General features: G+C 69.6%; 92 protein-coding genes, 3 tRNA genes and 7 pseudogenes (2 of these 102 cut by a window edge). 57 read left to right on the top strand and 45 right to left on the bottom strand.

Annotated features, from left to right (window positions below):
- Window positions 1–369 carry the 3' portion of a hypothetical protein gene (locus QF035_RS35395; RefSeq protein WP_307524744.1) on the top strand. Its footprint begins 249 nt before the window's first position, so only the last 369 of its 618 coding nucleotides appear in the window; the start codon falls outside the window, past its left edge; its stop codon occupies window positions 367–369.
- Window positions 370–527: 158 nt separating this feature from the next.
- Here the strand turns inward: QF035_RS35395 and QF035_RS35390 are convergent, their stop codons facing one another.
- Window positions 528–1,412 (bottom strand): ATP-grasp domain-containing protein, encoded by an 885-nt coding sequence (locus QF035_RS35390; RefSeq protein WP_373466783.1) that lies wholly within the window; start codon window positions 1,410–1,412, stop codon window positions 528–530.
- 152 nt (window positions 1,413–1,564) lie between these two features.
- Here QF035_RS35390 and QF035_RS35385 point away from each other — a divergent pair, with 152 nt between their 5' ends.
- A complete protein-coding gene (locus QF035_RS35385; protein ID WP_307524742.1) occupies window positions 1,565–2,671 on the top strand; it encodes a MerR family transcriptional regulator in 1,107 nt (368 codons plus the stop codon).
- Between the two features lie 26 nt (window positions 2,672–2,697).
- Here the strand turns inward: QF035_RS35385 and QF035_RS35380 are convergent, their stop codons facing one another.
- Entirely contained in the window at window positions 2,698–3,903 is a 1,206-nt protein-coding gene (locus QF035_RS35380; protein WP_307524740.1) for a pyridoxamine 5'-phosphate oxidase family protein, read from the bottom strand.
- Between the two features lie 67 nt (window positions 3,904–3,970).
- Between QF035_RS35380 and QF035_RS35375 the strand changes: the two genes are divergently transcribed.
- Window positions 3,971–4,591 (top strand): TetR/AcrR family transcriptional regulator, encoded by a 621-nt coding sequence (locus tag QF035_RS35375; protein ID WP_307524738.1) that lies wholly within the window; start codon window positions 3,971–3,973, stop codon window positions 4,589–4,591.
- 66 nt (window positions 4,592–4,657) lie between these two features.
- On the opposite strand, the pseudogene QF035_RS35370 reads toward QF035_RS35375, so the two are convergent.
- Window positions 4,658–5,397, bottom strand: a pseudogene (locus tag QF035_RS35370) (Type 1 glutamine amidotransferase-like domain-containing protein).
- A gap of 96 nt (window positions 5,398–5,493) precedes the next feature.
- On the bottom strand, window positions 5,494–6,216 hold the full coding sequence (locus tag QF035_RS35365; protein WP_307524737.1) for a FadR/GntR family transcriptional regulator: 723 nt from the start codon (window positions 6,214–6,216) through the stop codon (window positions 5,494–5,496).
- A gap of 250 nt (window positions 6,217–6,466) precedes the next feature.
- On the opposite strand from QF035_RS35365, the gene QF035_RS35360 reads away from it, so the two are divergent.
- From QF035_RS35360 to QF035_RS35350, 3 genes are all read left to right on the top strand, one after another.
- A complete protein-coding gene (locus tag QF035_RS35360) occupies window positions 6,467–7,867 on the top strand; it encodes an SLC13 family permease (RefSeq protein WP_307524735.1) in 1,401 nt (466 codons plus the stop codon).
- A 100-nt stretch (window positions 7,868–7,967) separates the two neighbouring features.
- Window positions 7,968–9,497 carry an acyl-CoA synthetase gene (locus QF035_RS35355; RefSeq protein WP_373466782.1) on the top strand — a complete coding sequence of 510 codons (1,530 nt, stop codon included), beginning with the start codon at window positions 7,968–7,970 and terminating at the stop codon, window positions 9,495–9,497.
- Window positions 9,490–10,893 (top strand): carboxyl transferase domain-containing protein, encoded by a 1,404-nt coding sequence (locus QF035_RS35350; RefSeq protein ID WP_307524733.1) that lies wholly within the window; start codon window positions 9,490–9,492, stop codon window positions 10,891–10,893. The genes QF035_RS35355 and QF035_RS35350 overlap by 8 nt, the downstream gene beginning before the upstream one ends.
- 84 nt (window positions 10,894–10,977) lie before the next feature.
- Here QF035_RS35350 and QF035_RS35345 read toward each other — a convergent pair whose 3' ends face one another.
- Window positions 10,978–14,643, bottom strand: coding sequence for a S8 family serine peptidase (locus QF035_RS35345; RefSeq protein ID WP_307524731.1), 3,666 nt, complete (start codon window positions 14,641–14,643; stop codon window positions 10,978–10,980).
- A 253-nt stretch (window positions 14,644–14,896) separates the two neighbouring features.
- On the opposite strand from QF035_RS35345, the pseudogene QF035_RS35340 reads away from it, so the two are divergent.
- The 6 genes and pseudogenes from QF035_RS35340 to QF035_RS35315 all read left to right on the top strand — a co-directional run bounded on the left by QF035_RS35340 (window position 14,897) and on the right by QF035_RS35315 (window position 22,069).
- A pseudogene (locus QF035_RS35340) lies at window positions 14,897–15,288 on the top strand (CU044_2847 family protein).
- A complete protein-coding gene (locus QF035_RS35335) occupies window positions 15,285–16,157 on the top strand; it encodes a S1 family peptidase (RefSeq protein WP_307524729.1) in 873 nt (290 codons plus the stop codon). Before QF035_RS35340 ends, QF035_RS35335 begins: the two are co-directional and overlap by 4 nt.
- Window positions 16,158–16,454: 297 nt before the next feature.
- Entirely contained in the window at window positions 16,455–17,492 is a 1,038-nt protein-coding gene (locus QF035_RS35330; protein ID WP_055618758.1) for a rod shape-determining protein, read from the top strand.
- A 77-nt stretch (window positions 17,493–17,569) separates the two neighbouring features.
- Window positions 17,570–19,087 (top strand): sensor histidine kinase, encoded by a 1,518-nt coding sequence (locus QF035_RS35325; RefSeq protein WP_307524726.1) that lies wholly within the window; start codon window positions 17,570–17,572, stop codon window positions 19,085–19,087.
- 261 nt (window positions 19,088–19,348) lie between these two features.
- Window positions 19,349–20,437, top strand: a complete 1,089-nt coding sequence (locus QF035_RS35320) for a glycoside hydrolase family 5 protein (RefSeq protein WP_307531668.1) — start codon at window positions 19,349–19,351, stop codon at window positions 20,435–20,437.
- A gap of 168 nt (window positions 20,438–20,605) precedes the next feature.
- Window positions 20,606–22,069: a chloride channel protein gene (locus QF035_RS35315; protein ID WP_307524725.1), complete on the top strand. Its 1,464-nt coding sequence runs from the start codon at window positions 20,606–20,608 to the stop codon at window positions 22,067–22,069.
- On the opposite strand, the pseudogene QF035_RS35310 reads toward QF035_RS35315, so the two are convergent.
- From QF035_RS35310 to QF035_RS35290, 5 genes and pseudogenes are all read right to left on the bottom strand, one after another.
- A pseudogene (locus QF035_RS35310) lies at window positions 22,029–23,845 on the bottom strand (glycoside hydrolase family 15 protein). The gene QF035_RS35315 and the pseudogene QF035_RS35310 overlap by 41 nt on opposite strands.
- Before the next feature lie 54 nt (window positions 23,846–23,899).
- On the bottom strand, window positions 23,900–25,318 hold the full coding sequence (locus QF035_RS35305; protein ID WP_307524724.1) for a DUF2252 domain-containing protein: 1,419 nt from the start codon (window positions 25,316–25,318) through the stop codon (window positions 23,900–23,902).
- Complete coding sequence (locus QF035_RS35300; RefSeq protein WP_307524723.1) at window positions 25,315–26,901, bottom strand: GMC oxidoreductase; 1,587 nt, start codon at window positions 26,899–26,901, stop codon at window positions 25,315–25,317. Before QF035_RS35300 ends, QF035_RS35305 begins: the two co-directional genes overlap by 4 nt.
- A 79-nt stretch (window positions 26,902–26,980) precedes the next feature.
- On the bottom strand, window positions 26,981–27,895 hold the full coding sequence (locus tag QF035_RS35295; protein WP_307524721.1) for a YhjD/YihY/BrkB family envelope integrity protein: 915 nt from the start codon (window positions 27,893–27,895) through the stop codon (window positions 26,981–26,983).
- Window positions 27,896–28,068: 173 nt separating this feature from the next.
- On the bottom strand, window positions 28,069–29,001 hold the full coding sequence (locus QF035_RS35290) for a cyclase family protein (RefSeq protein WP_307524719.1): 933 nt from the start codon (window positions 28,999–29,001) through the stop codon (window positions 28,069–28,071).
- A gap of 72 nt (window positions 29,002–29,073) precedes the next feature.
- Here QF035_RS35290 and QF035_RS55920 point away from each other — a divergent pair.
- Window positions 29,074–29,328: pseudogene (locus tag QF035_RS55920) on the top strand (DUF389 domain-containing protein); the annotation flags it as partial.
- Window positions 29,329–29,416: 88 nt separating this feature from the next.
- Here the strand turns inward: QF035_RS55920 and QF035_RS35280 are convergent.
- Window positions 29,417–30,823 carry a hypothetical protein gene (locus QF035_RS35280; RefSeq protein ID WP_307524717.1) on the bottom strand — a complete coding sequence of 469 codons (1,407 nt, stop codon included), beginning with the start codon at window positions 30,821–30,823 and terminating at the stop codon, window positions 29,417–29,419.
- A gap of 153 nt (window positions 30,824–30,976) precedes the next feature.
- On the opposite strand from QF035_RS35280, the pseudogene QF035_RS35275 reads away from it, so the two are divergent.
- A pseudogene (locus QF035_RS35275) lies at window positions 30,977–31,261 on the top strand (DUF6325 family protein); the annotation flags it as partial.
- Between the two features lie 86 nt (window positions 31,262–31,347).
- On the opposite strand, the gene QF035_RS35270 reads toward QF035_RS35275, so the two are convergent.
- From QF035_RS35270 to QF035_RS35255, 4 genes are all read right to left on the bottom strand, one after another.
- Window positions 31,348–32,397 (bottom strand): cytochrome d ubiquinol oxidase subunit II, encoded by a 1,050-nt coding sequence (locus QF035_RS35270; protein WP_307524715.1) that lies wholly within the window; start codon window positions 32,395–32,397, stop codon window positions 31,348–31,350.
- The gene (locus QF035_RS35265; RefSeq protein WP_307531665.1) at window positions 32,394–33,782 is read right to left on the bottom strand and encodes a cytochrome ubiquinol oxidase subunit I; all 1,389 of its coding nucleotides are present in this window, start codon (window positions 33,780–33,782) and stop codon (window positions 32,394–32,396) included. The genes QF035_RS35270 and QF035_RS35265 overlap by 4 nt, the downstream gene beginning before the upstream one ends.
- 111 nt (window positions 33,783–33,893) lie before the next feature.
- Complete coding sequence (locus tag QF035_RS35260; RefSeq protein ID WP_307524712.1) at window positions 33,894–34,733, bottom strand: SDR family oxidoreductase; 840 nt, start codon at window positions 34,731–34,733, stop codon at window positions 33,894–33,896.
- A gap of 172 nt (window positions 34,734–34,905) precedes the next feature.
- Complete coding sequence (locus QF035_RS35255) at window positions 34,906–35,340, bottom strand: DUF7144 family membrane protein (protein ID WP_307524710.1); 435 nt, start codon at window positions 35,338–35,340, stop codon at window positions 34,906–34,908.
- A gap of 241 nt (window positions 35,341–35,581) precedes the next feature.
- On the opposite strand from QF035_RS35255, the gene QF035_RS35250 reads away from it, so the two are divergent.
- The 6 genes from QF035_RS35250 (at window position 35,582) to QF035_RS35225 (ending at window position 39,745) form a co-directional block, all read left to right on the top strand.
- Window positions 35,582–35,866, top strand: coding sequence for an SHOCT domain-containing protein (locus tag QF035_RS35250; protein WP_307524709.1), 285 nt, complete (start codon window positions 35,582–35,584; stop codon window positions 35,864–35,866).
- A gap of 1,566 nt (window positions 35,867–37,432) precedes the next feature.
- Window positions 37,433–37,894 carry a fluoride efflux transporter FluC gene (locus QF035_RS35245; protein ID WP_307524708.1) on the top strand — a complete coding sequence of 154 codons (462 nt, stop codon included), beginning with the start codon at window positions 37,433–37,435 and terminating at the stop codon, window positions 37,892–37,894.
- 5 nt (window positions 37,895–37,899) lie between these two features.
- Complete coding sequence (locus QF035_RS35240) at window positions 37,900–38,214, top strand: DUF190 domain-containing protein (RefSeq protein ID WP_307524706.1); 315 nt, start codon at window positions 37,900–37,902, stop codon at window positions 38,212–38,214.
- A complete protein-coding gene (crcB, locus tag QF035_RS35235) occupies window positions 38,211–38,585 on the top strand; it encodes a fluoride efflux transporter CrcB (RefSeq protein WP_307524704.1) in 375 nt (124 codons plus the stop codon). The genes QF035_RS35240 and crcB overlap by 4 nt, the downstream gene beginning before the upstream one ends.
- 354 nt (window positions 38,586–38,939) lie before the next feature.
- Entirely contained in the window at window positions 38,940–39,389 is a 450-nt protein-coding gene (gene flK, locus QF035_RS35230) for a fluoroacetyl-CoA thioesterase (protein ID WP_307524702.1), read from the top strand.
- 26 nt (window positions 39,390–39,415) lie between these two features.
- A complete protein-coding gene (locus QF035_RS35225; protein ID WP_307524700.1) occupies window positions 39,416–39,745 on the top strand; it encodes a DUF190 domain-containing protein in 330 nt (109 codons plus the stop codon).
- Between the two features lie 518 nt (window positions 39,746–40,263).
- Here QF035_RS35225 and QF035_RS35220 read toward each other — a convergent pair.
- Window positions 40,264–41,181: an IS3 family transposase gene (locus tag QF035_RS35220; protein WP_307524698.1), complete on the bottom strand. Its 918-nt coding sequence runs from the start codon at window positions 41,179–41,181 to the stop codon at window positions 40,264–40,266.
- Window positions 41,178–41,486, bottom strand: a complete 309-nt coding sequence (locus tag QF035_RS35215) for a transposase (RefSeq protein ID WP_054224182.1) — start codon at window positions 41,484–41,486, stop codon at window positions 41,178–41,180. The genes QF035_RS35220 and QF035_RS35215 overlap by 4 nt, the downstream gene beginning before the upstream one ends.
- Before the next feature lie 311 nt (window positions 41,487–41,797).
- Between QF035_RS35215 and QF035_RS35210 the strand changes: the two genes are divergently transcribed.
- Window positions 41,798–43,006: an ISAs1 family transposase gene (locus tag QF035_RS35210; protein WP_307519909.1), complete on the top strand. Its 1,209-nt coding sequence runs from the start codon at window positions 41,798–41,800 to the stop codon at window positions 43,004–43,006.
- Window positions 43,007–43,642: 636 nt separating this feature from the next.
- The gene (locus QF035_RS35205; protein ID WP_307524696.1) at window positions 43,643–44,314 is read left to right on the top strand and encodes a response regulator transcription factor; all 672 of its coding nucleotides are present in this window, start codon (window positions 43,643–43,645) and stop codon (window positions 44,312–44,314) included.
- A gap of 28 nt (window positions 44,315–44,342) precedes the next feature.
- On the opposite strand, the gene mtnA is transcribed toward QF035_RS35205, so the two are convergent.
- From mtnA to ahcY, 5 genes are read right to left on the bottom strand one after another with little or no spacing between them, the layout of a single operon-like run.
- A complete protein-coding gene (gene mtnA, locus QF035_RS35200; RefSeq protein ID WP_307524695.1) occupies window positions 44,343–45,407 on the bottom strand; it encodes an S-methyl-5-thioribose-1-phosphate isomerase in 1,065 nt (354 codons plus the stop codon).
- Window positions 45,404–46,597: a methionine adenosyltransferase gene (metK, locus tag QF035_RS35195; RefSeq protein WP_307524693.1), complete on the bottom strand. Its 1,194-nt coding sequence runs from the start codon at window positions 46,595–46,597 to the stop codon at window positions 45,404–45,406. Before metK ends, mtnA begins: the two co-directional genes overlap by 4 nt.
- Window positions 46,598–46,628: 31 nt before the next feature.
- Window positions 46,629–46,976: a DUF190 domain-containing protein gene (locus QF035_RS35190; RefSeq protein WP_307524690.1), complete on the bottom strand. Its 348-nt coding sequence runs from the start codon at window positions 46,974–46,976 to the stop codon at window positions 46,629–46,631.
- Between the two features lie 4 nt (window positions 46,977–46,980).
- The gene (locus QF035_RS35185; protein ID WP_307524688.1) at window positions 46,981–47,523 is read right to left on the bottom strand and encodes an adenine phosphoribosyltransferase; all 543 of its coding nucleotides are present in this window, start codon (window positions 47,521–47,523) and stop codon (window positions 46,981–46,983) included.
- 43 nt (window positions 47,524–47,566) lie between these two features.
- Window positions 47,567–49,030, bottom strand: coding sequence for an adenosylhomocysteinase (gene ahcY / locus QF035_RS35180; protein WP_307524686.1), 1,464 nt, complete (start codon window positions 49,028–49,030; stop codon window positions 47,567–47,569).
- A 307-nt stretch (window positions 49,031–49,337) separates the two neighbouring features.
- Between ahcY and QF035_RS35175 the strand changes: the two genes are divergently transcribed.
- Together QF035_RS35175 and QF035_RS35170 are read left to right on the top strand one after the other, a co-directional pair.
- Window positions 49,338–50,651, top strand: a complete 1,314-nt coding sequence (locus QF035_RS35175) for a cation:proton antiporter (protein ID WP_307531663.1) — start codon at window positions 49,338–49,340, stop codon at window positions 50,649–50,651.
- Window positions 50,648–51,373, top strand: a complete 726-nt coding sequence (locus QF035_RS35170; protein WP_307524684.1) for a response regulator transcription factor — start codon at window positions 50,648–50,650, stop codon at window positions 51,371–51,373. Before QF035_RS35175 ends, QF035_RS35170 begins: the two co-directional genes overlap by 4 nt.
- Here the strand turns inward: QF035_RS35170 and QF035_RS35165 are convergent.
- From QF035_RS35165 to QF035_RS35155, 3 genes are all read right to left on the bottom strand, one after another.
- On the bottom strand, window positions 51,355–51,930 hold the full coding sequence (locus QF035_RS35165) for a helix-turn-helix domain-containing protein (protein ID WP_307524682.1): 576 nt from the start codon (window positions 51,928–51,930) through the stop codon (window positions 51,355–51,357). The genes QF035_RS35170 and QF035_RS35165 overlap by 19 nt on opposite strands.
- A 108-nt stretch (window positions 51,931–52,038) precedes the next feature.
- Window positions 52,039–53,925: a fluorothreonine transaldolase gene (locus tag QF035_RS35160; RefSeq protein WP_307524680.1), complete on the bottom strand. Its 1,887-nt coding sequence runs from the start codon at window positions 53,923–53,925 to the stop codon at window positions 52,039–52,041.
- 114 nt (window positions 53,926–54,039) lie between these two features.
- Window positions 54,040–54,900: an adenosyl-fluoride synthase gene (locus tag QF035_RS35155; RefSeq protein WP_307524677.1), complete on the bottom strand. Its 861-nt coding sequence runs from the start codon at window positions 54,898–54,900 to the stop codon at window positions 54,040–54,042.
- A gap of 235 nt (window positions 54,901–55,135) precedes the next feature.
- Between QF035_RS35155 and mtnP the strand changes: the two genes are divergently transcribed.
- The 5 genes from mtnP (at window position 55,136) to QF035_RS35130 (ending at window position 60,539) form a co-directional block, all read left to right on the top strand.
- Window positions 55,136–56,032, top strand: coding sequence for an S-methyl-5'-thioadenosine phosphorylase (gene mtnP, locus QF035_RS35150; protein WP_307524675.1), 897 nt, complete (start codon window positions 55,136–55,138; stop codon window positions 56,030–56,032).
- Window positions 56,033–56,188: 156 nt separating this feature from the next.
- Window positions 56,189–56,668 (top strand): YbaK/EbsC family protein, encoded by a 480-nt coding sequence (locus QF035_RS35145; protein WP_307524673.1) that lies wholly within the window; start codon window positions 56,189–56,191, stop codon window positions 56,666–56,668.
- Window positions 56,669–56,797: 129 nt separating this feature from the next.
- Complete coding sequence (locus QF035_RS35140) at window positions 56,798–57,787, top strand: DMT family transporter (protein WP_307524672.1); 990 nt, start codon at window positions 56,798–56,800, stop codon at window positions 57,785–57,787.
- A gap of 1,371 nt (window positions 57,788–59,158) precedes the next feature.
- Complete coding sequence (cas6e, locus tag QF035_RS35135) at window positions 59,159–59,827, top strand: type I-E CRISPR-associated protein Cas6/Cse3/CasE (protein WP_307524670.1); 669 nt, start codon at window positions 59,159–59,161, stop codon at window positions 59,825–59,827.
- Between the two features lie 40 nt (window positions 59,828–59,867).
- Entirely contained in the window at window positions 59,868–60,539 is a 672-nt protein-coding gene (locus QF035_RS35130; RefSeq protein ID WP_307531661.1) for a transposase family protein, read from the top strand.
- Window positions 60,540–61,187: 648 nt separating this feature from the next.
- Here QF035_RS35130 and QF035_RS35125 read toward each other — a convergent pair.
- The gene (locus QF035_RS35125; RefSeq protein WP_307524668.1) at window positions 61,188–61,940 is read right to left on the bottom strand and encodes an amidohydrolase family protein; all 753 of its coding nucleotides are present in this window, start codon (window positions 61,938–61,940) and stop codon (window positions 61,188–61,190) included.
- 153 nt (window positions 61,941–62,093) lie between these two features.
- Here QF035_RS35125 and QF035_RS35120 point away from each other — a divergent pair, with 153 nt between their 5' ends.
- From QF035_RS35120 to QF035_RS35110, 3 genes and pseudogenes are all read left to right on the top strand, one after another.
- Window positions 62,094–62,711, top strand: a complete 618-nt coding sequence (locus tag QF035_RS35120; protein WP_307524666.1) for a TetR/AcrR family transcriptional regulator — start codon at window positions 62,094–62,096, stop codon at window positions 62,709–62,711.
- Between the two features lie 11 nt (window positions 62,712–62,722).
- Complete coding sequence (locus tag QF035_RS35115; protein WP_307524665.1) at window positions 62,723–63,142, top strand: thioesterase family protein; 420 nt, start codon at window positions 62,723–62,725, stop codon at window positions 63,140–63,142.
- Between the two features lie 67 nt (window positions 63,143–63,209).
- Window positions 63,210–63,419: pseudogene (locus tag QF035_RS35110) on the top strand (transposase family protein); the annotation flags it as partial.
- An 865-nt stretch (window positions 63,420–64,284) separates the two neighbouring features.
- Here the strand turns inward: QF035_RS35110 and QF035_RS35105 are convergent.
- The 3 genes from QF035_RS35105 to QF035_RS35095 form a co-directional block, all read right to left on the bottom strand.
- Window positions 64,285–64,358 (bottom strand) — tRNA-Ile (locus QF035_RS35105).
- Window positions 64,359–64,525: 167 nt separating this feature from the next.
- Window positions 64,526–64,598: transfer RNA gene (locus QF035_RS35100), tRNA-Asn, on the bottom strand.
- A 6-nt stretch (window positions 64,599–64,604) separates the two neighbouring features.
- Window positions 64,605–64,677: transfer RNA gene (locus QF035_RS35095), tRNA-Asn, on the bottom strand.
- Between the two features lie 165 nt (window positions 64,678–64,842).
- On the opposite strand from QF035_RS35095, the gene QF035_RS35090 reads away from it, so the two are divergent.
- From QF035_RS35090 to QF035_RS35075, 4 genes are all read left to right on the top strand, one after another.
- The gene (locus QF035_RS35090) at window positions 64,843–65,151 is read left to right on the top strand and encodes a YtxH domain-containing protein (protein WP_055615009.1); all 309 of its coding nucleotides are present in this window, start codon (window positions 64,843–64,845) and stop codon (window positions 65,149–65,151) included.
- Window positions 65,152–65,214: 63 nt separating this feature from the next.
- Complete coding sequence (locus tag QF035_RS35085) at window positions 65,215–66,669, top strand: FGGY family carbohydrate kinase (RefSeq protein WP_269652767.1); 1,455 nt, start codon at window positions 65,215–65,217, stop codon at window positions 66,667–66,669.
- A gap of 167 nt (window positions 66,670–66,836) precedes the next feature.
- Window positions 66,837–68,570, top strand: a complete 1,734-nt coding sequence (locus QF035_RS35080) for an ABC transporter ATP-binding protein (protein WP_307524662.1) — start codon at window positions 66,837–66,839, stop codon at window positions 68,568–68,570.
- Complete coding sequence (locus QF035_RS35075; RefSeq protein ID WP_307524660.1) at window positions 68,570–70,498, top strand: ABC transporter ATP-binding protein; 1,929 nt, start codon at window positions 68,570–68,572, stop codon at window positions 70,496–70,498. Before QF035_RS35080 ends, QF035_RS35075 begins: the two co-directional genes overlap by 1 nt.
- A 329-nt stretch (window positions 70,499–70,827) precedes the next feature.
- Here QF035_RS35075 and QF035_RS35070 read toward each other — a convergent pair whose 3' ends face one another.
- The 5 genes from QF035_RS35070 to QF035_RS35050 form a co-directional block, all read right to left on the bottom strand.
- Entirely contained in the window at window positions 70,828–72,108 is a 1,281-nt protein-coding gene (locus QF035_RS35070) for an RNA polymerase sigma factor (protein ID WP_307524659.1), read from the bottom strand.
- Window positions 72,109–72,475: 367 nt separating this feature from the next.
- Complete coding sequence (dnaG, locus tag QF035_RS35065) at window positions 72,476–74,383, bottom strand: DNA primase (RefSeq protein ID WP_307524658.1); 1,908 nt, start codon at window positions 74,381–74,383, stop codon at window positions 72,476–72,478.
- 46 nt (window positions 74,384–74,429) lie between these two features.
- Window positions 74,430–75,695: an NAD(P)/FAD-dependent oxidoreductase gene (locus QF035_RS35060; RefSeq protein WP_307524656.1), complete on the bottom strand. Its 1,266-nt coding sequence runs from the start codon at window positions 75,693–75,695 to the stop codon at window positions 74,430–74,432.
- Between the two features lie 121 nt (window positions 75,696–75,816).
- Window positions 75,817–77,139 carry a deoxyguanosinetriphosphate triphosphohydrolase gene (locus QF035_RS35055; RefSeq protein WP_307524654.1) on the bottom strand — a complete coding sequence of 441 codons (1,323 nt, stop codon included), beginning with the start codon at window positions 77,137–77,139 and terminating at the stop codon, window positions 75,817–75,819.
- Window positions 77,140–77,363: 224 nt separating this feature from the next.
- On the bottom strand, window positions 77,364–78,263 hold the full coding sequence (locus QF035_RS35050; protein WP_307524652.1) for a sirohydrochlorin chelatase: 900 nt from the start codon (window positions 78,261–78,263) through the stop codon (window positions 77,364–77,366).
- Between the two features lie 210 nt (window positions 78,264–78,473).
- On the opposite strand from QF035_RS35050, the gene QF035_RS35045 reads away from it, so the two are divergent.
- The 4 genes from QF035_RS35045 to QF035_RS35030 all read left to right on the top strand — a co-directional run bounded on the left by QF035_RS35045 (window position 78,474) and on the right by QF035_RS35030 (window position 83,880).
- Window positions 78,474–79,187, top strand: a complete 714-nt coding sequence (locus QF035_RS35045; RefSeq protein WP_307524651.1) for a SanA/YdcF family protein — start codon at window positions 78,474–78,476, stop codon at window positions 79,185–79,187.
- A gap of 153 nt (window positions 79,188–79,340) precedes the next feature.
- Window positions 79,341–79,628 carry a hypothetical protein gene (locus QF035_RS35040; protein ID WP_307524649.1) on the top strand — a complete coding sequence of 96 codons (288 nt, stop codon included), beginning with the start codon at window positions 79,341–79,343 and terminating at the stop codon, window positions 79,626–79,628.
- A gap of 179 nt (window positions 79,629–79,807) precedes the next feature.
- On the top strand, window positions 79,808–81,937 hold the full coding sequence (locus tag QF035_RS35035) for a molybdopterin oxidoreductase family protein (RefSeq protein ID WP_307524648.1): 2,130 nt from the start codon (window positions 79,808–79,810) through the stop codon (window positions 81,935–81,937).
- A 164-nt stretch (window positions 81,938–82,101) separates the two neighbouring features.
- On the top strand, window positions 82,102–83,880 hold the full coding sequence (locus tag QF035_RS35030; protein WP_307524646.1) for a SpoIIE family protein phosphatase: 1,779 nt from the start codon (window positions 82,102–82,104) through the stop codon (window positions 83,878–83,880).
- An 83-nt stretch (window positions 83,881–83,963) separates the two neighbouring features.
- On the opposite strand, the gene QF035_RS35025 is transcribed toward QF035_RS35030, so the two are convergent.
- Window positions 83,964–84,377: a gamma-glutamylcyclotransferase family protein gene (locus tag QF035_RS35025; protein WP_307524644.1), complete on the bottom strand. Its 414-nt coding sequence runs from the start codon at window positions 84,375–84,377 to the stop codon at window positions 83,964–83,966.
- A gap of 227 nt (window positions 84,378–84,604) precedes the next feature.
- Here QF035_RS35025 and QF035_RS35020 point away from each other — a divergent pair, with 227 nt between their 5' ends.
- Together QF035_RS35020 and QF035_RS35015 are read left to right on the top strand one after the other, a co-directional pair.
- Window positions 84,605–86,248, top strand: coding sequence for a M4 family metallopeptidase (locus QF035_RS35020; protein ID WP_307524643.1), 1,644 nt, complete (start codon window positions 84,605–84,607; stop codon window positions 86,246–86,248).
- A 336-nt stretch (window positions 86,249–86,584) separates the two neighbouring features.
- Complete coding sequence (locus QF035_RS35015) at window positions 86,585–87,013, top strand: VOC family protein (RefSeq protein WP_307524642.1); 429 nt, start codon at window positions 86,585–86,587, stop codon at window positions 87,011–87,013.
- 18 nt (window positions 87,014–87,031) lie between these two features.
- Here QF035_RS35015 and QF035_RS35010 read toward each other — a convergent pair whose 3' ends face one another.
- Together QF035_RS35010 and QF035_RS35005 are read right to left on the bottom strand one after the other, a co-directional pair.
- Window positions 87,032–88,756, bottom strand: a complete 1,725-nt coding sequence (locus tag QF035_RS35010) for a VWA domain-containing protein (RefSeq protein ID WP_307524641.1) — start codon at window positions 88,754–88,756, stop codon at window positions 87,032–87,034.
- Between the two features lie 28 nt (window positions 88,757–88,784).
- Window positions 88,785–89,948, bottom strand: a complete 1,164-nt coding sequence (locus QF035_RS35005) for an AAA family ATPase (RefSeq protein ID WP_307531659.1) — start codon at window positions 89,946–89,948, stop codon at window positions 88,785–88,787.
- A gap of 258 nt (window positions 89,949–90,206) precedes the next feature.
- Between QF035_RS35005 and QF035_RS35000 the strand changes: the two genes are divergently transcribed.
- On the top strand, window positions 90,207–91,340 hold the full coding sequence (locus QF035_RS35000; RefSeq protein ID WP_307524639.1) for a serine/threonine-protein kinase: 1,134 nt from the start codon (window positions 90,207–90,209) through the stop codon (window positions 91,338–91,340).
- Window positions 91,341–91,396: 56 nt separating this feature from the next.
- Window positions 91,397–92,324: pseudogene (locus QF035_RS34995) on the top strand (aminoglycoside phosphotransferase family protein).
- Between the two features lie 13 nt (window positions 92,325–92,337).
- Here the strand turns inward: QF035_RS34995 and QF035_RS34990 are convergent.
- Window positions 92,338–92,979, bottom strand: a complete 642-nt coding sequence (locus QF035_RS34990) for an NADPH-dependent FMN reductase (RefSeq protein ID WP_307524637.1) — start codon at window positions 92,977–92,979, stop codon at window positions 92,338–92,340.
- A gap of 328 nt (window positions 92,980–93,307) precedes the next feature.
- On the opposite strand from QF035_RS34990, the gene QF035_RS34985 reads away from it, so the two are divergent.
- Window positions 93,308–93,832, top strand: coding sequence for a hypothetical protein (locus tag QF035_RS34985; protein ID WP_307524635.1), 525 nt, complete (start codon window positions 93,308–93,310; stop codon window positions 93,830–93,832).
- A gap of 219 nt (window positions 93,833–94,051) precedes the next feature.
- Window positions 94,052–94,654 carry a class F sortase gene (locus QF035_RS34980; RefSeq protein WP_307531657.1) on the top strand — a complete coding sequence of 201 codons (603 nt, stop codon included), beginning with the start codon at window positions 94,052–94,054 and terminating at the stop codon, window positions 94,652–94,654.
- Between the two features lie 32 nt (window positions 94,655–94,686).
- Here the strand turns inward: QF035_RS34980 and QF035_RS34975 are convergent, their stop codons facing one another.
- The 4 genes from QF035_RS34975 to QF035_RS34960 all read right to left on the bottom strand — a co-directional run bounded on the left by QF035_RS34975 (window position 94,687) and on the right by QF035_RS34960 (window position 97,841).
- Window positions 94,687–95,472, bottom strand: coding sequence for a sulfite exporter TauE/SafE family protein (locus QF035_RS34975; protein WP_307524633.1), 786 nt, complete (start codon window positions 95,470–95,472; stop codon window positions 94,687–94,689).
- A 95-nt stretch (window positions 95,473–95,567) separates the two neighbouring features.
- Complete coding sequence (locus QF035_RS34970) at window positions 95,568–96,218, bottom strand: response regulator (protein ID WP_055616750.1); 651 nt, start codon at window positions 96,216–96,218, stop codon at window positions 95,568–95,570.
- Window positions 96,219–96,257: 39 nt separating this feature from the next.
- Window positions 96,258–97,556, bottom strand: coding sequence for a sensor histidine kinase (locus tag QF035_RS34965; protein WP_307524631.1), 1,299 nt, complete (start codon window positions 97,554–97,556; stop codon window positions 96,258–96,260).
- Between the two features lie 45 nt (window positions 97,557–97,601).
- A complete protein-coding gene (locus tag QF035_RS34960) occupies window positions 97,602–97,841 on the bottom strand; it encodes a hypothetical protein (RefSeq protein WP_307524630.1) in 240 nt (79 codons plus the stop codon).
- A 378-nt stretch (window positions 97,842–98,219) separates the two neighbouring features.
- On the opposite strand from QF035_RS34960, the gene QF035_RS34955 reads away from it, so the two are divergent.
- The 6 genes from QF035_RS34955 (at window position 98,220) to QF035_RS34930 (ending at window position 105,450) form a co-directional block, all read left to right on the top strand.
- Window positions 98,220–99,488, top strand: a complete 1,269-nt coding sequence (locus tag QF035_RS34955) for an NAD(P)/FAD-dependent oxidoreductase (RefSeq protein ID WP_307524628.1) — start codon at window positions 98,220–98,222, stop codon at window positions 99,486–99,488.
- Window positions 99,489–102,086: a nitrite reductase large subunit NirB gene (gene nirB / locus QF035_RS34950; RefSeq protein WP_307524625.1), complete on the top strand. Its 2,598-nt coding sequence runs from the start codon at window positions 99,489–99,491 to the stop codon at window positions 102,084–102,086.
- Window positions 102,083–102,442 (top strand): nitrite reductase small subunit NirD, encoded by a 360-nt coding sequence (gene nirD, locus QF035_RS34945; protein ID WP_307524623.1) that lies wholly within the window; start codon window positions 102,083–102,085, stop codon window positions 102,440–102,442. Before nirB ends, nirD begins: the two co-directional genes overlap by 4 nt.
- Window positions 102,443–102,523: 81 nt before the next feature.
- A complete protein-coding gene (locus QF035_RS34940) occupies window positions 102,524–103,108 on the top strand; it encodes a TetR/AcrR family transcriptional regulator (RefSeq protein WP_055616745.1) in 585 nt (194 codons plus the stop codon).
- A 169-nt stretch (window positions 103,109–103,277) separates the two neighbouring features.
- Complete coding sequence (locus tag QF035_RS34935) at window positions 103,278–104,633, top strand: MFS transporter (RefSeq protein ID WP_307531655.1); 1,356 nt, start codon at window positions 103,278–103,280, stop codon at window positions 104,631–104,633.
- Window positions 104,634–104,682: 49 nt separating this feature from the next.
- The gene (locus QF035_RS34930; RefSeq protein WP_307524620.1) at window positions 104,683–105,450 is read left to right on the top strand and encodes an SDR family NAD(P)-dependent oxidoreductase; all 768 of its coding nucleotides are present in this window, start codon (window positions 104,683–104,685) and stop codon (window positions 105,448–105,450) included.
- 191 nt (window positions 105,451–105,641) lie between these two features.
- Here QF035_RS34930 and QF035_RS34925 read toward each other — a convergent pair whose 3' ends face one another.
- Both QF035_RS34925 and QF035_RS55915 read right to left on the bottom strand, forming a co-directional pair.
- Window positions 105,642–107,111, bottom strand: a complete 1,470-nt coding sequence (locus tag QF035_RS34925; protein ID WP_307524619.1) for a sensor histidine kinase — start codon at window positions 107,109–107,111, stop codon at window positions 105,642–105,644.
- Window positions 107,108–109,039: a winged helix-turn-helix domain-containing protein gene (locus tag QF035_RS55915; protein ID WP_373466781.1), complete on the bottom strand. Its 1,932-nt coding sequence runs from the start codon at window positions 109,037–109,039 to the stop codon at window positions 107,108–107,110. The genes QF035_RS34925 and QF035_RS55915 overlap by 4 nt, the downstream gene beginning before the upstream one ends.
- A 285-nt stretch (window positions 109,040–109,324) precedes the next feature.
- On the opposite strand from QF035_RS55915, the gene QF035_RS34910 reads away from it, so the two are divergent.
- The 5 genes from QF035_RS34910 to QF035_RS34890 all read left to right on the top strand — a co-directional run bounded on the left by QF035_RS34910 (window position 109,325) and on the right by QF035_RS34890 (window position 114,869).
- Window positions 109,325–109,930: a carbonic anhydrase gene (locus QF035_RS34910; protein ID WP_307524617.1), complete on the top strand. Its 606-nt coding sequence runs from the start codon at window positions 109,325–109,327 to the stop codon at window positions 109,928–109,930.
- Window positions 109,927–111,777 (top strand): SulP family inorganic anion transporter, encoded by a 1,851-nt coding sequence (locus tag QF035_RS34905; RefSeq protein ID WP_307524615.1) that lies wholly within the window; start codon window positions 109,927–109,929, stop codon window positions 111,775–111,777. Before QF035_RS34910 ends, QF035_RS34905 begins: the two co-directional genes overlap by 4 nt.
- 147 nt (window positions 111,778–111,924) lie before the next feature.
- Entirely contained in the window at window positions 111,925–112,857 is a 933-nt protein-coding gene (locus QF035_RS34900) for an oxidoreductase (RefSeq protein ID WP_307524613.1), read from the top strand.
- Window positions 112,858–113,047: 190 nt separating this feature from the next.
- Window positions 113,048–114,208: an alkaline phosphatase PhoX gene (locus tag QF035_RS34895; RefSeq protein ID WP_307524611.1), complete on the top strand. Its 1,161-nt coding sequence runs from the start codon at window positions 113,048–113,050 to the stop codon at window positions 114,206–114,208.
- Between the two features lie 250 nt (window positions 114,209–114,458).
- The gene (locus tag QF035_RS34890) at window positions 114,459–114,869 is read left to right on the top strand and encodes an LAETG motif-containing sortase-dependent surface protein (protein ID WP_307524609.1); all 411 of its coding nucleotides are present in this window, start codon (window positions 114,459–114,461) and stop codon (window positions 114,867–114,869) included.
- Window positions 114,870–114,936: 67 nt separating this feature from the next.
- Here QF035_RS34890 and QF035_RS34885 read toward each other — a convergent pair whose 3' ends face one another.
- Window positions 114,937–115,343: the final stretch of a helix-turn-helix domain-containing protein gene (locus QF035_RS34885; protein ID WP_307524607.1), read on the bottom strand. It continues 445 nt past the right edge of the window; the window shows 407 of its 852 coding nt (coding positions 446–852); its start codon lies beyond the right edge, outside the window; it ends in the stop codon at window positions 114,937–114,939.

The following is a 115,343-nucleotide window of genomic DNA, read 5'->3' as shown; positions in this document are numbered from 1 at the left end:
TCGGTCACGCCCCGGCAGATCGGCGACCTGTCCTGCGAGGCGCTCCTGTGGCCGGTCCCCCTCTGGCCGGACCTCCGCTTCGAGGTGCTGGTGGCACCGAACGGCGCGGCCTGGAACGAGTGGCTGGTCCGCGCGCCGGGCGCCCCCTCCCCCGAGCTGCGCACCCTGGAGGACCTGACCCCGTGGTCCTGCGCGGTCGACGAGGCGGCCCGCGCCTTCGCGCCCGTCCGGCCGCTGGAGGGGTCGGCTCCGACGCGGTGGGGGCTGGCGTTCACGGCACCGGACGCGTCGGGCGTACCGCACGACTGCGTGGCGGAGTTCACGTACGGGTTGCTGCAGCGGATGGCGGTCACGGGGGCGCGCGGCTGACGTAGAGGAACTGGCCAGCGGCTGTAGGCCTACAGGCGTGGGCCTACCGCTGTTGGGCTGCGGCTGTGGGTCTACAGGTGTTGGCCTGCGGCTGTGGGCCTACAGCGGTTGGCCCACAAGCGTGGGCCCACAGCTGCTGGCCTGCGGCGGCGGGCCCCTCAGCGGATGGCGGCCTTGACGATGGCCTCGGCGACGACCGGTACCGAGGCCTCGTGCAGGAAGAGGAACAGATTGGGCTCGACGAGTTCCAGCTCCATGACGCGGGGTGCCCCGTCGTCGCCGTCCACCAGGTCCACGCGGGCGTAGAGCAGTTCGAGGGCGTCCGGGACGGCGGCCAACGCCCGTTCGGCGACGGCGAGTTCGGCGGCCGTCGGCTCCCACGGCGTCAGGTTCGGGTGCGGGACCTTGTCCGCGTCGTAGGCGGTGCCGGGTTCCAGGACGGCGCCCTTGCGGATGGCATGCAGGAAGCGCCCGCCGTAGAACAGCAGCGCCCGTTCGCCCGCCGTGTCGATGCTCCGCATGTACGGCTGCACCATCGCGGTCAGCCCTTCCGCGTGCATCCACTCCAGGTGCCGTACGGCCCTCTCGTGGTCCTCGGGCGTGTAGCGGGCGGCGTTCCGGGCCCCCGCCCCCGAGGTGGGCTTGACGACGTACTCGCGGTCGGCGGGCAGGTCGGCCGGGTCGCCGGGGGCGAGGTACCGGGTGTCGACGACGGGCACGCCTGCGGCGGCGAGGTCGCCGAGATACCGCTTGTCGGTGTTCCAGCGGACGACGGCCGCGGGGTTCGCCAGTGCCGTCAGCGCCCCGCACCGCTCGGCCCACGCCACGAACTCGGCCGCCCGCCAGCTGTAGTCCCAGGTGGAGCGGATGACGGCGAGGTCGAAGCCGTCCCACTCGACCTCGGGGTCGTCCCAGCACACGACGACGGCGTCCGCCCCGGCCCGCTCCACCGCGTCCGCGAGAACGGGCAGGTCACGGTCGTACCCCGACTCCGCTACCTCCCGGCAGGTGACGAGTGCGATGCGGGCGGCGGTGCGTGCCACGGCGGGCTCCTCATGGGTACGTCGGCTCCGGTGATCCCGCTCGCAGACTAACAACCGGATCGGGAACCGGATCAGGCCGCTTGACCTTCACCTTTGGGGAGGCCACAGCATCGGTGGCGAGACGAGGAACGGCTGCTCATGGGGGTGCGCGCATGGAGATGCTGACGATCGGGGCGTTCGCGAGGGCGTCCAGGCTGTCGCCGAAAGCACTTCGGCTGTACGACGAGCTGGAGCTGCTGCGCCCCGCGCGAGTGGACCCGGAGACCGGGTACCGCTACTACGCGCCAGAGCAGTTGGAGCAGGCACGCCTGGTGGCGTGGCTGCGGCGGCTGGGCATGCCGCTGGCCGGGATCCGCGAGGTCTGCGCGTTGGAACCGGCGGCAGCGGCGCGGGAGATCCGTGCGTTCTGGGCGCGGACCGAGTCGGAGACGGCGACACGCCGTGACCTGGCCGCCTTCCTCGTCGACCACCTGTCACGAACCGTCCCGGGAAACCCAGGTAAGCCGGGTGACCCGGGCAATCCGAGTAAGGACACCACGATGCTGGAACTCCGCTACTCCGCCCTGTCCGACACCGGCCGCGTACGCCCCGCCAACCAGGACACCGCCTACGCGGGCACCCGCGTCCTGGCCGTCGCCGACGGCTTCGGGTCCGGGGGCGCGCCCGCGAGCAGCGCGGCCGTCGAGGCCCTGAAGTTCCTCGACAGCGAGCCGCTCCCCGCCGGGAGCGTCCTCAACCTCCTGGAGGACGCGGTCCAGGGCGCCACCCGGGCCGTCCAGGAGGTGGCGGGCCCGACGAACGAGATCGGCACCACCCTCACCGCGATGGTGTGGACGGGCTCCCAACTGGCCCTGGTCCACATCGGCGACTCCCGCGCCTATCTCCTCCGTGACGGCGGCCTCTTCCGGATCACCCACGACCACACGATGGTCCAGTCGATGCTCGACGAAGGCCGTCTGACCCCGGAGGAGGCCACCGCCCATCCCCAGCGCGCCCTGCTCCTCAAGGCGCTGACGGGCAGCGGGCCCGCCCCGGACCTCGACGTACGGCTGCACGACGCCCTCGTCGGCGACCGCTATCTGCTGTGCTCGGACGGGCTGTCGGCCGTCGTGCCCGAAGCCACCATCAGGGACACGCTCGCGGCGGCCCCCGGACCGGACGAGGCCGCCCAGGCCCTCGTCAGGGCGGCGAACGACTCCGGCGGCCCGGACAACGTGAGTTGTGTGGTGGCCGACCTCGTGAACGCTGAATCCCATTAGGTTCCTCACGGGGTCTCAGCAGGCGATCACTGTTCCGCGGTTCCTCCGTCGTCGGCAGGGCGTCGGCGCGGGAAGAAGCCACGGCGCCGCCCGTCCGCGCCGGGTTCGACGTCCTCGTAGCCCTCCTTCCGCAGCCCGGAGCGGTAGGCACGGTTCATCACCAGCCGCAGCAAGCGGGGCAGCCCCGGGATCGCCCCGAGGGCCTTCAGCAGGAACGCGGGTGGCCCGCCCTCGGCGGCGGCCGAGCCGGCGGCGAGGTGTTCTCCCGCCAGCGCCATCAGGTCCGGCACCGTGCCACGGTCCACGTGCGCGCCGGGGGTCCACAGCCGCGAGCGCGCCACGGCGTCGTTGCCGGTCACCTCGGCGTGCTCGACGTCGATGAGCAGCGCCAGGTGCGGGGGCATCCCGCGCAGCGCCATCGTCTCCAGCAGCGCGGGATCGTCGGTGATCGCGCCGCGGCCGCGGACGTGCAGCACACCGGTGCGCCCCGGGACGAGCGCGGCGAACGAAAGCCGGTCGTCCTTCAGCAGGTTGTGGAGCGTGTCGGCGCGCTTGTTGCCCTTACGGTCCGGGATGACGAGCGTGCGGCCGTCCAGGATCCGCGCCACCTCCTGCCGGTCCCCGCGCGGGCTCGTGTCGCTCCTGCCGGACGAGTCCCAGGTGGACAGCGCGAGGAAGGGCGCCGCGGCCAGGAACTCGGCGACGCCGGGCCGGTGCAGGGGTCCGTCACCGGCGAACCCGGTGGCCGACTCGGCCGGGGCGGGCGGCTGCCACAGGCGGGACCGGAGGACGGCCTGTGCGCAGTGCACGTACGCCTCCGCGATGTCGACGGTCGTCTCCGCGCCCTTCCTCGCGGCCACCGAACCGTTGACGCGCAGGATCTCCCCGACGCCCGGCAGGAGGAAGAAGAACGAGACCGGACCGTGCGGGTCGCCGGGCTCGGGCAGGGAGAACGAGATCCGGGTGGGCGAGTGGACGCGTGCGAACCCCGGCGTGCCGCCGATGAAGGTCGTCCTGCTGGTGCCGTCGGCGTCGCGGTAGCCGAAGGCCGCGACCGGACACCGGGCGAGGACGGTCCGGCAGCCCTCGTCGAGGGCGCCGATCTGCTTGAGCATGACCGCCGACGCCGGGCGGCCGACGGTCGTCTCGACATCGTCCACCGTCGTCAGCCGGCGCAGGGCGCTCAGCCGGTTCTCCCGCACATCGGACGTGGCCTTGTTTTCCCAGGTCATGGCACTATTGTGAGCAATATCTCAGCTCTTTGGCTACTCGCTTTTCGCGCCCTGAGGAGGACCCCGGATGCCGTCGGCCGACCGCCGTCTTCAGCCACGTCGCAAGCCCCGCCAGGTGCGCGCGGAGCTCACCCGCGACCGCATCCTCACCGCCGCTGCTCACGTTTTCGCCGAGTACGGCTACGCCGCGGGCACCACGAACCGCATCGCCGAACGCGCCCGTATCTCCATCGGCTCGCTGTACCAGTACTTCCCGAACAAGGACGCCATCCTCGCCGAGCTGCTCGTGCGGCACATCGACCGTGGCACGTGGACGCAGGCCGACGAACTCGATCTGTCACCCGGGAGCCTGGAGGCGACGGTGCGGGCGCTGGTCCGCGACGCGATCGACAACCACCGCGACGATCCACAGCTGCTGCGGATCATGATCGAGGAGGCGTCGTTCTCGCAGGAAGTGCTCGACACGATCGAACGGCACGGAGAGATGCGCGTCGGTCAGGTGCGCGGTCTCCTCGCCCGGCACCCGGATGTCCACGTGCGGGACCTCGACACCGCGGCCGAACTGATCGTGACCACAGTGGAGATGAACACGCACATGCTCATGGCCGGCCCGCGGACCATCCCGGTCGAGACGTTCGAGAGCGAACTGGTGGCCATGGTCACCCGCTATCTGCGCGGCGATCAGTAGCGAGACCAGTGGCGAGGTCGGAAACGGGATCAGGGACGGGATCAGCGGCGAGGCGGGCGCGGAACGCTAGGAGACATCCGGCAGTCGGCGCGGCTCGACGCGTTCCTCGACGGCCGTGTCGCCGTCGCGGGTCACGATGTACGCGCCCTTGCCCGGGACTTCGGTGACCGCCTCGACCAGTTCGGTGCCGCGGTAGACCAGGCCCACTCCGTCGTCGGTGCAGTGGGTGGTGGGGAGCGTGCCGTTCGCGACGAGTTCGTGGACCAGGGGGCGGCGGCCGGCGTCGGTGTCGTAGTGGACGCCGTTCCGTAGGGGAGGAAGCCCAACGCGTCGGTCACCGGGCGGAGTTCGGGGCCGAAGGAGTCCGTGGTGCCGCCCCGGAACCAGCAGATCGAGCCCGCGCTGACACCGCTGAGGACGACGCCCGAGCGCCAGGCCCGGCGGAGGATGTCGTCGAGGCCGTGCACCCGCCAGACCGCGAGGAGGTTCGCCACCGAGCCGCCCATGACCCAGACGACGTCCTGGTCGAGGACGGTGCCCTCGACGTCGTCGAGATTCGGCATCGGGAAGAGGTTCAGGGGCGTGAGGTCGAAGCCCGCCACGCGTGCGGCCTCGGTCATACGGGCCGTGAAGTGTTCCGCGTCGCCTATGGCCGTACCCACGTACAGGACACGGGGGCGGCGGCCGTGGGCGCCCGACAGTTCGACGGCGTGATGCACAAGGGAGTTGAACGTCACCATGGTCCGGCCGCCCCCGGCCCGGTGACCACCGGAGGTGGCGAGGATGGTGGGCTCTCGCCCGTTCACAGGGGACGCGGTGGATGCGGGGGAATCATGGGATGCAGGGGAGGCATGGGGCGTGGTGCCGGACGCGGTCATGGCACCGGATCCTAACCACGGCCGTCAGAGGTCCTGTTCGTCGTTCTCCTCCGGGTCCCAGTCCAGCAGTCGTACCCTCGCCACCGTCTGTACGTGCCGGCGCATCGCGGCGGCCGCCCGGCCCGGCTGCCGGGCGACGATCGCGTCGAAGATCGCGCGGTGCTGCGTGAGTGAACGGGTGGGACGGCTCGGCTGGCGCAGCGACTCGTGGCGGCTCTCGGTGATCTGGTCGGCGATGGAGCGCATGAACTCGGCGAGGATGCCGCTGTGCGCGGCGGCCGTGACCGCCGCGTGGAAGAGCCGGTCGCCCTCGATTCCGTGTCCGCCCGCCTGGATCTCGTCCCGCATGTGGACAAGGGCGGAGTCCATGGCGGCGACGTCCTCGTCGGTGCGGCGCTCGGCGGCCAGCTCGGCGAGCTTGGTCTCCAGGGCCTCGCGGGCGTCGAGCACGTCCGGCAACCGGCGGCGCCGCTCCACGAGTTGCTCGACCGGTTCGGCGTCGAGGGTGTCGCGGACCAGGTAGGTCCCGCCGCCGTGGCGGACCTCGACCAGGCCCTGCACCTCCAGGACCACGATGGCCTGCTTCACCGAGGCGCGGCTGACGCCGAGGCGGGCCGCCAGGTCGCGCTCGGGCGGGAGTCGGTCGCCGGCACCAAGACCGCCCTCGGCCGCGTAACTGCGCAACCGGTCGAGGACCTGCTCGTACAGGCGCGGCTTGGCCGTCATCGGGCGCAGCGCGTCGGTCATGCCCGTCCCCCTTGTCACCTCTTGCGGGTGGTTCGTCCCCCTGTGGCGCAGCGTAACACCGGGGGTGACCGGCTCAGCGCCTCTGTGGACAAGTGGCCCAGTGGATGAGTGGCTGAGCCAATTTACGTCACTTCTCTTGACGCTCTCCACGAGCACCACCCAATGTGGTTCAGCCACTTGGCCAATCGGCCACCTCGCTCGCCACCCACTCGCCACCCGCTCGACAAGGGACCCAAAGACGGGAGCCCGTATGTCCGCCGAACTGATCTCGATCCTTGTGCTCGTCGTGGTGTTCGTGATCGCCACCACCCGCTCCATCAACATGGGCGCCCTCGCGTTCGCCGCCGCCTTCGGAGTCGGCGAACTCGTCGCGGATTTCGACACCGACACGATCTTCGCCGGTTTCCCCGGCGACCTCTTCGTCGTACTCGTCGGCGTGACCTATCTGTTCGCGATCGCCCGCGCCAACGGCACCACCGACTGGCTGGTGCACGCCTCGATCCGGCTCGTGCGCGGGCGGGTCGTACTGATCCCGTGGGTGATGTTCGTGCTGACGGGCGCGCTCACCGCGATCGGCGCGGTCAGCCCGGCCGCCGTCGCCATCGTGGCGCCGATCGCGCTGAGTTTCGCCGCGCGCTACCACATCAGCCCGCTGCTGATGGGCGCGATGGTGGTGCACGGCGCGCAGGGCGGCGGCTTCTCCCCGATCAGCATCTACGGGACGATCGTCAACGGCATCGTCGAGCGCGAGAAGCTGCCCGGCAACGAGATCGCCCTGTTCCTCGCCTCGCTCGTCGTCAACCTCGTGATCGCGGGGGTGGTGTTCGTCCTGTTCGGCGGGCTGAAGCTGCGGAACGACGAATCGGTCACGGAGACGGTCTCGGTCTCGGCGTCCTCCTCGGCGTCGTCGGCGGTCTCGGCCTCGGCCTCGTCGTCGGCGAGCGCGGGCGCGGACGCCGATGAGAAGAGCGAGCCCGAGGGCCCTGAAGCCGACCGCAAAAAGGACCCTTCAAAAGAGGAGCCTTCAGAGGAGCCCGCGGACGACACCACGCGGCTCAACCCGGCCCGTATGGCCACCCTCGCCGCTCTCGTCGCCCTGGTCGTGGCCGTGCTCGCCTTCGACCTCGACGCCGGCCTCACCTCGATCACCCTCGCCGTTCTCCTCAGCACCTGCTGGCCGGAGGACAGCCGCAACGCCGTTTCCCAGATCGCCTGGCCGACGGTCCTGCTGATCTGCGGTGTGCTGACGTACGTCGGTGTCCTGGACGAGATGGGCACGATCGACTGGGCCGGCGAGGGCGTCAGCGACATCGGCGTCCCGCTGCTGTCCGCCGTGCTCCTCTGCTACATCGGCGCGCTGGTCTCCGCGTTCGCCTCGTCCGTCGGCATCATGGGAGCGCTGATCCCGCTGGCCGTGCCGTTCCTGGCGCAGGGCGAGATCGGGGCGGTCGGCATGGTGGCGGCGCTCGCGGTGTCGGCGACCGTGGTGGACGTGAGCCCGTTCTCGACGAACGGAGCGTTGGTGCTCGCGGCGGCACCAGGCGTCGACCGGGAGCGTTTCTTCCGGCAGTTGATGATGTACGGAGGGATCGTGGTGGCCGTGGTCCCCGCCGTGGTGTGGCTCGCGCTGGTGGTCCCCGGCTGGGGATGACACCGGCCGCGCCAACCGTGTGGACAGCGGCCTTCGACGGCGGCTTCCTACGGCGGTTCCCTACGGGCGACCTTCGACGAACGACTAAGGAGTACGACGCGTGTCCCCTCTCTCCCCGGTTCTCTTCCCGGCCCTGACCGAGGCCCAGGCGGACCCGGACGGCCCCGGCGCGCACCGGCCCGCCCTGCGCTTCGGCGACCGCTCCCTGACCTACGGCGAGCTCGCGGCCATCGCGTCCCCCCTCGCCGCCAGAGTCGCGGAGGCCGGCCGGATCGCCGTCTGGGCCACCCCCACCCTGGAGACCGCCGTCGCCGTGGTCGCCGCGCTGCTGGCCGGAGTCCCCGCCGTACCGCTCAACCCGAAGTCGGGCGAGAGCGAGCTGGGACACATCGTCTCGGACAGCGCCCCGACGCTGGTGCTCGCCGCACCGGGAACCCAACTCCCGCCCGCACTCGCCGCGTTGGACCGCGTCGACATCGACATCAACGCGGACATCGACGTACGCGGAACGGGGGCGGCATCTCCTGCCACCGGCGCCCCCGCCACCGTCGGACTCCCCGGCCTCACCCCCGAAACCCCCGCCCTCGTCGTCTACACCTCCGGCACCACCGGCCCCCCGAAGGGCGCCGTCATCCCCCGCCGGGCCATCGCCACCACCCTCGACGCCCTCGCGGACGCCTGGCAGTGGACCGGTGACGACGTCCTCGTGCACGGTCTCCCCCTCTTCCATGTGCACGGCCTGATCCTGGGCATCCTCGGCCCGCTGCGCCGCGGCGGCTCCGTACGGCATCTGGGTCGCTTCGAAACGGCGGGCGTGACAAGGGAGTTGAGCGAGGGCGCCACCATGCTGTTCGGGGTGCCGACGATGTACCACCGGATCGCGGAGACCCTGCCCGACGACCCCGCGCTCGCGAAGGCGCTGGCCAGGGCGCGGCTGCTCGTGTCGGGGTCGGCGGCCCTGCCCGTGCACGACCACGAACGGATCGCGGAGGCGACCGGGCGACGCGTCATCGAGCGGTACGGGATGACGGAGACCCTGATGAACACCAGCGTCCGCGCCGACGGTGAGCCGCGCGCGGGCACGGTCGGCGTCCCGCTTCCGGGCGTCGAACTGCGGCTGACGGAGGAGGACGGGACCACGGCCGTGGAGGCGTACGACGGGGAGACCGTCGGCGAGATCCAGGTCCGCGGGCCGAACCTCTTCACCGAGTATCTGAACCGCCCCGAGGCGACCGCGGCGGCCTTCACCGGGGACGGCTGGTTCCGCACCGGTGACATGGCGGTGCGCGACCCCGACGGCTACGTACGCATCGTCGGCCGGAAGGCCACCGACCTGATCAAGAGCGGCGGTTACAAGATCGGGGCGGGCGAGATCGAGAACGCGCTGCTGGAACACCCGGGCGTGCGCGAGGCCGCGGTCACCGGCGAACCGGACGCCGACCTGGGTGAGCGGATCGTGGCGTGGATCGTGCCCTCGGATCCCCAATCACCACCTTCCGTCGATGAGTTGGCGGATCACGTGGCCCGGCGCCTCGCGCCCCACAAGCGGCCCCGCGTCGTCCACCACCTCGACGCCCTGCCCCGCAACGACATGGGCAAGATCATGAAGCGTGCGCTGACCCATGACTGAGGGCGTCCCGCGTTACACGGCCCGCGAGGCGATCGACCTGGTCACGTCCGGGTTCACCGAACTGACCGGCCCCGTGGGCCCAGTGAGCCCCGCAGGCACTGCGAGCACGGCAAGCTCCGTAAGGGAGTACGGGCCGGGCGGTCCCCTGTCCTGGCAGGGTTACGAGGCCTCGCGTGCCCGCGCCGCCGCCCGCACGGGTGAGGAGGAGTCGGTCGTCTGCGGTACGGCGACCGTCGGCGGGACGGCAACCGTGCTGATCTCCTTCGAGTTCGGCTTCCTCGGCGGATCGCTGGGCGAGCGCACGGGTGACCGGCTGGAGGCGGCCTACGCGTACGCGCGCGAGCACCGGCTCCCGGTCGTCTCCCTCGTCGCCACGGGCGGCAGCCGCATGCAGGAGGGCATGCGCGCGCTGGTCCAACTCCAGCGCGTGGCACGGCAGTCGACGCTCACGCGCGCGGCAGGGCTGCCGCAGATCGCGGTCCTGCGCGACCCCACGACCGGCGGCGGCTGGGCCACCCTGGGCGCGGGCGCCGATGTCGTCCTCGCCCTCCCGGGCGCCCAGGTCGGCTTCGCGGGCTCACGCGTACGTCCGCCCGAGGCCGACCCGGCGGCGTACACGGCGGAGGCGCAGTTGGCGGCGGGAGCGGTCGACGCGTTGGTGCCACCGGCGGAGTTGCCCGGGCTACTAGGGCTGTGGCTTCACCTGTTGAGCCACCCGTCGGCCGAGCCGGTCCCGCCCCCGCCCGCCCTGGCCGACACCGGCCTGCCGGCCACCGGCTGGGAGGCCGTGGGCAACGCCCGTTCATCGCAACGCCCCCGCGCCAGCGCCTACTTGGACTCCTACCTCGACCGTCGGGCGGAGATCAGCGGCGACCGCTGCGGCGGCACGGACGACGGGATGCTCTGCGGGTTCGGCGTACTGAAGGACGGCGGCCGTACCGTCGCCTACGCGGCCCAGACCGGCACGGCCACCCGCCCGGCCGGCTACCGCACCGCCGCCCGGCTGATCCGGCTCGCGGACCGACTCCGTATCCCCGTACTGACGTTGGTGGACACCCCGGGTGCCGCCAACGACGCGGAGGCGGAACGGCAGGGCGCGGGCGCGGCGATCGCGGACGTGTTCGGAGCCGTGGCCGCCGCCGGAACACCCGTCACCACGCTGCTGCTCGGCGAGGGCGGCTCGGGCGGCGCGCTGGCCCTCGCCGCACCGGACAACACCTGGGCCACGCCGGACAGTTACTTCTCCGTCATCGCCCCCGAGCTCGCGGCGGCCATCCTCAAGCGACCACCGGAGGAGGTACGCGCCACGGCGGACCAACTCCGCATCCGCCCCCAGGACTTGGTGGACCTCGGTGTCGTACGCGGCATCGTGGAATCACTGAAGTCCCAGCCATAGCAGGCCCGTTCCAGGAACGAAGGCGCCGCCTCCCGGCCCCAGGGGGAGGCGGCGCCGTCCGCGCCCGTACGGTCCGTGCCGTGCCTACCGCACGCCCACCGCCCGGACGATCTCCTGCGTCACCGAACCACCCCGGTCGTCGCTCGCCGAGGCCCGCAGCGACACGTACTCCGCGCCGCGCGGCACGGTGACCGTCCCCTTCCACTCAGCCTCACCCGAGCCAGAACCGGAGCCGGACAGCCGTACCGTCCGCCACGACTTCCCGTCGTCGTAGGAGACTTCGAGCTTCCCGCCGCCGATGGTCCCCGTGGCGCCGGTGTCGGTCGCGCCCGCCACGTACGAGGAGTGGATCCCCACCGGCAGCCGGCTCCCGCCCCGCACGTTCCCCGCGAGGTCCGTATCGACGTCGAAGCCGAGGTTGAGCAGCGGCAGTACGGTCCAGCGGTCCTCGGGTGTGGCCGCCGACCTGAACGTCCACTCGGAGTGGCCCTTGGTGGAGAGCTTCCAGCGGTCCGCGTCCAGCGTCGTGTCCGTGACGACCTTGTACGTGTGCTCGTCCGCGGGGGCGTCCGAGACGTAGACGCCGGAACTCATCCGCCGGTCGACCAGTTCCCCGTCGAGGTACACCTCGGTGAACTGGGTCATGCCGGTCTCATCGCTCCACACGTTGCCGAAGCCCGTGTGGTCGGGCCCGGAGTCGCCCCAGCCCGGGGTGTTGAACTGCAGCTGGCCGCCCGCCCGTTGCTGCCCCCAGCCGAGCCCGCTGCCGAGCCACGGCTGCCAGACGGGCCGGAACCAGTCGAGGTCCGGACGCGTACCCCCGCGGTAGCGGACGAGCCCGCTGCGCTCCTCCAGGTCCCCGGCGCCGACGTTGACGGACTCGTGCCACAGCTGGCCAGAGCCGGTGGACACGTACTCGGTGCGCTCGGCCGGGAAGTCGATCCGCTCCTGGAAGCCGATGCCCATGGGAAAGGAGTCGTCGGTGAGCGAGTACCGGAACTCGCTGCCGGACACGGGCTTCACGGCATGGAACCTGGTGTCCAGCACGGCGAGTTGGCCGCGCGAGGGCTCGTACGTCAGATCCCGGGCCGGGATGCTCCCGCGATGCCCTTCCGAAAGGTCGTACGTGTAGGGCGTGTTGCGTGTCCCGTTCGTCTCGGCCCTCTTGGCCGCGCGCAGGCGGGCAGCGTCCGCCGTGTTCACCGTGGCGATCTGGATCGGCCGGTCGGCGTTGTCGTCGGTGCCGAACCAGGCGTTGAGCCGTCCGGGCACGTCGTCCGTCACGAACAGGGCCTCGGCGCCCGCGTCCTGGGCGGCCTGCGCGATCGCGGCGGGCTCCGCCCCCTCCCGCATCCGGACGAGAACGGCCTTGCCCCGTACGTCCTTTCCGCCGTACTCCCCGGTGCCGACATCGACGAGCGGCAGCTTGCGGCGCCCCTCGACGAGCGTGCTGCCGGGCTGGACGACGGCCTCCCCGACCCCCTTGACCTCCAGCATCGGCTTTCCGAGCCGCCACACGGTCCGGTACTCGAAGCTGCCCTTCGTCACCTTCGCCGTGGGTGCCGCGAAGACGCTGTCGTACCTGACCGGCACCTGGACGGCCCCGAAGAGGTCCGAGCCGTTGGCCGCGCGGTCGTACTCCATGAGCAGTTGCCGGGTCTCGGTGCGCCGGTCGACACGGGCCGCGACCTCCCTCAACCTGCGTCCGTCCAGGGTGATTTCGCGGTCCCGGTCGAGGTCGATCTCGGGTGCGGCCAGGAAGCCGAGCCCGAGCGAGTCGGCGCCACGGCTGCCGCGTACGTCGAGGAAGGTGTTCAGGCTGTACGTGCCGGGCTTCAGTCTCAGTTCCACCGTGCCGGAGTCACCGACCGGGGCCGGGAACGGGTCGACGCCCTCGGCGAGCCGCTGCACGACGAGGTCGGCGGCGGTCGCGTCCCCGGCGCGGTCCTTGACGTGGACGGTGAGCGTGTACCGCTCCTCCTCCTTGACCAGGCCGAAGGCGGTGTGGGCGACGGTCGCGCCGTCCGCCGCCGAGGCCACGATCTGCCCGCTGGTGTTGCCCACCGGAGCCTTGCCGCCGTCCCCGGTCACGGTCGTGGAGGCCGCCCCGTGCGCGGGCACGGTCAGCATGGAGTCGGCGAGTGTCGCGACCCCCTCGGGCGCTCCCCGCACGGCGAGGCTCAACTCGACCGCCGTGTCGGAGGAGTTGGTGTAGGTGACGGTCCTGGTGACCGGCTCGTTCGACTCGTAGGGCCACTGGTAGAAGCCCAGATCGGCGCTTCCCGTCGCGGTGACCGACGCCTTCACGGCCTCCGGCACGCTCACTCGCCCGGACCCCAACACATAGGCGGACGCGTCGAGTTGCTTCGACGTCGACATCAGGGCGTTCTTGAGCTGTGCGCCGGTCCAGTCGGGGTGCCGCTCGGCGAGGAGGGCGGCGACGCCCGCGACATGGGGTGTCGCCATCGACGTACCGCTCATGGCGGTGTAGTCGCCGCTGCCGACCGCGAGCCGGGAGCGGGCGGCGAGGATGTCGACGCCCGGGGCGGACAGGTCGGGCTTCAGGGCGTTGTCGCCGTACCGCGGGCCCGCGCTGGTGAAGTACGCGGCCTCGTCGGCGGAGTCGACCGCGCCGACGGTCAGCGCTGAGTCGGCGGCGCCGGGCGACCCGATGGAGGAAGGGGCGCCGGTGTTGCCCGCGGCCACGACGAAGAGGGCGCCGGTCTCCTTCGAGAGGGTCTCGACGGCCTGGGCCATGGGATCGGTGCCGTCACTGGGCTCGGTCGACCCGAGGCTCATCGAGACGACCTCGGCGCCGACGTCCCGCGCAGCCCACTCCATGCCCGCGATGATCTGCGACTCGCTGCCCGAGCCCTGGTCGCTGAGGACCTTCCCAACGGCGAGCGTGGCACCGGGCGCGACGCCCTTCTCCTTGCCGCCGGACGCGGCGCCGCTGCCGCCGACGGTCGAAGTGACGTGCGTGCCATGGCCGTTGCGGTCGGCGACCTCCTCGCCCTCGATGAAACTCCGGGTAGCGGAGACCCGCCCGTCGAGGTCGGGATGCCCGACGTCCACCCCCGTGTCCAGCACGGCGACCGTGACGCCCTTGCCGGTCAGTCCCGCCTCCCACGCCTCCGGCGTACCGATCTGGGCATTGCTTTCGGCCATGTCGGCGCGGACCCGCCCGTCGAGCCAGACCTTGTCGATCCCGTCCTGCCGGGTCAGCGCCCGCCAGAACGTCCGCCCCTTGTCGGCGTCGACAGCCGCGCCGTGGACGCTGGGCAGCCCGCGCGTCCTCTCGGCACCGCGCGGAGTCGCCACGCGCGCGCCCTTCTCGTACGTGACGATCAGCGGCAGCTCGCCGGTCTTCCGGTCCGTGAGGCCCTGTCGTATCAACTCACTGACGTCGAACAGCCGTTGGTCGAGGGTGCCCGCCCGCAGATGGGGCAGCGCCTCGTCCGGAACGACGGTGACGGCGCCGTTCGCCGTCTGCGTACGGACGGCTCCGGTGGCGCCCCGCGGCCGTTCGACGGTGACCGTCTTCCGGCCGCCGCCGAGGTCGGTGACGGTCACCTTGTCGCCGGTGACGAGGGTGACGGTGTGGGCGGCGGAGGCGGCGCGGGTACGGGCCTGGGTTCCGGTGTCCTGTGCCTCGGCGTCCTGCGCCTCGGCGCCGCCCGTGGGCAGCAGGGCGATCATGAGCCCGGCCGACGCGAGCGCCGCCCCACGTCTCGCGGATCCTCTGGTCATCCGTACCTCTCTCATCTCGGATTCATCGCGGGTTCTTCGCGGATGCTTCTCGGACCGGGGTGGTGCCCGGGTGCTGCGAAGAGTCTCGGGTGGCCGATGTGGCGGCGGTGCCGACCGGACTTGGCGGAAAGCTGCCCTGGCGGTTTTCCGCCAGAGAGCGGGTGAACGACCTGTGGAAACCGCGACAGCGCCAATTACCGTCCGTGACAATGGGTAGGTCAGCAGTCACGGACAACGGGGGTTCTGCCACACCATGGACGGTTTAGTGGAGTTCAAGACCGACGACGGTGCCGTGATCGTCGTCGAAGGCGCCGAGGACGAGTCCGGCTCCCGGCTGGTCGCGCGCGCGGACGGCACGGTCCAGGCGGCCCGTACGTTCGAGAGCTCCCTCGAAGGGGTGCGGGCGGCCGCCGAGTCGGCACTCCGCGTCTCCGGGACGGCTCGCTGAAGCCCGACACCGTGGAGATCGAGTTCGGGGTCAAACTGACCGCGGAGGCGGGCGCGTTGATCGCCAAGAGCGCGGTCGAGGGCCATCTCGTCGTCAAGCTCTCCTGGTCACCCGATGGGTCCTCCGGTGGCTCCGGTGGGTCAGACGGTTCACCCGGGCCCGCCCCGGGCTCCCCGGAGGCCACCCCGGTCTCATGAGCAGCGCTTCCTGGCACGCGAGAATCAACTGCGGACGCGACACCGGTGCCGGCTTCCTCGTCACCGAGCAGCACGTCCTGACCTGCGCCCACGTCGTCGCGCACAGCGACGCGGCCCCGGTCGTCGTGCCCTTCGCGCACGGCGGCGAGGGAGAGGTGCCCGCCCGGGTGATCGCGCACGGCGGCTGGGACGGGCGAGACACCGACCCGGGCGACCTGGCCGTACTCGAACTGGACCGCCCGGTCTCGTTGAAGCCGGCGGAGTTCGCGACACCGTCCGACGCGTACGGGGATCCCCCGCGCAGGCTTCTCGCGTACGGCTTCCCGAAGCGGTACGACGAGGGCACGCTCGCCGAATACCGGGCCACCGCCGACCAGTTGATCGCCGGCGAGTGGGTCCAGCTGGAGGCTTGGGCCGCGCACGGCCAGCCGCTGGCCCCCGGCTTCAGCGGCGCCGCGGTGACCCTCGCGGAGACCGGCCGCGTCGTGGGCATGGTCTCCGCCGCCGCCCGCAGCCCCGAGATCCGCAACGGCCGCATGCTCCCCACCCAGATCATGGCCCGCTACTGGCCCCGCCTCGGCGACCTGATCCCCACCCCGGACTACGACCAGCCCCAGAAGGAACGCCTGCGCCGCCTGGTGGAGGCAGCGGAAAGGGATGGCGCCCCTTCAGGGGCGCGGGGAACTGCGCGCCCAGCCCCCACGCACCCGCAGCAGACACACAACCGAACCGCCCGCCCCTCCCGGCTGATGCCGAACCCCGACTGCCTCCTGCGGGCCCTGGACCAGCTCGGCGCGTCGCCGTCGGTCGCCGAGCTGACCGCCGCGAACGCCATCGGCCTTCCGCTTCCTCGGCTACACCCGCTCTGAGCCGCACAAGCAGCGCCTGCTCCGCGCGGGCTGCGAGCTGACCACGGCCTCATGGGCGCCCCTGATCCAGGCACTCCCCAACACCTGAGCCCCCGCCGACCGCCCGAGCCTCTCCGTCCGCCACCGGCGTCCCCGTCGGAGTCCCCGTCGGAGCCCGGCCGGCGTCCAAGACCACCCGTCCAGCGGCACCCCACCCGGCCCACCACAAGAGGCGACACCCCGTCAGGTCCCCCACGATGCGAAGGAGGACCGCCGCCCGGCCGAGTCCCACCGTCCGTGCTCTCGGGAGGACCCGCCATGACCGCCAGCCTGGAGCAGTTGCGCCGCTGCCATTTCGCCGTCGACATGGGGGCGGCGAGGACACGTGTCTTCGTGAAGGGCGCCGGGCTCGTCGTGGACCAGCCGAGCGTCGCCGCCGTGAACACGAAGACCGGCGCCCTGATCGCCGTCGGCGAGTTCGCGGAGAAGATGACGGGCCGCACGCCCGACTACATCCGTGTCGTACGGCCCGTCTCCGGCGGCACGGTCGTCGACATCGAGATGGCCCAGCGCATGCTCCGCCAGCTGCTCGGCGACAAGGTCCGCCGCGCCCTGCGCCGCAAGCCCCGGCTGCGGGCCGCCATCTGCACCCCGCACGACGCCGACCCGCTCGCGGAGCGCGCCGCCGTCGAGACGCTCGTCGGGCTCGGTGCGCGGCGCGTCGAACTCGTCGACACGCTCATCGCCGCCGGCGTCGGCTGCGGACTGCCCGTGGAGCGGCCCGAGGCCACCATGATCATGGTGTGCGGGGCCGCCGCCACCCAGGTCGCGGTGCTGTCCCTCGGCTCGATCGTGACCGCCGCGCGCATCCCCGTCGGCGGCGAGGCCATCGACCACGCGATCGTCCAGCACCTGCGCCACCAGCACGAGCTGATGCTCCCGTCGCAGTCCGTACGACCGCTGCAGCTCGCCCTCTCCGGGAACGGGCTCACCCCGCACGGCCCCGCCTCCACCGAGATCCACGGCAGGGACGTGGCCACCGGCCTCGCCCGTTCCGTGCAGGTCGACACGGCCGCCGTGCGCGACGCGATCCAGACCCCGCTGACCGCCGTGCTCGACGGCATCGGCAAGGTGCTGCGCGTCTGCCCGCCCGACCTGGTGGCCGACCTCGCCGACCGCGGGATCATGATGGTCGGCGGCAGCGCCCTGCTGCCGGGCCTCGACCAGATGCTGCGGCACGCGACGGGCATGCCGGTGCACATCGCCGAACGCCCCGACGTGTGCGCGGTCCTCGGCCTGGGCGCGATGCTGGAGGGCCGGATCGAGCCCCTGGCCCTAGACCCGCTGGCCACCTGAGCGGCCGCCCCGAACGCGGACCGTACACAGACCCATACGCAGCTTGTACGCAGAGAGCCGGACCCTCCGCCGCCCGCATGAGCGAAGCCTCCGAACCCCCCGAGCCTGTCGAACCCACCGAGCCGTCCGCTCCCCGTGGCCCGCTCCCCCGCGTGCTCGAAGCCGTCCTGGGCGTCGGCGTCGACCCGGAGCTGCGTGCCACGCTCCAGCACATCGTGGACACCGCGGCCGAGCTGACCGACGCCCAGCACGCGGCACTGGAGGCCACCGACCCCGTACACGGCACCGCCGGCGACGGCCCGACGGAGTTCCGCGCGCCCGAACCACCTGCGGCCGGGCAGGCCGCCCACAGCCGCCTCGACGTGCCGGTGCGCGTACGCGACGACGCGTACGGAAGCCTCCGTCTCACCGGGAAGCGCGACGGCGGCGACTTCACGGGCGAGGACGAGCAGCTGGTGCGGGTGCTGGCCACCCAGGCGGGCATCGCGATCGGCAACGCCCGCCTGTACGAGACGGCCCGTCAGCGGGAGCGCTGGATCGAGGGCGCGGCGGCCGTGACCACGGCGCTGCTCACCGGCGAGACGGCGGCCGACGCGCTGATGACGGTCGCCGAGCGGGCCCGGATGCTCGCCGACGCCTCGGCCGGGGTGATCCTCCAGCCCACCGACGAGGGCGGCATGGAGATCGTGACGGCGTCGACGCTCGACGACCCGGGCGGTCTCGTCGGTACGACCATCGAGGCGGGCAGCGCGGTCCTCGAGCAACTCCTGGGCGGGGAGCCGGTGTTCGTGGACGACTCGGCGACCGACCCGCGTATGACCACACAGGTACGGCACCGGTTCGGGCCGAGCATGCTGCTGCCGCTCCAGGCCGGCGGCCGGCTCATCGGCACCCTCGCCCTCCCGCGTCGGCGCGGCGGCCGTCCGTACACGTCCGTGGAGCAGTTGCTGGCCACGCAGTTCGCCTCGCAGGCCGCCCTCGCGCTCGTCCTCGCGGACGCCCAGCAGCGGCGGGAGCGGCTCGCGGTCTTCGAGGACCGTGACCGGATCGCGCGTGACCTGCACGATCTGGTCGTACAGCGGCTCTTCGCGACCGGCATGATGCTGGAGTCCACCCAGCGCCGCACCGCCGACGAGGAGCAGGACGCCGAGGTCCACGCGATGCTGGGCCGGGCCGTCGAGGAACTCCGGTCGACCGTCCAGGAGGTCCGTACGGCGATCTTCGCGCTGCAACAGCCGCCCGCCGACGCCCCCACCACGTTCCGGGGCAAGGTCCTCCGCGAGACGGCAGGCGCCGCGGCGGCCCTCGGCTTCCAGCCTTCCGTGCAGTTCACGGGACCGGTCGACGCCCGGCTCCCGGCGCCGGTGGCCACCCGCCTCCTCACCGCCCTCCGCGCCGCCCTGGCGGCCGCGTCCCACCGCACCGGCACCACCCGCGTCACCGTCTCGGTCGACGCGACGACGACACTCCCGGACGGCCGCCCCGGCGTACGGCTGACGGTGTTCGACGACGGGGAGGGGGAGGCGGGCAGGGAGGACGGACCCGGAGCCGGGACGACGGTGACATGGCAGTCCCCCCTGCGAACACATCCGTGATCACCCTCACCCCACGACCCAACAGCTGTTACGCGTAGGAAACCTTGACGATCGCTGCGCCGGGTGCCACGATTCCGGCGCCGCGATGTTTGCGTAAACATCACCCCAAGTCGAGCCTCGGGCCGCGAGGTCCGACTCAACGCTTCGTTCCGATGTTTACGTAAACACCATCCGTCCGACCCGGCATACCTCCGACGGCCGCTCAGTCACGCGCAGGCTCCGGCCATGCGCCGAGCCGCCATCCTCCGAAAGGGCAAGCTGATGCGCAGAACCTCCGCCGGCACCCGCTTCACCCCCCGGCTGCGGGCCGCCTTCGTGGCGCTCCTGATCGCCGGGACCAGCGGCACCACCGTCGCCGCCAGCCCGGCCGGCGCCACGTCGAGTGGTCACACGGGCGGACACACGAGCGGGCTCAGCAAGGACACGACCCAGTTCAAGGGCGTGAACTGGGCCGATCCGCGCGACAACTTCGCCGACGACCCGGTCGTGCTGTCGGGCCTGTCGACGTCCGACACCTACGCCCAGACGTACACCAAGGCCAGCCGGGTGATCTCGGCCTTCCGCGCGAACCTCGGTGCCAACACGGTCCGGCTGCCCATCAACCCGTACACGGTCAACGGCCGCTACTGGAAGTCCTATCGCGGAGTCATCGACGCGGCCTCGGACAAGGGCTTCAAGGTGATCCTCTCGTACTGGGAGGGAACGGGCCCGCGCAAGGACGGCTTCATCGACGACACGGCCACGTACTGGCCCATGTGGAACACCGTGGTCAAGGCCTACAAGAGCGACAAGCGGGTCTACTTCGAGCCGATGAACGAGCCGCACGGCTACACCGACACGGAGTGGGCGGACATAGCCGCGAAGTGGCTGGACACGTACCGTCAGGTCCCGCGCAACCGGGTCTTCGTCAGTGGCGCGGGCTACAACGACCACGTCACGACCGTCTGCGCCGACCCGCGCCTGAAGGGCACGTATCTGTCGCTGCACCACTACGGGTTCTGGAAGGACTACGCCACCTACGACCAGTGGGTGGCCGACCTCAAGGTCCGCATCGGTGACTGCGCGAACCGGACCGTCGCGGACGAGTTCGGCTCCCCGATGACCACCGGATTCGACTACAACAAGCCGACCCCGGACAACAACTTCATCAACTACCTGCAGGCCGTCACCGACACGTTCCGCGAGCTCAAGATGGGCTCCGTGTACTGGCCCGGCCTGCGCACGGACGACACCTACTCCCTGCAGACCCTGACCGGCAACCCGGCCCGCCCCTGGCTGACCACCACCAACCAGTCCGGCGCCGACCGCCTCGCCTGGTCCTGGGGCCGCGGCAAGCCCGTTCAGCCGTAGTCCGGCCCTCACCCCACCCACAACACCCAGGCTCCGCCACCCGTCACCGGGTGGCGGAGCCTCGTCCTGCGGCGCGGCGCTCCTCACCGGCCCCCGGGCGCGCTCGTACGTCTCGGCACCGTCCTCTCCTGCGCCCCGCGTCCATCCGGAGTGGTTTGGGACGTTTACATGGAGATCAGGGCCGTATGGCGTGGTCCGGTGGGTAATCTCGCGCTGCCATTGGCCGAATGGTCTCCCAGCGGACTCAGGAGAAGCGTCATCGCCGAGCAGAAGCGAGGAGAGGCCGCCGAGGCCGCTCCGGGGAACCAGCCGCAGGAAGCCGACCAGTTGAGGGACATTCTGCGTCGGCCCGAGTATCTGCGGGCGCTGGTGTTCTGCGCCGTGATCGGGATCCTGGTGTCGTTCGCCGCGTTCTGGTTCCTCGTGCTGCTCCATGAGATGGAGAGCCTGATCTGGGTGGACTGGCCGCACGATCTCGGGTGGACGACTCCGCCGTGGTGGTGGCCGCTCCCCCTGGCTCTGGTGTCGGGGGCGGTCGTCGCCCTGGTCGTCCTGCGTTTTCCCGGCAGGGGCGGGCACATCCCGGCGGGGGGCCTGCATGCGGGAGGCGCGTCGAAAGCGGCCGTTCCCGGGGTGGCCCTCGCCGCGCTGGCCAGTCTGCCGCTGGGTGCCGTGCTCGGACCGGAGGCACCGCTGATCGCGCTCGGCGGTGGTCTGGCGCTGGTCTTCCGTGATCTCGTACGCGCTCCCGCGACCGAGTCGAGCACGGCGCTGCTCGGTGCGGCCGGCGCCGCGGCGGCCATTTCCACGATCTTCGGCAATCCGCTGGTGGCGGCCGTGCTGCTGATGGAAGTGGCCGGAGTGGGCGGCCCGCAGCTGTTCGTGGTGATGCTCCCCGCGCTGCTCGCCGGCGGAGTCGGCGCCATCGTCTTCACCGGCTTCGGCCACTGGACCGGGCTTGACGCCGAGAGCCTCAGCATCGGGCTGCCCGCTCCGCCCACCCTCGACCTCGGCGACGTGGTGTGGTCCACGCTGATGGCCGTCGTCCTCGGGGCGGCCGTCCACTGGATCATCATGGGCGGCCGGGTGGCGGCGCGCTTCGTCTCCGGGCATGTCGTACGGAACACGATGCTCTGCGCGCTCGCCGCGGGCGGCTGCGCGACGCTCTACGCGGTCGTCACCGGCCGCTCGCCGGCCGAGGTCGCCCTGTCCGGCCAGGCGACCCTGACCGATCTCGCCGCCCACCCGCACGCGTGGTCGGTCGGCAGTCTGGTGGCGGTCCTGGTGTTCAAGGGCATCGCCTACTCCCTGTGTCTGGGAAGCCTGCGCGGTGGTCCGGTCTTTCCCTCGCTGTTCCTGGGCGGTGCGATGGGTGTGCTCCTGTCACCGCTGCCGGGGCTCGGCGTCGTTCCGGGCATGGCGGCGGGCATGGCGGCCGCGTCCGCCGCCGCGCTTCGGCTGCCCGTCAGCTGCGTGGTGCTGGTCGTGCTCATGGTGGGCAACTCCGAGACCGTCCCGGTGATCGTGATCGCCGCTGTCGTGGCGTTCGTGACCACGGAGCTGCTGCCGCAGGGGCCGGGGATCCCGCCGTTCAGTGCGCGACCCGGTCGAGCGCCCCGTCCAGGGTCGTAGCCGCCATGATGAGGGAGAGATGGGTGAAGGCCTGCGGGAAGTTGCCGAGTTGCTCGCCGCTCGGACCGATCTCCTCGGCGAACAGGCCGACATGGTTCGCGTACGTCTGCATCTTCTCGAAGGTGTAGCGGGCCTGCGGGAGCCGGTCCGCGCGGGCGAGGGCGTCGACGTACAGGAACGTGCACAGGCTGAACGTCCCCTCGGAGCCGCGCAGTCCGTCGGGCGAGGCCTCGGGGTCGTAGCGGTAGACGAGGCTGTCGGAGACGAGGACGCGCTCCATGGCGTCGAGCGTGTTGAGCCAGCCGGGGCTGCGGGGTGACACGAAACCCACCCGGGGGCCAGCAGCAGGGAGGCGTCCAGGACGGCGCCGCCGTAGTGCTGGACCAGGGCCTGCTCCTTCTCGTCCCAGCCGCGTTCCATGACCTGTTCGAGGATCTCGTCGCGGGCCCGTGTCCAGAGCGCGGTGTCGGCGGGCCTGCTGAACTCGGCCGCCAGCTTCAGACCGCGGTCGAAGGCGGCCCAGCACATCACCCGGCTGTAGGTGAAGTCCTTGCGTCCGCCGCGGGTCTCCCAGATGCCCTCGTCGGGCCGGTCCCAGGAGTCGGCGAGCCAGTCCAGGGTGCGGGTCAGGCTCTTCCACCCGTGGTAGCCCGCCTGTTCGCCGATCTCGCGGCCCTCGGCCAGGGCGTAGAGGGCCTCGCCGTAGATGTCGAGCTGAAGCTGGCCGGAGGCGGCGTTGCCCGCCCGGACCGGGTAGGAGCCGCGGTAGCCCTCGAAGTGGTCCAGGATCTCCTCGGTCAGATGCGGGTCGCCGTCGACCCGGTACATGATCTGGAGGGGTTCGTCGTCCGGGCCTTCCCGGGCGCCCAGGCGGTCGCCGAGCCAGTGGGTGAAGCGGGTCGCCTCCTCCACGAAGCCGAGGTCGAGCAGCGCCCGTACGGAGAGGGAGCTGTCACGCACCCACGTGTACCGGTAGTCCCAGTTGCGCTCGCCGCCGACCTGCTCGGGCAGTCCCATCGTGGCGGCGGCGACCGGCGCACCCGTGGGCGCGTACGTGAGGAGCTTGAGGGTGATCGCCGAGCGGTGCACCATCTCCGTCCAGCGGCCGTGGTAGTTCGAGGTGCGTACCCACCCGTGCCAGAAGTCGATGTTGCTCCAGAGCTCGTCGGTGATCCGTTCGGTGGTGGGCGGCGGCGGCGCCTCCCCGCCCTGCGCGCACACCGTGAACACCACGGCTGCCGCGTCGCCGTTGTGGAGGGTGATGCTGCCCCGGACGTCCTGCCCGTCCCGTTCGAGCGGGATGCCGCCCTGGAGGTAGGCGGTCGTGCCCGGGGCCCGGAAGGTCGCCGTGCCGTCCGTCAGATCGAGTTCGTGGGTGGCCCGCCCGTAGTCGAAACGCGGCCGGCATTCGAGGCCGAAGCGCACGGTGCCGCGCACCGCGCGTACGACGCGCACCAGTTGGTGCCGGTCGCTCGCCGTCGGGCCCGTCAGCACCGGCATGTGATCGAGGATCTCGCCGACTCCGTCGGGTGACATGAAGCGGGTCACCACGACGGCCGTGTCCGGGTAGTAGAGCTGCTTCCAGGTGCCCTCGGGATGCTCGGGCGCGAGGAGGAAGTGGCCGCCGCCGTCGTGGTCGAGCAGGGCGGCGAAGACGCTGGGCGAGTCGAAACGCGGTGCCGCGAACCAGTCGATCACACCCTTGGACGACACCAGGGCCGCGGTCTGCAGATCCCCGACGAGCCCGTGGTCGGCGATGGGCGGGTAGCGATCCATGAGGGTCTCCTTGCTGGTCCCCCTTGCCGGCCCCCTGGTCGGTCGGTCCCTCGGTCAGGCCGCTTCGGCCGTGACCCGCCCCGAGCGGACGGCGTCGACGAGTGCCTGGTGGTCCTTCTCGTTCTGGTCGGCGTAGCTCTCGGCGAAGGTCGCCAGCGCACGGTCGAAGGAGTCGCCCCCGCCCAGATAGGCGGCGATGGCGATCCGGTCGCCCGACCGCGCGTGCGCCCGGGCCAGGGTGGCGCCGCACAGCTCACCGAAGGTCCGCATGCCGGCGGGCACCATCAGCTCGGGCTGGGCGATGCCCTTCCAGTCCCGCAACTGCCGTACGTAGAAGTCACGTCGGCGGCCGTCGATCCCGTCGACCCGTTCCCAGCCGAGGAAGATGTCGCTGGTGGCCTGCATGAGCCGCTGGCCGGAGACCACCCGCTCGCCCTGCGTCGCGTGGGCGCTGGGGCCGGCGAAGGGCGCCAGCACCGACTGGTCGGCCTCCTTGGCCTGCAGGAGCAGCGGATCCTTGTCGTTCCGGCCGAGCAGGAGCACGATCCAGCAGCGGGTGCCCACGCTGCCGACCCCGACGACCTTGCGGGCCATGTCGGTGACCCGGTACTGCTGCAGCAGGGCCCGCCGGTCCGACTGCAGTGTGTGGCCGTACCGTTCGATCAGCCGGTGGACCTCCTTCTCCAGCGCATCGCGTTCGACGCCCTGCAGCAGGTCCTGGAGCGGCGTGATCAGCGGTGGAACGGCGGCGATACGGGTCTGCCCGTCGACGATGTGGGTGAGCTTGCCGAAGGCCTGGAGGCTGTCCTTGCTGCGTGCCTTGGTCACGGCCTGCGACCAGCGGTCGCGGGCCCGTGCGCTCAGTGCCGGGCCGAACTGCTGGCGCACCCACGCCTCGTCGAACTGGGCGTACCACACGTCGAGGTTGCCCATCCTGGCGAAGCGCCGCATCCACTCGCGGTAGGACCGCACGGTCGCCCGCACGATGCGGGCCCGCTCCTTGTCGCTGAAGTCGTTGGCCCGGCCCGCGATGACGAAACTCGCGGTCAGGCGCTTGACGTCCCACTCCCAGGGGCCGGGCAGCGTCTCGTCGAAGTCGTTGATGTCGAACATCATGCGGCGCTCGGGCGAGGCAAGGAGCCGGAAGTTGAGCAGGTGCGCGTCCCCGCACAGCTGCGCCCTGATCCCGGACCGGGGGGTGTCGTCGAGGTCTCCGGCCATGATGGCGGCGGCGCCCCGGTAGAAGCGGAACGGCGACTCGGTCATCCGGCCGTAGCGGATGGGGACCAGCTCGGGAACCCTCGTCGCCGACTGCGCCTCGATGATGTCCACCGGGTCGGGCCGTTTGGGCGTGGGGGCGAACTCGGCGTGGCTGGAGCGGGGCGCGGTCGTCCGGGCGGCCTTGCCGTGTTCGGCCCGCTCCTGGGGTGTGCGGTGGCGGATGTCACTCTCGTCCGGGTGGTTGGAGTTCATTGCAGTCGCTCCGCGATGTGGTCGCCGACGCGCAGTGCGTTGGCTATGGCGGTCAACGAGGGGTTGACCGCCCCGATGCTCGGGAAGAAGCTCGTGTCGACGACGTAGAGGTTGTCGAGGTCGTGGGCCTTGCAGTTGACGTCGAGCGCGGAGCTCTCGGGGTCGTGGCCGAAGCGGACCGTGCCCGCCTGGTGCGCGGTGGCGCCGATGGGCATGCCCTTGTGCAGGTAGATGCTGTGCGGCAGCAGATGATGTTCGTGCATGCCCAAGTGGCCGAGCATGCTGTGCAGTTTGTGCCGCAGGCGCTTCAGCCCGGCGATGTTGTTCGTCTCGTCGAGGGCCAGGTGGATGCCGCCGTCCCGGTCCAGGGTGACGCGGTTCCCGGCCGCGGGCAGATCCTCTCCGCACAGCCAGAAGTCGACCGCGTGATGGGCGAGCACCTCGAAGGGCATGTCGGGGGCGACGGCCCCGGCCCAGCGGGGCGCTTCGCCGTGGATCTGCTCGGAGTCGGACTTGCCCAGCATCTGGATGCCGCCGAGGGGGTGGTCCCAGTCGTCGGATCCCAGATACCAGTCGTGCAGTGCCAGGGTCTTCTGGAACCTGGTGTCGTTGGGTTCCAGGGACACGGCCATCAGGGCCAGGTTGTTGTGGCGCATGTAGTGCCGGCCCACCACGTCCGAGCTGTTGGCCAGGCCCTGCGGATGCCGGTCGTCGGCCGAACGCAGCAGCAGGACGGCCGAGTTGACGGCACCGCAGGCGACGACCACGATGTCGGCGCCGAACTTCACGGTGACGGCGTCCCCGTCCCCCACCGTCGCGACGACCGAGGTGACGGTGCGGCCGGTCGCGTCCGTGCCGAGGCGCCGTACGTCCGCATGCGTGACCATCTCGACGTTGGCGTGTTCGAGAGCGGGGTCGACGCAGATGACCTGCGCGTCGGACTTGGCGCCGAGCAGACACGGGAAGCCGTCGACGCGGTCGCAGCGGATGCAGGCGCTGGTGCGGGTGGCCCGGCCCCGGTCGTCCTGGGTGAGGTTCACCCCGATCGGGAGGTGGAAGGGGTGCAGCCCCTGTTTCTCCAGATCCTGGCTGAGCTGCTGGATGCGCGGCTCGTGCTGGACCGGCGGGTGGGCGTACTGGGCGCTGGTGGGGCCCTCGGTCGGGTCCTCGCCGTGCCGCCCGTGGACGAGGTAGAGGTGTTCGGCCCGCGTGTAGTACGGCTCGAGTTCCTCGTAGGCCAGTGGCCAGGCCGGTGAGATGCCGTCGTGGTGCCGGAGTTCGCCGAAGTCCTCCGGGCGCATACGGAAGAGTGCGGCGCCGTAGAACTTGGTGTTACCGCCCACGTAGTAGTTGACCTCGGGCGGGAACTGGTTTCCGTGTTTGTCGTACCAGAACTCCGGAGCGCGGTACTTCCCTTTGACGAAGACCGCGGAGGATTCCCAGTTGTCGCGTTCGCGGGGCAGATAGTCGCCGCGTTCGAGAAGAAGGATCCGTTTTCCGGTGGGGGCCAGCCGGTGGGCGAGGGTGCCGCCGCCCGCACCGGTGCCGATGATGATGACGTCGTAGTGCCGTTCGTCCGTCATACCGGCCACCGTCCTCGGAGCATGCTCCGATCCGCCGGGTGTGGGGAACTCCAGATCCGACTACCAACGTATCGCCGGGCTACGTTTCCAGCGAGTTGGGCTGATCGGGTGATCCGAGACGTCGGGACACGGCGGGTTCCCTGGCGATGACCGCGCCTGCGGTGATGCAGAGGGCCACCACCACGCAGAGCGCGATCAGCCAGGACAGCACGGTGAAGACCGCACCCAGCGACCCGTACCGGTCCAGGCTGCGGTTGAGCGCGGTGGGCACGTACAGCTTCGCGATCACCGTCAGTGCGGTCAGCGCCACCGCGGTGAGGACCGCCCCGGGCAGCAGGGGCAGCCAGGGGACTCGCGCGGCCAGCAGCAGGTGCTGGGTCCACCACCACACGCCCACCTCGACCGCCAGCAGCAGCGGCAGTCCCAGCCACGTCCCCACGCCGAATCCGTCCCGCAGCGGACCCTGCAGGGCGATCACGGCCATCCAGACGGCGATCCACACGGGCCATCTCCAGGCGGCGACCCGGGCGCCCGCGCTCGGCATCAGCCAGGCGCGTTGGCACAGGCGCTGCATCGCGCGGCTGCAGGCGGTGGCGGAGAGCAGCACCATCAGCGCGCTCACCACCCCGGTGCTCTGCTGCAGAGTGGCGGGATCGGCCTGGTAGACCTGCTTCAGCTGCTGATCGGCGGCGCCGCTGATGCCGAGCACGTCGTGCACCGACGTGACGATCTGGTTGCGCACCCCTTGCGGGGCGAAGGCAGCGACCAGGAAGAGCAGCGGTACGGCCGTCAGGAACGCCTGGGCCGCCAGCCGTGTCGCGGAGTCCAGCAGGTTCACCGCGATCAGGTGGGAGGTGAGCCGGGTGATCACCGGGAACCGCTCCTCGGCGGTACCGCGCAGCCGCAGCAGTCCTGCCCGCAGACCGGCGACGCGCCGGCGCCAGCGGCTCCGCACGCCGTCCGTGGGCGGGCCGGGTTCTCTGCTCGCGCGCATGCTGCCCCCAGGGCGGGTCCGGGCGCCACGCCCAGAAGCGTGACCGCCTCACCAGAGTGCCGCCCACGGCGGCCGACCGGACCGGGGGCGCGAGCACCGTTGTGCCGTACGGGTGAGGAGGCCGCCGGGCCACCTGACCGGTGGGGCGCCGGACGATCACCCGGCGGCGACCGTCACAGGATCGCGAGGGGATTGACCGGCGAGCCGGTGGCCGCGGGCAGCCGGAGGGGGGCGATCACGCAGAGGAACGACCAACGGGCCTCCCTCTCGCAGATCTCCGCGAGGTCCTCGAACCGCAGATAGTCGAGCAGATGCAGTCCCATCGCGTGGACGGCGAGCACATGCACCGGGAACGCGACCCCCTCCACCGCGCTGGGGGCCGTGTCGTTGTTGCCGTCTCCGCCGAGTACGGCCACTTCGCGCTCGGCCAGGAAGTCCATGGCCGTCGGATGGAGCCCGGCACGGGCGTCGGCCACGTCCCAGGGGCCTAGCTCCTCACGGCGCCGGCGGTGTCCGACCCGTACGAGGAGAATGTCGCCCCGGCCGACCCGGATCCCCTGCCGCGCCTCGGCCGCAGCGAGGTCCTCGCCGCTCACGTTCGTTCCGGGCTCGAGCCAGGGGACGCCGTGCAGCCGGGGAACGTCCAGGAGGACCCCGCGTCCGACGATGCCGTCGCGGGCCAGTTCGACGGAGAGCTCGCTCGCTCCGTCCGGCGACAGGGCGCCCGCCGCCGGTACCCCGCCGTGCAGGGTGCCGTCGTAGATGACATGGCACAGCGCGTCGAGGTGGCTGTCCACGTCACCGTGGACGTTCATGGCGAATCGGTCCCGGGCGAATTCCAGGCCCTCCGCCGTCGGCCGGGCGTCGGGCGGAGCAATGAGCCGGTGCTCGGCCGGATCGGCGTCGTCAGGTCCGGGACGGGTGTTCACCGGGGCCGCGAGCGACACCGTACGTCCCGAACGCACCTCGCGGACGGCCGCCAGCACCTGCTCCGCGGTGATCGTGTCCAGGGCACCCCGGCGAGTGGCGCCGCCGGGCGCCCTGCCGCTCAGGTGACGGTGGAGCGACCGGAAATCGGCCTCGCTCAGCTCGTCGGGCGTTCCCATGTCCCCACCCTCCGACAGGCGCCGGCTTCCGGCACACCGAGCTGCCGGGCCCTGGGACCGCCGCGTCGACGGATGGGCGCCCCGGCCGGCCGGGGACGTGAGCCGCCGCACGGGAGCCGGTCCGCGGAGGTCCGGATGGGCATGATCCATGTCCGAGCGGTGTGTCCGCCGGATCCCGTGTCGCCGGCCGAGGCCCGGACGAGCGCGTTGCTCGGCGTCCTCATCTCGGTGACCATGATTCCGGCGGCGGCGGACATCGGCGTCCCGTCGGCGTTCGACAGCCGGGACGAGGCCTGGGGCTCCCTGCTGCAACTGCTGCTCGACATCGCCGTACTGATCGTGGTCGGGACCGGCACGCTCAAGTGCCGGCGGGCCATCCGGCACCGGGTGAGCGCCCGTCGGCGCGAGCGGGCGGTCAGGCGGACGGCATGGGTGCGGCGCCGCCGTCGTCGTCGCCGGTGTCGTCGCCGGTGTCCAGGAACTCTCGGATCGCGAAGGCGGCCAGCACGATCACCACCGTCCACAGCACGACCGCCGTGGTCGGGTAGTTCCAGGTGAACAGCACGATCGCGGCGACCGCGAGGATCGCCCAGCCGATCCACCGCTTGTAGCGGTGCACGAACCGGCCCACCGCGCCCAGCCGGAGCCCCGCCGACACGGAGACGCCACGCAGAGCTCCGATGCCCTTGCCACAGCCCGTACGGACGAGGACGGCGACGTGGGACGGACCGGTGAGGAAGGCGCCGATGGCGGTGACGAGGGCGAGCGCACCGACCGCCCGCACACCGGCCCGCAGGAACTTGACCAGCGAGTCGTACACCGCGCCGGCAGCGGCCTCGGACGTCCCGGCAGGCAGATGGTCGAGATAGACCGTCCGCAGGAGGCTGAGCGTGATGCCGAGCAGCAGCATGGCGGCGAACACCCCCAGCGCGGCCCAGATCAGGGCCCGGCGACGGTGGACGGCCAGGTAGACACCCGCGGCGGCGATCAGTACGGCGATGATGGGGAGCCAGCTGCCGATGATCTCCAGCACCCTCATGTACCACTTGATCTTGCCGACGTCCTTGGACGCGAAGACCACGAACTCCGTGTGAACGGCCGGGATCAGGGCGGCCGGCTGGAAGCCCGCGCTGACCAGTCGGTCCTTGACCTGGGCCACGATCGGTCCCACGTCGATGGCGACCTGACCGTCCTTGACGGACACCGCGCCGTCCGCCTCGCCCGTGAGGGCCTTGTCCAGGGCGCTGTGCGCCGAACGGTTCGCGTTCACCCAGACCCTGTCGAAGGCATCACTGGAGACCACTCGCTCCACCGTCGCGCTGACCAGGCTCTTCAGTCCGCTCTCGATCGGACCGTCCAGGTTGTCGATCAGCTGGGCCGCCTTCGGCGGGACACCCTTCTGGTCCGCGGCCTGCTGCAGCTCCTTGACCAGCGCCTCCACGTCGACCTGGGCCAGGACGGCGGTGGTCACGCGGTTGGTGATCGCCTTCTGCACGTCCGGATTGCTCGCCAGCGGCCCCACGGTGGCGACGTAGCGGTCGGTGTCCCGCACGATGCTGTTGGCCCAGACCGAGACGACGGCGAGCAGGGACAGCAGCGAGGCGAGAAGGATCAGGAGGACCGATCCGGTGGACCGGAGCCAGTGGTGCCGCGCGGCCGCCCGGGGCCCACCGCTCTCCAGCGCGCTCACGCGATGCCGCAGCTCGTCCAACTCGTGGCGCTCGCGCGCCGAGAGCTCCTTGTCGCCGGACGGGCCGGCGGAGTCCCCGGACGGGCGAGCGGAGTTCTCGTCCGGGTCTGGTGGTGGCGCGCCGCTGGTCATGGTCCAAGAAGATCCGTACGGACCTGATCCGGCGACCTGGATGGGCCCGGCGGGTGAGTACCGCACGGGGGTGCGACGGCCACCGTCCGGTATTGCAATGAAATTTCGAAGACAGGGGGATTTCGAATTCCAAGACCACCCAGGGATGAAGTCGTGAGCGATGACTTCGTCGAGACGGGACCGATCGAATATCTGGTCGTCGAGTTTCCCGGCAACCGAATGACCGGCGAGGGCTTTCCCCTACTGGTCGATCTGGTGGACCGCGGCCTCATTCGGATCCTCGACCTGATGTTCGTCAGAAAGGAAGAGGACGGATCCGTGGTCGGCCTGGAAACCGCCGACCTCACCGGCGACGGCACTCTGGACCTGGCCGCCTTCGAGGGCGCGTCCTCCGGCCTGCTGGGCCAGGACGACATCGACGAGGCAGGCACCGCCCTCGGCGACCGCCGTGCCGACGGTGGGCTTCCCGGAACCCGACACGCCCACGACCAGCACGATCGGCGGCGGTCCTTTCGCAGCCCCGTTCACGGGCTCTCGGGCTCCCGCCCGGCCGCCGTCCGCCGGAGGTCCGCCTCGGTGAGTGGCTGGAGCGCTCCGGCGGTGTCCAGCCGGTAGAGCAGGACGAGGGGTGGTCCGACGAGCACCACGGCGATGACCGTGACCAGCATCAGCCAGCGCAGCGTCGTCGACGCGCCGGCCGCCTGGGACACGGTCAGCGAGGTGGGGATGAGGTAGGGCCGCTGGGCCAGCCCCCACGCCACGACGACGAGGGCCACGCTGCCGACCGCGGTGACCCTCGCCCAGCCCGTGGCGGTGCGGTACAGCAGTGCGGCGGTGGCCAACGCGCCGACGGCGGCGACCAGAACGAGAGCGAGACCGATTCCGCTGGTCAGTCCGTCGTGGACGTAGCGGGCGTCGTCGTCGGTCACGACGAGGCCGACCACCGCCAGTACGGCGATGACGCCGAGGCTGGCCCAGGCCCGCAGCCGGAAGTACCCGACCAGGTCGACGGCGTCGAAGCGGCGGGCGTCGGCGGTCAGGAACACGGCCCCGAGGAAGGCGGTCGCGGCGACGGTCAGCAGGCCGGCGATCACGGACGTCCCGTTGGACCACACGTCGGCGGAGGCCTTCGTCCCGGGGGCCACCCGGCCCGTGGCCAGCCCGCCGACCACCGCTCCGAGGAAGAAGGGCGTCACCACCGAGGAGACGGCGAAGACGACGCCGTAGACCCTGCGCCGGGCGAGGCGCCGCGTGGGCTTGCGCAGGGCGAAACCGGCGCCGCGCAGGACAAGCCCCACGGCCGCCAGTGCCAGCGGGAGCCACATCGCCGTGAAGACCGTCTGGAAGAGGACCGGGAAGCCGGTCCACATGACGACCAGGACGAAGATGAGCCAGACGTTGTTGGTCTCCCACACCGGTGCCATGGCGTGGTCGATGAGCCACCTCGGGCGCCTGCCTCGTTCGGCGCCGCCCGCGAGAAGGTCCCAGAACCCGGCGCCGTAGTCCGTGCCGCCGGCACACGCGTAGGCGGCCACCGCGGCCAGCAGCACCCAGGCGACGGCGTCCTCGATCATTCGCGGCCACCGTCCACGCCCGCGGTCGTGGACAACGGCCGGGGCCCGTAGGGAGTGTCGCCCTCCACGTCCCCGGCGGTGGCTCCCGAGAGAGCGCCCTCGTCGGCCAGCCTCCACCCTCGGCTCATCTTCAGGAGGACGGCCAGGAAGGCACCGAGGACGAGTACGTAGACCACCACGACGATGCCGAGCATCACCCACAGGGACGAGGCGGGGGTGTCAGTCACCGCCTCCGAGACCCGCATGTTCTCGTAGACGATCCAGGGCTGCCGGCCCACCTCGGTCGTGATCCAGCCGCACTCCACGGTCAGCAGGCAGGCTCCGCCGGCGAGAGCCGCGCACCGGAAGAACCACCGTGACCTGGGCAGATCACGGCGGCGGAGCCAGCACCAGCCGTACCAGAGCGCGAGCAGCATGAGCAGGCTGCCGATGGTCACCATGATGTCGAACGCCCAGTGGGCGATCGTGGCCTGAGTCGCCGTCGGGCGGTCGCTCGCGGGGACCGAGGTCAGGCCCGTCACCTCGGTGTCCGGGCTGAAACCGGCGAGGATCGAGTCCAGTTGGGGGATCTTGATCCCGCCGGAGATCGTCCCGTCGGGATGCAGACGCCCGAACATGTACTCCGGCACGTGTGTGTCGGTCTTCCAGACGAGCTCGGTCGCCGCGAACTTCACCGGCTGCTCGTGGAAGACGGAGCGGGCGATCGAGTCCCCCAGCACGAACTGTACGGGTGTCAGAATCGCGGCGACGGAGAACGGCACGGTGAAGCCGAGCCGGTGATAGCGGTCCCGGCGGCCCCGCAGCCAGCCGACCGCGTACACCCCGGCGACGACATAGCCGGCGGTCAGGACCACGCCGACCACGAAGTGCCAGTACTCCGGGCCGAGCATCGGCGTGAAGATCGCCTTACGTACGTCCACGTCCACGGGGTTGCCGGACGCGTCGAGGTCGAAGCCGCGCGGGGTGTTCATCCAGGCGTTCGCGGCCACGATGCCGAACGCGCCCATCAGGGCGGCCAGAGGCAGGGGGAGGCCGAGCCAGAAGTGGGTCCACGGCTTGAGCCGGCGCCAGCCGTACAGGTAGATGGCGATGAGGATCGCCTCGAGGAAGAACGCCCAGGCCTCGACCCCGAAGCCGAGGCCGAAGACATCGCCCCACCGGCCCATCATCCCGGGCCACAGCAGGCCGAGTTCGAAGGAGAGCACCGTGCCGGTCACGATGCCGATGGCGAACTGGACGGCCATGACCGCCGACCAGCGCCGCGCGAGCAGCAGGGCCACGGCGTCGCCCTTGCGCAGTCCGCGGTAGTGCATCAGGAGGGTGATGGCGGGGAGGGCCACGCCGAAGGGCACGAGCAGGATGTGGGAGCCCAGGGTGAAGGCCATCAGCTCCCGGGCCGGCAGAAGCTGTGCAGGGCCGTCCGCCAGAAAGTGGTCGATCGCGCTGTTCACATGGTCCTCGGTGGCTCGTACCGGCTGGCTGGCGGGCAGTACGTCTCAGCCGCCCGTGGCGAACCCGGGGAACAGCGTCATGCCGCCGTCGACGTAGAGCGTGGTCCCCACCACGTAGTCGAAGAGGTCGGAGGCCAGAGCGGCCACCACGTTCGCGATGTCGTCCGGGTCGCCGACGCGGTCGTAGGGCACGAGCCGGAGAAGATCGGCCTCGGCCTCGGGGGTGTCCCAGGCACTGCGGTTGATGGGCGTGCGGATCGCCCCCGGGGCGACCGCGTTCACCCGGATCCTGTGCGGCGCGAGCTCCTGCGCGAGGGTCGCCATCAGCATCTGTACGCCGCCCTTGGACGACGCGTAGTTCACGTGCCCGGCCCAGGGAATGATCTGGTGGACCGAACTCATGCAGATGATTTTCCCGACGGAGCGTGAGACCTCCGGGACGACGCCCCGGCGCATGAATTCCTTGGCCGCCTCACGGGCGCACAGGAACTGTCCGGTCAGATTGACGTCCAGCACCTTTTGCCACTGGGCCATGGTCATATCGGTGAGGGGGGCATCACGTTGGAGTCCCGCATTCGCCACCATGACGTCGATGGTCCCGAATTTCTGGACCATGCGGTCCACCATGTCGCTTACCTGTTTCTCCTGCGACACGTCCGCCTCATGCGCGTAGGCGCGGACGCCGAAACTCTCGATCTCGCGCACCACGTCCTCGGCGGCGTCCCGCCCGGCCACGTAGTTCACCACCACATCGGCACCCGCTCGCCCCAGGCCGATCGCCGTGGCTTTGCCGATGCCGGAATTCGCGCCCGTCACCAGTGCCTTCTGGCCTTTGAGGAGCGGGTGGGCAAGGGGCTGGCGACCGTCACTGCCGCTGGTTTCCACTCGTGTCTCCCTGTGAGTGCCGAAGCGGACATCGAGGAATCCGCCGACAACACGAAACACAAGGGGGAACCTGTACGGCCCGGCGGCACGTCCCGCGTCAGCCACTCGGGGGGCTGTCCCGCGCCGAACGGCGCAGTACGCGACCGCCGGGCCACTCGGAACGACTCGGTCGCTATTCGGTGCGAGCCTCCCGGCCCCTTCCGACACACAGCGCCCAGATGACGAAGGCGTCGACGGCGATCAGGACGACGGCCCAGACGGGCTGGTACGGCAGCCACATGAAGTTGGCGATCATCGACAGGCCGGCGAGGGCGATACCCGTGACTCGTGCCCACATTGCACCGCGGAACAGAGCGGCGCCCGCGAGGACCACGAGAACGCCGAGTGCGAGGTGGATCCAGCCCCAACTCGTCAGGTTGAAGTTGTACGCGTAGTCGCTGGTGACCACGAAGACATCGTCCTTGGCGATAGCGGCAATTCCCTGGAATATCGCCATCACTCCGCCGAAGATCATCATGACGCCGGCGAATCCGGTCCAGCCCGTCACCCACGCCCCTTCGCTGCCGCTTCTGGTTCCGTGCCCGTGGTGCATTCCGGTTGTGGTCATATCGAGCTCCTCCCACATGGGCCTCGCCACTGTGGTGCGGCCGGGGCCGTGACGCACATATCAGTTTGACACGTGCAGCACAGGACGGCACAACGCAGATATATACGCAAGGCGGCGTCGAGGCCGGGATGCGAGGCAATTCAAACAGTGATCCAATGGAAGGATGCGCTGTGCGCCGATATGTGCGTGCCGGCCTGAGAGGCGTTTTTCACGCACGTCTTCCGCGAGAAAGGAAACCGCCGTGCCAGGTCTCCTCCGCGGGGTCGCCCGCACAGCCGTGATGGCCGGTACGGCGACCGCCGTGTCGAACCGCGTGTCCCGCTGCCAGCAGGGGAGATGGTCCGAGCAGGGATCGCCGGAGGCCCCGCGACAGCCCGCGGAACCCTCCGCACCCCCGCCCGCCCAGCCGCACGTCGACATGACCGGCAGAACCGACCAGCTGAAACAGCTCGGAGAACTCAAGGACCAGGACGTCCTCACCGAAACCGAATTCGAGGACCAGAAGAGCAGGATCCTGAGCTGCTGAGCTGCTGAGCTCCTGAGCTCCTGAGCTCCTGAGCGAATCCGACCCAATCCTTGAGCCACTCGGGATGTAATGAACCAGCCTTTTCGAAAAGGCCCACCCCTGAACGCTCCGACCACATCCCGATGACCAGGCCCACGCCGACCCTCTGGGCCGGCATGCGGCGTACGGCATACCGACAGCGATGCAGGCCGAGTCGCCGCGGACGCCCCCGCGAAGGCGCTCAACCGATCCCCGCTCGCCGCGACGATCCCAGCGACAGCACGCCGCGGACTGCACGGCCCGGCGGACGTGAGCCGTCAGCTCCGGACCCACCGGGTGGGGACCCGCGCAAAGGCCCGCCGTCGGCGGATCGCCCCGGCCGCACCGCACCGGCCCGCACGCAGCTCGCGAGCAACGGACCGAGCCGTTCGACGGAAGTCGGCGGCCAACAGTTGAAGCGGGGCGGCGCCTGCGCATGGTGGTGGACGGCCGGGCGGACCACACCGCCATCGGCACCTGCTCATGGTGGTGGAAAGCCGGGCGGACCACACCGTCGTCGGCGCTTGCGCGTGGTGCTGAACAGACAGCCAGGCTGGCCTCACCGTCGTCGGCGAAGCCGGAAGGTCCAGCGCGTAGGGCCGAGAGACCTGCCCCACCTGACCGGCCGCCCCTGCCGAAGCCGTGCGGGGCAGAGCGGCCGCCGTGGCCCGCCGCCGTGACGCAGGTCGTCGACGGCCCGCCGACCTCCCCGGCCGCGCCCTGAGCCGTCTCTTCGACGGCAGCGCGTACTCGCGTACTACGGCACCCCGGGCAGCAAGATCCGGGACCGGAAGGTCGTGGCACAGGCCCGCGCCCTGCCGAGAGCCGGACGCACCGTCAGGAGCAATGTCGACGGAGAGCCCGCCCCTGCCCCTGCAAGCTCTCGGTCCTCGGCCACACCCACACCGATCGAGTTCGAGGAGAAGCACTACGCCGACCTGGCAACGGCCGAACGAACGAACCTGAAACCCCGTCAACCCGCCCTGACCAGCCGATCAACACCTCCCGCACGCCGGGGGAACCTCAACCCGCGGTTTTGGTGGGAGCAGGTGGATGACCGCACTGGTGTAGGCATGGGCGTGGACTCGCTGACCGGAACCCGGCAACAATCTTCGCCAGCATCGTGTGTTCGCGCACGTGCACCAGTGCCCACCATCGCGCGCTGAAACGGGCGGAGCTTGCAGCGTGCCGGCAGCCACCACCTGATCGTCGCTCCAGCTCACCAAAGGGACGCGACCCGCCAGCGGCGAATTCCCGTCCAACACACGAGCCCCATTCCTGATCCCGCTGACTCTCCACTCCGATACCCTGCCCGAGGAGGCCCAGCTCCGGATGAGGACTCCCCCTTCAGGTACCAGCCTGGTTCTCCGCTAAGCTGGCCTTAGCAACTGCTCTCTCCTTTGGGCGGTCGCGCGGCGGTGGGGCTCGCCGCACCCGAACCGCGGCACTGGCGCCACCAACGGTCCCTACTTGTGATGAAGACGTGCCCGCATGCCTGGGCGCTGCACGAGTAGGAAGCCCACGTCGATGACCAGTTCTCGTGATCAGATGACCGCGCCCACCGATTCCGGCTTTTTCCTGTCGGTGACTTCCCAACGGCGCGAACGGGCCCGCAGACGGATCGCCGTGACTACAGCGGTCGCCGTCGGCGGCGCCTTGGGTTCAGCTGCCCGCTACGGGGCCTCGCTCGCCTGGCCCACCGCACAGGACACATTTCCCTGGACGACTTTCGCAGTGAACGCGACCGGTTGCGCTGTCATCGGCGCCTTCTTGGTGATCATCAACGACGCGTGGAGCCCCCACTGGCTAGTGAGACCCTTTTTCGGCACTGGCGTGCTTGGCGGCTTCACGACCTTTTCCACCTACGCCGTGGACATTCAGCGTCTCGTCCAGGACGGCCAGTCCCCCATTGGGCTGGCCTACCTCGCGGCCACGGTTCTGGCGGCCTTTGTCGCGGTCTGGTGCGCGGCCGCCGCCACGCGCCGACTGGTCTCCTGGAGGCAGAGGTGACACGGATGCACGACAACGCTTTGCAGGTAGCAATCTTCGTCGGGGAGCTTGACGCGTTCCGCCACCGGCTCCTTCACATCGAGATCGTGACCAGCACGTATGAGGCGGGTCTGGCCGATGCCAATCCCTTTCCCTGCGTCACAGGCTTCGGATCCCCCTCACACGTCCGCACCGTATGCCCGCTGCCGCTGAGCGAGGGGCTGCCGGTTGCCATCGTCGTCAGCGACGGCCGAGGTCGCTACAGCGTCAAGGAGGCCGCCGCCCTCGATGACTGCGAAGTGATCCGCTACGTTGGTTGCGACGCAAAGGACAATCGGTGAACTGGCTGCTCGTCATCGTGGGCGCCGCGGTCGGAGCGCCTTTGCGCTACCTGACCGACCGGGCCATCCAGGCCCGGCACGACATCGTCTTCCCCTGGGGCACCTTCACCGTCAACATCGTCGGCTGCTTCATCCTCGGAACGCTCACGGGCGCGGTCACCTACGGTGCCGCATCTCAATCGGTGCAGTTACTGATCGGTACCGGTCTCTGCGGAGCACTGACTACTTACTCAACCTTCTCCTACGAAACCCTGCGACTGGCCGAAACCGGTGCCAAGTTTTTCGCCACCGCCAACATCGCCGTCACCCTGGTCGCTGGTCTAGGCGCGGTATTCATCGGGAGCGCGTTGGCTGAAGCACTCTGGTCCTGAGTTGATCAACGCATTGTCTGACCCATTGAAACTCCAGCTCCACGGGCTTCCCGGTGCCGGCGAACAGGGATCCCTGAGAGTTGTACGACAACGAGGACGAAGCCCATTGCCCGTCGGCATGAACCGCGTTTCACTCTCACTGGTGATCGTTGCAGCCCTGACTCACGCCGGACCTAACACTTGGGCGGGCGTAAATAGGGGCCCTCACTCGCACGTTGCGTCGTCGGGGTGAACGAACGTTGTCCGGATGTGTCGGTGAAAAGTACGCCTGCCCGGCTTGTCACGGTCGACATGCTTCGTGCTCTGCGATTCCCTAGGACTCGACTAAGAACCTAGCTCCCAGGGAGGGAAGCAATGAAGGACGGTCTGCTGATCGGCGACACGTTCACTCATCACTACCAGGTGCCACCGGACAAGACTGTTCGCCACATCTATCAGGAGTCGCCGGAGTTCTCCACCTTTCCCGAGGTCTTTGCGACGGGCTTCATGGTGGGCTTGATGGAGTGGGCGTGCGTCCGCGCCATGCAGCCATACCTGGGCGAAGGCGAGGGCAGCGTCGGAACCTCGATCTGTGTGACACATTCAGCCGCGACCCCACCCGGCCTCACCGTGTCGGTGGCTGTCGAGCTCCTGGCGTCGGAGGGCCGTCGGACCAAGTGGCAAGTGACAGCTCACGACGGCGTTCACGAGATCGGCGCCGGGACGCACGAGCGTTCATTGATCGATCTCCAGCGGTTCAACGCAGGCGTTGAGAAGAAGCTGCGGCAGTCGTTTGCCGAAGCCAGCACCGATCCGGTCAACTGAACCACTGCTCACCCCTGGAGCATCAGATGACGCTGAGCGGCCATGCGGTCCGGGCCACCGTGTTCCTCTCCGAGGGCAGCGTCTGGAACGGACGGCTGCTGCACCGAGAGATACTTGAGCGCGCTCTGGCACTTGGGTTGGCTGGCGCCACCGCATCGCGCGGCACCGAAGGGTTCGGTAGAGGCTCGACCTTGCACACCGACCGCCTGGAGTCTTTCGCCGACGGCCTGCCGATCATGATCACCGTCATTGACGCATCCGACCGCATCCACGATTTCCTGTCGAGGGAAGAGGCTCTCATCGCTCAATGCGTAGTCGTCCTCGATGACGTCGAGGTCTTCCGTTCCTGCGAATAGCCCGACCAGGAGCGCACAGCAGTCTCACAGATCCCCCACCAGCAGCATGGCGCTATTCATAGTCCAGAGGGCTGTTGGAATGCTCTCCGCGTGAGCGGAGGTGCACCGCCTGGGGTGTCTATTTCCCGGCGAGGCAGGGGTCCTCTCCGCGCAAGAGGAGGTAGCCCGCCGCGATACGGCAGGCCAAGTTGCGATCATGAACGACCGTGGCGATGCACTCCTCCAGGCCTGTGGTTCCACCCGGCCCAAGGCACAGTGATCAGGAGCGTCGGTCCTGGGGAATGGACTGCCAGTGTGCACAGCCGACACCTTCGTCGGCTTGCCGGCTTCGCGATCCAGCAGGCTCACTTGACGATCAAGTTACAAGCCCGCGCTTCATTGCCGTGAACACGCCTGTGCGTAGGTGGCGTTCCCGAGCAGACAGTCGGACGCCTTCGGCCCAGACGGCGAAGCAGTGGTGCACCCGGTGCTGGAGCGGTTGACTGTGTGAGGTTCCCCCGTCATGCGGGAGCCGCTGATCAGCTCGTCAGCAGGGGGTGACGGGTGTTCAGATTCGTTGGTTCGGCCGTCGCCTGCTCGGCGTAGTACTTCTCCTCGAACTCGATCGGGCTGAGGAAGCCGAGCCGTTCCTGGATGCGGCGGGAGTTATAGAAGCCGTCGACGTACTCGAAGAGCGCGAGATTCACCTCGGCCCTCGTGGTGAAGGTGCGGCCGCGGAGGCCCTCGGTTTTGATGAGCATCCAGAGGTTCTCCGCGAGCGCGTTGTCGTACGAGTCCCCGACCGAACCCATGGACGCCTCAACTCCCGCCCGCATGAGCCGAGTTGTGAGCTTGATGGACGTATATTGACAGCCGTGGTCGGCGTGGTGAATGAGCTTGCCCGGCTCGACCTCGCGGGACGCGAGCGCGTACTCCAGCGTGGTCAGGACCAGGTCGGCGTCCGCGCGGGCGGAGGTCTCCCAGGCGACGACCCGGCGGGAGAACGCGTCGCGGATCGCGGACAGCCACAACGGCCCCTCGCCGGTGGAGATCATCGTGAGGTCGGTGACCCACAACCGGTTCGGCGCCGGTGCGGTGAAGTCTCTGTTGACCAGGTCCGGGGCCAGGGTGGCCTTCGGGTCCCGGCGCGTGAAGCCCTTCCGTCGCGGGCTCACACCCGCGAGGTCGGTCTCACGCATCAGGCGCTCGACCCGTTTGCGGCCCACCGGGGTGCCCTCGCGTTTCAGCACGGCGTGCACGCGCGGAGAGCCGTAGACGCCGGTGGAGTCGGCGTGGATCTCCTTGATCCGCTCGGTCAGCTCGACGTCGCGACGCCGCCGTTCGCAGGGCTCCTTCTCTGCGCGGCGCCAGCGGTAGTAGGTGGAGGAGGGGATGTGGAGTTCCCGAAGTACGCACTCGACTCCCAGGCGGGGATGCTCGTCGACGAGCGCCGTCACCTGGGCCGGGTCGGGTCGAGTTGCGCCGCGAAAAACGCCGAGGCCGTCCGCAGGACGTCGTTGGCTCGCTTGAGCTGGGTGTTCTCCTTGCGCAGGGCCGTGAGTTCGGCGCGTTCGTCGGTGGTGAGACGGTCGTCGCGCTCGCCGGCGTCCGCCTCGGCCTGGCGGATCCAGCCACGCAGGGCCTCCGGGTGCACGCCGAGGTCGACGGCCAGCTTCTTGATCTGGGGCTTCGGCTCAGCGGTGCGATACATACGTACCGCACGCTCACGCAACTCGAGCGAGTATTTCCGGGGTGCAGCCATGGTCACAGGTCCTCTCATGAGTCCCATCTGACCTGCTGTCAACTTCCTCCGCATCCCGGGGGAACCTCAGTGCCGTGGACTGGCGCAGCATGCGTGGATCTCAGCGGGAAGACCGGGATGCTCCTCCGTGGATTTGAGCCAGGGCGCGCGAACCAGGGCGGTTGCAAGTTCCGGGGGCGTGCGGCTGGTCGGGCTGTGACCGGTTGGGGTGCATAACAGGGCAGGCACGGGCTTCGTGATCATTGTGGTGTCTAAGCCCGATGATCATGAGGTGGCCCGTGCCTGCCGCTGTATCTTCTCCCATTCCCGCCGTGTTGGTGAAGCTGGGTCCGTTGGATGCCGGTCGGGTCGCTGACCTGCGCCTCTACTTCGACTCGGTGCCCGACCCGCGCTCCCGGCGGGGCCGGTGGTACTCGCTGACATCGATCCTGCTGGTGTGTGCCTGCGCGGTCGTCTCGGGAGCGAGGAGCATCGACGAACTCGCCGAGTGGGGCCAGCGTGCTTCGAACGCACTGCTGACAGTCATCGGGATCCGGCGCCACCTGCTCAGATGGCGGCGCACTCCGTCGCCGGCCACGATCGGCCGTGTGCTGGGGGCTGTTGACGGTGACGCCCTGGACCGGGCGGTGGGCGCCTACCTGGCCGACCGGCATCGCGCTGCCACCGAGCCCGACCAGGCGCCGTCGCCGTCCGCGTCCGGGCGGCCGCGCGTGATCGCTGTCGACGGCAAAGCACTCAAGGGATCAGCCCGTCTCACCGCGACGCGCCGGCATCTGCTCTCCGCGGTCACTCACGGCACCGTCGTGACCCTCGCCCAGGTGGAGGTCGGCGCGAAGACGAACGAAACCACACACTTCCAACCGCTCCTGGCACCGCTGGACCTGGCCGGCACCGTCGTCACCTTCGACGCCCTGCACTCGGTCAAGACGAACATCTCCTGGCTGGTCGAGGCCAAGAAGGCCCACTACATCGCCGTGATCAAGACCAACCAGCCGACCGCCCACAGCCAGCTCGCGGCCCTGCCGTGGCGGGACATCGCCGTCCAGCACACCGCCTCCGCCTCCGGGCACGGCAGGCGCGAGTCCCGCTCGATCAAGACCTGCGCCGTCGCGGACGAACTCGGCGGGATCGCCTTTCCCCACGCCCGCCTGGCCATCCGCGTCCACCGCCGCCGCAAGCAGACCGGCAAGCGCGAGACCCGTGAGAGTGTCTACGCCGTCACAAGCCTCGACGCCCACCAAGCCCGCCCCTCCGAACTGGCCACCGCGATTCGCGGGCACTGGGGAGTGGAGAACTCCTCGCACCACATCAGGGATGTCACCTTCGCCGAGGACGCCTCCACCGTCCACGCCGGAACCGCACCACGGGCCATGGCGACCCTCCGCAACCTCGCCATCGGCGTGCTGAAAACCCTCGGAGCCGACAACATCGCCAAGACCACCCGGGCGATCCGCGACGAACCCCAACGAGCACTCCCCATCCTGGGCATCACCAACGATCCGGACACCTACGGAACTTGATCAAGCCCTGCGCGCGAACAGCAGGTGACTATTTGTGTGGCAAATTCGGCTCTGCGTGCAGGTCGCGCTCATGGCATAGAGCTCCTGCTGTGACTGACGTCGCACGCAACAAGGCTCACACCCGTTACTGCCGCAACTGTCGGGCTGCACGTTTGCCACGGTGCGCCCGTGGCGTTAGGCGCAGATGCCCGTTGAGTGTTGCTGCACGAAGACAGACCACTGACGCCAAGTTGAACGATTGTGGCGTTAAGTGACGGCCGAAGTCCCTGTTTCACTCACATCCCGACACGTTCACACTGGTTGAACGGCAAGCCGGTGATGGGGCTCACCGAAACCGCGGCACATGCCGCTGACGGTCCCTGGTGATTTTTCCATGGATATGGGACAGCCAGGATGACGATGATTGATCGTGCCGCAAAAGCCCTCATCCCTGCCCGGCGCCGCCGGCAGCGACGCGACTCCTATTCAGCCAGCCCCGGCGCCTGTCCGCGGCGACTGAATACGACGATCGCTCATGACTTCCCAGTCCTCAGTGACTCAGTATCGCCACGGCGTCTACGCGCGCCGACCCGTCACGTCTGGTCGTGCCACTCCATCAAGTACCAGCAGCGCGAACCTGAATGAGCAGGAGACACCTTGATCACGGTTCTGTTATGCGTGCACAACCTCCTGATCCGCAAAGGACTGCGAAAGATCCTTGAAGACGACGAACGCATCCAGGTTGTGGCGGAAGCAAGCGCTCCAGAAGAGGCAGTGGCAATGGCCCGAGTCTGTATCCCGGACGTTGTCTTCGTCGAACTCGACATGCCCTACGGCGCCGGACTCAGGCTTGGCCGCATGCTGGCCGGAGCGGACACTGATTCCGTCGGCGTCGTCTTCATCGCTCAGTCCATTGACTCAGCGAGCGCCCTGCGCGGGCTTCTGTCGGGTGCTCGGGCCTTCCTTGCCAAGAGCGACCCACCTCATCAGATGGTCGCCGCGGTTCACGCTGTCGCCGCCGGCTACGCAGTGCTGCCGCCCGGACTTGTTGCTGCACTCGAACCACTGGCCATGCTGTCAACCGCCACCGCGTCGGCCCAGGCTGATGTGTACGGCGTTCTGACCGCACGGGAAATCGAGGTACTGCGATTGATGGCAACCGGCATGTCCAATAGCGAGATCGCCGCGTGCCTCTCAGTCGGGGAAGCCACGGTCAAGTCACACGTGTCGAGGCTGCTGTCCAAGCTGGGGCTGCGCAATCGCTCTCAAGCGGTGGCCCGGGCCTACGGGACAGGGCTGATCAGCGTGCCCGCGCAAGTCGCCCAGTAGCCGTATGGCCGGCTACTGAGCGACTCGATCAGGCAGTCCGTTGCTTTGCGATCGCGCCAGGACCGGACGGAACAACGATCAGCCGACGGTCCGTGACCACCGCGCTGACGAACTCGGCGGGAGTGATGTCAAAGGCGTAGTTGAGGGCACGGGTACTCTCAGGTGCCAGGAGGATTCCTTGCACCTGGGTGACCTCGGCCTCTGCACGCTGCTCAACGGCGATAGCCGAACCGTCTGGGATCGTCACATCGAGCGTTGACTCAGGTGCTGCAACGACGAACGGCACACCAGCATGACGAGCTCCGAGAGCGAGGGCGTAGGTGCCTATCTTGTTCGCGACGTCCCCGTTGGCCGCAATGCGATCGGCCCCAACAACAACAGCATCCACATCACCGCGCGCCAGTACGTATGGACCGGCACCATCGCAGATAAGACGATGATCGATGCCCAGTCGTTCCAGTTCCCAGCAAGTAAGTCGAGCCCCCTGGAGCAGTGGGCGGGTCTCGTCGACGATCACCTGACTGACGAGCTTTCGCGCATGCAATGCCTGGACCACGCCCAAGGCCGTGCCCCACTCCACGCCTGCCAGAGCGCCCGTATTGCAGTGCGTGTGCAGACGGAGCACCTTGCCAGGAAACAGATCGGCCAGGTAGTCGGCTCCGCGTGTCGCAAGGCGACGGTTAGACCCTACGATCCGGTCCACATAGGAGCGGGCCGCGGCTTCCACTACCTTGGCCCCCTGCGGTATCAAGGGCCGCACGACGGAGACCCCCACCGCCAAGTCTGCTGCAGTAGGGCGAGCATCGCGGATCCTGTCGACTTGGTAGGTGAGTTCAGAGGGTGTCCAGCTGGATCGGTCTGCCTCACGCACCGCCAGCGCCACCCCCAGTGCTCCTGCTGCTCCGAGTACCGGGGCACCTCTCACGACGAGTCTGCGGATCGCTTCGACGAGCTGATCGACTGTTGTCAGTCGTACAAGGTTCGTCTGACGCGGCAGGGCGGTCTGGTCGAGAGCCACGATCACATCCCCGCTCCACCCGATCACGGGGCCGATACCGGCGCTGAGTGCGCGGCCGGATTCCGCGGAGGTCATGCCAGAGCTGCCGCGAGATCCGCGACCCTGGACCTGAGTTCCCAGGTGAAGCCTGGCTCTTCCCTTCCGAAGTGACCGTACGCGGCGGTCGGACGATAGATGGGGCGGGTGAGTTCGAGGTCTCGGATGATGGCCGCGGGGCGCAGGTCGAAGAAGTCAGGAACGACCTTGCTGAGCCGTGTCGGGTCCACGCGCTCGGTGCCGAAGGTCTCGACGTGTATGCCTACGGGCCGAGCGACGCCTATCGCATAGCTCAGGTGGACTTCGCAGTGGGTGGCCAGCCCGGCTGCCACGACGTTTTTGGCGACCCAGCGAGCGGCGTAAGCGGCGGACCGGTCCACCTTGGAGGGGTCCTTGCCGCTGAAGGCACCACCGCCGTGGCGGGCCAGGCCGCCGTAGGTATCCACGATAATCTTGCGGCCAGTAAGCCCGACGTCGGCCACCGGCCCGCCGATTTCGAAGCGGCCTGTCGGATTCACGAGGACCGTAGGGGCATGCTCACTCAACTCGCCTGACAGACAAGGGGAGATGACGTGTCGCTGGATCTCCGGAACGAGCACGTCATCCAGATCAGCCTCAGAGCTGTGCTGGGCGGAAACCACGACCGTGGCGACACGGGAAGGCCGACCGTTCTCGTACTCGACCGTCACTTGAGTCTTGCCGTCCGGTCGGAGGTACGGCACTAACCCCGTCTTTCGCACCTCGCTCAGGCGTCGCGACAGACGGTGGGCCAGCGCGATGGGGAGAGGCATGAGTTCCGGAGTCTCGTCACATGCGTAGCCGATCATCATGCCTTGATCACCGGCTCCTTGGCGGTCAAGCAGAGCGACATCGCCGCCTGTGGACCGGCTTTCCCATGACTCAGTGAGTCCTTGGGCGATGTCCGGCGACTGCTGGTCCAGGGTGACGGCAATCCCGCAGTTGTTTCCGTCGTATCCCTGATCCACATGGTCATAGCCGATGTCGCGCAGAACGCCCCTCACGACTTCGGGAACGTCGACACGCGCGCTGGTGGAGAGCTCCCCAGCCACTACCACCAGACCGGTAGTGATCAGTGTCTCAATGGCGCAGTGGGCAGAAGGGTCGCTGCGCAGTATCTCATCGAGCAGGGCGTCGGAGATCTGGTCGGCCACCTTGTCCGGGTGTCCCTCGGTCACGGATTCCGACGTGTACAGCTGAGTACGTGACATCAGTTTTGTTCTCCTGTGCTGGGAGGGCCTGTCAGGCGCTCGTCACCGTGTCCTCGACGATGAGGGCATCCGGGGCGAGTTCCTGGAGGGACATGCGGAACAGTTCGACGCGGTCGACGGAGTCGACGATGACAACCATCAGTGGGCAGTCCTGAACGATCCGGAAGAACCTGGGTCGGCGCAGCGTCCGGGCCCTGCCGAAGCCTGCTATGCAGGAAATCACCGTCGCGCCGCGCAGTCCGTCCCGATGAGCACGCCGGACGATCTCGACGTACAGCGGGGTGCCTCGTGCCGAGTCCGTGCTTCGGATGAATACGGTGAGCCGTTGCAGCGTGGGGGCCCCTGCGCCGACAGGAGGCGTCTCGGCGGGAACGTTCACGGACTCAGGCAACGGCCAGGGTATGCAGGATGTGGGCGTGTATCCCCGTCAGCACGCCGCGCCCCGGCAGCAGCCCCAGGTCGAGGAGAGCCGTGAATCCGCTGGGGACAGCCCCGGCTCGTTCCACCAGCCGCAGGGCCGCTGCAGCCGTGCCACCGGTGGCCAGGACGTCGTCGACGATCAGGACGTTCTCCTCGGGCGCGAAGGCGTCACGATGCACCTCGAGCGTCGCCTGTCCGTATTCCAGTTCGTAGTTTTCCGACCATGTGGCCCGGGGGAGTTTGCCAGCCTTACGCAGGGGCACGAAGCCCGTGCCGAGTCGTGCGGCAAGGAGCGGGGCAAGAATGAATCCCCGCGCCTCAATGCCGGCCACCTTGTCGATCCTTCCCTTGAACGGATCCGCCATGGCCTGTACGACCTTGGCGAGGGCGATCGGGTCCGCAAGCAGGGGCGTGATGTCCTTGAACACGATGCCGGGACGCGGGTATCCCGGGACGTCGATGATGGTGTGCAGGAGTATGGCGGCGTCGACGGCGGCTTGATCCATGACGTGTTGCCTTCCTTGTCCTCGGTGAGGTGAGCAGGAGGGGTCAGTAGCGGTAGTGGTCCGGTTTGTATGGTCCGTTGACGGAAACGCCGATGTAGGCGGCCTGCTCAGGAGTCAGGCGTGTCAGCCGGACACCCAACGCCTCCAGGTGAAGCCGTGCGACCTTCTCGTCCAACTGCTTGGCGAGCCGGTGTACTCCGATCGCGTACTCGTGTCCCCGCGTGAACAGTTCGATCTGTGCAATGACCTGATTCGCGAAGCTGGTTGACATCACGAAGCTGGGGTGACCAGTTGCATTGCCGAGGTTGAGCAGCCGTCCCTCGCTCAGCACCACAACCGCGTGCCCGTCGGGAAACTGCCACAGGTCCACCTGAGGTTTGACGGGAACGCGCTCGATGCCGGGGTATGCCTCCAGGCCGGCCATGTCGATTTCGTTGTCGAAATGCCCGATATTACCAACGATCGCTTGGTGCTTCATGCGTGCCATGTGCTCGGCGTGCACGACGTGCTTGTTCCCGGTGGCGGTCACGACGATGTCAGCCGTCGGCAGCATGTCCTCAAGGGGCGCGACCGAATAGCCGTCCATGGCTGCCTGCAGCGCACAGATGGGGTCGGCTTCGGTCACGGTCACCTTCGCACCTTGGCCGCGGAGCGACTCCGCGCAGCCTTTGCCTACGTCGCCGTAGCCGCACACAACGACTGTCTTGCCGCCGATGAGGACGTCCGTGCCGCGCTTGATGCCGTCGATGAGCGAATGCCTGCAGCCGTACCGGTTGTCGAATTTCGACTTGGTCACGGAGTCGTTGACATTGATCGCGGGGAAGAGTAGTTGGCCGGTGCGGTGCATCTCGTACAGGCGGAGCACACCGGTGGTCGTCTCTTCAGACACCCCTCGGATTCCGTGGACCACGGTGTTCCACCGGTTGGGGTCTTCAGCCAGACTGCGGCGCAGGAGGTTGAGGACGACCTCCTCGTCCTTGGATGTGGCAGACGACGAGGGAGGGACTTGACCTGCCTTCTCGTACTCAACGCCCCGGTGGACCAGGAGCGTTGCATCGCCACCATCGTCCACGATCAGGTCCGGGCCTCCATCGGGCCATGCCAGAGCCCGCTCTGTGCACCACCAGTAGTCCTCAAGCGTCTCGCCCTTCCAGGCGAACACCGGTATTCCGCACGGCTGCTGAGGCGTGCCCCGAGGGCCCACTACGATCGCCGCGGCTGCGTGGTCCTGTGTAGAGAAGATATTGCAGCTGGCCCAACGGACGTCCGCTCCCAGTGAGACCAGCGTCTCGATCAGCACTGCGGTCTGCACCGTCATGTGCAGCGACCCGGTGATCCGCGCCCCGCGCAGTGGCGCAGAGCCTGCGTATTCATCTCGCAGCGCCATCAGGCCGGGCATCTCGTGCTGCGCCATCTGGATCTCCCGGCGCCCGAAATCCGCAAGCGAGAGGTCCGCCACCTTGAAGTCGTCTGCACTGAGCGGGGCGTTCCGGGGAACAGTCGCCACGGTACTCTCCCCATCTGGGGCAGTGGAATTTCTGCTCAGTGTGCCTCGCGCCAGGCGTCAGCAGCATCCATCGGGTTGTTGAATCTCCTTCTCCGCTCAAATGGTGAGCGGAGCATTTTCTCCATCGTTCGGATGAAGCCAGCCGACGCATTTACGCGTCTTGGAGATTGAATTCCTGAGATCTCGTAGACGGTTCGGGTTGACCTCGGATAGCAAGTCGAAGGGTTGTCGACAGCCGTCTCGGAGGTACGCAATGTCACTGAGTGCTGGCGAAGTTGCGCAAGTCTTGACTTCACTGATCTTGTTGGTGATCGTCGCACACAGCACCGCCTACGTCTTCAAGCTGATCAAGCAGCCGCCGGTCATCGGCGAGATCGTCGGGGGGCTCCTGCTGGGGCCGACGGTCCTCGGCGCCGTGTGGCCACAATTCCAGAACGAGATCGTGCCGGAAGAAGGGCCTGCGGCTTCGGCGCTCGGTGTCATCTACCAGCTCGGCCTACTGCTCTTGGTCTATCTGACCGGTACAGAGCTTCACGGTCGCGCCACCAAAGCGGAGAAGCGGACGATCGTCTCGGTCTCCGTCTCGGGCCTCGTGGTTCCCTTTGCCGCCGGGCTGGCGGTGGCGTACTCCTTGGGGCTCGCGGACCTGTCAGGGGCGAACGGTTCACAGACCACCCTGGCCTTGGTCTTCGGCCTCGCCATCGCCCTGACGAGCATCCCCGTGATCTCTCGAATCATGCTGGATCTCGGAATACTGAGGTCCAGTTTCGCACGCATAGTGCTCACGGTCGCGGTGCTTGAAGACGTGGTGCTCTATGTGGTCCTCGCGATCGTGATGGGAGTCGCCGGGGCGCGTTCCGGGGAGACATACGGGCTTGGGACCCTGATGGGAGAGGTTCCGCTGGCGTGGGGGGCTCTGTACTTCACCGTGGCACCGATGCTGTTCCTCGCCATTCACATTCGATACGGGCAACGGATCTTCTCAACGCTTGCCCGAATGCGGTGGAATGTGCTGGCACAGCGCAGTCCTACCGCCTTCTTGATGATCTTCATTTTCTCGCTGTGTCTGATGTGCGCTGGCCTCGGCATAGACCCCATATTCGGTGCGCTCACTGCAGGGATCTGCGAGGCAGGCTCCTCGGGAGCCGATCAGGCCCGTGAAACACTACGAAATATTTCCCTGGCCTTCTTCATCCCCGTGTACTTTGCCGTTGTAGGACTGAAGCTGGATCTGATACGTCACTTCGACGTCGTGTTCTTCCTGTGGTTCCTGGGGCTTGCCTGCCTCGCCAAGTTCGCAAGTGTCTGGGTAGGCGCCCGGGTCGCTGGACAGTCCCCTTCTGCGGCAACCAATATCGCGGCAGCTATGAACGCCCGCGGCGGTCCAGGAATCATACTCGCCTCGACCACGTTCGGCGCCGGCATCATCAGCGAGAGTTTCTTTACCGCGCTCGTGGTCCTGTCGATCGTGACCTCGCAAATGGCGGGCATCTGGCTCGCGAGGGTCGTTTCCCGTGGAGGAGCCCTCGTTACGTACGACCCCGATTTCGACGCGTCGCCTAGCGGGCCAAGGCAGAGGGCGGCACACGAAGACGAGAATCCGAAGGCGGCGACGAAGTGACGGTGCTTCGCGATCCGATGGTGGTGTCGGAACCGATCAGCTCTCCCCGCATCGCGATCGGCGTTGTCGACGAGAACCCCATCTTCCGAACAGGTCTGTTGCACTGTCTCACAGCCGAAGACGCCTTCGCCGTGATAGCCCAGGCGGCGACGCTGAAGGAAATGACAACAGCGGTCGGTTCCCTGCGCCCCGTGGTCATACTCGTCGGCATGGACGTCGTCGAGGCGGATGCCCTGGAGGACTTGTCAGCTCTGCGGGCAGCTGCTCCATGGGCACGGATAGTTGTCATGCTGGCCCGTGAGGAGCCGTTCGCCGTCAAACGCGTTCTGATGGTCGGCGTGCAAGCGGCTCTGCCCCGACATACCACCCCCCAAGAGTTGGCCGGGGCTGTACGTGGCGTCGTGCAGCACAGCGATCGGATCGTGCTCTCGCTGACTCAGCGGACACTCGACGGCTTGCAAGGGCACGGGCCTTCGCCGCTCACCGCGCGGGAACAGGAGATCGTCGCCTTGGTCGCTCGCGGACTACGCAACTCGCAGATTGCTCATCTGCTCGTGATTGCGGAAGGTACGGTGAAACGCCATCTGTCCAACGTCTACGCCAAGTTGGACGCATCGTGCCGTACTGACGCTGTCCGCAAGGCAGGGGAGCTCGGCTTGATTCCGGCAGTGGCTGCGATGATTGGCCCTACAGCGAACTCGGCCTACGGGGCTGCCGGATAGGTCATGACGAGGACTGCATCCACGTCGGGCTGCACAGCTTCATAGAAGTGATCGACATCGGCCGAGAACGTGACGAAATCGCCCTGGCTGAGTTCCACCGGGGCGTCGACGGGGCCCACGCGCAGTACGCCGTGCAGCACGGTAATGCGCTCAATAGTGCCCTTGCTGTGGGCGGGACTGTCGATGCGCCATCCGACCTGGGTGACGCGTACACGCCAGATCTCGCTGAGTCCGCCGGCACCGATCCGCTCCAGCAGTTCCTGCTTGCTCTTCTCGGGCGAGGCAGTGCCCCGACGCAGCACCGGCCTCTGCGGAGCCAGGTCGACCAGGAGGTCACCCAAGGGCAGACGGAGCGCGACGGCGATAGCCGAGATTGTCTCGATGGTCGGGTTTCCCCGTCCGGACTCGATACCGGAAAGGGTCGCCCGACTGACGCCGGACAGCCGGGAGAGCTCGGTCAGTGACAGGTCACGGAACGTACGCAAGCGGCGCACCTGCGTGCCGACCGTCGCACCTACACCCTTGGGTGGGTCCACTGCCGGTGTCTCACTGTCCATGCCGTTGACTACTCCTGTGATCCGCGGTCGGGCCGGTGCCGTAGCGGAGAGCGTACGTGGAGTTGGTGTCAGCACAAGAGCAGGTGAGGACGGCCGCCTTCGCTCAGGTCAGTGACGCCCGGCTCGTCGGCTCAGCTGGTGCACCAGCTCCGCACACTCCTCATAGGCCGTCGCCCAGAACACAAGTCCGTGCCGGCGGACGTACATCACCTGGTTCTGGGAGGCCGCGTCCGCCACTGCCTCAGCGAGCGCGACGCTTCCATACTCCTGGGGCGGGATGACCAACACGTTCCCCTCCTCCTCCAGGTCCCGGTCGAGGATGCAGTGATTGTGCACGATGTAGGTGGCTCCAACCCTTTCCCGGAGGAGGCGGTGGAGATACGCCTCGGCGGACGGCGGGCCGTCTCCCTCGCACTCAAGCGTCCATCCGTCGCGGCCCTTGATCTCGACGAAGTCTCCCGTCCCAAGGTCTTTGATGTACACACCACTGCCGGTCACGTACTGCCGGCCGTCCGCGTCGACGCAACTGATGTTGCCTGCGGAGTCGATTTGGTGAGGGAAGGCACCTGCCACGACGCCCAATGCATGAGCCTGCTCGAAAAGGCGTCGAGGAACGCGGTGAGTCGCTGTTGAGAGTCGGATTCCGATCCAGCGCGGACGTTTCGGTACAGACGAAGGAGTGGAAGTCGAGGATTGAACGGAAGGTGCCTGCAGCATGATCGACTCCCGCGGCGTCGCGTCCTCACCGGTGAAGTGAATCTCGCGATGTTGTCCGACCAATTCGGCGACCCTGGGCCGGATGCGTTCGGGCTCTTCCTTGCCGAGGATAAGCGATGCCAAGAGGTCGGCGACAGTGGTCAGTTCGTTGTGCCTGAATCCCCTGCGGGTTACTTCCTGCACCCCGAACCGTATGGTGTCGCTGCGGTTGAAGGCGATGACGCGATTGGCCGAGATGTTCGCCCGTATCAGCCGGTCCAGCACCATGGGGCCGGTGCCCACCGAGCGCGTATCCACGAAGAACATGTGGTTCGCGGTGAATCCGCGGCTCTCAGCCAGGACAGAAACCCCGCGCGCGTGAAGTTGTTCGGCGAGAAATCGGGCGTTGTCCACGACGCGGGCAGCGTATTCTCGCCCGTCGTACCATATTTCGTGCAGGGCGGCGAAAAGGGCGATGGTCGGCGCGGTGTGCTGACTGCTGACCATTCCGGAGGAGAGAGTGTAGCCCACGTTCTCCATCAAAGTCCGGTCAGTGCCGAGGATGATGCCCTTCTGCGGTCCGAACAGCGTCTTGTGGGTGTTGGCTTGGAGGATGTCCGCGCCTTCGCTCAGGGGGTCCTGGAACTGGCCGCCAGCGATGAGCCCGAGAGTGTGGGAGGCATCGAAAACGAGTGGTACGTCTCCCGCTATCTCCTTGACCTCTGCCAGAGGGAAGGGAAAGAGGTAGTTCATTGCGTCGACGTACAGGAGGGACGGGCTCTCGTTCTTGAAGACTTCCCGTGTCAGGTCGACGTCCAAGGACATGTCATCCTTGAATACATATGTGGAGCTTTGACGCCCGAAGGACCGACAGATCAATTCCGTGAGGAAGTGCCCGCCGTCTTTCGTCGCCACACGCATCACGGTGTCACCGGGGTCCGAGAGCGCGGCGAATGTCGTCTGCATAGCGTGCAGGCCGGACAGGCAGCGGAACTCGGCATATTCGCTGCCGAAGAGCTGGCGGCAGACCTCGGTGGCGGACTCCTCGATGCGGCTGATGCGGTCAAGTCCTCGCAGCAGCAGGTTGTTCAGCCGCGCGGGCGACGACTCCCGCATGTCCAGATGCTCCAGCAGGTATCGCTCCGAGAGTGGGCTGGAGAGGATGCTCTGGGCTAGCGGGGACAGCACTGTTTCGTTCGCGGTCAGATGAAGGACCTGAGACTGCTCCTCCTCCTCGGCGGCTACCAACTCGCTGATGGCACGCATGGACAGCACACCGGTTTCAGGATCGGATCCCATGGCTTTCCCCCTCTTCCTCTCTGGACGTGAGGGCTGCTTGGCGGGTGCGGAACGTCCCTCCGGGCCGACCACCGAGCGGGGCGCTGACGGCGGTCGGCCCGGAGGGACGGCGCGTTACCTTGCCTCGACGCGGACCTTCAGCCCGGCCTTCAGGTTGAACGGGTACGCGAGGCTGGCCGCGTTGCGGGCCAGGGAGAGGTACCCGCGGCTGTTGAGGTAGGCCACTACGCTCCCGATCTCGCCGGCGTCGGCGAAGGTGGGGACCAGGGGCAGCTCGAAAGGCAGAACGTCGTCGACGGTGATCCTGATCGGCTTCCCGTAGCCGACGCCCACCTTCTCGAGGTCGGTGCGGTGGATGTTTGTCCAGACGTTGCCGAAGGGATGGTCGATCGCCGATACCGTCCCGGAGATGGTGCTGCCGGAACTCTCCACCGCAGCCTTCTTGAAGCGCACGATCTCGCTGTCCTCAAGTGGGCGGCCCACCTCCGACAGCGGGAAACCGGCGGCAAGATGCGCTGCGGGAATGGCCACCATCTCGCGGCTGTAGAAGGTCGGCTCCGGTGTCTCGGGTATGACCTTCGTTGAGGTCACCTCGTACGCTTCGAGGTAACCGTGCTCCTCCAGCACGGTGGTGAGGAGCCCGTTGTTGGGCGCGATGTAGATGTACGAGCCCTCGGCGCGCTCGAAGCCGGCACCGGACCCTGCCCACTGCCCCCGAGCGCCGCCTTTCGCGGCTTGCTTGATGCGTACGGCGACGGAACGGGTCTCGGTCCCGGTGGCCGGATAGGTGGTGGTGGCGAACACAGTCCCTTCAGGGAAGAACCGGGGGAGGTCGACGATGTAGCGAGCGCCCTCCTCGACATCCCACGGTGTCATGGAGTGGCACACGTCCACGACTGTGACGCCCGGGCAGATGCTGTGCATCAGGCCCTTGCACTGGGCCACCGAGTCGTCCGTGGTTCCGAGGTCGCTCATGAAGCCGATCATGGGTCGCTGAATGCCGTTTGTGGCCACGCCTTTTCTCCTCTGCAATCACGAGAATTGGTGTGATCGAGACTATGAGTTGACCCATCCCGGTTGAATTGTACGTAGGTGGCGTATCTGTCTGCATCCAAAGGTGTAGGCGATCTCGCTTCGTTCGCTCAATGTGCCCGAGCGCGGCGGCTTGCTACGTTGCTCGGACCTGGTGACGTCACTTGGAGGTATTCATATGCGCGACACAGGAGGAGCGGCCTTTCATTCGGCCGACCTCGGAATCATCGGTGGCAGTGGCCTCTACTCGCTCGAGGGTTTGAGTGACATCACGGAAGTCGAGCTAAAGACACCTTACGGAGATCCGAGCGGGCCGCTCATATTGGGGACTGTCGGCGACCGACGTATTGCCTTCGTGCCGCGCCACGGACGGGGCCATGTCATTTCGCCGTCGAAAATTCCCGCGCGGGCCAACATATACGCCCTCAAGGCACTGGGTGTCAGCGAAGTGATCAGTGTCAGCGCGGTGGGCAGCCTGCGCGGCGACTTCACGCCGGGGGACATGGTCATCCTCGACCAGTTGATCGACCGCACCAGGGGTGTGCGGCCGGCGTCATTCTTCGGAGACGGCATGGTGGCGCATGTCTCCCTAGCCGACCCCTACTGCGGCCGTTTGCGGCCTGTTCTGGAGCGAGTCGCGGCCGCAGTGCATCCGACAGTTCACGAAGCGGGAACGTACTGCTGCATCGAAGGCCCACAGTTCTCCACCCGCGCCGAGTCCGAGTTGTACCGCTCGTGGGGGATGGACGTCATCGGCATGACCGCACTCCCGGAGGCGAGGCTCGCCCGTGAGGCTGAACTCTGCTACGTCGGGCTCGCCTTGGTCACGGACTACGACTGCTGGCATCCGCGGCATGACTCCGTGGACGCGCAGAGCGTCGCCGAGGTGATGGCGGCCAACATCTCCGCTGCTCAGAAAGTGCTCTTGGGGTTTACCCAGGAGACCCATCCCTCGCAGTGCAACTGTCATCGCGCTTTGGACAATGCCATCATGACGGACCGTCAAGCATGGCAGGGTGCGTCTTTGGGCCACGTGCCGACGCTGTTGCGTGACCGCGTTGCGCCGGTACTGTAAGCGCGCCTGCGGCTTGTCGGCTCGGTGCGCGGTCCGGCGCGGCGATCCTGCAGCGTAAGACCTCAGGCAGGGCGCACTTACCACAGAGCCCTTCGTCACTGCATCCCCCGCACCGCATGGGCGGTTGAGAGGTATTCATTGGAAACCGCGGAGAACATGTACGAGAAGTTGATCGACCTACTTGATCAGCACGGTGCCCAGTACCGGCTGATCGACCACGAACCCGAGGGGCGGACGGAGATCGTCAGTCCCATGCGGGGAAACGATGTGGCCGATGCCGCCAAATGCATCGTGGTCATGGTCAAGTTGGGCAAGAAGGTCACCAAGTACATTTTGGCCGTCGTGCCTGGTGACGCACGCGTCAACCTCAACGGCATCAAGCAGCTGCTGGGCGGCACTTATGTATCGTTCGCCAGCACCGAGGCCGCGGAGCGCCTGGCGGGCAGTGTGGCGGGAACCATCCTGCCGTTCTCCTTCCACCCCGACCTGGAGCTCATCGTCGATCCGGCGCTGCTGGAGAAGGAGGAGATCTTCTTCAATGCCGCGAGGCTCGACCGTTCGATGGCGTTGAGGATCAAGGACTACGCGGCGATCACGTCGCCGCGGCTTGAGTCGATCGTCGCGCCTGCCGGCTAGCACCCCTACGAACGACTGATTCCGAAAGGAGCCATCGCTGCCCACATCGTTCAGTATAATCGACACCGCTGTCGGTTTGCTGAATGATGTGGGGGTGAACTCGCCTATCCGCCACCGGAGAGGGCCCGCATGGCGTTACCTGATTCACCCCGTGAGGACCGGCGCGCGACGGTGCCGCTGGACCTGTCCGTACTACTCGTGGCAGTGATCTGGGGTTCCAGTTACGTCGTCATGCAAGACGTGGGAGAGTCCGTCTCCGCCGCGAGCTTCCTCGCGCTGCGCTTCATGACTGCGCTACCAGTCATTGTGCTGATCGCAGCGCGCACCCTTCCTCATATCAGCAGGTCAGAGGTGGTGTCGGGAGCGTTCTTCGGTTCCCTGCTGTACGGCATCCTCATACTGGAGACGGTCGGAGTAAAGCACACCTCCGCCGCCAACTCGGGCTTCCTAATCACTGTTTCCGTAGTCCTCATTCCGGTACTCGAACGCGTCATCAGCCGACGCAGGCAGGCAGCCATGGTGTACGCGGCCACGGTGACCGCCCTCGTCGGGTGCGGTCTACTTGTGCTGGAGGGAGGACTCCACCCGCAGTCCGGCGACTTGATCATTCTGGGCGCGGCCCTGGTCCGAGCCACCCAGATCACTCTGTTCGGACGCCAAAGCGGCGTGACCGGCAAGCAGTCGCTCTCCAACCTGACGCTCGTCGAGTTCCTTGTCGTGTGCCTGCTCGCGAGCATCACCTCTGCCTTCACATCCACACCGGTGTGGGAAGCCTCGGGTGCTGTCAGTGGACAGAACTGGCTACTCATCGCCTACCTGGGCGTACTCGGCACGTCGTACGCCTTCTTCGTTCAGCTGCGCGCAGCACGCTTGTCCAGCTCCACACGCGTGGGATTGATCCTTGCAACTGAGCCTCTATTCGCGGCGGTTTTCGCTGTTCTCGCGGCAGGAGAGGGCATCGGACTCATTCAAGGCATCGGTGGTGCGCTGATCGTTCTCGCGGCGATCGTCGGAAGGCACTTCGAGGGACGTAACAAGGCTGAACCGGTCGAGCAGGACACTGGTGCTTCTGCGGAGCAGTCGACGGAGGTGGCAACGAGCGGCAGGTACACCTCTTAGGGAGCTCTACATGAAGCCGATGGGGCGTTGGAAGTGGGTAGGGATCGCGGAGGTGTCGTTGAATATACTGTGCGCGCCGCGGCTGCCGGTCACTCGCCTCGACAGCTCTTCAACAGAGCTGAGCACCATAGAGGCAATGCAGCAGGTCAAGGAATTACGGGAGCTGGCTTCGATGGCCAGACGTACGAAGCCTGGGCCGGCCCGTCTGGACACTGTGCGCGGCGTGTGGCGGCACAACCAGGAACTGCTGCTGTCGGCCGATCGGCGCTGTTACAAGCCTTTCGGCAAAGCCGGGAGCCATCCACTCACACCGAGAGGACGCTCGCTGACCTGGGGATCTTCAATGACGTTGCAAGTACCGTACGGAATGCAGCGTTGCTCACCCTCGATGGTTGAGTTACTGCATCAACTGGGTCTCCGCGGGGCGAAGTTCACGGGCTCGTGCTGAGTGCGATCTGATGTTCGCGCAGCTGGGGGTGCAGTGTCAGCGGGTTCAGCGATCCGTTGCCGTCGTGAGGAAGCGTGAGCCTGTCCCGTCCGGTCTTTCCCTGATCGAAGTCCGGCTATGGGGCCAGGAGCATGGACTTCCACATCCATACCCGGCAATCTGCCAACTGTTGGGCGTCGAGGGGTTCCGCGCCAAACGGGATGCGCTGCTGAGTGGTCAGGTGCTTGAGAGGCTCACACGGACACCGGGACTGACTGCAGGCGAGGCCCGGCAACTCCTGGCGTTTTGGGCAGGGCTTCAGGGCCTGAGGAAGACCACCCCTCCGTTCCAAGCCCAGGTTTCGCGAGCGTTCGCGGCGGCGCGGAGCGAGCCGGCCCATATGTTTGCGCTCGGTGCGGAGCGGGAGCGTCAGTTTCCCCATGAGATGGCCCCGCTCTGGGCACTGGCCCTCCTGCTCGATGAGGTGGGGTATCCGGGCAGTAGTCGGATGACCCTTTACGAGTTCAGCCGCCGGGAAGCAAGAGTCACCGAGTGCCTGCTGCCCCCCAGGCTGAGCGCCGACAGCGGACGGACACCGTGCAAGTACGAGCAGTCGACCCTCGCCCTCCACGAGATTGGGAACGCTTCCCCTGCCCGGCTGCCACCACGAACTGGTTCACGCCACGCTAACGCGGGTTCTGGCACACGTGGCACCGGTCCAGGCCGCTGGCTGTGTGGTACTGCGGGGCGACCGGCGCCGGCGGCCTGGGACAGGTATCCAGTGCTGGGCGACCTGGTGCTGCTGCGAATGCAGCCCCTCACCGACGCTGGCGACGAAGTCGCACCGGGGTGGTCTTGCCGCTTTGGCGGCCAGACGATCCGGATCTCCGAAGTAGGACTGAGGGTCAACACACCCACCGCAACCAGCTCGAAGGGAGCCTTCGTTGAGCGTCTGGCTGACCCACATCACCCCCAACCCCCGCTCCCAGGACGCCCGCCGCGACATGGCCGGCCACGAGGTGGCAATGAACCTACACCGCCGCCTGATGTCCCTGTATCCAGCAGACGCCGGATCCCACTCCCGCGCCCGATTCGGCGTCCTGTTCCGCATCGACGACACCCCGATCGGACCGCACATCCTCCTGCAAAGCACCCACCAACCGGACCTCACCCGGCTCCCCGACGACTACGGCACCACCCAAAGCCGACCCCTCGACACCCTCCTCGACGCCCTCAAACCCGGCCTGACTATCCACTACCGCTGCGCCGCAAGCCCCGTCCGTAAACCCGGCGCCACCACCCGCGCCCTCTACAACCTCCCCCCTGTCGTCCCTCTCACCGGCGCCCACGCCGACGAATGGTGGACCCGCCAGGCCGACACCGCCGGCCTCAAACCCCTCACCCTCCGCTCCCGCCCCCTCGACACCGTCCATGCCACCCGCACCCCCGCAGCAGGCACCCCCCAGCACATCCGCCACGCCCGCACCCGCTTCGACGGCTCCGCCACCGTCACAGACCCCGACATCCTCCGCCAGAAGATCACCGAAGGCATCGGCCGCGGCAAGGCCTACGGCTGCGGCCTCCTCAGCGTCGCCCCCGCGCGGAAGCGGTGAGCTCTATCCGAAAAGGTCGGGCCGTTGTGGTAGGAGCAGCATCAGGCTCGACTCACGGCTCGGCAGCGGGCTGCAGGGGCAGGGGCGAAGCACAGGGTCGTTTTCGTCGAACGGCTGCTGGCCACCCTGCACTCTCGCCCAAGTCATCGCGCATCTGGTCGCCGATGCTCAGACCGGGGTTGTCGACGGCACGGAGATCCGCGTACGACGCCCGGCCGCCCATCGCAAGGACCGGGACAGGTTCGTCTCCGGCAAGACAAAGCGGAACGCCGTGAAGTCCATGGTCCTCACGGACGCCGCGGGACGGGTGCTGTTCTGCAGCCCGGTCCAGCGGGGCAGTTGCGCCGCCATCACCCAGGCTCGACAGCTCGGACTGGTCGAGTTCCTGGCCGACGGCCCGTTCATGAAGATCCTCGCGGACGCCGGCTACCAGGGCATGGGCCCACAAGCCGGCGGACAGATGGCGACACCGACCCATCACAAGTTCAAGTGGAAGGCCCCCACCCGGTACGAAGAGAGCCTCGAACGGCAGCGCCAGGCACACTCGTCACGACGCATCCCCGTCGAGCACGGCATCGCACACCTGAAGAACTGGAGGGCCCTTGCCCGCCGCCTAGGCCGTCGCGAGCACATGAGTGACATCGTCCAAGCCGTTGCCGGACTGCTCTCACACCAGCAGACCGCCCCCCTCTCCCACGGGCTACGAGTGTGAACACCTCCAACACCGCAACCCTCGACGCGCCACGGCCAGCCACTCACGAGCTCGTTAGCAGTCGTAGCCCCAGAAGTGGTCCGCCTCTAACGCCTCATATGCATGGGTACTCCAGGCTGGCAGACAGCTCCACCACGAACCCCTTCGATTACCGAGGTCCCCACAGTGTCCCCACGCTACGACCCCATCACCGTACGGCCGGTCTGCCGCAGTACGCGACAGTCGCAGGTTTGACGCATTCATACAGGTCAGGTTCATGTCAATCGATGTGGACCACGTCAGCGCAAACTATCGGCCACCGGATGCAGTCCGTGGAGCCATAGTTGACGCTCCAACACCTCACCAGGAACGTTTGCGCAGGTCATATCACGTCTAAGGTGAGGTGGGTGGGACTCGAACCCACGGCCGACGGACTATGAGAACGGCTACCGCAGCGGCAGCAGTTGTTGTGCGTTATTGGCCTTGGAGCCGAACTGGAAGTACAGCGTGCGCGTTCGGCCACCACTTTGATCGCGACGCCGCCAATGCCCAGGGTGTAGTAGCCGTTCCCCAGCCGCACGGTGCCTCACCATGGCACCGTTTCGGTCAGTGGAGTCGCGGGAGCGGGGCGCCGTGGACGAGCGTCGGCGCCCCGCCCCGATTCCGGTGTCACAGACGATAGAAGGCTGCGGCGTTGTCGTGGAGGACTGCGCCGTAGTAGTCGCCGGCCGCGTCCGCTAGGAGGTCGAGGTCTGTGTCGGCGAAGGGGCGGCGCGCCCGGGTGGAGGGGAGGTCCGTTCCCGCCATCAGCGCGGTCGGGGCGACCTTCAGGACGGCTCGGATGGTGTCGGCGACATCGAGGTCGACCCGTCCGAAGCCGGTGGCCTTCACCCGTACGCCCTGCTCAACCAGTGCCAGCAGGTGCGGCAGGCCGTCGGCGTGCAGGCCCAGGTGGTCGATGCTCACGGCGGGCAGTGCAGCCAGAGTGTCGGCGAGTTCGGGTAGGTCCCGAGCGTCAACGTACAGCTCGGTGTGCATGCCGGCCACGTCGTGCACGCGGCGAGCCAGCACGTCGAGGTACTCCAGGGCCGCCGATCCGCCGCGGCGGAGGTTGAACCGGATCGCTCGCACCCCCCGCTCGCCGAGGTACGCAATCTCCTCGTCCGGCAGGTCGTGCGGTATCTGCGTGACCCCGACGAATCCCGGGCCGAGTTGGGCGAGCGAGTCGAGCAGATAGCCCTGATCGAACCGCTGGAATGATCCCGACACGACCGCACCACCGACGACACTCAGCGCCGCGGTTCGCTCCTGGTAGTCGCCGACGGTGAACTCCTCGGGCAGGAATCCGTTGTTTTCAAACAGCGGGAAGCGACTGTCGATCACGTGGAAGTGCGAGTCGAAGAAGGGACGTCGAACCGGCACGGTGAATTCCTCCGTTGTTGGCCACACGAGCGGCCGGGACGGCCGGCCGCACACCCACCCGGCCCCTGCCCGGATGCTCATGGCGGCAGCGGCATCACTGTGCGACCCGGTCGCGCCTTGCCTGCGCTTTACAGACCTGTCAGTATCGCGAGTATGTCAGAGCTCAGCGCGGGCGGTGAACGACTACTCCAAGTCGCAACGGAGGTCTTCTACACCGAAGGTATCCGCGCCACAGGCGTCGATACGATCGCGAAGCGGGCGGGGGTTTCGAAACCGACGCTCTACGCCCAATTCGGTTCGAAGGAGCAGCTGGTCGCCGCAGTACTCGACCGGCGTAGCCGCACCCGCCAGGAGGCACTCACCCGCTTTCTCGCCGAATCGGCCGAGACAGGAGAACAGCTGCTGCTGACGGTGTTCGACTGGCTGGCCGAGGGGCACGGCCGTTCCGGATTTCGTGGCTGCCCGTTCACCAACGCCGCAGTGGAACTGCACGACCCCAAGCACCCGGCCCGCGTGGTGATCTCCGACTACAAGAACTGGCTACGTGACACGCTCACCCATCTCGCCGTCGAGGCGGGACTTACCGATCCGCAAGGGCTCGGCTCCGATCTACTGCTGCTGATCGACGGCGCCAACGCCCGCGTCGTCGTCGCCGACGATCGCACCGCGATCCGCCGCGCACGCGGTGCCGCCGCACGCCTCGTCTTCTGCGCCCGGGTGCTCGGTCCAGAAGTTCAGCCCAGCGGTGAGCCCGCCCCGCCGAACTCCTGATGGAGGACTCGATGGAACCGTCCCTCAAGCCCGGCCTGAATGCCACCCTCAACTACCAGGTCCCCGAATACCGCACCGTGCCACACCTGCTGCCGGAATCGGAGGAGTTTGCGGTCATGCCGTCTGTACTGGCCACTGGCTACCTCGTCGGACTCGTCGAATGGACCTGCATGCAGGCACTCGCCCCTCACCTGCCGACAAGCCAGCGCACCCTGGGAGTGCACGTCGACCTTAGCCACGAAGCGCCCACACCACCGGGGTCCACCGTGACGATCGAGGCCGTGCTGACCGCCGTCAAGGGCCGACGCCTGCTTTTCGACGTCACCGCGCACGACGAAGCCGCCATCGTGTGCCGCGGCAGCCACCGCCGCACCATCGTCGACTTGAACCGCTTCGAAACCACGCTCACCGACCGCACCGACCGCTCCTAACTAGCTGGTGCGTGATAGCGGGTGAGGCGTCATGGCAGGTAGTTGGCATGATCCGGCTGTGGCGATCATGGTCGATCGGGCGGTGCTGGCGCATCGGCTGTTCACGGGGATCTCGCAGCACCATCTGGCGTGCCTGGTGGAGGAGTTGGCGCTGCCGTGGCAGGCCGATCTCGAGGGCCGTCGTCATGCTGCGCGGGGCGGTGCCAGGAAGCGGGCCACGGGTGCCGGCGCCCGTCACCAGCTGGTGTTCGTCGGCCCCCTCGTCGAGTCCTACCTTGCCACGCTCGCCCTGGTCCTCGCGATCGTCAAGCGCAGCGACGATATGCGCGGTTTCGTGGTGCTGCCCAAGCGGTGAATCGTCGAGCGATTCTTCGCCCACCTGATGCGTACCCGCCGCCTGGTACGCGACTACGAGCGCCGCTCCACCAGCGCCGGAGCGATGATCTACTGGTCGATGACCCTGCTCATGCCCCGCACCCGGACATGCGCGCAGCGATCGTGAACCGGCCTGGCTGCCGCTCGATCAGCCAGCCGCGGACCATCAGCCGTTTCACCTTCGACCGCATCGCCTCTACCCGCGCTGGCACCACGTCCAGGGCGGTGCCGGCCACGCGAACCAGACGCTCTCTTCCAGGACCATCCGATGGTGGATCAACGCGCCCGATCGCCGCGAGCGCCCGGGGTCCGGCACCGGCGAGGGTGTCGATCAGGCGGGAGACGGTCGGGGTGGACACCAATCCGGCGGTGGTGCGGGTTGGCCGGGAGGACGCGGTCGAGCATCCGGGCCAGACAGGTGACCAGGGCGGCGTCCCGGCCGACAGTGCAGCGCGCGGGCGCAGTCTGCGGGTCGTCATGGCCCTACCCACCTCCGAACGGCGCCGACGACCTGACCGCGGAGCAGCCCCCTCCATTTCCCTGCGTCCTACCAGCGTCCCGAATGCAGCGCCCGACCAGTAACAAGGCCTCGTCCAGCCGACCCAACGCCCCCACTGACACGCACATCCACGCAGGTCAGAGCTGTTCGAACTATCAAGCCTGGCCCGGAGGTTGAACTCACGAGCAGCGGATTCAGTCCGTTCAGGCAAAGTTGACGACCCGGCACCCGAAAATGAACGTTTCCGCAGGTCAGAGGCCTGCGCGGGTGGGGCGGGTGGGACTCGAACCCACGGCCGACGGATTATGAGTCCGCTGCTCTAACCGGCTGAGCTACCGCCCCATTACGGCGCGTCGCGCACATTTGTGCGCGCCGTCTGCCGCAGCATAGCCGCTCATACGATCTCCTGCTTCGGATGGTCGACTTCGCCTGCCCTGAAGGACCCCACCTGGGGCGGAGCGGTTCCCGAGGACATGAAAAAGGACCCCGACGGGGTCCTCGTTCGCCTGCTCTCCCGACTGGACTCGAACCAGTAACCTGCCGGTTAACAGCCGGCTGCTCTGCCAATTGAGCTACGGAAGACCGAAGCTCCCCCGACTGGACTCGAACCAGTAACCTGCCGGTTAACAGCCGGCTGCTCTGCCAATTGAGCTACAGGGGATCGCCTCGTTGCATCGAACGTACCTCCCTGGGTATTCGCCAGGGGGCGTGCGCTCGCTGCGACACATACATTAGCGCAAGCAGGGGGGTGCTCCGCCAATCGGTAAGCCCCGCCTGCGACCGACGCCGCCGCAAGGGACCGACTCACAAGAGAAGGGTGGCCGCCATGCGCTACCGGCTCACGTTCGTCGCCGGACTGGCCCTGGGATACGTGCTGGGCACGCGTGCCGGGCGCGAGCGCTACGAGCAGCTGAGGAAGACCGCCCAGCAGGTCGCTCAGAACCCGGCGGTGCGCAACACCGCCGAGTCCGCGGCCCAGCAGGGGCGCGAGTTCGCCGGCAAGGCGTACCACGCGGTGAGCGAGAAGGTCGGTGACCGGGTCCCCGACTCGGTGGCCGAGAGGGTCCGCCACCTGCGGGAGCGCAACACGAACGGCACGCGTACCGATGACGACTGGGGCACCAGCAACACGTAACCGGTACGACCGCCTCCGCCGGACCGGTACGGCCAGCTCCGGTCGTACGGCAGAATTTCCGCCATGGGGATAGTCGCCGGGTTGGACAGTTCGCCCGATTTCACTCGCATCGTTGTCTGCGACGCGGACAGCGGAGCCGTGCTCAGGCAGGGGTATGCCCCGCATCCGATGGACGGCATGTCCGAGGGCGGCCGGCCCTCGGACGTCGACCCGCAGGCCTGGCTGCTGTCCCTGGGCGAGGCCGCGGGCGGCGGGCTCCTCGAAGGCGTTCAGGCCATTGGCGTGTCCGCGCAGCAGAACGGGCTCGTGCCGGTGGACACCCAGGGCAACACCGTGCGTCCGGCGATGGTCGGCGGTGACAAGCGGGCGCAGGTCGCGGCCGCCGACCTGGTCGACGCCCTCGGCGGACGCGAGGCCTGGGCGCAGGCCGTGGGCTGCGTACCGCAGGCGGCTCAGCCGGTGACGAAGCTGCGCTGGCTCGCGAAGAACGAACCCGAGGCGGCGCTGCGCACCAGCGTGCTGCTCCAGGCGCACGACTGGCTGGTGTGGCAGCTGCTCGGCCGCCCGGCCCGCCGGACCACCGACCGGGGCGGGGCCTCCGGGACCGGCTACTGGTCGGCGGCGACCGGTGCGTACCGGCCCGATCTCGTGGAGCTGGCGCTCGGGCACCAGGCCCTGCTGCCCGATGTGCTGGGGCCGTGGGAGGCCGCGGGAACGACGCCCGAGGGGCTGCTGATCTCGGCGGGGACGGGCGAGACGATGGCCGCGGCGTTCGGTCTGGGCATCGGACTCGGGGACGCGGTGGTCTCGCTCGGCGCCTCCGGTTCCGTGATGGCCGTGCACCACGAGGCGCTCGTCGACTCCTCCGGAATGATCACCTCCCTCGCCGACGCGACCGGGATGCACCTGCCGGTCGTCACCACGCTCAATGCCGTACGGGCCCTGCGCGGGGCCGCCGAACTGCTCGGCGTGCCGGACCTGGAGGCCTTGTCGGACCTGGCGATGAAGTCCACCCCGGGCTCCCACGGCCTGGTGATGCTGCCCTATCTGGAGGGTGAGCGGACCCCCAACCTGCCGCACACGGCGGGGACGCTGGCCGGACTGCGGCGGGAGTCGATGAAGCCCGAGCACCTGGCGCGGGCCGCCTTCGAGGGCATGTTGTGCGGGCTCGCGGACGCGCTGGACGTGCTGCGCAAACGGGGCGTCGAGGTACGGCGGATCTTCCTGCTTGGCCAGGCCGCCGAGCTGAGCGCGGTGCAGGCCTGCGCACCCGCGCTGCTCGGTACGCAGATCGTGGTGCCGCAGCCCGCGGACTACGCGGCGCTCGGCGCGGCCCGGCAGGCGGCCTGGGCGCTCGGTACCTCGCAGGGCACGATCCAGCCGGGGCTGCCGCCCGTCTGGCAGGGCGCGGCCGCGCAGATCCTGGAGCCCGGCGAGGAGCTGGCGGTGGGCCAGGCCGTGCGGCAGCAGTACGTGTCGGTGCGGAACCAGACGCACCCGGGCGCCTTCCGGCCCTGAGGCCTCGCGGAGCCCGGGCGACTCGAACGGCCTACGGCTTCGGACCGAGGCCCGGTCGGCTCTTGGACCTCTCTTGGCTTAATCAGTTGAGGTAACACGGGTGGAGTGTTCGACGATAGGGGCCAAGGGCAACCAACCGCCCCGCCGCCGACCCCGAGAGACCCAGCGTGCTCATACGACTCCTGCGTACCTATCTCACGCCCTACAAGAAACCCATCGCCCTGCTCGTACTGCTGCAGTTCCTGCAGACCTGCGCCACGCTCTACCTGCCCACGCTCAACGCGGACATCATCGACAACGGTGTCGTCGAGGGCGACACGGGCTACATCCTGGCCTTCGGCGCCCTGATGATCGGCATCTCGCTGGCCCAGGTCGTCTGCAACATCGGGGCCGTCTACTACGGCGCCCGTACGGCCTCCGCGGTCGGACGGGACATCCGGGCCGGCATCTTCGACCGGGTGCAGTCGTTCTCCGCGCGTGAGGTCGGTCACTTCGGGGCACCGTCGCTGATCACCCGCACGACGAACGACGTGCAGCAGGTGCAGATGCTCACGCTGATGACGTTCACCCTGCTGGTGTCGGCGCCGATCATGTGCGTGGGCGGCATCGTCCTCGCGCTCGGTCTCGACGTACCGCTGTCCGGGGTGCTGCTCGCCGTCGTGCCGGTGCTCGGGATCTCGGTGAGCCTGATCGTGCGCCGGCTGCGGCCGCTGTTCCGCACGATGCAGGTGCGGCTCGACACGGTGAACCGGGTGCTGCGCGAGCAGATCACCGGCAACCGCGTCATCCGTGCCTTCGTGCGCGACGGGTACGAGGAGGAGCGCTTCCGGAAGGCGAACGCCGACCTCACCGAGGTGTCCCTCGGGACCGGGCGCATGCTGGCGCTGATGTTCCCGATCGTCATGACGGTGGTGAACGTGTCGTCGATCGCGGTGGTGTGGTTCGGCGCCCACCGGATCGACAGCGGCGGGATGCAGATCGGCGCGCTGACCGCGTTCCTCGCCTATCTGATGCAGATCGTCATGTCCGTGATGATGGCCACCTTCATGTTCATGATGGTGCCGCGCGCGGAGGTGTGTGCCGAGCGCATCCAGGAGGTCCTGGACACCTCCAGCAGTGTGGTCCCGCCGAAGGCGCCGGTCCTGGAGCTGCGGCGGCACGGCCATCTGGAGATCCGGGGTGCCGGGTTCCGCTACCCGGGTGCCGAGGAGCCGGTGCTGAGAACCATCGACCTGGTGGCCCTGCCGGGTCGGACCACCGCCGTGATCGGCTCGACGGGCAGCGGCAAGTCCACGCTGCTGGGCCTGGTCCCCCGGCTGTTCGACGCCACCGACGGCCAGGTGCTGGTGGACGGAGTCGACGTACGGACGGTCGAGCCGCGGCTGCTCGCGCGCACCGTGGGCCTCGTACCGCAGAAGCCGTACCTCTTCGCGGGCACGGTGGCCACCAATCTCCGGTACGGGAATCCGGACGCGACCGACGAGGAACTGTGGCACGCGCTGGAGGTGGCGCAGGCCAAGGGCTTCGTGGAGGGGCTCGAGAACGGTCTCGACGCGACGATCGCGCAGGGCGGGACGAACGTGTCGGGCGGTCAGCGGCAGCGGCTCGCCATCGCCCGGACCCTTGTGCAGCGCCCCGAGATCTACCTCTTCGACGACTCCTTCTCGGCGCTCGACTACGCGACGGACGCGGCGTTGCGGAGGGCGCTCGCGCAGGAGACCGCCGAGGCGACGGTCGTGATCGTCGCCCAGCGGGTGTCGACCATCCGGGACGCCGACCGCATCGTGGTCCTCGACGAGGGCCGGGTCGTCGGGGCGGGCCGCCACCACGAGCTGATGGCGGAGAACGAGACATACCGGGAGATCGTGCTCTCCCAGCTGACGGAAGCGGAGGCAGCCTGATGGCCGGGCCCATGGGGCGGATGATGGCCGGGACGGGCCCCGACCATCACTCGATGGACTTCAAGAAGTCCGGGAAGCGGCTGCTGGCGCATTTCAAGCCGGAACGCACCACTCTGTACGTGATGCTCGTCGCCGTGGTGCTCAGCGTCGGCCTCTCGGTCCTCGGGCCGAAGATCCTGGGCCGGGCCACCGACCTCGTCTTCGCCGGGGTCGTCGGGCGGGAGATGCCCGCGGGCCAGACCAAGGCCGAGGCCCTCGCGGCGATGCGGGAGCGCGGCGAAGGCGGCATGGCCGACATGCTCTCCGGGACGGACTTCACCCCGGGCGAGGGCATCGACTTCGGCGCGGTCGGCGAGGTGCTGCTGCTCGCGCTCGTGGCGTTCCTGGTGGCCGGTCTGCTGATGACCGTGGCGACGCGGCTGGTGAACCGGGCCGTCAACAAGACGATGTACAACATGCGCGAGGACGTGCAGACGAAGCTGTCGCGGCTGCCGTTGTCGTACTTCGACAAGAGGCAGCGCGGTGAGGTGCTCAGCCGCGCCACGAACGACATCGACAACATCGGGCAGACCCTTCAGCAGTCGATGGGCCAGCTCGTCAACTCGCTGCTGACGATCGTCGGTGTGCTGGCGATGATGTTCTGGGTGTCGTGGCTGCTCGCGCTCGTCGCGCTGGTCACCGTGCCGCTGTCGTTCTTCGTCGCCACCCGGGTGGGCAAGCGGTCGCAGCCGCACTTCGTGCAGCAGTGGCGGACCACCGGCAAGCTCAACGCGCACATCGAGGAGATGTACACCGGCCACAACCTCGTCAAGGTCTTCGGGCGGCAGGACGAGTCGGCGGCGCAGTTCGCCGAGGAGAACGAGAAGCTGTACGAGGCCGGGTTCCGGGCGCAGTTCAACAGCGGGGTCATGCAGCCGCTGATGATGTTCGTGTCGAACCTGAACTATGTGCTGGTGGCCGTGGTCGGCGGTCTGCGCGTCGCCTCGGGCGCCCTCTCGATCGGTGACGTCCAGGCCTTCATCCAGTACTCCCGGCAGTTCTCCATGCCGCTCACCCAGGTCGCCTCGATGGCGAACCTCGTGCAGTCCGGCGTCGCTTCGGCGGAGCGGATCTTCGAGCTGCTGGACGCGGAGGAGCAGGAGGCGGACCCGGTGACCGGGGCGCGTCCTGAGGAACTGCGGGGGCGGGTGGCGCTGGAGGGGGTCTCCTTCCGGTACGACCCGGAGAAGCCGCTCATCGAGGAACTGTCGCTGAAGGTGGAGCCCGGGCACACGGTCGCGATCGTCGGCCCGACGGGCGCCGGCAAGACGACACTCGTGAACCTGCTGATGCGCTTCTACGAGGTCACGGGCGGGCGGATCACCCTCGACGGGGTCGACATCGCGAAGATGTCCCGGGACGAACTGCGGGCCGGGATCGGCATGGTGCTGCAGGACACCTGGCTGTTCGGCGGGACGATCGCGGAGAACATCGCGTACGGGGCCTCGCGTGAGGTCACGCGTGGGGAGATCGAGGAGGCGGCTCGGGCCGCCCATGCCGACCGGTTCGTCCGGACGTTGCCCGACGGGTACGACACCGTCATCGACGACGAGGGGTCGGGGGTGAGTGCCGGTGAGAAGCAGCTCATCACGATCGCTCGGGCGTTCCTGTCCGATCCGGTGATTCTGGTGCTGGACGAGGCCACGAGTTCGGTTGACACCCGTACCGAGGTGTTGATCCAGAAGGCGATGGCGAAGCTCGCGCACGGTCGGACGTCGTTCGTCATCGCGCATCGTCTGTCGACGATCCGTGATGCCGACACCATCCTCGTGATGGAGAACGGTTCGATCGTGGAACAGGGCGCGCACGGGGACCTGCTGGCGTCGAACGGCGCGTACGCGCGCCTGTACCAGGCCCAGTTCGCGGAGGCCGTGGTGGAGGTGGACTGAGGGGGCTCGGCGGGTTTCTTTCGCCCCCGTCGCCCCTGCCCTCCCCCACTGTCACTACTCGGGGGCTCCGCCCCCGAACCCCCAAAAGACTGCGCAGTTCCCCGCGCCCCTAGGTTTTCAGGGGCGCGGGGAACTGCGCGACAAGCCACACCCAACCCGCAGCCGATAACGCCCCAATCCCGCCCACCCGCACTTTCCCCACCCACCCCGGCACCCCTCAGCCCGTCCGGCGTTTGAGGACGAGGCCGCCAGGCCGATTAGCGGGGGTCTGGGGGCGCAGCCCCCAGGGATGGGACGGGTAGGGGCGGCGGGGCGAGGAAAAGGGGTCGTCAGTCCAGGTAGCCCCTCAGCTGGTCTGCGAAGGCGTGGTCTCGGAGTTTGTTCAGGGTCTTGGATTCGATCTGGCGGATGCGTTCGCGGGTTACGCCGAAGATGCGGCCTATCTCCTCCAGGGTGCGGGGGCGGCCGTCGGCGAGGCCGTAGCGGAGTTGGACCACCTTCCGCTCGCGCTCGCCCAGAGTGGAGAGGACCGCCTCCAGGTGCTCCCGGAGGAGGAGGAACGCCGCCGACTCCACAGGACTCGTCGCATCCCCGTCCTCGATCAGATCCCCGAGAGCCACATCGTCCTCCTCGCCCACAGGAGCGTGGAGGGACACCGGCTCCTGGGCCAGGCGCAGGACCTCGCTGACCCGTTCACTCGGGAGGTCGAGGTGCGCCGCGACCTCCTCCGGCGTCGGCTCGTACCCCCGTTCCTGCAGCATCCGCCGCTGCACCCGAACCACCCGGTTGATCAACTCGACCACGTGGACGGGCACCCGGATCGTCCGGGCCTGGTCGGCGAGGGCCCGGGACATGGCCTGGCGGATCCACCAGGTCGCGTACGTCGAGAACTTGTACCCACGGGCGTAGTCGAACTTCTCGACCGCCCTGATCAGCCCCAGGTTTCCCTCCTGGACCAGATCGAGCATGGTCAGCCCGCGCCCCACGTACCGCTTGGCGACGGAGACGACCAGCCGGAGGTTCGCCTCGATGAGCCGGCGCTTGGCCATCCGGCCCATGACCACCAACTTGTCGAGGTCCAGGGCGAGTTGACTGTCCAGGTCGGAGGCCAGCCGCAGCCTCTCCTCCGCGAAGAGGCCGGCCTCGACCCGGCGCGCCAGCTCCACCTCCTCCGCCGCGGTGAGCAGCGGGATCCGGCCGATCTCCCGCAGGTACTGGCGGAACAGGTCGGACGAGGGCCCACCGGTGTCCGTACGCCCGCGGGGCACTTCCACCGGCTCCTCGGTCTCCACGAGGGTGACGGGCGGCTCCTCGGGCTCGGCCGGCGAGCCCTCCGGCTCCGCCGCCGTCTCGGGGTGGTGCGCGACACGGCTCTGCGCGGGTACGGCCCCGATGACGTCGGAATCCGCGTCCGTGTCGCTGGTGTTGTCGGTCTGGGTGAGGGTCTGGGTCTGCACGGGGGCGACCTCCAGGAATGTCGCTGCTGAGGCGTGCGGCAGCGGGACGGGGACGACGGCCTTGCCGCTGTCCGTCCCGAACACGTTGAGCGGAACCGCGGGGACATTGGACCCGTCGCGTTCGGGTCGGCCGCGCTCCGAGGACTCAGGCACCGGAACCCAGTGTGGAGTACGACACATCGTCGCCACGAGGGGCGTGCGGGGACTTTTTGAGTCCGGTCCGTGACCGCGTGGTTACCCTCGCGAAAAACCCGTGTGCCCGTGCGTGCCCTGATCTGGCACGATCCCCGAGTCTCCGGTTCCGATTACGGGGCACCCGCGACGGTCCGCCGTGACAGTGCTGCCGGTCTGAACGGCTGCGCCACTGGGCGGCCGGCGCCGGTCTCGAGCTGACGTACATCTCGCGGCTCGCGCCGGATGCCGTCACAGCCGATGGTCACGTTGCCGGGTTCCCCGTCGCACGCCGCCGAATCGGCCCGTGCACAAGAAGGCCCGAGAAGGCCCGAGAAGTGCGCCCGCCTCAGAGCGCGCTCGCGCCCTTCTCGCGCAGCGCCTGGTCGTACTGCTGGAGCACCCACAACTCGTTCTGTACGGCGGCCAGCTGGGCCGGGTCGCCCTGGGCGGTGGCGCGGGCGAGGGCGCCCTGGACGTCCCGGACGCGGCGCTCCACGGCACGGCGGCGGACGGTGACCAGCTGCTCGCCCGCGTAGTGCTCGTCGACGGTCTTGCGCATGATGGCCTCGACGGCCAGCTCGGTGACCATGGCGCGAACCGCGTCGTCCGAGGCGGCCTCGCGGACGCGGACCAGGTACTCCTGCGGGTCCTGGACGCCGTACTCCGCGCCGCCCGCCTCGATGATCGTCTCGCGGACGGCCGCGTACGGCGGGGCGGTGAACTCGTCCACGCCGTACGCGTCGAAGGCCGGGGACACCAGTTCGGGGCGCTGGAGGGCGAGCTTGAGGAGCTCGCGCTCGGTGGCGAACACGGGGTTGCGGAGGGTCAGGGCCGGCCCCGAGGTGGGCCGTGGGCCGCTGCCGTCGAACTGCTGCGGGGCGCGGCCGGTGCTCGTCGGCGCGGGGCCCTTGCCGCCGCGGTCGCGGGCCCAGCGGGCCAGCTGGGCGACGCGCTTGACGACGAACTGCGTGTCGAGGATGCCGAGCATGCCGGCGAGCTGGACGGCGACCTCGTGCTGGGCGCCGCTGTTCTTGATGCGGGCCACGATCGGGGCCGCCTCGTCGAGCGCGGCGGCGCGGCCCGCGGGGGTCTCCAGGTCGTAGCGCAGGATGATCTGGCGGAGGGCGAACTCGAAGAGCGGGGTGCGCGGTTCGACCAGGTCGGCGACCGCCGCGTCGCCCTTCGCGAGACGCAGCTCGCAGGGGTCCATGCCGTCCGGGGCGATCGCGATGTACGTCTCGGCGGCGAACTTCTGGTCGTCCTCGAATGCGCGCAGGGCTGCCTTCTGGCCGGCCGAGTCGCCGTCGAAGGTGAAGATCACGCGTGCCGAGCCGTTGTCCATCAGGAGCCGTCGGAGGATCTTGATGTGGTCGCCGCCGAAGGCCGTGCCGCAGGTCGCGATGGCGGTGGTGATGCCGGCGAGGTGGCAGGCCATCACGTCCGTGTAGCCCTCGACCACGACGGCCCGGCTGCTCTTGGCGATGTCCTTCTTGGCGAGGTCGATGCCGTAGAGGACCTGGGACTTGCGGTAGATCGGCGTGTCGGGTGTGTTCAAGTACTTCGGGCCGTTGTCCGACTCGTACAGCTTTCGGGCGCCGAAGCCGACGACCTCGCCGCCGATGTCGCGGATCGGCCACATGAGGCGGCCGCGGAAGCGGTCGATGGGGCCGCGGCGGCCCTCCTGGGAGAGGCCGGAGAGAAGGATCTCCTTGTCGGAGAAGCCCTTGCCACGGAGGTAGCGCGTGAGGTGGTCCCAGCCCTGGGGGCTGTAGCCGACGCCGAAGTGGGTGGCCGCGGCCTGGTCGAAACCGCGCTCGGCGAGGAACTTGCGGCCGGTGTCGGCCTCGGAGCTGGTGTCGAGCTGCTCGATGTAGAACTGGGCGGCGATCTTGTGGGCCTCGACCAGGCGGATGCGCTCGCCGCGCTGGTGGGAGGGGTTGTAGCCGCCCTCCTCGTAGCGCAGCGTGATGCCGGCCTGGGCGGCGAGGCGCTCGACCGACTCCGAGAAGGTGAGGTGGTCGACCTTCATCACGAACGTGATGGTGTCGCCGCCCTCCTGGCAGCCGAAGCAGTGGAAGAGCCCCTTGCTCGGGCTGACCTGGAAGGAGGGCGACTTCTCGTCGTGGAAGGGGCAGAGACCCTTGAGGTTCCCGCCGCCCGCGTTGCGCAGTTGGAGGTACTCCGAGACCACGGCGTCGATCGGGACCGCGTCCCGAACCGCCTTCACGTCCTCGTCGTTGATCCTTCCAGCCACGCATGGATTCTACGGGGACGGTGTGACAGTCGAGTGCCGCCGTCGGTCATGGGACCAGACTGTCCAGCGGAACGTGCGGGTCCGCGAGTGCCTCGGAGTCCACCTGGGTCCGGCTCCGGATCAGTTGCTGGATCGGGTCCGTGACGTCCCACACATTCACGTTCATCCCGGCCAGCACCCGTCCTTCCTTCACCCAGAAGGCGATGAACTCGCGCTTGCCCGCGTCTCCCCGGATCACCACTTGGTCGTACGTGCCCGGGGGCGCCCAGCCCGAGTACTCGAGCCCTACGTCGTACTGGTCGGAGAAGAAATAGGGCACCCTGTCGTACGTCAGCTCGCGGCCCAGCATCGCGCGGGCCGCCGCCGGGCCGCCGTTCAGGGCGTTCGCCCAGTGCTCGACGCGCAGGCGGGTGTCGAACAGCGCGTGGTGGAAGGCGGCCACGTCACCGGCCGCGTAGATGTCGGGGTCGGAGGTGCGCAGCTGCTCGTCGACCGCGATGCCGCCACCCTGCGCGCGGTCGACCATCGTGAGGCCCGCGGCCTCGGCGAGGCCGGTGCGCGGGGCGGCGCCGATGGCGGCCAGGACGTCGTGCGCGGGGTGCTCCTCGCCGTCGTCCGTGCGGGCCGCCAGGACCATGCCGTCCTGGCCGGTGATCTCGGTGAGCCGGGCGCCGAAGTGGAAGCGGACGCCGTGCTCGCGGTGCAGTTCGGCGAAGAGCTGGCCGAGCTCGGGGCCGAGGACCGAGTGCAGCGGGGTCGGCCCGTGCTCGACGACGGTGACCTCGGCGCCGTACTCACGGGCGGCCGCGGCGACTTCCAGGCCGATCCAGCCCGCGCCCGCGATGACGAGGTGGCCGTTGTCCCGGCCGAGGGCGGTCAGTACGTGCTTGAGGCGCTCCGCGTGGGCGAGGCGCCGCAGGTGGTGGACGCCCGCGAGGTCGGTGCCCGGGATGTCGAGGCGGCGCGGTTCGGAGCCGGTCACGAGCAGCAGCTTGTCGTAGTGGACGAGCGTGCCGTCGTCACCGAAGCGGACGGTCTTCGCGGTCCGGTCGATGGCGTCGACGGTCTGGCCGAGGTGCAGCTCGACGTCGTTGCGCGCGTACCAGGCGGGCTCGTGCACGAAGACGCTGTCGCGCTCCTCCTTGCCGAGCAGATAGCCCTTGGACAGCGGCGGGCGTTCGTACGGGTGGTCGCGCTCGTCGCAGATCAGTATCACGCGGCCGGTGAAGCCCTCCGCCCGGAGCGTCTCGGCCGCCTTCGCGCCGGCCAGCCCGCCTCCGACGATGACGAATGTCTGATCTGCGTCGACCACTTGATGCCTCCTCGTAAGGATGTCGCCACATGCGAGCGTCCCGCACGGAGCGTGATGGGGGAAGAGGGAGTGGCCCGATCAGGCCACGCAGGGTCACGCCCTCCCCGTCCGGACGCCACAGCTACCCCGTGAGCCTCGCATGCAGTGATCGCGCGGAGGCGTCCGTCAGGGACGCGATCTGGTCGACGATCACCCGCTTGCGGGCACGGTCGTCCGACGCCTGGTCGAACAGGGCTCGAAACTGCGGGTCCAGGCCGTCCGGCGCGCGGGCGGTGAGCGCCTCCGCGAGCTCGGCGACGACGATCCGCTGGTCGGCGCGGAGCCGCTCCTGCTCGGCGCGCTGCATGACGTACCGGTCGGCGACGGCCTTGAGGACCGCGCACTCAAGGCGGGCCGCGTGCGGGACGACCAGCTCGGCCGCGTACCGCGTGAGCCTGCCCGTCCCGTACGCCGCGCGCGTCGCGCCCTCCGCGGCGAGGCAGAACCGGCCGATGAGCTGGCTGGTGGCGTCCTTCAGCCGGGCCTGCGCGACCGCGGAGCCGTCGTAGCCGTGCGGCCACCACTCCTGGTCCAGGAGGCGGTCGAGGGCCTCGCCCAGCTCGGCGGGGTCGGTGTCCACCGGGACGTACCTCCCGACGGCGACCGCGAAGATCTCCTGCCGCTCGGGCTCCGCGTGCAGGCAGTTGGGGTCGATGTGGCCCGCGTGCAGGCCGTCCTCGACGTCGTGCACGGAGTACGCCACGTCGTCGGCCCAGTCCATGACCTGAGCCTCGAAGGTGGTGCGGGTGCCGGGGGCGGCCTTGCGGACCCAGTCGAAGACGGGGCGGTCGTCGTCGTAGACCCCGAACTTCGGGGACTTCGGGTCTGTCGGGTGGGCGCCGCGCGGCCAGGGGTACTTGGTGGCCGCGTCCAGGGCGGCGCGAGTGAGGTTGAGGCCGACGCTGACGAGGTCGCCGCTCTCGTCGCTTCTCACGAAGCGTTTGGGTTCGATGCGGGTGAGCAGTCTGAGCGACTGCGCGTTGCCCTCGAAGCCGCCGCAGTCCTCCGCGAACTCGTTCAGTGCCTGCTCTCCGTTGTGCCCGAAGGGCGGGTGGCCCAGGTCGTGGGAGAGACAGGCCGCCTCGACGAGGTCGGGGTCGCAGCCGAGGGCGGCGCCCAGCTCGCGGCCGACCTGGGCGCACTCCAGGGAGTGGGTCAGGCGGGTGCGGGGGCTCGCGTCCCAGACCTGGCTCCTGGTGCCGGGGGTGACGACCTGGGTCTTGCCTGCGAGGCGACGCAGGGCCGAGGAGTGCAGGACGCGGGCGCGGTCGCGCTGGAAGGCGGTGCGGCCGGGGCGTTTGTCCGGTTCTGTGGCCCAACGCTCCACTGACGTGGGGTCGTAGCCGGGGGGTGCGATGTGGTGCTCGTACGGGTTTTGGGTGGTGTCGGTGCTGGTGCCTTCCATGTCTTGAACAGTAAGCGGAGCGGCTGACAATTGGGGCGGGGGTGTTGTGCGCCTGCGCGTCTGCCGGGGGCTGTTCGTTTGCGGGTGCGGGTTGAGTTGGGCTGGTCGCGCAGTTCCCCGCACCCCTGAGGGCCACGGCCGGGGTCGGTGCTTTCAGGGGCGCGGGGAACTGCGCGATCAGCCACGACGGACCCGCAGCCGACACACCGGGCCGAGCGGAGCGCCTACGCCGAAGCCAGGGCGGGTGTCGCCGTGATCGGGGTCGCGACCGCCTGGTCGTAGCGGTGGAGGATCAGGCGGGCCATGGACGGGTGGGCGCCCAGGGGGGCCGAGGCGATCCAGGGGGCGGCGGCCGCGCACTCGGTGGAGAAGCGGCCGGGGGCCGTGAAGTAGGAGGCGACGGCGACGCGATGGCGGCCTCGGGCGGCGAGGGCCAGTACCGCGGTCGGCACGGTGGGCGTGGCGGCGGAGGCGTACGCCGGAACGACGGGGACGCCGAGCCGCTCGGCCAGGAGGCCCGCGGTGCGGCGGGTGTCGACGGCCGCGTCGGGGTCGCGCGATCCGGCGGCGGCGAGCACGACCCCGCTCGCCCTGCGCTCGGCCTCGTCCCGGGGCGCCCGCCAGCCGGCCTCGGTCAGGCGCTCGTACAGCGTCTCCACGAGGAGCGGGTGCGGGCCGAGCGGCCCCGCGACGCGGGTGTCGGCCCGTGCGGCGGCCGCGGCCTCGGGGATGTCCTGCTTGACGTGGTAGCCGCGGCTGAGCAGCAGCGGTACGAGGACGGCGTCGCCGGTGCCGAGGCCCGCGAGCGTGTCGGGCAGCAGGGGCTCGTTCAGCTCGATGTGCCCCAGGTGCACGGGCAGACCGGGGCGCAGGTCGCGGATCCGGGCCAGGAGGGTCCGGACGGTGCTCAGGGCGCGCGGGTCGCGGCTGCCGTGGCCCACGAGGACGAGGGCGGGCGGGGCGGGACGCCGGGTGCCGTCGAGGGACACGAGGCTGAGCTGGCTGCCGAGCTGGCTGGTGATCCGGTTCATGAGTTGCGCCGTACTGTCGAGGTGGGCGCCACGCAGCGGCTGGCCGCCGGGGCGGGGCTTGGACTCGTCGCGCGAAGTGTTCGACGCCGTCATGCACTGATGGTGAGGGTCGCAGGTTGCCACCCCGTTGCGCCGGAATGACGGGTGTTTTCCGACGGTTCACGGTGGGGTGTACGGGGTCTGTGAGGCGCGGTGACCTGCGGTTACTGCTTCCCGGGTGAAGCTGGTCACTGTGTGCCGGGCGAACCGGATCAACGTAATGGGCGTCCTCAGGGTCGAGGCCACCTGGGGAGGGACCGTCCGATGCGTCGTCCGAAGCTGCCGAAGCTGCCGCGGCCACGCCTGCCGAGACCGCGCCTGCCGCGGACCCGGACGGGGCAGCGCCGGGCCGTACAGGCCGTGATGGCCGGGTGCGTCCTCGCGCTGCTTCCCTCGACGTGGATGTACGTGGTCACGGGCGACCGGCTGCGGACCACGGCCGACGTGCCGCGCACCGAGGTGGCGGTCGTCTTCGGGGCGGGGCTGTGGCGCGGCGAGCCGTCGCCGTACCTCGCGCACCGGCTGGACGCGGCGGCCGAGCTGTACCGGGACGGACGCGTGGAGGTGGTTCTGGTCACCGGCGACAACAGCCGCGAGGACTACGACGAGCCGGACGCCATGCGGACGTATCTCACGGAGCGTGGTGTGCCCGACGCGCGGATCGTCAGCGACTACGCGGGCTTCGACACCTGGGACTCCTGCGTACGGGCCAAGAAGATCTTCGGCGTCGACAGGGCCGTACTGATCAGCCAGGGCTTCCACATCCGGCGGGCGGTCGCGCTCTGCCAGGAGGCGGGCGTCACGTCGTACGGGGTCGGGGTGGACGCCGTGCACGACGTGACCTGGTACTACGGGGGCGCCCGGGAGGTCTTCGCTGCGGGGAAGGCACTCCTGGACGCGGTCTTCGAGCCTGACCCCCACTTCCTCGGGCCCCAAGAACCGGGCGTGGAAAGGGCGTTGGCGGCCGGCGGCCGATAGTCGACGAGACGCAGATCACGCACACCGCCAGGTTTGACGCGCGCCTGTCACCCTGCCGCGTGAAAGCGATTACGCAGCTCTCTGTAATCAACTGATTACGGATAGTGTCTTTTTCAGGGGCTCGGATCCGAACGGGCCCAGGAGAAAGGACACATGATGACTGGTCTGCGTACCGCCTTCGTCGCCGCCATGGCGGCCGCGTTGTTCTCGGCTCCGGCCGCCGTGGCGGACGACGACGAGGCGAAGAAGGAGCCGGGGTGCGCCAAGCTCGGTGCCTACGGCGACGGTTGGGCCGACATCCACAACGTGTGCAACTACACGGTCTCCGCCAGTGTCGAAGTCGACGGCTTCGACCCGAGCTGTATCCAGATCGGCCCCGGCGGGGTCGGGCGCATCGGCCTGGACCCGGGCGACGTCCCGTACTACGCGTACGTGTGCTGAGCCGGCCACTGAACCATCGGCCGAACCGGCGGCTGAACCAGCGGCCGAGTGAGCGCTGCCTCTGAGCGGGGCCGGCGGGACTTCCTCACGTCCCGCCGGTTCCGGCGGGGAGGTCCCCGTGCCTGCCGCGTAACGGGGAGCGTCCCGCCGCGTAACACGGCCGACGCACGCTGACCGGTATGCAGACCACCGCCACGCCCACCCACTGCCCGTACTGCGCCTTGCAGTGCGGGATGAATCTGACGCCCACGCCGGACAGCGGCGGCAGTCCGGTCGAGGTGACGGAGCGCCCGGACTTCCCGGTGAACCGGGGCGCCCTGTGCGGCAAGGGCCGTACGGCGCCCGCGCTGCTCTCCCCCGGGGTGCGGCTGACCTCGCCCCTGATCCGGAGGGCGGGAGTGCTGGAGCCGGCCGGCTGGGACGAGGCGCTCGACCGGATCGCCGGGGAGCTGTCCCGCACGCGTACGGAGCATGGCCCGGACGCGTGCGGGGTGTTCGGCGGGGGCGGGCTGACCAACGAGAAGGCGTACACGCTCGGGAAGTTCGCCCGGGTCGTGCTCGGCACCTCGCAGATCGACTACAACGGCCGCTTCTGCATGTCGTCGGCGGCGGCCGGCGGTATCAAGGCCTTCGGCCTGGACCGGGGACTGCCCTTCCCCCTGGAGGACATCCCGAAGACGGGATGCGTCATCCTGGTCGGTTCCAACCTCGCCGAGACCATGCCGCCGGCGCTCCGCTATCTCACCGAACTCAAGGAGAACGGCGGCACGTTGGTCGTCATCGACCCGCGCCGCACCCGGACCGCCGAGCAGGCCGACCTGCACCTCGCGCCCCGCCCCGGCACGGATCTCGCCCTGGCCCTGGGGCTGTTGCACCTGGTGGTGGCGGAGGGGCGTACGGACGAGGCGTACATCCAGGAGCGGACCAGCGGCTGGGAGGAGGCGCGGGCCGCCGCGATGGCGCACTGGCCGGAGTACGTGGAGCGGATCACGGGCGTGTCCGTCCCCGAACTCCGGGAGACGGTACGGATGTTCTGCGAGCCGGAGTCCGCGATGGTGCTCACCGCGCGCGGGCCCGAGCAGCACTCCAAGGGCACGGACACCGTCGGCGCGTGGATCAACCTCTGTCTGGCGACCGGGCGTCCGGGGCGGCCCTTCTCCGGATACGGCTGTCTCACCGGGCAGGGCAACGGCCAGGGCGGGCGTGAACACGGCCAGAAGGCCGACCAGTTGCCCGGCTACCGCAAGCTCGACGATCCGGCGGCCCGCCGCCATGTGGCCGAGGTCTGGGGCGTCGACCCCGACTCGCTGCCGGGGCCCGGCCGCAGCGCCTACGAACTGCTCGACGCCATGGGTACGGACATCCGCGCGCTGCTGCTGATGGCCTCGAACCCGGTGGTGTCCGCGCCCCGGGCCGCCCACATCGAGGAGCGGCTCAAGTCCCTCGACTTCCTCGCGGTCGCCGACGTCGTGCTGTCCGAGACGGCCGAGCTCGCGGACGTCGTCCTGCCCGTCACCCAGTGGGCAGAGGAGGGCGGCACGACGACGAATCTGGAGGGGCGGGTCCTGCTGCGCAAGCAGGCGATCACTCCTCCGGAGGGCGTCCACAGCGATCTGCACGTGATGCACGAACTGGCCGACCGGCTGGGCGTGGAGAAGGGCTTCCCCACGGACCCGGAGGAGGTCTTCGAGGAACTGCGCCGGGCCAGCGCGGGCGGGCCCGCCGACTACTCGGGCATCACGTATCGCCGTCTGGCGGAGGAGAACGGGGTGTTCTGGCCGTGCCCGGCGAGTGGCTCCGCCGGTGAGGAGGAGGGCAGGGCTGAGGACCCCCGTGCCCATCCCGGCACCCCGCGTCTTTTTCTCGACCGGTTCGCCACCCCTGACGGGCGTGCGCGGTTCGTCGCCGTGAACCATCGGCCGCTGGCCGAAGAGCCGGACGAGGAGTATCCGGTGTTGCTGACGACCGGGCGGGTGGTGTCGCAGTACCAGTCCGGTGCGCAGACCCGGCGGGTCGACGAGCTGAACGCCGCCGCGCCCGGTTCGTTCGTGGAGTTGCATCCCCGGCTGGCCGAGCGGGTCGGGGCCGTGGAGGGGGAGCCGCTGGCCGTGGTGTCGCGGCGCGGGCGCGCGGTGGCGCCCGCGCGGATCACCACCTCCATCCGGCCCGACACCGTGTTCATGCCGTTCCACTGGCCGGGCGAGGGGCGGGCCAACACGTTGACCAATCCGGCGCTCGACCCGACCTCGCGGATGCCGGAGTTCAAGGCCTGTGCGGTGCGGGTGGAGAGGGTTGAGCGGATGGGCTGAGCTTCGTAGGTCGGTGCGGGTTCGTTGTGGCTGGTCGCGCCCACGCGGCGGAGCCGCATATCGACACAGCCCCGCGCCCCTGGAGGGGCGCGGCCCCTGAAGGGCATGCCGCCCCGGGGTATCTCCGACATGCGCGGGTGCGTGCCCCGGTTCAGGATGGGTTCATGGACCGTCTGGGTGACGGACTGTTGCTGGGGGTGCTGGACGCGACCCCCGCCTGTGTCGGCATCCTCGATCCCGAACTCCGCTATCTGTACGTCAACCCGGCGCTGGCCCGCCTCAGCGGGAAGCCCGCCGACGAACACCTGGGCCGGGCCGTCGAGGAAGTGCTGCCGTTCACCGGTCGCGGCAAGGGCGTACTGCGTGAGGTGCTGGCCGACGGGCGTTCCCGCGAGGGCATCAACGACGGCGTGACGCTCTCCGGGGCGGGCCTGGAGCACCACAGCTGGCGCGGCGCGTACCACCGCCTTGAGGCCGACGGGGACGTCGTGGGCGTGGCCGTGGTCATCATGGTGATCAACGGCGTACGGCATCAGCACAGGGAGCTGGAGCGGGTGCGGAAACGGCTGGCTCTGCTGGACCGCGCCGCCACCCGCATCGGTACCACGCTCCGCGTCGACGACACCTGCGCCGAGCTGGCCGACTTCCTCTCCTCGGAGCTCACCGACATGGCCGCGGTGATGAGGTACCCGGCCCCGCACGGCTCGGAGCACCTCCCCGAACACCGTCCGCCGCCCGCACACCGTCCGCCGCCCGAGCGGCACGGTCCGGTCCGGCTGCGGATGGCCGGGGTCGCGGCCGTGCCCCATCTCCAGGACTATCTGGTGGAGATCAGCGCGACCGTCGGCGAGCAGCTGCACTACCGGCACGGGTCGAGCGTTCAGCGCTGCCTGGACAGCGGCCGTCCCGTGGTGGAGAACCAGCTCAGCGCCGAGGAACTGAGCCGTTCCATACCCGACATGGAGCATTTCCCGGCCCATCGCGCGGTCGGTGTCCACTCCGACCTGGTCGTGCCGCTGACCGCCCGGGGCAATCTGATGGGAGTGGTCGTGCTCGTCAGGGTCGGGGACTCGCCGCCCTTCGAGCACCAGGACGTGGTGATGGCCCAGGACCTGGTGGGGCGCGCCGCGATCGGCCTCGACAACGCCCAGCGCTATGCCCACGAACACGGCATCGCGGTGGAACTCCAGCGCGCGCTGCTCGCCGAGGGGCCCTGCCCCCACCCCGGGATCGAGGTGGCCACGCGCTATCTGCCCGCCGGGGACAGCGCGTTGGTGGGCGGCGACTGGTACGACGTCATACCGGTGTCCCGTCGTCGCACGCTGCTCGCCATGGGCGATGTGATGGGCCACGGCGTCGAGGCCGCGGTGGCCATGAGCCACTACCGGGCGATGCTCCGGGTCGTGGCCGCCGACGACCTGCCACCGCACGCCGTGCTGGAACGCCTGGACGAGCTGATCACCCGCTCCGGCACCGACCGTCCCGCCACCTGTCTGCTGGTCCTGGCCGATCCGGAGAACGGCGAGTGCCTCTACACCAGCGCCGGTCATCTGCCGCCCGCGATCCTGGACGCCGACGGCAGGGTCGGCCTGTTCCCCGTGCCGGTGGGCCCGCCCCTGGGCACCGGGTTCGGCGGCTACGAGGTGGTCACCGGCTGCTGCGCTCCCGACCGGACCCTGCTCCTCTACACCGACGGCCTGGTCGAGCGCCGCGAACAGGACGTCGACGAGTGGCTGGGCCGCCTGACCCGGCAGCGCCTCCCCAGCGACGGCTCCCTGGAGGACCAGTTGGCCGTCCTCCTGGCCGGCCTCGTCCCGGGCGGCACGGCGGAGGACGACGTGGCGGTGATGGCGGCGCGGCTGCGTCCCTGGAGTCCGACGTCGGGATGGCCGCTGGGCCTCGGAGCTGGGGCCTTCGGGCTCGGGGCTCGGGCTGGGGGCTGAGGGCTCGGAGCTGGGAGCTCGGAGCTGGGAGCTCGGGGCCGAGAGCCTGGACCCGGGCCTCTCCGCGTCATATATCCCCCGCCTCAGCGCGTCCGCCAGTCGCCCCCGTCGATGCGCCTGCCCCGCGCCCGCAGCGCCGCCGCGACCGACGGGGCCGCCACGTACACCCAGGCCCGTACGTCCGTGCCGTCCTCGCGGGTCACCTCTCTGGCCACGCGCTCGTAGAGGTTGGCGGGGTCGCCCGGGGCGTACTCCTCCAACCGGTCGAGGGCGCCGAGGAGTTGGCCGTACTGGTCGGGGTCGGCCGTGACCAGTTCCCCGCACACCACGCCGCCGGGTTCCTCGACGGCGTACGGGTAGCCCGGCCCCTCGTAGAGCACCGCGCCGGTGAGTCGTCCCGGCACCTCCGAGCGCGTACGGCCGCGCAGGAAGAGGTCGTGGTTGTGCTCGCCGGGGCGCAGGGTCCCGTAGACGAAGAAGGGCAGTCGGCCGCTCACCCGGTGGTCTCCTCTCCCCAGCGTCTCCGGGCTTGCTCCCGCCGGCCTCTCCTGGCGTGCCCGGACCTTTGACCTTTGCAGAAACGATTCTCACCCCTCACACATCCCCCGGCAGTCCGCTATGGACATGCCAGGTCCGGGCCACCTAGAACTGTGCGGACACCCCCACCAGCCACTCCCCACTCCCCCCACCACCACGCGTTTCGCGTGCCTTCCCGAGGAGTTCGATGAGTCGGACACGGCACATCCGAGGCTCGCGCCTCGCCACCGTCGGTATGTCGGCGGCGGCCACCACTCTGCTGGCGGGGGCGCTGGCCCCGAGCGCGGTGACGGCCGACGGACCTACCCGGGACACCGTCCTCGGCAACGCGGCGGCGGTGCTCGCCGACCAGGCCGCCCGGCTGGGCCTCACCTCAGCGCAGGGCACCAGGGCCCGTGACGTGGTCGTCGACGCGGACGGCACCCAGCATGTGCGCTACGACCGGACGTACCACCAACTCCCCGTGCTGGGCGGCGACTTCGTGGTCCACATGACGGCGGCCGGTGCCTACCGGTCCACCGACCGTGCCACCACTCGTCCGCTCTCCCTCGCGAGCATCACGCCGTCGGTGTCCGCCCCGAAGGCCGCCGACCTGGCCGCCGCTGCGCTGCGTCTCGCGAACGTCGGCGAGACGCTCCGCAAGATAACCGCCAAGCCCCAGTTGGTCGTTGACGCCCTGCACGGCACTCCGAAGCTGGCCTGGCGCACCGAGGCCGGGGGCAAGGACTCGCTCGGCAACCCCGTCGCCCGCGTGGTCCTCACCGACGCGGTGACCGGCAAGCAGATCGACGCCTGGGACAGCATCGAGACGGCCACCGGCGACGGCCGTTCCCTCTACAGCGGCAAGGTCCCGCTGCAGACGACGCGGTCCGGTTCCACGTACCGACTCTCCGACCCCACACGGGGAAACACATACACGGGCGACACCAAGAACAAGACGGACTCCTGCATCCTCATCATCTGCTACCAGCGTGCCCCCGCACCCGTCCTCACCGACGCCGACAACCACTGGGGAACCGGGGCGACTTCGAGCCGCGCCTCGGCGGCGGTGGACGCGCAGTACGGCACCGACACCACCTGGGACTACTACAAGAACGTCCACAAGCGCACCGGCATCGCGGGCGACGGCAAGGGCTCGTTCAACCGGGTGCACTACGGCAGCGCGTACAACAACGCGTTCTGGGACGACAGTTGCTTCTGCATGACGTACGGGGACGGTGACGGGAAGACCTTCGGACCGCTGGTGTCCCTGGACGTGGCCGGGCACGAGATGTCCCACGGCGTGACGTCCAAGACGGCCGCGCTGACGTACTCGGGCGAGCCCGGCGGTCTGAACGAGGCGACGTCGGACATCTTCGGCACGCTGGTGGAGTTCTACGCCAAGAACCCCGCCGACCCCGGGGACTGGCGGATCGGCGAGAAGATCGTGAAGTCCGGCTTCGGCCGCTCCGCCCTGCGCTACATGGACCAGCCCTCCAAGGACGGCAACTCCGCGGACTGCTGGACCTCGACGGTCGGTGACCTGGACGTCCACTACTCCTCCGGCGTCGCCAACCACTTCGCGTACCTGCTCGCGGAGGGCAGCGGCCCGAAGACCATCGGCGGCGTCGCCCACAACGGCACGACCTGCAACGGCGCGAAGGTGACCGGCATCGGCAAGGCCAAGCTCGGCGCGATCTGGTACCGGGCGCTGACGGTCTACATGACGTCGTCGACGAAGTACGCGGGCGCGCGGGTCGCCACGCTGAGCGCGGCGAAGGATCTGTACGGGGCGGGTAGCGCGGAGTACCGGGCGGTGGGGGCGGCCTGGTCGGCGGTGTCCGTGAACTGACACCGGGCTCGTGGAACGGGGGGCGGGGCAGCGCGGTAAGAGGTGGGAGCCCACTGGGGGGCTCGGCCGAGAAACCGCGTTGCCCCGCCCCCGGCCCGACACTAAGGTCGGTCGGGTGACTGCCGGGTCGGCCTTGGGCCATGCACGAGTGGGGTTCCCGGCCTCGGCGTGAGCGCGAGGCGGGCCAGAGCCCCGCCCTTTCTCCGTGTCTTTGCAGCAGGCGCGCCGTCCGAGCGGGCACCGCGCCATCTCCCAGAGCGTCCACGCGCGTCCGCACGCGCCCATCGACGCGCGCACCCAAAGACCCGCACCCAAAGACCCGGAGACACCTCACTGATGTCACATGACCAGCAGAACCCGTACACCTCCGAACTGCCCACGACCACAGCTCAGTTGAACCACACCGTCGTCTACGCGACGGACCGGCACCTGTCGGCCGAGTTCCTCGCCGCGGTCCTGGAGCTGAAGGTCAGTCCCCCGTTCGGGCCCTTCCTGCCCGTCGACCTCGGCAACGGCGTGACCCTCGACTACTACGAGTTCGGGGACGGGCCGATCCAGCCCCAGCACTACGCGTTCCTCGTGCCCGACGCCCGGTTCGACGCCATGATCGCCCGTCTGGAGGTGCTCGGGGTCACGTACTACGCGGATCCCAGCCACACCGAACCCGGCCGGACCAACGACCTGTTCGGCGGCCGCGGCGCCTACTTCGCCGACCCGGACGGCCACAACATGGAGATCCTGACCCGGCCCTACGCCCGTCCCTGACGGCTCCGGCCAGGACGGTCAGATCACGCGGAAGAGGTCGGCGGCGGCGTGGACGTCGGTGAGGTCCTCGATGGCACGGAGGTTGTCGCACAGGGCGTCCAGGACCGAGTCGGCCTCCGCGACGCGCGGGGCGCCGATGGCCACGCCGAAGACCCGGAAGCCCAACCGGTGCTTGGCGTCGTTCCAGCCGCGCATCCATTTCTCGGTGACACCGCAGTCGTCGTCGGTGAGCATCACGATGTCGCCGCGCATACGGGCGGCGTCGTTGAACTCCTCCTCCAGCAAAGCACCCGCCGCCGACAACGGCCTCTGGTAGCTGGTGCCGCCGCCGAGGAAGGTCTCCGCGAAGTCGAGGACCTGGGCGACGTCGGCGGGCCGGTCGGCCGGGAAGCGGAACACCTTGAGCTTGTCGGCGGCGGAGAACAGGATGCCGACGAAGTCACGCCCCGCGTGCCGGGCCTGGTCGAGCAACGCCAGGGTGCACGCCTTGGCCCACGCCTCCCGGGTGATTCCGCCGGGCCCCGCCTCGTACATGGAGTGCGAGGTGTCCACGCACGCGATGATCGCGCCCCGGCCGGTGGTCTGCTCGCCCTGGCTGTCGTAGAGCATCAGCTCCCCGGCGGCGTAGCGAGCGGCGAACACCGCACGCAGCGCGGGCAGTCCGAGATTCGCCAGCTCGGAGGGGATGACGCGGGAGAGGTCGTTGCCGAGCGTGACGCCGACCAGCTCGCCGGTGGCGTTCTCGACCTTGCGAGCACGCTCACCGTCGGCCATCTGCCGGAAACGGCCGATGAGTTCGGCCCACTCGGCGAGACGGCTGGTGCGCAACCGCTCGGCGAGTCGGGCCCGTTGGTCGAACGGCATCCGCTCCAGCTCGCCGGGGCCGACACCCCATGCCCGCATCAGCGCGGCCTCGGCGCGGGCGCCCTCGGCGGCCTTCGCCGCGGCGCTCCGAGCTGAGATCCGGATGCCGGGCGCTGCCGCCGCGAGGGCCTGAGCGGCGCCCTGGGCTGCCTGCTGCGCGGCGGCTTCGGAGGCTTCGGCTGCCTCGATCGTTTGTTGTACGGCTTCGGCGGCGGCCGGGGTTGGCGGGGCGCCGTCCTTGTCGGCCCCCTCGGCCCCGCTGGTCTCGTCGGCTGCCTGTTGGAGGGCCTCGGCGACGGCGGTTGCCGCGTGTTCGGCGTCCTGCTGGGCCTTTCTCGCCTGCTCGGCCTTGTCCTGGGCGTCCCTGGAGTGGTCCAGCATCCGGCGCAGCGCGGTGCCCTGGGCGAGTACGGCCATGGCGGCGGCGTAGGGGTCGCCGGCCGTCTCCCGGCGCAGCTCGGCGAACTCCGGTGACTCCGCCAATGACGTGATGACCTGGTGGTTGGCCAGCCGGGAGGGGTCCATCTCCGCGCGCTCACGCAAGCGCGGGTTGACCTTGTAGGCGGCCAGGAACACGTCGGTCAGGAGGTCCGTGGTGTGGTCGTGGGAGTGGTCTCGGGTGTGGTCGTGGGCGCGGCCGTAAGTGTGGTCGTGGATGCGGTCGTGGCGCTCGTTCAGCTCCTCGGCCAGCTCGCGCAGTGCGGCCGACTGCTCGTAGGTGTCGCGCCAGGTGATCCGGTCGAACCGGTCCGCGACCACGGCCGCGGTGTGCCGCTCGGGAGCGGAGGCGGACAGGCTCAGCCACTTCCCGGCCCGGCGGGCCAGCTCGTCGAGCGTGCCCGGTGTCCCGCCCGTCGTCTCACTCGGCGTCTCACCCATGGCCGTCGTCCTCATCCCTCCCCGGTGTTCAGAGCTGCGCCTGCACCATGCTCGCGTCCATGCCGAGGGCCTCGGTGAGGACGCGGGCGCGGACGGCGCGCTGGCGGCCGGTGACCCGGTCGATGGCGGCGGTCGAGCGGCCGGCGCCCGCGGCCTCCTCGCGCAGCGTCTCCAGCCGCTTGCCCGCCATGGCGAGCTTGTTGTGGGCCTTCTTGATGACCCACTCGCTCAGCGCCTCGCGGGACTGCCCTGCCATGGCGTCGAGTTGGGCCTCCAGTTCCTCGATGTCGTCGGCCAGGTCGAGGGCCTCCTTGGCGTCGGGGTTGACCAGTTGCAGCACCTCGCGTTCGACGGTCGGGCGCTCGGCCGGGGAGTCCCACAGCACGTGGGTCAGCACCGAAAGGTCGGTCTCGGCGACCGTCGGGCGGCCGTCGAGGTACGCGGACGCCTGGAGCAGGCCCACCGCCTGCCGCCAGCGGCGGTCGGAGGCGACGAGTTCCTTGCGGCGCAGGGCGGCCCGCAGCGTGCACACCGCGTCCACGATCACGTCGGGGACCTCCACGGCCGGGACGGCTTCGGTCACGGCGTGCTGCAAGGCGGCCAGTTCGACGGTGGTCCGGGTCGGTGCCGCCGGGCGGCTGACGGCGGAGCGGACCAGCGCGGCGAAGTTCGAGGGGTCCGCCAGGTAGCCGACCTCGATGCGCACCAGCAGCCGGTCGTAGATCGCGGCCGTGTCCTCCCCGCTGGGCAGTTCGTTGCTCGCCGTGATGGCCCCGATCAGGGGGCAGCGGATCGGCTCGCCGCCGCTCTCGGGGTGGTAGATCCGCTCGTTGAGGTAGCCCAGCGTCTCGTTCAGCGCCGCCGTGGAGCACTTGAAGATCTCGTCGATGAACGCGATGTGCGCGGTCGTGGCGCGGCCGTCGTAGACCTGGCGGTACTCGCCCCTGGCCAGCGCGGCGACGTCGATGGGGCCGAACATCCGCGTCGGCGCGGTGAACTTCGACAGCAGGATCTCCCAGTACGCCGCCCCCTCGAACCTGCCCGTGAGCTCCCGGGCCAGCTCGGACTTCGCCGTCCCGGGCGGGCCGAGCACCAGCGAGTGCTGTCCGGCGAGCAGCGTCACCAGCAACGTCCGTACCACGTCGGCCCGTTCGTAGAAACGGTCCGACAGCTCGTCACCGATCGCCCGCAGCCTCTTGGCCGTGTCCTGCGCGTCCGGTGCGTCCGATGCGTCCGGCCCGTCCTGCGGGTCCGGTGCATCCGCTGCGTCCGGCCCGTCCTGCGCACCGATAACCAATATCCAACTCCTTGCCTGTGCGGCCCTGTTGAGGCTGCCGAGCCCGCGGCCCCTCCGCCCATTGCCCAAGCAAGATAGAGCCGTCCGGGCTCCGAGATCATCCCGTGGCGATTTCCGGTGCCACCGGCCGTGCCCCTGTGGAACCCTGACCCAATGCCCGATTCCCGGTACCACGGTGACACATCCAGCAGGTCGCACGGTGCGCGCCTGGCCACGTACAGCGCCGTCTCCGCCGCCCTGGCGAAGTACGGCGACGACGAACTGAACGCCCTCGTGCGCGGGGCGGCGCCGCTCGGTTCCGGCATCGGCGGGCGGTCGGCGCTCCTGGATGTCGACGGCACCCAGGTCTTCGTCAAGCGCGTGCCCCTGACCGCGGCGGACACGCTGCCGGAGAACGTCCGGTCGACCGCGAACGTCTACGGGCTGCCCGCCATCTGCCACTACGGCATCGGCGGGCCCGGCTTCGGAGCCTGGCAGGAACTGGCCGTGCACGAGATGACCACGAACTGGGTGCTCGCGAACGACTTCCAGGGCTTTCCGCTGACGTACCACTGGCGCGTTCTGCCGGACTACGCGAGCGGCTCGGGCAACTCAGGCGAATCGGGTGACGCGCAGGCCCTCCCCGAGGAGCTGGCCGACGTCGACCAGGTCGTCGCGTTCTGGGACGGCAGCCCGGAGGTACGCCGTCGGCTCGAAGGGCTCCGGGAGGCCTCGGCGAGCCTCACCCTCTTCCTGGAGTACGTCCCGCAGACCCTCCACCACTGGCTCGGCGAACGGATCGAGGAGGGCGGCGAGTCGGCGGACCGGGCGTGCTCCTGGGTGGACGAGGCCCTGCACGCGGGCACGTCCTTCATGAACTCGCGCGGGCTCATCCACTTCGACGCCCACTTCGAGAACATCCTGACCGACGGCCGACGCCTGTACTTCGCCGACTTCGGCCTGGCCCTGTCCTCCGGGTTCGGCCTCTCCCCGGAGCACACCCGCTTCTTCGAGCGGCACCGGACGTACGACCGCTGCTACACGATCACCTACCTGGTGAAATGGCTGATCACCGCCGTCTACGCGTACGGGAGGGACGAGCGCGAAGAGATGATCCGCGCCTGCGCCCACGGTGCACACCCCGCCGAACTCCCCGATGCCGCCGCGGCGATCGTGACGCGATACGCGCCACTGGCCACGGTGTTCGCGGACTTCAGCCGAACACTCCAGGACGAGAGCAGGCGGACCCCGTATCCGGTGGAGGAGATCCACCGGATCGGCGCCGGACGCGATCTCTTCGCCTCCTGACCGCACCATCTCCCGACGACTGCCCACGACTGCCCACGACTGACTTACGGAGACCCATGCCTTCCGGTCCGAAGATGCACGCCGACGAACTCGACATCGACGCTGCGCTCGTCGGCCGACTGGTGGCGGAGCAGTTCCCCGAGTGGGCGGAGCTGCCCGTCCGGGAGGTCCGCTCGGCCGGTACCGACAACGCGATGTACCGGCTGGGCGACGACATGGTCGTACGGCTGCCGCGGCTGCCCGGTGGGGCCCGGCAGGTGGACAAGGAACAGCGGTGGCTGCCGCGGCTGGCGCCGCACCTCCCGCTGGCCGTGCCGGTACCGATCACCAAGGGCGCGCCCGGCGAGGGGTACGCGCTGCCGTGGGGCGTGTTCCGCTGGCTGGACGGCGACAACATCTACGACGCGCCGCTCACCGATCGAACCGAACTCGCCGACGCCGCCGTCGAGTTGGGTCGGTTCGTCGCGGCGCTGCGGAAGGTCGACGCCACCGGTGGGCCGCCGTCCTGGCGTGGCGGGCCCCTCACCGACGACGGTTGAGGACGACGTCCGTGCCGCGATCCGCGACCTGGGCGCGGCCGGCACGCTGGACGCGGGCCTCGCGACCGCCGCCTGGGAAGAGTCCCTGCGGCTCCCCCAGTGGGACGGCGACCCGGTATGGCTCCACGGCGACCTCCTGCCGGGCAACCTGCTCGCCCACGGAGGCCGCCTCGGCGCGGTCATCGACTTCGGCGGCCTCGGCGTCGGCGACCCGGCGGCCGACGTACTCGCCGCCTGGGCCGTCTTCACCGCCGAGACCCGCGGCCTGTTCCGCGAGGCGGCCGACGTCGACGACGCGACCTGGGCCCGGGGACGCGGCTGGGCCCTGTGCTTCGGCCTGGTGGCGGAGCACCACTACCGGGTCACCAATCCCGTACTCGCCGCCGTGGCACACGGGGCGGTGGCGGAGGCGCTGGCCGAGTACGGGTCCGAGGCCGGGAGCTGAGACACGGTTCCGGTCAACCCCCGTACGGCCGGACCGACTTCGCCTCCCGCAGCGCCAGCCCCCACCACGCAAGCTGGTCCAGCATCACCTTTGCCGCCGCGTCCGGTGCCGAGGGGTCCTTGTGCCGGCCCTGGTCGTCGAAGGAAGCGCCCGCGTTGTGGAAGGACACCGTGTCGCGGACGGTGACGGCGTGGAGTTCGGCGAAGACCTGGCGGAGCTGTTCGACGGCGCGCAGGCCGCCCGAGAGGCCGCCGTAGGAGACGAAGGCGACGGGCTTTGCGCGCCACTCGTGGAAGTGCCAGTCGATGAGGGTCTTGAGGGACGCGGGGAAGGAGTGGTTGTACTCGGGAGTGAGGACGACGAAGGCGTCGGCGGCTGCCAGGTGGGGGGTGACCTTGCCCAGCTCGGCGGTCACCTCGGCGGACGGGGAGTGGGAGAGGGCCGTCGGCAGGTGTACGTCGGCGGTGTCGACGACGTCCACCGCGAGATCGGCCCGGTCCCGGATCCGGCCCAGCAGCCACTCCGCGACGACCGGCCCGAACCGGCCCTCCCGGTTGCTCCCGACGATCACCGCGATCCTCAGGGGCTCGGGGAGGGGGACGGGCGCCGGGAGGGAGGCAGCGAGGGAGACTGGAACCTCTGTGGTGGAGTTCATGGGCCCCAGCCTCATACCTCAACCAAACTTCAGGTCAAGTCGGCCGGTCGGGTGGTCGTCCGGGAGCGCCGGTCACCCGTTCACACGCGCCGCCCGTTCCGTTCGGGTTCTTTTTGCGGATGTGGTGGCGACACGCCGATGACCTGCCGAAACATCCCCGGACGGCCCGCCCGGAGTCCCCACCTGACACCCGTTCACATCGTTTCTGACGCCCCATCAGGAGGCGTGCGTCCCCGACTGCCACTTTCCTCGGTAGGGCAGGGGCGTGACCGACGCAGCGGCACATGGGGGTGCCGCGGGTCGTGCCCTCTCGGAGGAGCAAGCAACGATGCGCACAGCCCGTCCGCTGACCGGTACCGCGCTCGCCGTCGCCGCGGTGGCCCTCGCCGCCGCCCCCGCGTACGGCGGCGGAACGGGGTCCATCGAGCTGTACCCGGCCACGGTCGCGCCCGGCGCCGAGGTCACGGTGAACACGGCGGCGTGCGGTGCGGCGGACGCGGTGTCGGGTGACGCCGGTGCCGTCGGCGCGGGTGCCTTCACGCTGCTGCCCAGCGCGCACGAGGGCGACGCGGTCGGGCTGTTCCGGGTGCCGCCGTCCGCCCAGCCCGGCACGTACGAGATCGTCGCGCGCTGTTCGAGCGGCAAGCGGATGACGGGCGACCTGGTGGTCACGCTCACCTCCACCGAGGAGAGCGGGCAGCAGGTCCACCCGAGAGGAAGCGTGAAGACGGGGGTCGGCGGCGCACTGGGCCCCGACCCCGTGCAGACCGCGGCGGGAGTGGCGGCCCTGGCCGTCGCCGCCGCGGGCGGTACCTGGCTCCTGCATCGCCGGGCGAGAGGCGACGGGATCTGACGGACACCCTCCGCTGTCCGTCCGCCGGTACCGCCGTCCCCTCCCCCTCCTGGCCCGACGCCCCTCGCGGCCCGGAGGGGGACGCGGGACCGGGCGCCCCGGACGACCAGGGGTACGGAGGCGCCGGGAACCCGGCCCCCCAAGCCCCCACCCCGAGCCCCCAGTCCCCAGCTCCCCAGCTCCCCAGGAGAGGAGACGTACGTGCACCGGTTCGCCACCATGTCGATGGTCGCCGTCACCCTCGTCGCCCTCCTCTCCGGTGCCTGGCTGCTGCGCAGTGGGGCCGAGACGCATGCCCCGCCGCAGCCCTCGGCCGCGCAGGGGCGCGCGGGCGCTCATGTGGACCGGCCCGCGGCCGCCGCGCTGCCGCCCGCCGCGCCCGACCGTGTCCGTATCCCCTCGATCCGCGTGGACGCCCCGCTCCTGGGCCTCGGCCTCACCCCGCAGGGCAGCCTCGACGTGCCGCCGTCCGACCGGGCCAACGTCGCCGGCTGGTACGAGGCCGGTACCGCGCCGGGCGAGACCGGCACCGCGATCGTCGCCGGCCATGTCGACAACGCCGAGGGGCCCGCCGTCTTCTACCGTCTCGGCGCCCTGGAGAAGGACAGCACCATCGAGGTCGAGCGCCGCGACGGCAGGGTCGCCCTCTTCTCGGTCGACGCGGTCGAGGTGTACGACGCCCGGGACTTCCCGGACGAGAAGGTGTACGGGGCCGCACGGCGCCCGGAGCTGCGGGTCATCACCTGCGGCGGCGGCTACTCGGAGGCCACGGGCTACCAGGGGAACGTGGTCGTCTTCGCCCACCTGACGGGCAGCCGCTGAATCACGCCACCGGTGGAAACATCACCCGTGAATCACGCCAGCCACTGCTGGTACGCCAGGTTCGCCACCAGCGCGAAGACCACCGTCAGCAGTACGACCCGGACGAACCCGCTGCCCTTCTTGAGCGCGGTGTGCGCCCCGACCATTCCGCCGACCAGGTTGAAGACGGCCATCAGGGCGCCCAGCTGCCAGTACACCGTGCCCTGCCAGGCGAACATCGCGAGCGCCCCCGCGTTCGTGCAGCAGTTGACGATCTTCGCGGTGGCGGAGGCGGTCACCAGGTCGAGGTGCAGCAGCGCGGTCAGGGCGAGCACGAGGAACGTTCCCGTGCCGGGGCCGACCAGTCCGTCGTAGAAGCCGATGCCGAGGCCCGCGAGGCCGATCGCGGCGAGGACGCGGCGCGGGGAGACGGGCGCGGTCGAGGGCGCGGTGCCGAAGCCGGGCCGCAGGATCACGAAGGCGCCGACGCCGAGCAGGACGACCATGACCACCGGCTTCAGCACGTCGGTGCTCATCCCGGCGGCGACGAGCGCGCCGGCCGAGGATCCGGCGAGCGCCGCGAGGCCGATCCGTACGGCCGTGCCGACGTCCACGGGCGCCTTGCGCGCGTACGTCACCGCCGCGCCCGTGGTGCCGACGATCGCCACGGCCTTGTTGGTGCCGAGCGCGTACTGGGCGGCCGAGCCCGAGTTCGGCAGCCCGAGCAGCAGTACGGGGAGCAGCAGGAGCCCGCCGCCGCCCACCACCGCGTCGATCCAGCCTGCCGCGAGAGCGGTCAGGCACAGGACAACGACCATGGTCAGCGATATGTCGGGCATGATCGCGACACTATGGACGAGGTAGATGCGCCGTCCACGAATCCTGTGAACCTTGAGGATCTTCAGAGGTTCGGGGCAACGGTGGACGGAAGGGGTCAGCCCGCCGTTTCCAAGTAGCGCAGGACCGCCAGCACCCGCCGGTTCCCCGTGTCGGAGGGCAGCAGGCCGAGCTTGGTGAAGATGTTGGCGATGTGCTTCTCGACGGCCCGTTCCGAGACGCCGAAGGACGTGGCGACGGCGTGGTTCGTACGGCCCTCGGCCATCAGCGCGAGCACCTCGCGTTCGCGGGGCGTGAGGGCGTCCAGGGCGTTGGCGCGGCGGCTCGCGCCGAAGAGCTGGGCGACGACCTCCGGGTCGAGGGCGGTGCCGCCGGCGGCGACCCGTTCCAGCGCGTCCACGAACTCCCCGATGTCGACGACGCGCTCCTTGAGCAGGTAGCCGACGCCGCCCGGGTTGGTGCCCAGGAGCTGTGCGGCGTACTTCGTCTCGACGTACTGGGAGAAGATCAGCACCCCGGTGCCGGGGTGGTCCGCGCGCAGGCGTACGGCGGCCCGCAGGCCCTCGTCGGTCTGGGTCGGCGGCAGCCGGATGTCGACGACGGCGGCGTCCGGGCGGTGCTCGGCCACGGCGGCGAGCAGCGCGTCCGCGTCCCCGACGGCCGCGGCGACGTCGACGCCCCGCAGCTGGAGGAGCTGGGCCAGCCCGTCGCGCAGCAGGGCGGAGTCCTCGGCGATGACGACGCGCATCTGACCCCCGTGATCAGTTGGGCAGTTTGACAACGCCGCTCAGTACGGCAGCTCGACCGTGACCACCGTAGGGCCTCCCGGCGGGCTGTCGCAGGTGAGCGTGCCGTCGACGGTCCGTACGCGGGTCAGCAGGCCGGTGAGCCCGGAGCCCGCTCCGATCGCCGCGCCGCCGCGTCCGCCGTCGTGGACGGTGAGCCGCAGCAGCCCGGCGCGGGCGGTCACCGTCACCGTGGCGCCGGCCGCCCCGCTGTGTTTCGCCGCGTTGGCGAGGAGTTCGGCGGCGCAGAAGTAGGCGATGGACTCGACGGCGGGCGAGGGGCGGGCCTCGATGTCCGTGACGACCTCGACGGGCAGGGCGCTGTCGGCCGCGAGGGTGGCCAGGGCCGTGTCCAGGCCCTGGTCCAGTACGGGAGGGTGGATGCCCTTGACGAGGTGGCGCAGGTCGGCGATGGCCTGCTTGGCATTGCCCTGCGCGGTGTCGACGACGGCGAGGAGGCGTTCGCGGTCGGCGTCCGCTCCGACCAGTTCCCTGATCATCGTCAGATGCATCGCGAGCCCGACGAGCCGGGCCTGTGTGCCGTCGTGCAGGTCGCGCTCGATGCGGCGGAGGGTCGCCGCCGCGTCGTCCACGGCCTGGGCGCGCGTCTCCTCCAGCGTGCGGATGCGGCGCTCCGCGTCACTCGGGCCGAGCGTGGCGGCGAGCAGCGCGCGGTGCGGGGCGAGGGCGTGCCGCAGCAGCCAGGGGGCGGCGGCCAGGAGGACGAGCCCGGCCGTCATCGGGATCAACCACCGTGGCCAGGAGTCGAGTTGGACGCCGAGGACTTCGAGCGACACGTGCCGTACGGAGTCGCCGTCGCGCACCGTGTGGTGGTTCCAGCGCTTGAGCAGCGGGTGCAGGGCGCTCTGGGCCCCGTAGGCGTACGCGCCCAGGACCGCCACGTAACCGAGGAGGGCCGTGACGGGCGTGCCCAGCGCGCAGCCGACGGCCCGCCAGCCGGCCCGGCCGAGGAGCAGGGCCCGCCGTCTGCCGAGTACGCCCCGCGCGGGAGGTGTCGGCGGCTCCTCGATCTCCAGGCCCAGCAGCCGCCGCGCCAGGGCCCGTTGTGCCGCACCGAGCGCGAGCGCGCCCCGCACGGTCAGCGCCAGCACCCACAGGCCCAGCGTGGTGACGGACAGTGCCCCGCCGACGACCAGCCCCACGAGCGTGAGCACGAAGCCGACGAGGGCGAGCGGGAGCGCGATCAGCGCGTAGAGGAGTACGGCGAGGGCCTTCGGCGTGAAGGCGGCGAGCGGCCGCCTCAGGACGTCGAGCGCGAGCGCGGCGGTCGGTCTGCGCATGTCGTCAACCTACGGTCGGGGTCCACGTGAACCCAGGGTCGGGCATCACGTGAACCTACGGTCGTGCGAGGAGCGTCGTCGCGAGGAGCGGCTGGAACGCGGCGAGGGCACGGCCGAGCCATGACCGCCGTCCGGCCCCACCGGCGCGCCGACCAGCCCGACCAGCCCGACCGGCAGCGCGTGCGCGACCCGCCGCCAGGCCCGCGCGGTGAACGGTTCGCGCACGAGCTGCCAGGTCCGTACGGCCGCGTCGTCCCGGACGGACGGCTGCTGGGCGGTGTCCATGGTTCGCTCCCCTTGTGTCCGCGTGCGTAGGTGACCGCGCGTGTCCGTGTCCGTGTGCGTAGGTGACCGCGCGTGTCCGTGTCCGCGCCCGTACGTGTCCGCGCGTGCCTGTCCGTGCGAGGGCGCCGGGCGCGGTCCGCGCCCGGTGGCCTCGCACCTCAAGACTTCCTCGTTCCCGGCCCGCGATCGATGGTGCTCGCACGGAACCCGGAGGTGGGGATAACCGCACCCCCGCCCCGTTCCGGGCGACCTCACCGCGCCCCCGCCCCGTCCGCCGAAAACCCTCACATCCGCGACCCGACCCCGCTGAGGGCAGCGTTCCCCGCGGGAAACAGAGGTGATGCGACCGGGTAACACCGGCACCGCACGCTGCGATACATGACCTCGAATACGCGTGTGGTGGTGATCGGCGCCGGCCTCGCGGGCGTACGGCTCGCCCGCAGGCTCGGAGAGCTCGGCATGTCCGCCGTGCTCGTCGGCGACGAGGAGCACACCCCGTACAACCGGGTCCTGCTCGCGGAGGTCCTGGCCGGGCGGTACACGCCCGAGGTCATCGCGCTGCCGACGCCCGAGCGGCTGACCCGCGGCCGGGCGGTGCACATCGACCGCGCGGAGCGGCAGGTGCACTTCGCCGACAGCTCGGTGATCGCATACGACACGCTGGTCCTGGCCACCGGTTCGAACCCGGTCCTTCCGCCCCTGCGCGGCCTGTTCGGCCCGGACCGGCACGAACTGCCCGAAGGCGTCCACGCGTTCCGCACGATGGACGACTGCCTGGGCCTGTCCAAGGCCGTACGGCCGGACACCCGGGCCGTCGTCATCGGCGGCGGACTGCTCGGTGTCTCGGCGGCCCGCGCGCTCGCCGAGCGCGGCGCGCAGGTGGTGCTGGCCCAGCAGTCCGAGCGGCTGATGGAGCGTCAGCTCGACCCGTCCGCGTCCAAGTTGGTGCTCCGGCACCTCAAGGACCTCGGCGTCGAGGTGCACACCGAGTGCCGGGTGCGCGATGTGCGCTGCGTCGGCGGCGCGGTCCGCTCGGTCGAGATGGCCGACGGGTACGCGCTCGACGCCGACCTGGTGGTACTGGCCTGCGGGGTGCACCCGCGGGTGGGCCTCGCCCAGGCCGCGGGGCTCGCCGTGCACAAGGGCGTCATCGTCGACGACGAGCTGCGCACCTCCGACCCGCACATCCGGGCGATCGGCGACTGCGCCCAGCACGACGGAAACGTCTACGGTCTCGCCGCGCCCGCCCTCGAACAGGCCGATGTCCTGGCCGAGTTGCTGGCCGCGGCGGACGCGAGTGCGGACCCGGCTGCGGATTCGGGTACGGCCCCCGCGGGCTACACCGGCACCCGCGCCCTCACCCGTCTCACCCTCGCCCGCCCCGCTCTCGCCTCCGGCACCCCTCTCGACCTCGCCGCCTTCGGGGAGCACACCCCGCTCCCCGGCGACGACGTCATCCAGCTCGCCGACGCCACCCGCGGCACGTACCGCAAGGTCGTCGTCCGCGACGACCGCCTGGTCGGCGGGGTGCTCGTCGGCGAGCTCGGCACCGTCGGCGCGCTCGCCCGCGCCTGGGAGGGAGCAGAGCCGCTGCCCTCCGACGGCGGCCCCCTGCTCCACCTGCTCACCAACGATGGAGGCTCCTGAATGACCGCCACCCTGGGGGGCACCCCCACGATCGTGCTCGTCGGCCACGGCATGGTCGGCCAGCGCTTCCTCGAAGCGCTCGCCGAGCGCGGCCTGACCGCCACGCACCGCGTGGTCGTGCTGTGCGAGGAGCCACGCCCCGCGTACGACCGCGTGCAGCTGACCTCGTACTTCTCGGGGACCACGCCCGAGGAACTGTCCATGACGGACATGGAGTTCATCAAGGACCACGGGATCGAGCTGCACATCGGCGACCCGGCCGAGACGGTCGACCGGGCCGCGAAGCGGGTAACGGCCCGCTCCGGCCTGACAGTTGACTACGACACGCTCGTCCTCGCCACCGGCTCGTACCCCTTCGTGCCGCCGGTGCCGAACAAGGACGCCGAGGGCTGCTTCGTCTACCGCACGATCGAGGACCTCCTCGCGATCGAGGAGTACGCGAAGTCCAGGGCGACGACGGGTGCCGTGGTCGGCGGCGGTCTGCTCGGCCTGGAGGCGGCCGGCGCGCTCAAGGGGCTCGGACTCACCTCCCACATCGTGGAGTTCGCCCCGCGCCTGATGCCGGTGCAGGTCGACGACGGCGGTGGCGCGGCCCTGCTGCGCACCATCGAGGACATGGGCCTGAGCGTCCACACCGGTGTGGGCACGCAGGAGATCGTCACGGACGCCTCGGGTGCCGTGACCGGCATGAAGCTGTCCGACGGCTCCGAACTCGCCACCGACCTGGTGGTCTTCTCGGCCGGTGTCCGCCCCCGCGACCAGCTCGCCCGCGACTGCGGTCTGACGGTCGGCGAGCGCGGCGGCATCACGGTCGACGAACAGTGCCGGACCGTCAACGACCCGCATGTGTTCGCGATCGGCGAGTGCGCGCTCGCGGCCGACGGCCGGGTGTACGGCCTGGTCGCGCCCGGCTACGAGCAGGCGGAGACGGCCGCCGCGACCATCGCCACCGACGAGGCGTCCTTCACCGGCGCCGACCTCTCCACCAAGCTCAAGCTGCTCGGCGTCGACGTGGCGTCCTTCGGCGACGCGCACGGCACCACCGAGGACTGCCTCGACGTCGTCTACTCCGACTCCCGCTCCGGCACGTACAAGAAGCTGGTCATCGGACGGAACGGCGAACTGCTCGGCGGCATCCTGGTCGGCGACGCGGAGGCGTACGGCACGCTGCGCGCGTTCACCGGCTCGGTCCCGCCGATCGCCCCGGAGCAGCTCGTCCTCCCGGCCGGCGCCGGCGCGCCCGTCCAGCTCGGCCCGTCCTCGCTGCCGGACGAGGCGATCATCTGCTCCTGCCACAACGTCACCAAGGGCGCGATCCGCGGCGCGGTCACCGACCACCAGTGCACGACCGTGCCCGAGGTCAAGAAGTGCACCAAGGCCGGTACGGGCTGCGGCAGTTGCGTCAAGGTCCTCGGCCAGCTGGTCACCTCCGAACTGGAGGCGAACGGCGTCGAGGTCGACAAGGGCCTGTGCGGCTGCTTCTCCCAGACCCGCGAGGAGCTGTACGAGATCGTCCTCGCCCTGCGCATCACCTCGTACCGGCAGCTCCTGGAGCGGTACGGGCGTGAGGGCGCCCGGGACGGCGACGGCTGCGAGGTCTGCAAGCCCGCGGTCGGCTCGATCATCGCCTCGCTGGCGCCCACGATCGGCGCCAACGGCTACGTCCTGGACGGCGAGCAGGCCTCGCTCCAGGACACCAACGACCACTTCCTCGCCAACCTCCAGAAGAACGGCTCCTATTCGATCGTGCCGCGCATCCCCGGCGGCGAGATCACCCCCGAGAAGCTCATCGTGATCGGCGAGGTGGCCCGGGACTTCGGCCTCTACACGAAGATCACCGGTGGTCAGCGGATCGACATGTTCGGCGCACGCGTCGAGCAACTCCCGCTGATCTGGGCCCGGTTGGTGGACGCCGGTTTCGAGTCCGGGCACGCGTACGGAAAGTCGCTGCGGACGGTCAAGTCCTGCGTCGGGCAGACCTGGTGCCGCTACGGCGTCCAGGACTCGGTGCGGATGGCGATCGACCTGGAGCTGCGCTACCGGGGTCTGCGCTCCCCGCACAAGCTCAAGTCGGCGGTCTCCGGCTGCGCCCGCGAGTGCGCCGAGGCCCAGTCGAAGGACTTCGGCATCATCGCCACCGCCAACGGCTGGAACCTGTACGTCGGCGGCAACGGCGGCGCGACCCCGCGCCACGCCGACCTGCTCGCCCAGGACCTCTCCGACGCCGAACTGATCCGCCTGATCGACCGTTTCCTGATGTTCTACATCCGCACGGCCGACCGTCTTGAGCGCACCTCGACCTGGCTGGAGCGGATCCCCGGCGGCCTCGACCACATCCGCGAGGTGGTCGTGGAGGACTCGCTCGGCATGTGCGAGGAGCTGGAGTCCCTGATGACGGCGCACGTCGCGAACTACCGCGACGAGTGGGCCGAGACCATCAACGACCCGGAGAAGCTCTCCCGCTTCGTCTCCTTCGTGAACGCGCCGGACACGCCCGACCCGGTCGTCGGCTTCGTCCCCGAGCGCGACCAGATCAAGCCCGACCTGCCGCTGCTGACCATCGGCACGCGCCCCCTGGAAGGAAGCGCCCAGCGATGACCCTGGCCCCCGAGACGACCACGACGACGGCCACCACGGTCCAACTCCGGCTGTCGGACGGCTGGTTCACGGTCTGCGACCTGGCCGTACTGATGCCCGGCCGCGGGGTGGCGGCACTGCTCCCGGACGGCCACCAGGTCGCGCTCTTCCTGGACCGAACGGGCCGCATGTACGCGATCGACAACCGCGACCCGTTCTCCGGCGCGGCCGTCCTCTCCCGCGGACTCACGGGCACGCACCAGGGCCGCCCGTTCGTCGCCTCCCCCCTCCTCAAGCAGCGCTTCGACCTGGAGTCGGGCGAGTGCCTGGACGACGAGACGGTGAGGGTGGCGACGTACGAGGTGCGGGCTCGATAGGCCGCCCTGGCACCGGGTTCCATCCGGCCCACACCGAGTTCATATTGACCGATCGTTTCAGAAAGGCCTAGGCTGCGGTACGTGGCCAGGACCAAGGAGTTCGATCCGGACGCCGCGCTGCAGTCGGCCCTCGAGCTGTTCTGGCGGCGCGGCTACGAGGCGACGTCGATGGCGGACCTCGTCGAGCATCTCGGCATCGGGCGCGCCAGCATCTACGCGACCTTCGGCAACAAGCACGAGCTGTATCTGAAGGCGCTCGACCGGTACGGGGAGTCGCGCGATGCGCTGATGCTGCACGAGTTGTCACAGGCAGGGGCCGCGTTGCCCGCCGTGCGGGCAACGGTGCGGCGGTTCGCCGCCGAGGCGACGGACGATGCCCGCCGGAGGGCGGGCTGCTTCGTCACCAACACTGCGGCCGAGCTCGCACCTCACGACACGGCGGCGGCCCGCCTCGTGGAGCTCAGCTGGGACCACGTCGAGACGCTGATGCACTCGGCGCTCGTGCGGGCGCAGGCACAGGGGGAGCTCGCGGAGGATCGGGATCCTCGGGCGTTGGCCCGCATGCTGCTGGTGCTGATGCAGGGGCTTCGCGTGGTCGGCAAGGTGTCGGCGGAGCCCGGGCGGGTTCGGGATGCGGCCGAGCAGGCTCTGACCCTGCTGGATTGATTCGGCGCGTCCTGGCCCGTTGTCGCCTGCGGGGCCGTGGGGCCTTTGTCGCGCCGTTCCTCGCGCCCCTAAAAGATTGCGCAGTTCCCCGCGCCCCTTGAGGGGCGCGTTTCGGTTGCTCTTATATTGAAACGATCGGTCTAATTAGGGGGAACCTGTGGCCGTGACAATGGCGCCTCCTCGCTCCAGCCGGGGCGCGTTCGTGTTGCTCGGTGGGGTGCAGGTCACTCTGATCTTCACCTTGGCCGCGGTGGCTGTGCCGTTGCCGGGGATCGGGGTGGAATTCGGGGTGCGGCGCGAGGAGTTGATCCTGCTCAGTGCGGCGTACGGGCTGACGTTCGCCGGGCTGTTGTTGTTCGGGGGACGGCTCGCCGACCGGTACGGCGGGCAACGGGCGCTCACTGCGGGGCTGTTGGTCTTCGGGCTCGCGTCGGTCGCCGCCCCGCTCGCTCCCGGGTACGGCACTCTGCTCGCGGCCCGGCTCGCCCAGGGTGCGGGCGCTGCCCTGATCGCCCCGGCCGCGATGGCGGTACTGCGGACGGTGTTCCCCTCCCCCGCCGCGTACAGCGGTGCGATGGCCACCTGGGGAGGTCTGTCCGTCCTCGGCGCCACAGCGGGCAATCTGCTCTCCGGCGTCATCTCCGCACTCCTGTCCTGGCGTTGGGCCTTCGCCGTACCACTCGCCGTGACGGTGGCGGCGCTCGCACTGGCCCCCCGGGTGCTGCCCACGACGACCGGGCCCCACTCCGGGACGGGCGGGCCCGAGCACCCGGCCCGCCGCCCCCGTCTCGACCTGCGCGGCGCGCTCTTGGCCACCGCCGGGCTGGCCTCCGCCAGCTACGGGCTCGTGCTCACCGACGCGTGGCCCTGGACTTCGGGCCGGGTGCTGGCGCCGCTGGTCGCCGGAGTCGTACTCCTGGCCATGTTCGTCGGGGTCGAGCGGCGGGTGCCCGATCCACTGCTGCCGCCCCGCTTCCTGCTCGACAGGCGGCGCGCGCTCGGGCTCGCCGCCACCGCACTGACCGCGGCCGGGGCCGCCACCGTCTTCGTGCTGTTCTCGCTCCACCTTCAGGACGAACGCGGCTGGTCGGCACTGCGGACGTCGACCGCGTTCGTGCCGTTCGCCCTGGCGCTCCTCGCGTCGGGCCGGGTGGCGGGGCGGCTCATCGGCCGGTACGGGGCGCCCGTCGTCACCGGTGCCGGGCTGGCCGTCGGCGCCGTGGGTCTCGTACTCCTCTCGCTCCTCGGAGTGAACGACACAGTCCCGTACGCGTACGGGCTTCTCCCCGGCTTCGTCCTGCTGGCCACCGGGGTCGCCGCCTCCTTCGCCGGGGCAGCCGTGCTGGCCACCGACCGGGTGCCGGCGGAACGGACCGGGCTCGCGGGCGGGGTGCACAACACGGCGATGGAGACCGGGCCGACCGTCGTCTTCGCCCTGTTGCTCGGCGTCGGCGGCGACACGGCGAGTCTCGCGGTGACCGCGGCCCTCTTCGGCACCGCGGCCCTGGCCCTGCGACTCGCCTGATCCTCGCTTCTTCGTTCCTCAACTCACCATGCCCCAAAGGGAGTCACTCATGAACCGCACCCGCTTCTCGCACCGCACCGTCCTCGTCACCGGAGGCGGAACCGGCATCGGGCGGGCCGTCGCGCTCGCGTTCGCCGCCGAAGGGGCCTCCGTCGTCGTGGCGGGTCGTACCCGGGCGGCGCTCGACGAGACCGTCGCCCTCGCCGAACGGGCCGGTGGCACGGCGGTCGCGCAGGTCGCCGACGTGGCACGCCCGGCGGACGTGGAGGCACTCGTCCGCACGGCCGTCGACCGGTTCGGCTCTCTCGACATAGCCGTGAACAACGCGGGCGTCTTCCGCGGCGGACAGCCCGTCGCCGACCTCCCCGAGGAGGACTGGCGGACCCTGCTCGACATCAACCTCACCGGTGTACTCCTCGCCCTGCAGGCCGAGGTCCGGCAGATGCGGACCCAACCGGGCGGCGGCGCGATCGTCAACGTCTCCTCCAACCTGGGCGCGCACAAGCAGTGGCCCAACACCACCGCGTACGCGGCATCCAAGGCCGCCGTGTCCGCGCTCACCGCCGGTGCCGCGCTCGACCACGTCGCCGACGGCATCCGTATCAACGCCGTGAGCCCCGGTGCGTCCGCGACCACCATGTCCCTGCGACCCGGCGAGACCGAGGCCGACCGTGCCGCCCGGATGAAGGAGGAGTCACCGCTCGGCCGCGTCTCCTCGACGGAGGAGGTGGCCGAGGCCGTTCTCTACCTGGCCTCCGACGCGGCGGCGTCCGTGGTCGGCACGGACCTGGTGATCGACGGGGGTGCGTCGTTGTAGGGGGCGAGACGCGATGACGTCGGGTGCGGGCCCGGTGGGGGCCGGTCGCGCAGTTCCCCGCGCCCCTTAGAGGCAAGGGGCTATCGCCCCAAAGCCCCAAAGCCCCAAAGACGAAAGACGGGGGCGCAGCCCCGGCTTTCGTCTCCAGGGGCGCGGGGAACTGCGCGACCGGCCCCCACCGGCCCGCACATTCAGAACACCCGTTGAGCGGCGCTCTCCAGCGGTCTCGGCGGCACCCCCGGAGTGCCGCCCGGCGGCAGCCGAACCACCGCGTCAAGCCCGCCGGAGGCACCGGCACGCAGCAGGACGTCACCCCCGCTCGCATGGGCAAGGCGCTGGACAAGGGCCAGCCCCAGACCCGTACCGCCCTTGGGCGCGTCGGGAGCGCGCCAGAAGCGGTCGAAGGCGCGCCGGCGCTGCTCCTCGGTCATGCCGGGGCCCTCGTCGGTGACGTGGAGTTCGACGCGGGCCGGACCCGCCGGTCGGTGGCCGAAGCGGCGTTCGTGGGTCTCGGGCCTGCGCAGGTCGATGGACACCGTGGAGTAACGGGGCGACACCCGCAGGGAGTTGGACAGCAGGTTGTCCAGGATCTGCTCGACCGCGCCGGGCAGGGCGAGGACCGGTCCGCCGTAGTCGCCGAGCAGCACGAGCTGTACGCCGTGCTGCTCGAACATCGGCGCCCAGGCCCGGTGCCGCTCCGCGCAGACCCGGTCCAGGTCCACCTGTTCGCGCACCGCCGCGCTCTCGTCGAGCCGGGCCATCGCCAGCAGCCCCTCGACCATCCTGGCGAGCCGGTCGGTCTCGGTCATCGCGGCGGTCAGACTGCCCCGGGCGTTCAGGGCGATGTCGGGCTCCAGGTTCTCCAGGCGCAGCCGCAGCGCGGCGAGGGGCGTCTTGAGCTGGTGCGAGGCCTCGCCCGCGAAGGCGCGCTGGGAGGCGAGGAGGTGTTCGAGGCGGGCGGCCGTACGGTTGAAGGTCGCCGCGAGACTCCGTACCTCCGGCGGCCCCTTGGTGATCGCCACCGGTGTGGACGGGCCGCCGTCGGCCAACTCGTGGGTGGCGAGCTCCAGTTCGCGGATGGGTCGGCCGGTCCAGCGGGCGATGGCGAAGCCGATGACCGCGACGGCGGTGAGGGCCGCGAGCCCGCCGAGGGCCAGCAGCAGCCAGACGTGGTGCACCCGCGCATGCACCATCTGCGTGGGCAGCGTGATCCACACAGCGCCCTGTTTGTACGAGCCGTGCGCGATCGGCGCCGCGACGGACAGGTACTGGACGCCTCCGATGGTGGAGGTGCGGACGTCCTGCGTCGCGGTTCCCCGCAGCGCCGCCGCGATCCCGGGACGGGCGGCGAGGCCCTGGGTCTCCGTCGCCGACAGCGTGTGCGAGCTGGTGACGAGCGCGCCCGACCGGTCGACGATCACCACCTTCCCGCCGATGCGCTCGGCGCAGCGGCTCACCCTGCCGGGCAGGTCCTCCCCCGCGCGGCCGCCCATGGAAAGGGCCAGTGAGGCGTACGCGGAGACCGACTCCGCCTCGTCCTTCGCCATGTTGGTGACCCGCTCCCGCTCACCCCGGGAGTACACGAACCCCAGCGGGATCTCCAGGCAGAGCAGGAGCAGCACGGCGAGACTCAGATAGCTGAGCAGGAGGCGACGCGTCACCGGAAGGCCGCCGGCCGGGCTTCGTGGGATCCGCCGTCCGGGAGGTCGTCGTACGCGCCGCTCGACTCGAACGACTCGAACGATCCGTACGAGCCGGAGCCGCTGTACGAGCCGGAGGTACTGTACGAGCCGGTCGAACCGGATGCGTCGTACGAGCCGGTCGGTCTGCCGGGCTGTTCCCCGTACGAGCCGCCCGTCGCCCCGCCCAGGGTTCCGCCCGAGGCTCCGCCCGCCGAGGGCGGCCGGTTCTGCACGGCCAGTCTGAAACCGACCCCGCGCAGGGTCTGGATCCAGGCCGGGTTCCCCAACTTCCTTCGCAGCGTGGCCACATGGACGTCCAGCGTCTTGGTCGGGCCCTGGTAGTGCGGGTCCCACACCCGGTCCAGGATCTGCTGCCGCGAGTAGACCGCTCCGGGGTCCTCGGTGAGCAGCGCGAGCAGTTCGAACTCCTTCGGCGTCAGCGAGACCGGCGAGTCCCCGACCCAGACCTGCCGGGTGCGGCGGTCCACGACGAGGGGGCCGGGGGCGGGCGGCGTCCCGGCGACCGGATCCGGCTCGGCATCGAGTACCCCTTCGACGGGTCCGGCAGACGCCGCCCGCCGAGGCCGCCCGGCCGGAACCGGCGGCGCGAACTCGAAGGCCGACCCGGCCTCGAAGGAACGCGACGACTGGTCGTAGGGATCGTGGGGATCATGCGGGGCGCGGGGGTCGTACGCGTCGGGGGAACGGGAGCCGCCGGACGACAGGTCGTACGGGTCCGGGGCACGGGTGCCCCTGGCGGAGTCGTACGAGTCCGGCGCGCGAGTTGCTCCGGACGGGCCGTAAGAGGACCTCGCGCGAGTACCGTCGCTCCTGTCGTACGAAGACCGCGCCCCGGTGCCATCGGTCCGGTCGTACGAGGACCGCGCGCCCGACGCGGCATCCGCCCCCGCGGCGGCCCGCTCCGGTTCGCCCGAACCGGCCCCGCCTCGCCCGGTGTTGCCCGTCTCAGAGCCGCCTCGCCCGGAGGGGCCCCACCCTGCGGGGTCGCGTCGAGCGGTATCCCGCCCGTGGGTGTCCTGCCCAGGCAGGTCCGCCCCCGCCGAGAACGACTCACCCGCGAACGGTTCGCCGCCGAACGACTCGCCCCTGAACGGCTTGTCCTCCCGGCGTTCCGAGGCCCGGGTTTCCACAGCCAGGGGTTCGTCCCGGGGGCCCGCGGCCAGGGGTTCGTCCCGAGGTTCCGCGTCCCGGGACCAGGCGCCGGAGGACCCGGCACTCGTAGAGGACCCCGACTCGTACGCCCCCTCGGAGCGGGACCGCCAGTCGGACGAGCCAGCGCCCGAGTACCGGGCATCCGAAGACCCGGCACCCGGAGCCTCCGAACCAAGCGTCCCTCCGGCGGCGGGCGCCCCGTCGCCGAGCAGGCCGCTCACCCGCACGCCCGCGCCCAGGGTCCCCGACCCGAGCGGACCCGTACCGAGGGGGCTCGCGCCGAGCGGACCCGTGCCGAACGGGCCCACCACAGGTGTCCCGCCCGGCGGTGTCGCCATGAACTCGCCCTCGGCCAGGCCGGGTTGGAGGCCACGGCCCTGCTGGGTGCGTCGCGTCACCGCCCGTATCCGAGCCACCAGCTCGCGCAGGCTGAAAGGTTTCGCCAGATAGTCGTCCGCGCCGAGTTCCAGACCCAGAACGCGGTCGGCCTCCTCGCCGCGCGCGCTGAGGATGATGACGGGCACGTCGGAGTACTGCCGGATCCCCCGGCACACGTCGATACCGTCCATGTCGGGCAGCCCCAGGTCGAGCAGGACGACATCGCCGTACGGCCCTCTCAGACCGGCGGCGCCGGTCGAGACGTGGTCGACCGTCAGCCCGAAGTGGCCCAGACCCTCGGCGAGCGGCTCGGCGATCGTCTCGTCGTCCTCGATGAGCAGCACTCGTACGCCCATAGGTCCTGTTCTCCCCATGAATCCGGACAGCACGAATTCCGTGCCGTGGAGGGGACACGCTACAAGAGCCGTCATGGGCACGTCGCCTATACCGGAGGTAATGTGACCGGCTGCTCAAAAACCGTCCATGGATGGCTCGTTGACGATGTTTCGGCCCGGCCGGGACGAAATATGGGCCATTCCTGGTCGCGCTCTAGTGTTCCCTTAACCTTCGCCTGGCAGTCGCCCCTCTACGGTGGGAGCACGACGGGAAAGCCCTGGTCGAACCCCCTGCCGGGAGGAACCGTGAAGGCACTGCTGGACCGCGCCCGCTCGTTCAAGAGGCGCGTCGATTTCGAGAGCGGCGAATACCGGAAGCTGGCCGAAGGCCAATATCCGGAGGCATTGTTCATTACCTGCTCGGACTCGCGGGTAATACCCGCCCTGATCACGGGCGCACGACCCGGAGAGATATTCGAGCTGCGGAACGCAGGCAATATCGTGCCACCGCACGGACGGCAGGGCGCGTCCGGCGAGGCCGCCACCATCGAGTACGCACTGGAGGTGCTCGGCGTTCAGGACATCGTCGTGTGTGGCCACTCCCACTGCGGCGCGATGGGCGCCCTGAAGTCCGGCGACGACCTGTCCGCGCTGCCCGGGGTGGACGCCTGGCTCGACCTGGCCCGCCCGGAACTCGCGCCGTTGCTCGACGGGGCGTGCGAGGACCCGTCGATGCCGGCGGTGGCCCAGCTCAACGTCGTCAACCAGCTTGAGGCGCTGCGGAGTTACCCGGTGACCAAGCCACGGCTCGACTCGGGTCGGCTGCGGCTGCACGGCTGGTACTACGAGGTCGACACCGGCCAGGTCCACGAGTTGGACGAGGACGGCAGCTTCCGGGTGCACGCCGCATGAGCGGGATGCACGCACGCGGACGCGTACCGGCGCACGCCAGGATCCCGGACGCCCCGCCCGTCCCGGACTTCCCCGCCCCGAACGCCCCCGCCCACGCCCCCACGTACGCCCCGGACATCACGCCGACGGCCGCTTCCCCGATGAACAGGACGGACAGGACGGCCAAGGCGGACAGGGCTGCCGGGTCGGACAAGAACGGCAAGGGGCCGAAGGTCGACCTCGCCACCGAGATCACCGCCTCCCTCGTCGTCTTCCTCGTCGCGCTCCCCCTGTGCATCGGCGTGGCCGTCGCCTCCGGTGTCCCCGCCGAGCTGGGCATCATCTCCGGTGTCATCGGCGGCCTGGTGGTCGGCGCGGCGCGCGGCAGCACCCTCCAAGTCAGCGGCCCGGCGGCCGGGTTGGCGGCCCTCGTGGCGGAGACGGTCCTCGAGTACGGCGTCGCCATGCTCGGTGTGATCGTCCTCGGCTCGGGCATCCTGCAGATCGTCCTGGGCCTGGTCCGTCTCGGCCGGATCTTCCAGGCGATCTCCCTGGCCGTCGTCCAGGGCATGCTCGCGGGCATCGGACTGCCGCTGATGTTCAGCCAGTTGTACCCGATGTCCGACTCCAAGGCCCCGGGCACCCCGATCGAGAACATGGCCGGCCTCCCCGGTCTGATCGCCGACACCTTCGCCAACCCCCAGGCGCTGATCGCCGCAGGACTCGGCGTCGTCACCATCGTGCTCAGTTTCCTGTGGAAGAAGATGCCGGGCCCGGTCAAGAAGATCCCGGCCGCGCTCGTGGCCGTCGGGATCGGTATCGGGGTCGCCTCCCTGCCGGGCGTGGACGTGAAGACGCTCCAGGTGGGCAATCTGCTCGCGTCCGTGAACGTCCCCGGCCCGGCCGAGTTCGCGGGACTCGCCGACGTCGGGATCATCACCGCGATCCTCACCTTCACGGTGATCGCCTCGGCGGAGAGCCTCTTCACCGCCGCGGCCGTGGACCGTATGCACAACGGCCCGCGCACCCGCTACAACCCCGAACTCATCGCCCAGGGCGCCGGAAACACCGTGGCGGGCATCCTCGGCGCGCTCCCCATCACGGCGGTCGTGGCCCGCAGTTCGGCGAACGTCCAGGCGGGCGCCAAGACCCGGCTGTCCCGCACGCTGCACGGCCTGTGGCTGCTGGCCTTCGCGCTGCTGCTGCCCCAGGTCCTCGCCCTGATCCCGATCGCCGTCCTCGCGGGCGTCCTCGTACACAGCGGCTGGAAGCTCTTCGCCCCCGAGGAGTTCCCGAAGATGTGGCGCCAGGACCGGGGCGAGTTCGCGGTCATGACCCTCACCACGCTGGTCATCGTGGCGACCGCGCTCCTCGAAGGCGTCCTCTTCGGCCTCGCCGCCGGAATCGTGCTGGCCGCGCTGCGTATGTCGCAGACCGTCATCAAGCAGCACCTGGAGGAGGACACCGCCAAGGTCGTCATGGCGGGCAACGCCACGTTCCTGCGGCTGCCACAGCTGATCGAGGCGCTGGAGGCCGCCGCGGAGGCGGGCAAGCCGCGCATTCGGCTCGACCTGACCGGTGTGACCCACCTCGACCACGCCTGCCGCAACCAGGTGGAGGAGTTCGTCGCCCAGCAGCGGGGGTTCGGTCTGCGGGTGGAACTGCTGATGCCGGGGCCGGCCAAGCCGGTTGGCACGCCTGCGCCTGTGGCGGACTTGGCCGGTGAGCAGGATCGGTCGGCCGGGACCGGGCTGCCCAGGCGGCCGTACGCGTCCACGGGTGCGGGGCCGGCGCAGGGGCCCGGGCCCACGGCCGAGTGGTTCTATCTCGATACGCGGCCCATGCCTGAGGAGTACGCCTCTCGTTGAGCTCCGCCCGGGTTGTTCGTACGTGCGGGTTCGTTGTGGCTGGTCGCGCCCACGCGGCGGAGCCGCATATCGATACAGCCCCGCGCCCCTTACGGGGCGCGCCACCCCTAGGCTGGGAAACCACGCGTACGCGGAGGGAGCCAAGCCATGAGCGGCTGGACTGCGCACGACATTCCCGACCAGAGCGGCCGTACCGTCGTCGTCACCGGGGCGAACAGTGGGATCGGGTATGTCACCGCCCGTGAACTGGCCCGGCGGGGCGCCCGGGTCGTCCTCGCGTGCCGCAGCGAGAGCCGCGGCACCGAGGCCGCCGACCGCCTGGCGATCGAAGTGCCGGACGCGGAGGCGGAGTTCGCGCCTCTCGACCTCGGGAACCTGGACTCCGTACGGGAGTTCGCGGCGGCGTACGGGCGGAAGTACGGCCGTCTGGACCTGCTCGTCAACAACGCGGGCTTGATGGCGTTGCCGCAGGGTCGCACGGCGGACGGATTCGAGACGCAGTTCGGGGTCAACCACCTCGGACACTTCGCGCTCACCGGACTGCTCATGCCGACCCTGCTCGCCACACCGGGCGCCCGCGTGGTGACCGTGTCCAGCTTCGTGCACGCGCTGGCCAACATCGACATCGACGATCTCAACAGCGAGCGGAAGTACGGGCGTTGGACCGCGTACGGGCGCTCGAAGACGGCCAACCTGCTGTTCGTGCACGAGTTGGCGCGCAGGCTCGCCGCCACCGGCTCCGATGTCGTGGCGGCGGCCGCGCACCCCGGCTACGCCGCCACCAACCTCATGACCGTGGCCCCGAGGATGGAGGGCCGCAAGACCTCCGAACGGTTCATGGAGATCGGCAGCCGCTTCGTCGCTCAGTCCGCGGAGTCCGGTGCCCTCCCCACGCTGTACGCGGCGACAGCCCCCGGCGTACGCCCGGACTCCTTCACCGGCCCCTCGATCCTCGGCCTCCGCGGCTCCCCGGCGAAGTCGCGACGCGCCAGGTGGACCCTCAACGACCGGGCAGGGCAACGGCTTTGGGAGGAGTCGGAGCGGCTGACGGGTGTCACGTACGACGCGCTGAAGGTGTGACGCGGGCGATGCGTGCGGTCTGCGGCCAGCGAAAGGCATGACGCACGGGCGTACGGGGCACACAGGCAGTGACGCGTACACGTCACCGCCTGTCCATGGCGCGTCCACCCCGCACTCCTAGGCTCCGGCGGTGCGCGACCCCGTCCCCGACCGGCGGACGGGGCGGTCACAGCACCCCCTTGGAGCGACTGTGGAACGTCGTACCCTCCTGCGCGCGGCCGCCCTCGGCGGTTCGTCCGCCGTCTTCGGCGGAACCCTGTGGCGCGGCGCCGCGTACGCCGCACCCGCCCAGCCCGGCGCCGGCCCGTACGGGGCACTCGGCGCGGCGGACGCGAACGGCGTCAGGCTGCCCAGCGGATTCACCAGCCGGGTGATAGCCAGGTCCGGCCAGACGGTCACCGGCACGTCCTACACCTGGCACAACGCCCCTGACGGCGGGGCCTGTTACACCGATGGCGCCGGCTGGATCTATGTCTCCAACTCGGAGATCAACCCGTCCGGTGGCGCGAGCGCGGTGAAGTTCTCGTCGGCGGGCGCGGTCACGGGCGCGTACCGCGTGCTGTCCGGCACCCGGCAGAACTGCGCGGGCGGCAGGACCCCGTGGAACACCTGGCTCTCCTGCGAGGAGGTGTCCCTCGGTTACGTCTACGAGACGGACCCGTGGGGCGTGAACGCGGCCGTACGCCGTGACGCCATGGGCCGCTTCAAACACGAGGCGGCGGCGGCCGACCCGGTGCGCAAGGTGGTCTACCTGACGGAGGACGAGACCAACGGCTGCCTCTACCGCTTCGCCCCCACCGCCTGGGGCAACCTGTCCACCGGCACCCTCCAGGTCATGGTCGCCGGGACCGCCACCTCCGGCTCCTTCACCTGGGCGAACGTGCCCGACCCGGACGGCTCCCCCACCACGACCCGTACGCAGGTCTCCGGCTCGAAGAAGTTCAACGGCGGCGAGGGCTGCCACTACGCCGACGACACGGTCTGGTTCACCACCAAGGGCGACAACCGCGTCTGGCAGCTCAACCTGGCCTCCAACACATACGAGTTGGCGTACGACGACTCGCTCGTGACCTCCGGTACGGCCCCGCTGACCGGCGTCGACAACATCACCGGCAGCGCCTCGGGCGACCTGTTCGTCGCGGAGGACGGCGGCAACATGGAGATCTGCGTCATCACACCGAACGACGTGATCGCCCCGTTCCTGCGCATCGACGGCCAGTCCGGCTCGGAGATCACCGGCCCCGCCTTCTCCCCCGACGGAACCCGCCTCTACTTCTCCAGCCAGCGGGGCACGAGCGGCAGTTCGTCGGGCGGCATCACGTACGAGGTGAGGGGCCCGTTCCGCGCGTAGCCGCCCTCCGCGACACCGGCAAGCACGCGGACCGGGTCCGTACACCCATGCGGGCACGCACGCGGGCCGGGTTTACAGATGACGGACCCGTGAGCGGAGAGCTACCGTCCGGTCACGTCACGTTCGCATCACGGGTCCGTCATTCCGCCACCGCACCACCAGCCCCCTAATACTTTCGTCACCTCAAATCCGACTGATCGCCCCTCCGTGATCATGCATACGGATATCGACCCAAATCTGAGGTGCTCTCGTGAAGTTGCTCCGCAAGCCCGCCGCCGTTGCCGTCGCCGCGCTGGCGCTCACCGCCCTGTCGGCCACCACCGCCCAGGCCCACGACGGCAACCACCCGTTCAAGAACTGCACCGAGGCGTACGAGAACGGGTACTCCAACATCGCCGAGGGCGACGAGCACTACGACGACGACCTGGACCGCGACCAGGACGGTATTGGCTGCGACCAGCCACCCTCGGACTTCGTCCCGGCGGAGGACCAGGGCACGGGCGACGAGAGCACCGCCTCCGACAACGGTGAGAAGAACACCGACCTGGCGGAGACCGGCGGCAGCGGCGCCACGGCGTACATCGCGGGCGGCGGCGCGGTCGTCCTCCTCGCGGGAGGCGGGGTGCTGTTCACGGTGCGCAAGCGCCGCGACGCCCGCTGACACCTCAGCGTGCGCCCCGCTCTCCTTCGGTAGGGCGGGGCGCTTTTGTGCGTCGATCAGTAGGCGTCTACAGGATGTTCAGGGCCAGGCGTGCCTGTGTGATCAGGTTCTGGGCGTCGGCTCCGTACACAGCGGACTCCCGCAGCGTGTTCCAGGTGCGGAGGTAGGTCCTCACGCTGGAATCGTCCTCGATCCACAGCTCGGAGTGCCAGGTCTCGACGATCACCCGACTGTCGTCGTAGACCCAGAAGGCCGTAGCAGGCGGGACCTTGAGGGACGCACTGAACGGGATGATCCCCAGGTCGACCGTGTCCAGACCGACAGATCCGGACAGCCGGTCGAGTTGCGCGGCCAGGACGGACGGCGGACAGATGAGCGCCCGCAACGCGGATTCCCATAGCAGCAGATGGAAGCGCTTGGTTGAGTCGTACAGCGCCTCCTGGCGCCGCATGCGGGAGCGCACGGCGTCCTCGG

The sequence above is a fragment of the Streptomyces umbrinus genome, assembly GCF_030817415.1.
GTDB classification, from domain to species: Bacteria; Actinomycetota; Actinomycetes; order Streptomycetales; family Streptomycetaceae; genus Streptomyces; species Streptomyces umbrinus_A.
This window is presented reverse-complemented; position numbering and strand designations above follow the sequence as displayed.

What these genes read in the sequence shown, in the direction of transcription:
- QF035_RS34960 (WP_307524630.1), bottom strand. Translation starts at nt 97,841, where the DNA reads ATGGACACCGCCCAGCAGCCGTCCGTCCGGGACGACGCGGCCGTACGG.
- QF035_RS35155 (WP_307524677.1), bottom strand. Translation starts at nt 54,900, where the DNA reads ATGAGCGACCTCGGAACCACGGACGACTCGGTGGCCCAGTGCAAGGGC.
- QF035_RS34970 (WP_055616750.1), bottom strand. Translation starts at nt 96,218, where the DNA reads ATGCGCGTCGTCATCGCCGAGGACTCCGCCCTGCTGCGCGACGGGCTG.
- QF035_RS35300 (WP_307524723.1), bottom strand. Translation starts at nt 26,901, where the DNA reads ATGACGGACGAACGGCACTACGACGTCATCATCATCGGCACCGGTGCG.
- QF035_RS35075 (WP_307524660.1), top strand. Translation starts at nt 68,570, where the DNA reads ATGGCCGGGCCCATGGGGCGGATGATGGCCGGGACGGGCCCCGACCAT.
- QF035_RS34930 (WP_307524620.1), top strand. Translation starts at nt 104,683, where the DNA reads ATGAACCGCACCCGCTTCTCGCACCGCACCGTCCTCGTCACCGGAGGC.
- QF035_RS35030 (WP_307524646.1), top strand. Translation starts at nt 82,102, where the DNA reads ATGGACCGTCTGGGTGACGGACTGTTGCTGGGGGTGCTGGACGCGACC.
- QF035_RS35140 (WP_307524672.1), top strand. Translation starts at nt 56,798, where the DNA reads ATGGCGTTACCTGATTCACCCCGTGAGGACCGGCGCGCGACGGTGCCG.
- QF035_RS34905 (WP_307524615.1), top strand. Translation starts at nt 109,927, where the DNA reads ATGAGCGGGATGCACGCACGCGGACGCGTACCGGCGCACGCCAGGATC.
- QF035_RS35375 (WP_307524738.1), top strand. Translation starts at nt 3,971, where the DNA reads ATGCCGTCGGCCGACCGCCGTCTTCAGCCACGTCGCAAGCCCCGCCAG.
- QF035_RS35380 (WP_307524740.1), bottom strand. Translation starts at nt 3,903, where the DNA reads ATGACCTGGGAAAACAAGGCCACGTCCGATGTGCGGGAGAACCGGCTG.
- QF035_RS35350 (WP_307524733.1), top strand. Translation starts at nt 9,490, where the DNA reads ATGACTGAGGGCGTCCCGCGTTACACGGCCCGCGAGGCGATCGACCTG.
- QF035_RS35325 (WP_307524726.1), top strand. Translation starts at nt 17,570, where the DNA reads ATGAGCGAAGCCTCCGAACCCCCCGAGCCTGTCGAACCCACCGAGCCG.
- QF035_RS35145 (WP_307524673.1), top strand. Translation starts at nt 56,189, where the DNA reads ATGTACGAGAAGTTGATCGACCTACTTGATCAGCACGGTGCCCAGTAC.
- QF035_RS35215 (WP_054224182.1), bottom strand. Translation starts at nt 41,486, where the DNA reads ATGGCTGCACCCCGGAAATACTCGCTCGAGTTGCGTGAGCGTGCGGTA.
- QF035_RS34955 (WP_307524628.1), top strand. Translation starts at nt 98,220, where the DNA reads ATGACCTCGAATACGCGTGTGGTGGTGATCGGCGCCGGCCTCGCGGGC.
- QF035_RS35165 (WP_307524682.1), bottom strand. Translation starts at nt 51,930, where the DNA reads ATGGACAGTGAGACACCGGCAGTGGACCCACCCAAGGGTGTAGGTGCG.
- QF035_RS35385 (WP_307524742.1), top strand. Translation starts at nt 1,565, where the DNA reads ATGGAGATGCTGACGATCGGGGCGTTCGCGAGGGCGTCCAGGCTGTCG.
- mtnP (WP_307524675.1), top strand. Translation starts at nt 55,136, where the DNA reads ATGCGCGACACAGGAGGAGCGGCCTTTCATTCGGCCGACCTCGGAATC.
- QF035_RS35045 (WP_307524651.1), top strand. Translation starts at nt 78,474, where the DNA reads ATGCGTCGTCCGAAGCTGCCGAAGCTGCCGCGGCCACGCCTGCCGAGA.
- QF035_RS35295 (WP_307524721.1), bottom strand. Translation starts at nt 27,895, where the DNA reads ATGCGCGCGAGCAGAGAACCCGGCCCGCCCACGGACGGCGTGCGGAGC.
- QF035_RS35090 (WP_055615009.1), top strand. Translation starts at nt 64,843, where the DNA reads ATGCGCTACCGGCTCACGTTCGTCGCCGGACTGGCCCTGGGATACGTG.
- QF035_RS35345 (WP_307524731.1), bottom strand. Translation starts at nt 14,643, where the DNA reads ATGACCAGAGGATCCGCGAGACGTGGGGCGGCGCTCGCGTCGGCCGGG.
- QF035_RS35330 (WP_055618758.1), top strand. Translation starts at nt 16,455, where the DNA reads ATGACCGCCAGCCTGGAGCAGTTGCGCCGCTGCCATTTCGCCGTCGAC.
- QF035_RS35185 (WP_307524688.1), bottom strand. Translation starts at nt 47,523, where the DNA reads ATGGATCAAGCCGCCGTCGACGCCGCCATACTCCTGCACACCATCATC.
- QF035_RS35040 (WP_307524649.1), top strand. Translation starts at nt 79,341, where the DNA reads ATGATGACTGGTCTGCGTACCGCCTTCGTCGCCGCCATGGCGGCCGCG.
- QF035_RS35290 (WP_307524719.1), bottom strand. Translation starts at nt 29,001, where the DNA reads ATGGGAACGCCCGACGAGCTGAGCGAGGCCGATTTCCGGTCGCTCCAC.
- QF035_RS35020 (WP_307524643.1), top strand. Translation starts at nt 84,605, where the DNA reads ATGAGTCGGACACGGCACATCCGAGGCTCGCGCCTCGCCACCGTCGGT.
- nirD (WP_307524623.1), top strand. Translation starts at nt 102,083, where the DNA reads ATGACCCTGGCCCCCGAGACGACCACGACGACGGCCACCACGGTCCAA.
- QF035_RS55915 (WP_373466781.1), bottom strand. Translation starts at nt 109,039, where the DNA reads ATGGGCGTACGAGTGCTGCTCATCGAGGACGACGAGACGATCGCCGAG.
- QF035_RS34975 (WP_307524633.1), bottom strand. Translation starts at nt 95,472, where the DNA reads ATGCCCGACATATCGCTGACCATGGTCGTTGTCCTGTGCCTGACCGCT.
- metK (WP_307524693.1), bottom strand. Translation starts at nt 46,597, where the DNA reads ATGTCACGTACTCAGCTGTACACGTCGGAATCCGTGACCGAGGGACAC.
- QF035_RS34900 (WP_307524613.1), top strand. Translation starts at nt 111,925, where the DNA reads ATGAGCGGCTGGACTGCGCACGACATTCCCGACCAGAGCGGCCGTACC.
- QF035_RS35360 (WP_307524735.1), top strand. Translation starts at nt 6,467, where the DNA reads ATGTCCGCCGAACTGATCTCGATCCTTGTGCTCGTCGTGGTGTTCGTG.
- QF035_RS35120 (WP_307524666.1), top strand. Translation starts at nt 62,094, where the DNA reads ATGTCAGAGCTCAGCGCGGGCGGTGAACGACTACTCCAAGTCGCAACG.
- QF035_RS35255 (WP_307524710.1), bottom strand. Translation starts at nt 35,340, where the DNA reads ATGACCACAACCGGAATGCACCACGGGCACGGAACCAGAAGCGGCAGC.
- QF035_RS35000 (WP_307524639.1), top strand. Translation starts at nt 90,207, where the DNA reads ATGCCCGATTCCCGGTACCACGGTGACACATCCAGCAGGTCGCACGGT.
- QF035_RS35265 (WP_307531665.1), bottom strand. Translation starts at nt 33,782, where the DNA reads ATGGCCTTCACCCTGGGCTCCCACATCCTGCTCGTGCCCTTCGGCGTG.
- QF035_RS35055 (WP_307524654.1), bottom strand. Translation starts at nt 77,139, where the DNA reads ATGGAAGGCACCAGCACCGACACCACCCAAAACCCGTACGAGCACCAC.
- QF035_RS35035 (WP_307524648.1), top strand. Translation starts at nt 79,808, where the DNA reads ATGCAGACCACCGCCACGCCCACCCACTGCCCGTACTGCGCCTTGCAG.
- QF035_RS35015 (WP_307524642.1), top strand. Translation starts at nt 86,585, where the DNA reads ATGTCACATGACCAGCAGAACCCGTACACCTCCGAACTGCCCACGACC.
- QF035_RS35010 (WP_307524641.1), bottom strand. Translation starts at nt 88,756, where the DNA reads ATGGGTGAGACGCCGAGTGAGACGACGGGCGGGACACCGGGCACGCTC.
- QF035_RS35085 (WP_269652767.1), top strand. Translation starts at nt 65,215, where the DNA reads ATGGGGATAGTCGCCGGGTTGGACAGTTCGCCCGATTTCACTCGCATC.
- QF035_RS35315 (WP_307524725.1), top strand. Translation starts at nt 20,606, where the DNA reads ATGGAGATCAGGGCCGTATGGCGTGGTCCGGTGGGTAATCTCGCGCTG.
- QF035_RS35365 (WP_307524737.1), bottom strand. Translation starts at nt 6,216, where the DNA reads ATGACCGACGCGCTGCGCCCGATGACGGCCAAGCCGCGCCTGTACGAG.
- flK (WP_307524702.1), top strand. Translation starts at nt 38,940, where the DNA reads ATGAAGGACGGTCTGCTGATCGGCGACACGTTCACTCATCACTACCAG.
- QF035_RS35240 (WP_307524706.1), top strand. Translation starts at nt 37,900, where the DNA reads ATGCACGACAACGCTTTGCAGGTAGCAATCTTCGTCGGGGAGCTTGAC.
- QF035_RS35115 (WP_307524665.1), top strand. Translation starts at nt 62,723, where the DNA reads ATGGAACCGTCCCTCAAGCCCGGCCTGAATGCCACCCTCAACTACCAG.
- QF035_RS35305 (WP_307524724.1), bottom strand. Translation starts at nt 25,318, where the DNA reads ATGAACTCCAACCACCCGGACGAGAGTGACATCCGCCACCGCACACCC.
- QF035_RS34935 (WP_307531655.1), top strand. Translation starts at nt 103,278, where the DNA reads ATGGCGCCTCCTCGCTCCAGCCGGGGCGCGTTCGTGTTGCTCGGTGGG.
- QF035_RS35280 (WP_307524717.1), bottom strand. Translation starts at nt 30,823, where the DNA reads ATGACCAGCGGCGCGCCACCACCAGACCCGGACGAGAACTCCGCTCGC.
- QF035_RS35320 (WP_307531668.1), top strand. Translation starts at nt 19,349, where the DNA reads ATGCGCAGAACCTCCGCCGGCACCCGCTTCACCCCCCGGCTGCGGGCC.
- QF035_RS34985 (WP_307524635.1), top strand. Translation starts at nt 93,308, where the DNA reads ATGCGCACAGCCCGTCCGCTGACCGGTACCGCGCTCGCCGTCGCCGCG.
- QF035_RS34980 (WP_307531657.1), top strand. Translation starts at nt 94,052, where the DNA reads ATGTCGATGGTCGCCGTCACCCTCGTCGCCCTCCTCTCCGGTGCCTGG.
- QF035_RS35245 (WP_307524708.1), top strand. Translation starts at nt 37,433, where the DNA reads ATGACCGCGCCCACCGATTCCGGCTTTTTCCTGTCGGTGACTTCCCAA.
- mtnA (WP_307524695.1), bottom strand. Translation starts at nt 45,407, where the DNA reads ATGACCTCCGCGGAATCCGGCCGCGCACTCAGCGCCGGTATCGGCCCC.
- QF035_RS35335 (WP_307524729.1), top strand. Translation starts at nt 15,285, where the DNA reads ATGAGCAGCGCTTCCTGGCACGCGAGAATCAACTGCGGACGCGACACC.
- nirB (WP_307524625.1), top strand. Translation starts at nt 99,489, where the DNA reads ATGACCGCCACCCTGGGGGGCACCCCCACGATCGTGCTCGTCGGCCAC.
- QF035_RS35225 (WP_307524700.1), top strand. Translation starts at nt 39,416, where the DNA reads ATGACGCTGAGCGGCCATGCGGTCCGGGCCACCGTGTTCCTCTCCGAG.
- QF035_RS34990 (WP_307524637.1), bottom strand. Translation starts at nt 92,979, where the DNA reads ATGAACTCCACCACAGAGGTTCCAGTCTCCCTCGCTGCCTCCCTCCCG.
- QF035_RS35270 (WP_307524715.1), bottom strand. Translation starts at nt 32,397, where the DNA reads ATGATCGAGGACGCCGTCGCCTGGGTGCTGCTGGCCGCGGTGGCCGCC.
- QF035_RS35160 (WP_307524680.1), bottom strand. Translation starts at nt 53,925, where the DNA reads ATGGGATCCGATCCTGAAACCGGTGTGCTGTCCATGCGTGCCATCAGC.
- QF035_RS35050 (WP_307524652.1), bottom strand. Translation starts at nt 78,263, where the DNA reads ATGACGGCGTCGAACACTTCGCGCGACGAGTCCAAGCCCCGCCCCGGC.
- QF035_RS34965 (WP_307524631.1), bottom strand. Translation starts at nt 97,556, where the DNA reads ATGCGCAGACCGACCGCCGCGCTCGCGCTCGACGTCCTGAGGCGGCCG.